The sequence below is a fragment of the Streptomyces sp. NBC_00250 genome (genome assembly GCF_036192275.1).
Classification (GTDB): Bacteria; Actinomycetota; Actinomycetes; order Streptomycetales; family Streptomycetaceae; genus Streptomyces.
Genome location: NZ_CP108088.1, coordinates 3,920,222 through 4,035,564, shown reverse-complemented (window position 1 = coordinate 4,035,564; position 115,343 = coordinate 3,920,222). Strand labels below are relative to the sequence as shown.

Here is a 115,343-nt window from a genome sequence, read left to right as displayed (position 1 = left end):
TACGCGTCCGGGTTCTCCCAGATGTAGCCGAAGACCTCGCGGGTGATCTGGTCGGCCGCGGCGTCGTCGTCGAGGACCCGGTGGGCGAGGCTGTGCACCAGAGCGGCGAACCGGTCGTACAGCTCGCCGAGCGCGGCCGCCTCGCCGCGCGCCAGCCGCTGCTGCATCCTGCGGTCCCAGCGCGGTGGTGTGTCCATCGCCATCCGACCCTCCGCCCCTCCTGTGGCTTCCCGACGGCTCCCGGTTCTCCTCCAAAGTAGTGCGCCGTCCCGACAACGCACGCATGTTTCCCGCAAGTACGCCCTTGACGTCGCCCCGGATGGTAAGGAACGCGTCATCCCTGATTCCGGGGGTTTCGGTTCGCGCCGGTGGGGCAGGCGGCGACCGTGACGACGATCGAGGTCGACGAGAACGAGTACGGCTCCTGGACGGTGTTCCACGTGCGGGGCGAAATGGACCTGGTCACCTCCCCCCGGATACGCCGCCGCGTCCACGACGCCGTGGCGGGCGGCCGCCACGACCTGGTGATCGACCTGTCCGCCGTGCGGTTCTGCGATTCCAGCGGGGTCGGGGTACTGATCGCAGCCCGCCGACTGCTCCGCTCCTGCGGCGGCAGGCTGCGCCTGATCCTCCCCGAGAACAGGGACGGGCACGTCGGCCGGGTGCTCGGCGCGCTCGGTGTCCGCCGCCTCTTCGAGGTGTACGAGGACGTTCCCGCGGCGATGGCGGACAGACCCGAGCCCCTCAGCGCCTGAGGCGCCGGCAGGGTCAGCCGATGGACCGGATGGTGTTCCAGGAGCTCAGCCCGACCGTGGTGCGCGGGCCGTCCACCGGGGTCCCCGTGTCGCCCGTCCCGCCCGCGTAGAAGAGCAGGGTGCCGGTGCCCTCGTTCGTCGTGGCCCACAGGTCGGCCACGCCGTTCCGGTCGGCGTCGGCGCCTCCCGCGAGCAGCGGGCGCGCACCGACCCCGAACCCGTACCCGTACAGGACGCGGTCGCCGAAGGTCCCGTCGTCGTCGCCCCGGTAGAGCCAGAGGTCGCCGGTCCCGGTGTCCCGGGCGAGCAGGTCGGCCCGGCCGTCCCGGTCGGCGTCACCGGGTGAGGCGAGCGTCATGGCGTCCCAGCCGCTGTCGCCGATCGCGCGGGGTGCGGCCACCGCCGGTGCGGAGCCGCGGACCCCGGCGTGGAGCCACAGCTTGTCGCCGTACCGGAGGACCGCGTCGGGGTGTCCGTCGTGGGTGGTGTCGCCGACGCCCACGACCTGGGCGCCGGTGGGCAGTCCGGTCGCGACCGTGACCGGCGCGGCGAGCGCGCCGCCGCCGCGGTTGGCGTAGACGCGCAGCTCACCGCCGACGCGGGCGAGCACGTCCTCCCTGCCGTCCCCGGTCCAGTCCCCGCGGTGCGCCACCGAGGCGCTGTACCAGCCGCCGGTGCCGATGACGTCGTGGGCGCCGGGGATCCCGCCGGTGCCCTCGCCGTGGTAGAGCCGCAGCTTGCCGTCGGCGTCGACGGCGACGAGGTCGGGCGCGCCGTCGCCGGTCATGTCGCCGGGGACGGGGGCGGGGCGGCGGTAGCCGATGACCGGGGCGTGGTCGGAGTAGCCGTTGGGGGGTTCGGCGCCGGAGAGCAGGTTGTGCGTGGTGTCGAGGAGGGAGTGGTCGACGGTGCAGGACACGAACCGCTGCCCACCGGGCCGCTCGGTTCCGAAGAGGTGGTCGATGCGGCTCCAGTGCGGCTGGGCGGCGGCGTTCTCCCAGTGGACGGAGGTGTCGTCGTCGTTCCGGCAGCGGCCGAGGGCGGTGGTGATCGGCTCCAGGGCTGCCGTGGTCTCGCGGTAGTTGAAGTCGCCGCCGAGGACGACACCGGTGGCGAGCGCGGATGTGAGGTGGTCGTGGACGGTTTTGCTCTGCCGTTCTGCCACGGTGCTGTCGCTGTCGATGAGGTGCGTGGTGCAGAGCTTGTCCGTGAGGCCGGTGACCCGTGCGCAGAGCAGGGGAAGCCGGCGCTCGGAGACCCCGGCGGGGACGGTCTCGACGCGCTCGACGGGGCCGTCGAAGGTTCCCTTGACGGCGAGCAGGACGCCGACCGTGCCGCCCAGAGCGGTGCCGCGGCAATTCGATACGGGGTTGAGCGAGGTGTTGGTCGCGTCGGTGTAGTCCTTGGCCCTGTTCCCGGCGGCGTGCGCGAGGGACCAGCCGGCGCCGAGGCGGGCGGCGAGCAGCGCCATGTGACTCTTCTCGGCACCGGCCGGGGGCGTCGCGCCCTCGTAGCCGCAGGCCTCCTGGAGCATCACGACGTTCGCCTGGTGGGCGTCGACGAGCTTCTTGACCTCGTCCATCTTGAGACCGGGCTCGTTGCGGTACGGGCAGTAGCCGATCTTCCCGCGGTCGCTGCCGGCCTCGCCGCAGATGTTCCAGCTGATGACACGTACTTCATCGGCGTAGGGCGCGGTCGTCGTCGGCGCTGTCGCTGCCGTCGCCGGGCTCGCCGCCGGTATGCCGAGCAGCAGGCCGGCGACGGCCGCCAGTCCCGCCGCGAAAGCGATGGGTCGTCTTCTCATGTGATTCCCCCTCAGGTTCCGCGAGTGGGAACTCGCGGAAGGATCCCGGGGATTATAGAGAGCGGCCGAACCGCTCCCTGAGTTTGTACTTCAGCACCTTCCGCAGGGTCTCGTTGCGGGGGAGTTCGGCCACCACCTCCAGCTGTTCCGGCAGTTTGTGGACCGAGAGGCCCGCCTCGCGGAGGAAGGCAGTGACCGCCGGGAGGGTCAGCGGGGCGGCGCCCGGGGGCTGTTCGACGACGGCGCAGACGCGTTCGCCGCGCTCGGCGTCCGGGAGGCCTATGACGGCCGTGTCGCCGATGTCCGGGTGCCGGTGGAGGAGGTCCTCGATCTCCTTGGCCGAGATGTTCTCGCCCTTGCGGATGATGATGTCCTTGATCCGGCCGGTGAGGACGAGATGCCCGCTCGGGGTGAGGTGTCCGACGTCGCCGGTGATGAGGAAGCCGTCCTCGTCGAAGGCGGCGGCCGTCTGCGCCGGGTCCAGATAGCCCCGGCAGACGGCCTCTCCGCGGAGCCGTACCTCCCCGGAACCGGTGATCCGGATCTCCATGCCGGCGGGCGGGCGGCCCTCGGTGGTCGCGAGGTTCTCGGGGGTGTCGTCGGGGGCGCCCATGGTGATCATGGGGACCTCGGTCATGCCGTACCCGTGGGTGAGTTGGCAGCCCAGCTCCTTCCGTACGGAGTGGTAGATCTCCGGCGGCTTCGGCGCTCCGCCGCCCGCGAGCAGCCGCAGGGTGGGGATGACCGGCTCGTCCGGCTGTTTGCGCTGCTCGGCGAGGAACATCGCGTAGAAGGCGGTGGATCCGCCGGCCACCGTGACCCCGTGCCGGCGGTACTCGTCCAGGGCGTCCGGCAGCGCGAACTGTTCGAACATGACGGCCGGGAATCCGTACAGCAGCAGCATCACCGTGTAGTCGGGCCCGGCGATGTGCGCGTACGGGAAGGCCATCGAGCCGACGTCGGACGAGGTGAGATGGAGCGCGTGGGCGAGGCAGGAGCCGCCCGCGAGGAGCGAGCGGTCGGTGTGCAGGACGCCCTTGGGGTCGGAGGTCGTGCCGGACGTCCAGTAGATCCAGCGGACGTCGGTCCCGGAGGACGGCGGCGGGGGAAGGACCGCCGGGTCGCCGTCGGGGAGGGAATCGGGGCCGTACGCCTCGAAGACGCCGTGCGCGCCGAGCCGCCGGGCCATCTCCGTATGGTCGAATCCGCGCCAGATTCCGGGAACGGCGAAGAACTCGGCCTTGGACTCGCGCAGCGCGAAGCCGACCTCCTTGTCCCGGTAGAAGGGGATCACGGGCGTCTGTACGGCTCCGATGCGGGCGAGCGCGAAGGAGAGCACCGCGGTCTCGATGCGGGTGGGCAGCTGCCAGGCGACGACCGTGCCGGGGCGCACCCCCATGGTGTGGAGCCCGGCGGCGCAGCGCTCGGCGCGCTCGCGCAGGCCCTCGAAGGTGAGGACGCGGTCTCCCTGGAGGAGGACGGGCCGGTCGGGGGTGAGGGCGGCGCGGCGTTCGACGAGTTCCCAGAGCGTGCGGGACTCGCCCAGGGCGTGTGCGGTCTCGGTCATCCGTTACCCCTCTTGGCTGACGTTCCGTCAGATCGTGCGGTGAGCGTAGAGGCCGGGCGCTTGTCGGTCCAGGGGTGCGCGGCTAGCCTGATGCCGTCAGATCTGACGGTCCATCAGAAACGCCATGAGAGACATGGAGGGGTCATGACGGAACTGCCCCGCATCATCAGCGTCGACGACCACGTGATCGAGCCCGCCCACCTCTTCGAGACCTGGCTCCCGAAGAAGTACCGCGACCGCGGCCCCCAGCCCCTCACGGCCGGCATCGGCGAGCTCGCCTACGTCGCCGGCAAGTACCAGATCACGATGGACCCGGACGGACCGCCGACCGACTGGTGGATCTACGAGGACCTCAAGTTCCCGTACAAGCGCAACATCGCCGCCGTCGGCTTCGACCGCGACGACATGACCCTCGAAGGCATCACCCGGGCCGAGATGCGGCGCGGCTGCTGGGACGCCAAGGCCCGCCTCGCCGACATGGACCTCAACCACGTCGAGGCCTCCCTCTGCTTCCCCACCTTCCCCCGCTTCTGCGGCCAGACCTTCGCCGAGGCCCACGACAAGGAGGTCGCCCTCGCCTGCGTGCGCGCCTACAACGACTGGATGGTCGACGAGTGGTGCGGCGACAGCGGCGGCCGGCTCATCCCGCTCTGCATCATCCCGCTCTGGGACATCGACCTCGCCGTCGCCGAGATCAGGCGCAACGCCGCCCGCGGCGTCAAGGCCGTCACCTTCTCCGAGATCCCCACCCACCTCGGACTCCCCTCGATCCACTCCGGCTACTGGGACCCCTTCTTCGCCGTCTGCCAGGAGACCGGCACGGTGGTCAACATGCACATCGGCTCCAGCAGCCAGATGCCCGCCGCCTCCCCCGACGCCCCGCCCGCCGTCCAGGCCTCCCTCAGCTTCAACAACGCGATGGCCTCGATGATGGACTTCCTCTTCAGCGGCGTCCTCGTGAAGTTCCCCCGGCTCAAGCTCGCCTACAGCGAGGGCCAGATGGGATGGATCCCGTACGCCCTCGAACGCGCCGACGACGTGTGGGAGGAGCACCGCGCCTGGGGCGGCGTCCGCGACCTCATCCCCGAACCGCCGTCCACGTACTACTACCGGCAGATCTTCTGCTGCTTCTTCCGCGACAAGCACGGCATCGCGTCGCTGGACGTGGTGGGGCGGGACAACGCCACCTTCGAGACCGACTACCCGCACGTCGACTCCACCTTCCCGCACACCAAGGAAGTCGCCCTCGACCACGTCCAGGGCCTCGACGACGAGACGATCTACAAGCTGATGCGCGGCAACGCCATCCGCATGCTCGACCTCGACTTCGACCGGGGCGTCGACTTCGGGCGGGACGCCGTCTGATGGACCTCTCCTGCACCGACGAGGAAGAGGAGTTCCGCGCCCGCCTCAAGGCCTGGCTCACCCGGGAACTGCCCGGCCTCCCGCCGAAACCCGACCCCCTGGACTGGCCCGCGCGCCGGGCGTACGACTGCGGCTGGCAGCGCAGGCTGTACGACGCCGGGTACGCCGACGTCCAGTGGGACGCCTCCCCGACCCAGCGGCTGATCTTCCTGGAGGAGACCGAACTCGCCGGGGCGCCCTACGTCGGCGCCAACTTCGTCGGACTCCTCCACGCGGGCCCGACCATCGCCGCCGAGGGCACGCCCGAACAGCGCGCCCGCTGGCTGCCGCCGGTCCTGCGCGGCGACGAGGTCTGGTGCCAGGGCTTCAGCGAACCCGGCGCCGGCTCCGACCTCGCCTCGCTCCGCACCCGGGCGGTACGGGACGGGGACGCGTACGTCGTCACCGGCCAGAAGATCTGGACCTCGCACGCCGAGGTCGCCGACTGGTGCGAGCTGCTCGTACGGACGGACCCGGACGCGCCGTCCAGACACCGGGGCATCACCTGGCTCGCGATGCCCATGGACGCCCCCGGCATCACCGTCCGGCCGCTGCGCACCCTCGCGGGTTCGGCGGAGTTCGCGGAGGTCTTCCTCGACGAGGTGCGCGTGCCCGTCGAGAACCGGGTCGGCGAGGAGAACGACGGGTGGCGCGTCACCATGGTCACCCTCTCCTTCGAACGCGGCACCGCCTTCGTCGGCGAGGTCGTCGCCTGCCGCCGCCTCCTCGGCGAACTCGCCCGCACCGCCCGGAAGAACGGCACCTGGGACGACCCCGTCCTGCGACGCCGCCTCGGTAGGCTCTCCGCCGAGTTCCAGGCCCTGTGGCGGATCGTCCAGGCCAACGTCAGCGAGGCCCAGGCGACCGGCGGGGTGCCCGGCGCGGGCGGCTCCGTCTTCAAACTGCACTACTCGCACGCCCGCCAGGAGCTGTACGAGGCCGCCGCCGCCGTCCTCGGCCCCGACGCGCTCGACCTCGGCCGCGACTGGACCCTGGACCGGCTGTCCTCGCTCTCGTACACGATCGCGGCCGGCACCTCCCAGATCCAGCGCAACATCGTCGCCGAGCGCATCCTCGGCCTGCCGAAGGGCCGGTGACCCCCGCCATGGACTTCCGACTCACCGAGGACCAGCGGGCCCTGCGCCGAGGCGTACGCGACCTCCTCGAAGGCCGCTTCGACCGGGAGGCCCTGCGGGCCGCCGTGGACGCGGGCGGTGCGCTGGACCGGGCGCTGTGGCGGGAGCTCGGGGCGGCGGGATTCTTCGCGCTGCGGGTCCCGGAGGAGGACGGCGGCGTGGGGCTCGGCCTCCCCGAGGCGGTGCTGGTGTTCGAGGAGGCGGGACGGGCGCTGCTGCCGGGCCCGCTGGTGGCCACGCACATGGCGGCGGGGGTCGTGCCGGGCGCCGCGGAGGGGGACGTGGTCGTCACCGCGGTGGAGGAGGGGCTGGTCCCTTGGCTGGACGAGGCGGACGCGGTGGTCGGGGACGCCTCCGGGGCCGTACCGATGCGGTCGGTGGATCCGCTGACCCCGCTGCACCGCGTGCCCGGCAACGCGGGCGCGACCGCTCTCGAAGCCGTTCTGCTCACCGCCGCCGAACAAGTCGGGAGTGCTGAGCGGACCACCGAGGCGGCCGTTTCCCACGCCCGCGAGCGGGAGCAGTTCGGGCAGGTGATCGGGGGGTTCCAGGCCGTCAAGCATCTCTGCGCCGGGATGCTCGTCCGTACCGAACTCGCCCGCGCCGCCGTCCGGGCCGCCTCCCTCACCGTCGACCCCGTCGAGATCGCCGGGGCCAAGCTCCTCGCCGACGAGGCCGCGACCGGAAACGCCCGCGACTGCCTGCAGGTGCACGGCGGCATGGGGTTCACCTGGGAGGCGGACGTCCACCTGCATCTCAAGCGGGCCTGGGTGCGGGCCGAGCTGCGGCTGCCCGCCGCGCGCGCCGAGGAGGCGGTGGCCGCCGGACTGTGACGTCCGGCATCGCTCTCCGCGCCCGTCGGGTCACGGAATGTTGATACCTGTCTGTGTCCTTGGGCGGGGCCGTCACGGCCCGGAGTCGGCCTCCGGCTCCGGTACGCTCCGTGGGATGCGAGTGCTCGTTGGCCCGGATCGTCCCGGTGTCGCCCCTGAGGTGACTCCGGGCCCGGGAATGCGCGCCGCTCGCGCCCCGAGGAGGCGCCCCGCGCGCTCCTGTTCGACTCCCCGCAGCGTGCGTCGCACAGTATGGACTACGCGTACTCCTTCGCGCTGGAATATGCCCGAAGCGCTTGTTGCGGTGACTGTACGTCAACCATGCTGTCTCACAAGGGAATCACGTTCTGTAAGGGCGTCGATGGCTGTGAGGCGCGAGGCGATGTGTCCGCCGGTTCGGATGGTGTGAGCGGTGCAGGTGCTTCAGGTTCAGTTGGAGGTCGGGCCGGACCCGGCGGAGGTGGGGCGAGCCCGGAGGTGGGCCCGGTCACGGCTCGCCGGCTCGGGCATAGGGGACGACGAGCCGCTGGCCGAGACGCTGGTGCTGATCATCTCCGAGCTCGTGACCAACGCCGTGGTGCACACCGGCTGTCCGGCCGTGCTGCGGATGCTGTTCGCGGCGGAGGGCGGGGTGCGGGTCGAGGTGGCCGACACGAGCGACCGCCCGCCGCAGCCCCGGCACGCCGAGGGCGAGGACACCAACGGGCGCGGCCTGGAGCTGGTCGACGGCCTCGCGGACCGGTGGGGCTGGCAGCCCGAGGGCGCCGGCAAGAGCATCTGGTGCGAGGTGGACCGGGCGGCTCCCGCCGCGCCTTCGCCGGGCCCGGGTCAGGGTGCGCGGCCGGGTCAGGGTCCGACGGCTTCCGTGTCCCCCGGCCGGGTGCGCTGTTGACGATTCGTGGCGTTTTGCCCACTCTGGTGTGAGCGATTCGTGGCGAGGGGAGCCGAGGGCCGTGTGCCCTCGGCGTGTGCGGGTCGCGGCCGGGTGGCGGCGGCGCCGTGCCGTGCTCGGGGCGCGCGCGAGCGCACCGCCACCCGTGAAGCCCGTGAAGCGCGTGATGTACCGGCTCAGAGGATGGCGACCGGTGCCACCGGTGTACCGGTACCGCCCACGAAGGGTTCGGGCATCGCCGAGAGCAGGAACGCATGGCGCCGCTCTTGTGCACAGGCTGTGGACAGAGATTCCAGATTCCAGTTCTGCCCCTGGAGCATCCCCATCTCGACCAGGTCGAGGGCGTGCACGGGCAGCCACAGGTCCTCGATCTCCGGCGGGAAGATCTCGAAGGTGAGGGTGTCGTTGGCGACGGCCGCGACGTCCCGGGCGTGGAACCACTCCGGCGTGCGGATCGAGAGCCCCGGCGACGGGAAGGCGTACCCGTGCCGGTCCCCGGCCGCGTACAGCTGCATCTGACCCGTCCGTACGAGCACGATGTCGCCGGACCGTACGGTCACCCCGCCGAACTCGGCGGCCTCGTCCAGGTCCTCGGGGGTGACGGCGTGGTCGCCCGGCAGCCGGTCCAGGCCCTTGGCGGCGGCCACGTCGAGCAGGACCCCGCGGCTCACGATGTGCCGGGCCGTGTGGATGCCGCTGAACTCGGAGCGGCCGTGCGGGGTGATGGTGGCGGCCGGGCGGCCGTTGTAGAGGTGGCCCGAGTGGGAGACATGGGTCAGGGCGTCCCAGTGGGTGCCGGCCTGGAGGCCGAGGGTCACGGCGTCGTCGCTGGTGGCGACCGTGCCGGGGCCGAAGAGCTCCTGGTTGATCTGGACCATGACGTGGAGCGGGTTGACGCGGCCGGGGATCATGCCGGTCTGGACGCCGTCCTGCTTGAGGTCGACGGCGAGGGGGATGCGCAGACCGGTGCGGACGGTGGCGGCGGCGTCCCGTACGACCTCGTCCGTGACGAGGTTGAGGGTGCCGATCTCGTCGTCCTGGCCCCAACGGCCCCAGTTGTTGACGCGCTTGGCGATCTCGTGGAATGCGGCGGGCAGAGACATCGGGGCCTCCGGGGTCTTGTTCTCACGTATCTGACGGGTCGTAGAATCCTGACGACGAATGAATCTAACGGACCGTCAGAAACTGCGGGAGGGGCCGGGCGTGGGGAACTTCTTGGCTGGCAAGGTCGTCGCCGTGACGGGCGCGGGACGGGGCATCGGCCGCGCCGTGGCCCTCGCGTGCGCGGCGGAGGGCGCGAAGGTCGTCGTCAACGACTACGGGGTGTCGATCGAGGGCGGTGAACCGACCTCGGAAATCGCCCTCTCCGTCGTGAAGGAGATCGAGGCGGCGGGTGGTGCAGCCGTCGCGGTCGCCGACGACATCTCGACGATGGCGGGCGGACAGCGGATCGTCGACGTCGCCCTCGCGGAGTACGGACGCCTCGACGGCGTCGTGTGCGTGGCGGGCATCCTGCGCGAGCGGATGCTGTTCAACATGTCCGAGGAGGAGTGGGACCCGGTCGTCGCGACCCACCTGAAAGGCACGTTCACGGTCTTCCGGGCGGCCTCGGCGGTCATGCGGCGGCAGGGTACGGGGACCCTCATCGGCTTCACGAGCGGCAACCACCAGGGGTCGGTCGCCCAGGCCAACTACTCGGCGGCCAAGGGCGGGATCATCTCCCTCGTACGGTCGGCGGCGCTCGGCCTCCACAAGTACGGGGTGACGGCGAACGCGGTGGCGCCGGTGGCGCGGACCCGGATGTCGGCGAACGTCCCGATGGAGCTGAAGGAGATCGGGGAGCCGGAGGACGTGGCGGCGCTCGTCGTCTACCTGCTCTCCGAGCGCGCCCGCGAGGAGAAGATCACCGGCCAGGTCTACACGATCGCCGGCCCGAAGATCGCGGTCTGGGCGCAGCCCAGGGAGCTGCGGGCCGGGTACGCGGAGGGCGGCGCCTGGACCCCGGAACGGATCGCGGACTTCCTGCCGGGGACGGTGGGCGTGGACCCGATGCCGATGCTGGCGCGCCTGGAGGAGATGGCACGGGCCGCGGCGGCGGGCGACCGCCCCAACACGGGCACGGGCCCCGGCACGAGCACCCGTACCGACGCGAGCAAGGAGAACGGCTCATGAGGGGCGTGGTGTTCGACGGGAAGCAGGTCCAGGTCGTCGACGACCTGGAGGTACGGGACCCCGGCGCCGGGGAGGTGCTGGTCGCGATCGCGGCGGCCGGGCTGTGCCACAGCGATCTCTCGGTCGTCGACGGGACGATCCCCTTCCCGCCTCCCGTCGTCCTCGGGCACGAGGGCGCGGGGGTGGTGGAGGCGGTCGGTCCGGGGGTCACGCACGTGGTCCCCGGCGACCACGTGGCCCTCTCGACGCTCGCGAACTGCGGGGCCTGCGCGGACTGCGACCGGGGGCGGCCCACCATGTGCCGGAAGGCCATCGGGATGCCGGGGCAGCCGTTCTCGCGGGGTGGCCGGCCGCTCTACCAGTTCGCGTCGAACTCGTCGTTCGCCGAGCGGACCGTCGTGAAAGCGGTCCAGGCGGTGAAGATCCCCCAGGACATCCCCCTCACCTCCGCCGCCCTCATGGGCTGCGGCGTCCTCACCGGCGTCGGGGCCGTACTCAACCGGGCGAAGGTCGACCGGGGTGACACGGTCGTCGTCATCGGCACGGGCGGGATCGGGCTCAACGTCATCCAGGGGGCCCGGATCGCGGGCGCGCGGACGATCGTGGCGGTGGACACGAACCCGGCGAAGGAGGTGGTGGCCCGGCAGTTCGGCGCGAGCCACTTCCTGACGTCGACGGACGGCGTACGGGACCTCCTGCCCACCGGGGCCGACCACGTCTTCGAGTGCGTCGGACACGTCGGCCTCGTCCGTACGGCCATCGAGCTCCTCGACCGGCGCGGCCAGGCGATCCTCCTCGGCATGACGGCACCGAAGGCGGAGGCGAGCTTCCTGCCGGCCGCGATGTTCCTCGACAAGTCGATCCTGGGCTGCCGGTACGGCTCCTCCCGCCCGCAGCGCGACATCCCGCTCTACGCCGAGCTGTACCTGTCGGGCCGCCTCCTCCTCGACGAACTCGTCACCGCCACCTACCCGGTGGAGGAGTTCGCGAGGGCGGTGGAGGACGCGGAGGCGGGGAAGGTGGCCCGGGGGGTCCTCACTTTCTGAGCGCGCGGTACGCCGCCACCGTCCGGTCCAGGGCCTCCTCGACCGGCGTGGCGACGGCGCCGAGCCGCTCCTTGACGAGCGCGGAGTCGACGACGAACGGCTCCGCGAACTCGTAGCGCATCTCGATCAGCTCGCGCACGGTCCGGTTGACCGCGCCCATCACGTACAGCGCCGCCGTCGGCATCCGGCGCAGGCGGGCGGCACCGGGGCGGCCGGTGGCGCGGTGGGCCAGGTCGACGAGTTCGCGGGTCGTGCGGGTGCGCGGGTCGTTGGGGAGGTGCCAGACGCGGCCCGGAGCGTCGGGGTGCCGGCCGAGGAGGGCGAGCGCCTCCCCGATGTCGGGGATGTAGGTGTAGGTGTGGGGCTGGTCCGGATCGCCCAGGACGGTGGCGGTGCGGCCGGCGAGGAGGGCCGGGACGACGAGGTCACCGAGGTTGGACTGGGCGCCGCCGCGCGGCCCGAAGTAGTCGGAGGCGCGCCCGATCGCCACCTCCACGCGCCCGGCCCGGTGGGCGGCGAGCAGATCCTGGGCCATCCGGCCCCGGAGGCGGCCCTTGCGGGTGGTCGCGGCGTCGGGGGTCTCCTCGGTGAACGGCCGGCCCCCGGGCGGCCCGTAGCTGTAGACGTTGTCCATCGAGACCATCCGGGCGCCGCTCGCCTCGGCCGCGGCGAGCACGCCGGCCTGGAGGGCGGGGAACTCCTGCTGCCAGCGGTGGTAGGGCGGGTTGAGGGCCTGGTAGACGACGGCCGCGCCGGCCGCGACGGCGGTGGTGAACGCGGGATCGGCCGCGTCACCGGCCGCCACCTCGACACCGTCGGGGACGTCCGCCCGGCCGGACCGGTTGACGACGCGTACGGACTCCCCCTGACGGACCAGCGCCTCGGCGACGGCCGTACCGACGGCACCGGAGCCGAAGATCACATGGCGGGGGTTGGTGGTGTGCTTCATGCGTCGACCTCGCGTCGGAAGCCCGGGCCGGTGGTCCGACCGGGGGTGGTGGCGGGCAGGAGTCTGTGGAGCAGGACGCCGGAGAGGGCGGAGAAGGTGAGCGCCCCCGACAACGAGGTGGGAAAACGAGGTGGGCCTCACGGGTGTGCGTCGTTACGGTCCTGAGCATGTCCTATCGCGAGCTCGCCACCCGTCCCGTTCTCGCCTGGTCCGCCGTCACCGTCGCCGGCCGGCTGCCCGTCGCCATGGCGCCCCTCGCCCTCGTGTTCCTCGTCCGGGAGCGGCCCGGCGGGTACTCGCTCGGGGCCGTGCTCGCCGCCGCGTACGTCATCGGGGAGATCATCGCCGCGCCCGTCCTCGGACTGCGGATGAACGCCGAGCGGGCCCGGCCGCAGCTCGTCGCCGGACTCGCGGTCGGGGCCGCCGGGTTCGCGGGTCTCGGACTCGTGCCCGGGGCGCATCCCGTCGTGCTCGCAGCCCTCGCCCTGATCGCCGGCGCCGGGCCCGCCGCCGTGCCCGGCGGGCTGCGCGCGCTCCTCACCAGCCTCGTCCCCGAGCGGGCCGTGACCCAGGCGATGAGCATGGAGTCGGTGCTGACCTTCGGCATCTGGGCCGCCGCTCCCGCCCTCGCCACCGGCCTCGCGCTCGGCGTCGACCCCGCCGTACCCCTGCTGCTCATGGGGGTGCTGATGGCCGTGTCCGTCCCCGGCCTGTGGGCGCTGCCGTCCGGCTGGCAGCAGGCGGCCAAGGAGGACGGCACGTCGCTGCGGCGGTCGCTGCTGCGGGCCTGGCCGGTGTACGTCCTGGGGGCGGCGAGCCTGACCCTGCTCGCGCTCGCCGAACTGATCCTGCCCGCCCTGCTCGAACAGCGCGGGATCGGCATCGGCTGGGCGGGGCCCCTGCTCGCCGGGTTCTCGATCGGTTCGGCGGTCGGCGCGTTCGTGTACGGCCTGCGGGGGCACTGGCCGGGCCCGCTCGCCGTCCAGTCCCTCGTCCTGGTCCTCGCGGTGGCCTCGGGCGTCGCCCTGGTCGCCCTCCTGCCCTGGGCGGCGGCGATCGCCGTGGCCCTCGTCGTCGCCGGGCTCCTCCAGGCCCCTGCCATGCTCACCCGGAACCTGGCCCTTCGGCAGCTCCTGCCGCCGTCCGCGCTCGCCGCCGGGTACTCGGTGATGTACGCGGCCGTCGGCGCCGGTTACGCGGCGAGCGGCACCCTGGCGGGCGGCCTGCTCAAGGTCGTCGCCCCGTCGACGGCGATCCTCTGCGGGGTCGGTCTGACCGTGCTGCTCACGGCGGCCGGCGCGGTGGGGGAGCGGCGGCTCCTGCGGGAGACGCCGGACTCTCAGGAGGAGGCGTCCCAAGCGGCCTCCGCGGCCTCCGAAGCGGCCTCCGCGGCCTCCGAAGCGGCCTCCGCGGCCTCCGAAGCGGCCTCCGAGGACGCCGACGCGGCCGTGCGGAACGTCCGCCGGTAGGACGTCGGTGTCACCCCGATCGCGCCCATCAGGTGCACCCGCAGCGACTGCGCCGTGCCGAAGCCGGCGTCCTGCGCGACCCGGTCGACGGGCAGGCCGGTGGACTCCAGGAGGTGCCGGGCGCGTTCGACCCGCTGCTGGGTGAGCCACTGGCCGGGGCTGATGCCCACCTCGTCGCGGAAGCGGCGGGTGAACGTCCGTACGCTCATCGCCTCCTTCTCGGCCAGGTCCCGCAGCTGGATCGGCTCGTGGAGGTGGGCGAGCGCCCAGGCCCGCGCGGTGGTCGTGGTGTGGGTGCCGGCCTCCGGCAGGGGCCGCTCGATGTACTGGGCCTGACCGCCGTCCCGGTGCGGCGGTACGACGGTCCTGCGGGCGACGTCGTTGGCGACCGCCGTGCCGTGGTCGCGGCGCACGATGTGCAGGCACAGGTCGATCCCGGCGGCCACGCCCGCCGAGGTGAGGACGTCGCCGTCGTCGACGAACAGCACGTCCGCGTCGACCCGTACGCGCGGGAAGAGCCGCTGGAAGTGCTCGGCAGAGGACCAGTGGGTGGTGGCCGGGCGTCCGTCGAGGTACCCGGCGGCGGCGAGCACGTACCCGCCGGTGCAGATGGAGACGAGCCGGGTGCCGGGCCGGATGTGGGCGAGCGCGGCGGCCAGTTCGTCGGTGAGCCGGCCCTCGTCGTAGACCGGACCCAGCTCGTACGAGGCCGGTACGACGACGGTGTCGGCGGTGGCGAGGGCCTCCGGGCCGTGCTCGACGTGGATCGAGAAGTCCGCGTCCGTCGGCACCGGGCCGGCGACCGGCGCGCAGGTCACGATCTCGTACAGCAGCCGCCCCTCGGCGTCGTGCGCACGGCCGAAGATGCGGTGCGGGATGCCCAGTTCGAAGGGGAGCAGACCGGGCAGCGCGAGCACGGCGACGCGGTGCGGGGACGGGACGGTCGGCCTCGGTGACGAGGGCACGGGCGGTGCTCCCTCCGGATATTCACTGGTGGTCCAGACCACACGGGTGATAGGTCAGCTGTCCGTGACGGACAACACGTACAAGTCTGAGGCCGCCGAGCGGATTCCCGCCCCGGCCGAGCCGCCCGCACTGTGGAACCGTAACTTCCGGCTCTTCTTCGTCGCCCGGGGAGTCGCCGTCTTCGGCGAGGGCATGGTCCCGGTCGCCTTCGCCGCCGGACTCCTCGGCGCCGGCCACTCCGGCGCCACCGTCGGCTACGCGCTCGGCGGCTGGACGGCCGCCTTCGCGCTCTTCGTCCTCTTCGGCGGCGTCCTCGCCGACCGCTTCACCGCCCGCCGCATGATGATCCTCGCGGATCTGCTGCGGCTGCCCGGAGCGGCCGTCCTCGCCGTCACCTTCACCCTCGGCGGCCCACCGCTCTGGGCGGTCTACACCCTCTCCGTCCTCAGTGGCGTCGGCGCCGCCCTCTTCCAGCCCGGTGTCGCCTCCACCATCCCGCGCATCGCCCCCGACGTGCAGCGCGCCAACGCCGTCCTCCGTGTCGTCGAAGCCCTCATGATCATGGCCGGACCCGCGGCGGCGGGCGTGCTCGTCGCCGTGTGGAACGCGGGCGCCGCCTTCGCCGTCAACGGCATGACCTTCGCCGTCAGCGCCCTCTGCCTCGCCCTGATGCGGATCGCCCCGATCCCGTCCGACTCCCTGCGGCGCGACTCCCTCGGCGCCGAGCTCGCAGGAGGCTGGCGCGAGTTCAAGGCCAGGAACTGGCTCTGGGGAGTCATCGCCATCTGGACGGTGTACGGACTGACCGTCGCCGGACCCATGGTGCCGCTCACCGCGAGCCTCGTCACCGAGGACCACGGCTCGGCCACCTACGGCGTCCTCATGGCCGTCAACGGCGCGGGCAGCGCCGTCGGCGGCCTGCTCGCCCTCCGGCTGCGCCCCCGCAGACCCCTCGCGGCGGGCGCCGTCGCCCTCCTCGGCCTCCCCGTGAACCTCGCCCTTCTCGGCCTGGGCGCGCCCGCGGTGCTGCTCGGCGCGGGCCAGTTCATCGGCGGGGCGGCCTTCGCCTTCTGGCTGGTGATGTGGTCGACGGCCGTGCAGACCCACGTCCCGCAGGAGGCCCTGAACCGGATGCACGCGTACGACGTGGCCGGCTCGCTCCTGATGATGGGCGTCGGCCGCACCCTGTCGGGGCCGGTGGCGGCGGCGGTCGGCACGGAGGCGGTGCTGCTGACGGGGGCGGGGATCGCGGTCCTCGTGGTGGCCGCGCTGCTCGTCGTACGCCCGATCAGGACGTTGCCGAGGGTGTGAGCGGCAGCGCGGCCTCCGGCCCGTGTCCCGACCGGGGCCCGATACGCGACCCGGCCGGGCCCGATCCGCGACCCGGCCGGGGCCCGACAGTTCGCCGGCCGTCAGCCCGGTCCGCGGCCCGGCTGTCGGCCCGATCCGTGGCTCGATCCGTTTGAAAGCTGTCGTCCGGGCCAATGGTCGGACCCAGGACGGACCGGGATGCTCGATGGCATGGCCCAGACAACCGAGACGCCCGCCCGTACGCCCGACGGGCAGACCCCCCGCGTCCCCCGTACCCCCCGAGTCCATCGCGCGTGGTTCGTCGCGGCGGTCACCTTCGTCACGATCATCGGCGCGGCGGCGTTCGCGTCCCTCCCGGGCCTGCTGATCGAACCGCTGCACAAGGAGTTCGACTGGTCGCGGGGCACGATCGGCTTCGCCGTCTCGGTGAACCTCGCCCTCTACGGCCTCACGGCCCCCTTCGCCGCCGCCCTCATGGACCGCTTCGGCATCCGCCGGATCGTGGCGGTCGCCCTGTCGGTCATCGCGCTCGGCTCGGTGCTCACCGTGTGGATGACGGCGGCCTGGCAACTCGTCCTCTTCTGGGGCGTGCTCGTCGGGCTCGGCAGCGGCTCGATGGCCCTCGCCTTCGCCGCGACCGTCACCAACCGCTGGTTCGTGGCCCGCCGGGGCCTGGTGACCGGCATCCTCACCGCCGCCGGGGCCTCCGGGCAGCTCGTCTTCCTGCCGCTGCTCTCCTGGCTGGTCGAGCACCACGGCTGGCGTCCGGCGGCCGTGACGGTGGCGCTCGCCGCCCTCGCGGTGGTCCCCTTCGTGTGGCTGCTGCTCCGCGACCACCCGGCGGACGTCGGACTCGCCCCGTACGGCGGGGAGTACGCGGAGAAGCCCGCGCCCGTCACGGGCGCAGCCCGCCGCGCGGTCACGGTCCTGTTCAAGGCGGCCCGCACCGGCCCGTTCTGGCTCCTGGCGGGCACGTTCGCGATCTGCGGCGCGTCCACGAACGGTCTGGTGAAGACCCACTTCGTGCCGGCGGCCCACGACCACGGGATGCCGGTGACGGCGGCGGCCGGACTGCTCGCGGTCATCGGGGTCTTCGACGTCGTCGGCACGATCGCCTCGGGCTGGTTCACCGACCGCTTCGAGGCCCGCCGCCTCCTCGCGGTCTACTACGCGCTCCGCGGCGTCTCGCTCCTGTTCCTGCCGATTCTGCTCGCGCCGTCCGTGCACCCGCCGATGCTGTTCTTCATCGTCTTCTACGGCCTGGACTGGGTGGCCACGGTCCCGCCGACGATCGCCCTGTGCCGCGAGCACTACGGCGAGGACTCGGCGATCGTCTTCGGCTGGGTCCTCGCCTCCCACCAGGTCGGCGCGGCGGCCGTCGCCTTCGCCGGCGGAGTGGCCCGCGACGTCTTCGGCTCGTACGACGTCGTCTGGTACGCCTCGGGTGCGCTGTGCGCCGCGGCGGCGCTGATGGCCCTGGTGATCCGCCGACCCCGGAAGGAGACGTTGTCCCTGGCCGGAGCATGATGGTCGGCAGGGGGTGATCGCACATGAGCGGTCGAGACGTGGGCGTGCGTGACGTGGGCGTTCAGGATGCGAGCGGGCGGGATGCGGGCGTTCGGGATGCGAGCGGGCGGGACTCGGGCGGGCGTGGCGAGGGGCGCACGTACGGCCGGATGTTGTGGGCCTCGGTGCTCGCGCTGGCCCTGGAGGCGGCGCTCGCCCTGATCCTGCTCGTCGTGTTCGGTGACGCCGGGCAGCCGGAGCCGGGCGAGGAGCGCCTCAGCGCGCTGACCCTCCTCGCGCTCCCGTTCCTCGCGGTGTTCTGGCTGCTTCCGGCGTTCGCGGTCTCCGCCGCGCTCGTGCTGCCGATCGTGCTCCTCGGCGAGGCCCTGACGCGCCGGGCGGGTGGCCGCCCGACCGGCTGGCAACTGCTCCTGTCGACCGCCGCCGGGGCCCTGCTGTGGCCGCTCGCCGAAGGGCCGGGCTGGCTGGTGGCCACGGTGTGCCTGGCCGCGGCGGTGCTCGTCACGCGCCACGCGCGGCGGGGCTACTTCGTGGCGCTGCTGGTGTGGGGGACGGTCACGGTGCTGACCGTGTTCCTGCTCTGCACCCTCGGCCTGTACACGGGCGTGATCGACGCCTGAGGCCCCGCGCGGGGGTCCGGGTCGGGGTGCGCCCCCACGCTGAGGACTACGAGCTCAGCCGTCCGAACCTCCCCCGGTGGAACAGCAGCGGGTCCCCGTCCTCCTCGGCGCCCAGCGACTCCACCCTCCCCACCACGATCAGGTGGTCGCCCCCGGTGTGCACGGCGGTGATCGCACAGTCCAGCCAGGCGGGTGCGCCGGACAGCCGGGGTGAGCCCGTGGTCGGGGCCGGGGTCCAGTCCACGCCCGCGAACTTGTCCGCGCCGCTCACCGCGAACGACCGGCACAGCGGGCCCTGGTCGGCGCCGAGGATGTTGACGCAGAAGGTGCCCGCCCCCGCGATCCTGGGCCAGGTGGTCGACGTACGGGCGACCATGAAGGCGACCAGGGGCGGGTCGAGGGAGAGGGAGGCGAAGGACTGGCAGGCGAACCCGGCCGGTCCTTCCGGGTCGAGGGCGGTCACGATCGTGACCCCGCTCGCGAAGTGGCCGAGCACGCGGCGGAATTCGGCCGGGTCGACGGGCGGTCGCTCGTCCTCCCGTACCGCGCGCAGTACCGGCCGGGGCAGTGGTTCCACGGCCGTCGGCGAACCGGCCGCTCTCAGGTGTCGGACGGCGGTGGCCGCCATCCCCGCGTGTCCCATCACATCACCCATTGAAACTGACGATGCGTCAGATAGGAAGCCCCTGCACGACGAGAGCCCCCGGGGTGACGGCAGGACCGCCGCCCCGGGGGCTCTTCGTTCGTACGACCGCGGGATCAGCCGGCGACGGCCCCCGTCGACCGGGTCCAGGCGGTGCCCGAGGTGTGCCCGGTCCGGTGGGCGGTCACCTTGACGGTGATCCGGGTCCCACGCTGGGCCTTGGTCGGGGTGAACGTGCCACGGGTCGCCCCGCTGATCGCCCGCCCGTTCGCGTACCACTGGTACGCGTACGAGGTCGGCGCCGGCGTCCACGCCCCCCGGTTCAGGGTGAGCGTCCGCCCGACCTTCACCGTGCCGGTGACGTACGGAGCGGTGGTCGCCTTCGGCGCGAGGCCGGTGGCGACCGTGTAACCGGCCGTCGTGGAGGCCCCGCTGAGGTGCCCGGTGCGGTGGGCCGTCACGGTCACCGTGAGCTTCTTGCCGAGGACGGACGCGACGGGCACGTACGAGGACCCCGTGGCCCCCGGGATGGCCACGCCGTTCGCCCGCCACTGGTAGGCGTACGAGCTCGGCGCGGGCGACCAGGTGCCGACGACGGCCGACACCTTGCTCCCGACCCGGACGGTGCCGGACACGGAGGGCGCCTTGGTGACCTTCGGGGCGATGCCCTTCACGACCACCGAGCCCGTGACCGCGGTGAGCGTCGGGTGCCCGGCCTTCCGCGCGATCACGGCCAGAGAGAGCTGCTTGCCCTGGAGCGTGAAGGGGATCGTGTACGTGGAGGCCGTGGCCCCCGCGATCGCGACCCCGTTCGCCCGCCACTGGTACGCGAGCGAGTCCACCGGAAGCGACCACGAACCGGCCTTCGCCGTCACCTTCCCGCCGTCGACCGCCGTACCGGAGATCCCGGGCGCGGCGGTGTTGCGGAGGGCGGCGACGACGGTCACCGACGGCTTCATGAACTGCGCGCCGAACGCGTACACGCTGGTGCTCAGCGAGCCGAGCGGCGCGTTCGTCAGGTCCAGGCCCACCGTCATGCTGCGCCGGTCCGGCGCGACGGAGAGGGTGGTGGACTCGGCCCGGAAGGACCCGTTCGTCACGACGACCTTGGCGGAGCTGTGCAGCGCCGAGCCGGAGACGGTCATGGAGATCTTGCCCCGGCCGACCGTGGCCGGGCCGACGGTGCCGACGGTGCGTTCGTCGGGGCCGCAGATGTAGCGGTCACAGGAGAACTGCGCCTTGACCGGCGTCGAGGCCTGCGCGGGCTTCTCCGGCAGGCCGATCACGAGGGTGGTCGGCTTGGCCGTCTTCGCGGAGCCGCTGCCGGGCAGACCGCACTTGTAGATCTCGCCCTCGCTCGTGTACCAGCCGCCGCAGAAGTTCACCCGGCTGGTCCGGTCGTACATCCGGGGCCGAGGCATGGACTGGAAGGTCCCGGCCGGGGTGAACGCCACGTTGAAGTCGTCGCCCTCGCCGGTCGGGAGCGCCCAGCACAGCGTGGAGTGCTGGTCGCTGAGGGTGCCGGTGAGCGGACCGAAGCCGTAGGCCACGTTCGCGACCTTGGTGCACTCCGGGGCGGGCCCGGCGGGCGTGCCGATGCGGGCGGCGTCGAGCCGGTAGGCGGCGGTCGCGGTGCCGCCCGCCGGGACCTGGAGGAGCACCTGGTAGGCGGCGGAACCGGTGGCTGCGCAGCCCTTGGCGAAGTAGTCGCAGACCACGTCGCCCTTGGCGTCGAACGCCATGAGCCGGACGGCGTCGTTCGTGTCCCGCACGTCAAGGTGCAGGGTGTCCCCGGCGGCGGACGTCGTGACCTTGCGGCACTGGAAGGTGCCGGGCGCGGCCGGAACACCCCCGGTGGACGGGCCGCCGGCGGCGACGGCCGGGGTGGTGACGCAGCCGCGCGCGGTGGCGGTGACGTCCTGGCGGGTGAGCACGGTCTCGGCGGTCATGTCACGGCCCTGGACGAGGACCGTGTGGGCGAGGCCGGGGGTCAGGTCGCAGACCGAGAAGGTGCCGTAGTACGTGCGGATCTCGCAGCTGACCCTGCCGTTCGCGTCCACCACGACGGCCTCGGCGGACGAGTCGCCGGCGCCCTTGGCGATCTGGAACAGCTCGTTGGGGGAGTGGGCGTCGGCGGGGATCGTCAGGCAGTCGGCGAACACGCCGCCACCGGTCTTCACGACCGACCGGGCCGGGGCCGCGCTGAAATCACCGGCGGTGAAGGTCCGGCAGGCGGAGGGCGCGTCGGTCCGGTGGACGACGAGGCCGTAGCCGTCGCCGCCCTCGGCCGGGTCCTCGTCGGTGACGACCGCGCGGTAGGGGGCGGTGCCGCCGAGCGTGCAGGTGGCGTCCCACAGGTTCGTGGCGTAGAGGCACTGCTCGGCGCCGGTGCCGTCGTACACCTTGATCTCGGTGGAGCGGTCCGACTGGATGGCGACGTGCGCGCCCTGCGGCAGCGGCAGGTTCAGGCAGTCGACCTCACCCGGGGCGGAGAACGTGCCGCGGTACGCGGCGGCGAGCGTGACCCCGTCCACGCAGCCCGCGGCGGACTCGCCGCCGAAGAACTGGACGGTGTCGTCGGTGAGGACGGTGTACGTCGTGCCCGCGGTGAGCGCGCAGAGCGTTTCGTAGCTCAGGCAGGCGTAGGTGCCGTCCTGCGCGTACACGGAGACGCTGTTGCGGTGGCCGTCCTCGCTCACGGCCCGCACGTCGTAGCGGCCGGACACGGTGGGCGTGACGGTCTTGCAGCCGGTCGCGGGCCCGGACCGGTCCGGCGGGGTGCCGTAGACGGACGGGGCGACGGTGACGCAGCCCTTCGGGTCGGACAGCCGGCGGACCTTCAGGGTGTAGGGGGCGCGGGTGCCGTCCCCCTCGTCGTCGACGACCCCGTAGACGCGGTAGCCGCTGGTGCCCTCGGGCAGGACGCAGCCCTCGGAGTCGTCCTGGTTGCGGTCCACGCAGAGGCGCTTGCCGGTCGCGTCGGAGATCCAGGCGAAGGAGTCGCCGTAGGCGACGCGCTGCAGCTCCTTCGTGATCCGCTCGCCCGGGGCGGCGGTGAAGGAGTGGCAGACGACGCCCAGCGGGCCGGCGCCCGTGCCGGTCGCCGGTGCCGTGTCGTAGGCCGTGCCGGGCACGGCGGGGCAGTCGCCCTGGGCGGTGGCCATGAGCGGGACGAGAGAGACCCGGTTCTGGGCGGTCTGCCAGTCGGAGTTGGTGAGCTTGAGCGTGTACCGGCCGACGGCCAGGTCGCACCAGGCGTCCTTGTAGACCCAGGCCTGGCACGCCACCCTGTCCTCACCCGCGTACAGCGCAGGGTGGGTGTCGTAGCTGCCGTCGATGAGGATGCGGTGCGTGCCGGGCTGCTCCACGGTGACGGTGAAGCAGACGGTGCCGTCCGGCTCGATGGTGACCTGCTCGGCCGCGTCGCCGGGCTCGCCCAGGGGGGCGAGCGGCAGGGCGGGGCAGGTGTCGGCGGTGGGCTCGGTGCTGGGCGTCGGCTCGGCGGTCGGCTCGTCGGTCGGGTCCGTCGGCTTCGTCGGGTTCGGCGTCGGTTCGACGGTCGGCGTCGGCGCGGCCGTCGGGTCCGTCGTCGGGGACGGCTCGGGAGCGGACGTCTCGGGCGCGGGCGCCGTCGCGCCCTGAGCCGGAGCCGCGGTCGCGGGCGACGGCGTCGGCGTAGGCGTCGCCGCCAGGGCCGTGCCCGCCGGGAGCATTGGGCTCAGGAGCGCCGTCAGCAGGGCCGGGACGAGCAGAAGTGATCTACGGGATGTACGGGATCTTCCGGATTTTCTGGATCTTCCAGAACCTTCGGATCCCTCGCGCGAGCGCGCGGAGTTGGGCATTCCGTTCCCCCCGGAGCGGCAGTGTGTGGCATATGCGGCTCACACGATAAAGCCCCGGTGGGACAGCCTTCGCTACCGCCCCTCGTACCGCGCCTCCCGCCGCTCCACGAAGCTCGCCACCCCTTCCTGCGCGTCCCGCGTCGTCATGTTCATCTCCTGCGCCGTCGCCTCCGCCGCGAACGCGACGGAACGGTCCACATCCAGCGACGCGTTCACGAGCTGCTTCGTCAGGGCGAGCGCCCGCGTCGGCCCCTGGGCCAGCCGCTCCGCCCACTCCCGGGCCGTCTTCTCCAGGTCCTCGGCCGGGACGACCCGGTTCACCAGACCCATGCCGTACGCCTCCGCCGCCGGCACCGCGTCCCCGAAGAACATCAACTCCTTCGCCCGCTGCGGCCCGATCAGCCGCGGCAGCAGATACGCCCCGCCGCCGTCCGGGACGAGCCCACGCCGCACGAACACCTCGATGAACTTCGCCGACTCCGACGCCAGGACCAGGTCGCAGGCGAAGGCGAGGTGCGCGCCGATCCCCGCCGCCGTCCCGTTCACCGCCGCGATCACCGGCTTCTCGCAGTCCAGTACGGCCCCGATGAAGCGCTGCGCCCCGAGCCGGATCATCCGGGCCACGTCCCCCACCACCCTTTCCCCGGCGGCCGGCGCACCCCGCAGGTCCGCGCCCGCGCAGAAGCCGCGCCCGGTGGCGGTGAGGACCACCGCCCGGACGTCCGGGTCCGCGGAGGCCTCGGCGAGCAGGGCGATGATCCGCTCCCGCTGGTCCCAGGTGACCGCGTTCATCGCCTCGGGGCGGTTGAGGGTGATCCACGAGACGCCGTTCTCGACGGCGTGCAGTACATCGGTCATGACCGGTCTCCCAGGGCGGTTCAGCGGCAGACCGCCAGCGCGTCCAGGGCCACCGCGCCCTGGCCCCGCGGCAGCACCATCAGCGGGTTGATGTCGAGTTCGGCGAGGTCGCCGTCGAGTTCGAGGGCCATCCGCTGCACCCGCAGCACCACCTCGACGAGCGCGTCCACGTCGGCCGGCGGCGCACCCCGTACCCCGTCGAGAAGGGCACGGCCGCGCAGCTCGGCGAGCATCGAGCGGGCCTCGTGCTCCCCGAAGGGCGGGACCCGTACGGCCGTGTCGTCGAGGACCTCCACCAGGACCCCGCCGAGGCCGACCGTGACCGTCGGGCCGAACAGGTCGTCGCGGGTCACGCCCACCACCATCTCGACCCCGCGCCCGACCATCTGGCAGACCAGGATCCCGTCGAGGTCGATGGACTCGAAGCGGGCGATGTCGGTGAGGTCGCGGTACGCGTCCCGGACCTGGCTCGCCGAGGTCAGCCCGACCTTCACCAGGCCCAGCTCCGTCTTGTGGGCGAGCTGTGCGCCCGAGGCCTTCATCACCACCGGGTAGCCGACGAGCCCGGCGGCCCGCACGGCCGCCGCCGCGCTGGTGACGAGCTGCTCGCGGGGCACCCGTATCCCGTACGCCCGCAGGAGCTGCTTCGCCGCGTGCTCGCTGAGCCGCCGGCCGGGCCGCATGAGGGCCTGGGCCTTGCGGAAGGAGGGGGAAGGGGTGCGGGGGGCCTCGTCGAAGGGGGAGCGGTATCCGGTGGTGAAGCGGTGGTGGTCGAGGTAGGCCTTCACGGCGCCGATGCAGTTGGCGAAGGTGCGGAAGGTGGCGACCCGGGAGGAGCCGAGGAGGGTCGTCCGGTAGGCCTCCTCCGTCCCGACCGGGGACCCCCACACCACGCACACCAGCTTGTCCGTCGCCTCTGCGGCGTCGACGAGGTCCTGGGCGAGCTTGTCGCTCATGGGAGGGAAGGGCCCGGTGATCGGACAGATCAGCACCCCGACGGAGGGGTCGGCGAGGATCGCGTCGATGATCTTTCGGCCGCGCCAGTCGCCGACCGGGTGTCCGCCGTTGTCGACGGGGTTGGCGACGCTCAGGTACTCCGGGATCCACTGGTGGAGTTCGTCCTGCTTGGCGTCCGGGAGGGTGGGCAGCCGGAGGCCCGCCTCGGTGGCGAGGTCGGCGAAGTGGGCGCCGGTACCGCCGGAGATCGAGTAGACGACGACGCCGTCGGCCTGCGGGCGGCGGGCGCGGGCGAGCAGGGTCGCGGTGTCCTGGAGCTGGTCGAGCCCGTCGACCCGGATGACTCCGTACTGGCGCATGGCGGCGTCGACGACCTGGTCGGCGCCGGTGAGCTTGCCGGTGTGGGAGGCGGCGGTACGGGCCCCGGTCTCGGTGCGGCCGACCTTCACGGCGACGACGGGGACGCCGTGGCGGGCGGCCCGGTCGGCGGCGAGGAGGAAGGAGCGGCCGTCCTTGAGCCCCTCGACGTAGCAGGCGATGGCGCCGACCTCGGGCCGTCCGGCGAAGTACGAGATGAAGTCGGAGGTCTCCAGGTCGGCCTCGTTGCCGGTGGGCGCCCAGTGGGAGAGGCGGACGCCGAGCTCCTGGAGGGTGAAGACGGGCCGCCCCTGATGGCCGGACTGGGTGATGAGGGCGACGGCGGGGCCTTCGAGGTCCTCGCGGAAGCGCTCGAAGGCGTTGAGGTTGGTGTTGGGGCCGAGGAGGCGGAGTCCGGAGCGGCGCACGGCGGCGGCGAGACGTTCCTGCGCGGCGGCGCCGGCCTCGCCGGTCTCGGCGAAGCCGGAGGCGAACGCGACCGCGAACTTCACCTTGGTCTCGGCGAGTTCCTCGATGACGGGCAGCGGGTCGGCGACGAGGAGGACGGCGAGGTCGACGGGTTCGGTGAGCGCGCCGACGGAGGGCACGCAGTCGATCCCGAACACGCTGGTACGGGTCGGGTGCACGGGCACGAGCCGGGCGCCGACCCGCTCGGCCCAGGCGAGCAGCTGCCGGGTGATCCCGGTGTTGGGTCGCCCCTCGGTGTCGGACGCGCCGACGACGGCGACGGACTCGGGACGGAAGAACCGGTCGAGGTCGGGCACGGGCGCGTGCAGCGGGCGCCCGCTGACGTCCTGGTCGCCGGGGGCGGCGGTGACGCCGTGCACGGTCGTGCGGGGCGACTCCCCGCAGGCGACCACGCGGGCGCGGAGATCGGTGGTGAAGGTGCCGTGAGTCGATCCAAGCATGTGTTCCGCCCGCCCTTCACCCATCCGTATACACCTGACGCTCAGTCAGATTACAGAACTGACGGCCAGTCAGGAATAGGTGTGAGGTGGCGGTTGTGAGGGCGTGGCCGGGTGGGGGCGGTCGGGCGGGGTGGCCGACCGGCCACTCACCCCCGGTGGGCGTGGCCTCGGGGCCCGGGTGCCCGCCGGTCACCGGGCGATGCGTCGCGCGATCTTCTCCGCGTCGATCGCCAGCTCGCGGAGCATCCCGCTGATCGGGTTCGTGAACCCCGTGAAGTACAGGCCGGGCGCCTCGCGCGGACAGCGCGCCCCGTGCACCACCGGACGCCCGCGCCCGTCGAGCACGTCCAGGTGCCCGACGAGCGGCTCCAGGGCGCGCCGGTAGCCGGTCGCCGCGATCACCACGTCGGGGGCGATCCGGGTGCCGTCCGTGAGGATCACGTCGCCGTCCTCGAAGGCCTCGACGGCCGCGACGATCTCGACCTTCCCCGCCCGCACCGCGTCGATCAGGCCCACGTCCTGCACCGGTATCGCACCCTCCCGCGTGCGTGAGGCGAGACCCGTGTCCGGCCGGGGCAGCCCGTACTCGGAGAGGTCCGGCATCCCGACCCGGGCGATCAGGGCGCCCAGTCGGTCGACGAGACCGGTCGGCAGGCGGCGCACCAGGATGCCGTTGCGCTGGGCGGGCCAGCCGGCCGTCGTGCGCCGCACGATGTGCGGGACGGTCCGCACCGCGAGCCGTACCCGTTCGGCACCGCCCTCGGCGAGGTCGGCGGCGATCTCGGCCCCGGTGTTGCCGATGCCGACGACGAGGACGTCCTTCCCGGCGTACGGCTCGGGGTTGCGGTAGTCCCGGGCGTGGAGCAGCGCGCCCGCGCCGGCGCCCCCGCTCGCGTACGCGTCCAGGCCGGGCCACTCGGGCAGGCGCGGGGTGTGGTTGTAGCCGGTGGCCACGACGACCGCCCGCCCGACGAGCCGGCGCCCGCCGGTCGCGTGCAGGACCCAGTCCGAGCCGGACCGCTCGACCCGGAAGACCTCGACGCCCGTCACGATCTCCAGCTCGTGCTTCTCGGCGTACTTCTCCAGGTAGCGCACCACGTCGGCGCGGGCGACCCACCGCCCGAAGGAGCGGGGGATCTTCAGCCCGGGGAGGGCGGAGAGCCGCCGGGTGGTGTGCAGCCGCAGTCGGTCGTAGTGGGCGCGCCAGGAGGCGCCGACGGCGTCGGACTTCTCCAGGACGACCGCCCGGACGCCGCGCCCGCGCAGGGCGGCGGCGACGGCGAGCCCGCCGGGGCCCGCGCCGATGACGTACACGGGGTGGTCGACCTGTGGAGAGAGTGCAAGGGGGGTGGTGGCCATGAATGCTGAGCGTAATGACGTGTACACGCTGTGGGTCTCGGTCAAGAGGGATTTCGGTTGCGAATCGGTCACGTCGACTGCACGTCGACCGACCTCTTGCGCAGGGCCGGACCCTGCGCTGAACTGACGTACCGTCAGATCGAGTGGTGTCCCACGAAGGGGAGCGCGCATGCAGACCGTCTGGCTCACCGGCGCCGAATGGCTCGCCGTCCTCCGCATCGGCCTCGGCCTGTGGTGGCTGGAGAGCTGGCGCCACAAGGACAGGAAGGGCTGGTTCGAGCGCGGCACCGGCATAGCCTGGGCCGCCGACGTGGCCGGCAAACACAAGTGGCCGCCGGTCAAGAAGGGCTTCGACGCGGTCGTCGCACCGCGCCCCAAGCTCATGGCGTACGTCGTCGTCTACGCCGAACTGGCCCTCGGACTGGGCCTGGTGGTCGGCTTCCTGACCCCGATCGCCCTGATCGGCGGCCTGCTCCTCAACCTGCTCTACCTCGTCCTCATGATCCACGACTGGGCCGAGCAGGGGCAGAACGCGATGATGGCCCTCATCTCCCTCGTCGCCCTCTTCGCCATGTCCTGGCAGACCTGGTCCCTCGACCACGCGATCGGACTGTTCCTGTGACGGCCGCCCCCGACATCGACGCGTTCACCCGCCCCTACTGGGACGCCGCCGCGGAGGGCCTCCTCCTCCTGCGCCACTGCGCGGCCTGCGACCGGGTCCACCACTACCCGCGCGAGTTCTGCCCGCACTGCTGGAGCGAGGACGTCACCTGGGAGCGGGCGAGCGGCCGCGCGACCCTCTACACCTGGTCGGTCGTCCACCGGAACGACCTCCCGCCCTTCGGGGAGCGGGTGCCGTACGTGGCGGCGGTCGTCGACCTGGCCGAGGGGCCGCGCATGATGACCGAGGTCGTGGACGTCCCGGAGGCGGAGCTCCGGATCGGGATGGAGCTGCGGGTCGCCTTCCGGCAGGAGGGGGAGGCGACGGTCCCCGTCTTCACGGGAGCCGCCGCCGGGCGCCTGGCGTAGGCCGTGGCCGGTCAGACGGGGGAGACGTTCCTCCAGAGCTGGCCCTCGTTGCTCGCGTCGCAGGCGTACAACATCATGAACGGCGGTCCGGCGTACATGCAGTCGCCGCTGTTCATGTTCTTGATGGTCATGCCGGCGGACGTACTGGTGTTGATCTTCCACGACTGGGTGCTGGAGCCGTTGCAGACCTTGGCCGTGAAGCCGGGTGTCCCGCCCGGCTGGAGGCAGTGGCCGGAATGCTTGTTGACCAGTCGGAAGGTGCCGTTCGCGCCGGACACGTAGTTCCAGGAGTAGGAGATCGTGCCGCTGCTGGCCGGTTCGCCGCACGGGGCGGTGTTGGCCAGGATGGCGTACCCGGGGTTGGACTCGGCGATGCACTCCCCGTTGGAGACGCTCTCGATGGAGTACGTCCCCGAGGGGGTCGAGCCGCCCGTGGCCGGCGGGGGCGCGGGCTTCTTGGTGGTCTGCGTCGGCTTGGGGGCGGGAGGACGGGTCGTGGTGCCGCCGCCGGGGTCGGTGGGGTTGGAGCCACCACCGGACGGGTCGGAGGGGGTGGACCCACCCCCGGAGCCGCTGCCACCGCCGCTGCCGGAGCCGTTCCCGCCACCACCACCGCCGGGCAGGGTGCCGGTTCCGCCCACGTCACCACCACCGCCGTCGGCCGGCGGGGGAGGCGCGCCGGGGGAGGTGCCCGGCGGCTTGGACGAGGGGGGCTTGGAACCGGGCGGGGTCTTGGAGGACGGCGACCCGGACGCGGACGTCGACGGCTGTACGTTCGCCGGCTGCGAGGCCACGGACGACGGCGCCGAGGACGAGGGGCTCGGGGCGGCGCCGAGACGCCCGATCTCGTACGGGCCCAGAGCCACGGTCAGGGTGGTGCCGGTCGCCACGACGACGGGTACGGCGAGCATGACGAACCGGTTGCGCCGCTTCTCGCGCGGGCTGCGAGCGCCGGAACCGGTGACGGAGAGCGGATCGGGCGAGGCGGTCGCGGGCTCCTTCGAGCCCGCCTGCGGAGTGAGGGAAGCGGTGGCGACGTCCTCGGCGGGCTCCGCCTTCGCGAGCTCCGCCAGCTGCTCGGCGGTGGGCGACACGGCGGCGAAGGCGGCCCGCTCGGCGATGCGCTCACCGACGACGGCCGGCCAGAGCGCGCCCTCGGCGCGCTCGGTGGTGCGCTCGACGAGCTCGGCGGCCGAGGGGCGGTCCGCAGGGTCCTTGGAGAGGCAGGTCTTGATGAGCGCGGCGAGCTCGGGGTCGGTCTCGGTGAGCCGGCCGAACTCGGGCTCGGCGTGGACGACGCGGTAGAGCAGGTCGGGGCCGGAGCCGTCGCCGAAGGGAGGGCGGCCGTTGGCCGCGTAGAGGAGGAGGCTGCCGAGGGCGAAGACGTCGGCGGCGCCGGTCAGTCGGCGGTCGGCGACGGCCTGCTCGGGGGCCATGTAGGCGGGGGTGCCGATGACCATGCCGGTCTTGGTGAGACGGCTCTGGTCGGCGGCGCGGGCCACACCGAAGTCGATGAGGGAGAGGCCGGAGGAGGTGAGCATGACGTTGGACGGCTTGAGGTCGCGGTGCACCATGTCGGCGCCGTGGACGACACCGAGCCCGACGGCGGCCTCGCGGAGGAGCCGCCAGAGGGCCTCGCCGAGAAGCGGGCCGCCGTTCAGACGGATGGCCTCGTTGAGGGTGATGCCCGGGATGTACTCGGTCGCGAACCACGGAGGCTTGGCCGTCCGGTCGCTGGCGAGCAGCTTGGTGTTGGCGCCGGCGGGGAGCCGGGCGAGGTTGTCGAGCTCGTGCCCGAAGTGGCTGAGGAAGTCGGCGTCCTCGGCGAGCACGGGAAGAACCCGCTTCACCGCCGCGAACTTCCCCGGCACGGCGCCGAGATAGACCCGCCCCATCCCGCCGGACCCGAGGACACCGAGCAGCCTGAAGGCGCCGATCTGCCGGGGATCACCCGGTTCCAGAGGCATGGCCCCACTGCCGTCCAGACTGCCCAAATTAGAGTTGTTTTCCAATTCCCCCTGCATGGGCCTCAGCGTAGCGGAGGGTGTTTGCGATCTGAATCGAAGCCAAGTGGTTGTTTCCGTACTGTGGTTGAACGGACGGGGTGCGGGGGTGGACGTTCCTGGAGGGTGCGGGTGCGGCCGCCCTCTTTCCGAGTGTGGCGGCCTCCACCACCGCGTCAAGGGCGCTCCTTCGTCGCGTCGGCTTCGCCGATGGGCTGCGCCCACCCTTGACCCGGCGGCGGAGGCCGCCTTTTCACACTCGGAGGGCGGCCGGGGGCGGGGCCTCCGCAGAGCTTCGGGCAGTGTCCGGGGCGGGTGTGCGTCTGGCGGCCGGTGGGTGGGGGCTTGGCCAGCGGCAAGGGCCGGTGGGTGAAGTCCCGTCGGTCGGGGTGCGCGGCAGTGCAATGGGGCAGCCGGGCTCGGCTCAGCGGGCTGAGGCCGTCGATCGGCGGGCATTCAGGCCCCGCTGGTCTGTGTTCGTGGGTGGTGGGAGCCGCTGGGGCCATGCCCCGGACTGAGACTTGAACATGTTCAAAGTCCGTGCCAGGGTACGGCGTGGGTTCCCGAGTCCACCGGCCGCGCGGGCGGCCTGCGGAACCCGCTAGGGGTGGAGTGTGTTGCGTTACCGCCGTACCGCGCTGATCCTGGCCGCCGCGACCCTCGCTCTGACGGCCTGCGGCAGGTTCACCGTCATGCCGCCGCCCGAAGGCGAACCGGTCATTTTGAAGCCGGCCGAACTCGTGACCACGTGGACCGATGCCGATGACGGCACTCTCACGCTGAAGAAGGACGGGACGTTCGTAGCCGACAAGATCTGCATCGCCGTCGGCTGGGAGGATGACCTGGCCTGGTCCGGAACAGGCACCTGGAGGCTCGGCTCCAATAAGGAGCAAAGCTTCCTCCATGTGTCCTTCGATGCCGATCACCCCGAACTGCGGGGGACGAAGGCCGACGCCTACTCCGCCTTGAAGCAAGGCAAGGTCCTGAAGCTCTGGGCCGCCATCGGTGATCCGGACAACGACTATCCGAACTGCGTCCTGACCAGCCAGGCGAGCTGACCCGACTACCGCCCGCCCGAGCGACCTCCGCATGACCCGGCGAAAGTTTCCTGCAGTTCCTCCGCCCGAAATAGCCGCATTGCCCGCTGTGGGGGTTATTCCGAGACGTGCTACTCGGAGTAATGCAGGGTTTCCACTCCCACACCCACCGGAAGTGACCAGCGGGGCCTGAAGCCCGACCACGGTCTACCGTCGGCCGCCAAGCCGAGCCCGACTGCCCCATCGCACGGCAGCGCACCCCCAACCGGCGGGAAGGGTGCCCACCCACCCCGGCCGCGAACCAAGCCCCCACCCACCGGCCGGCAGACGCACGCCGTCCCCGGATACTGCCCGGGGCCCGGCGGTGACCCCGCCCCCCGGACCGCCCTCCGAGAGGTCTTTCGCTCCTGGAGGTGGTGGGTCAAGGGTGGCCGAAGGCCATCGCGCAGCGACGCGACCGCAGGGAGCGCCCTTGACGCACCGCCGGAAGGAGCGACTCTCGGAAAGAGGGCGGTCCCACCAGAAGCCCACGAACCCGGCCCACCCCAAGAACCCCAAGACCCGCGCCGATCGCGCCGATCGCGCCGATCGCGCCGATCGCGCCGATCGCGCCGATCGCCCCGACCGCCCCGACCGAGCCGCCCCCTACTCCGACAGCGCCCAAGGCGCCGCGAGCAGATCGGCGACGCTGCGCCGGTCGCGGCTCTCCAGTGGCTCGTCGGCCGCCTTCCCCAGTGCGACCATGGAGACGATCTCCCAGCCCGGGTTCGGGCTCAGCTCCTTGGTGAGGCCTTCCAGGTCGAAGGCCCGGAACTGGTGGGAGGCCAGTCCCATCGCCTCGGCCTGGACGGTCATGTGGGCGATGGCCTGGCCGAGGTCGTAGTCCGCGAACTCGGAGTAGAGCAGCTCGGAATCGTCCACACGGCGCCGCGTCAGAGTGACGACGAGCAGCCCCGCGTTCGTCGCCCACCGGGCCGAGCTGGGCGCGAGGTGGCGGACCACCCGCTCGTGGTCCGGCTCGCCGGGCCGGCCGGTGAAGAAGCCCCATGGCTGGGAGTTCCCGGCGGACGGCGCCCACCGCGCGGCTTCCAGCAGCAGGCCCAGGGAGTGGTCGTCGACGGTGGCCGTCGGGTCGAACCGGTAGGGGCTGAACCGTCCCGCAAGCAGGGGATGTATGCCGCCGGACGGCTCCAGGTCGCGTTGCACGTCCCGCTCCAACCGGCCACCGCAGGGATGTATTCCACTCAGCCCCGGCCCCGGCCGCCGGTGCTACCTGAGAACGGCCTCGGCGAGGGCGCCCAGGATGTGCGGCGCGGCCTCCGCGAGGGTCGGGAAGTGGCGGTGGGCGTCCGGGTGCGGGGCCTCCGTGTTGACCGTCCAGACGGTCATCCCGGCCGCCAGGCCGGAGCGGACGCCGGACGGCGCGTCCTCGATCACCAGGCAGTCCGCCGGGTCCGCGCCCATCTTCTCGGCGGCGAGCAGGTACGGGACAGGGGACGGCTTCCCCTCGGCCACCGAGGCCGCGTCCACGACGAGTCCGGGCATCGGGAGCCCGGTGCGCTCGAACCGTCCCCGCACCCGGTGCTCGTAGTTCGACGTCACCAGCGCCCACCGGCCTTCCGGCAGGGCGCCGAGCAGTTCGGCGGCCCCGTCGAAGGCCGCGTACGTCCCCGTACGGACGTCCTCGTCCTCCAGCGCGTGCAGCAGGGCGAGGCACTCGTCCGGGTCCTGCCCCGGGACCACGGTCGCGAACGTCTCGACCGGCCGCGTCCGGAGCGCGACGGCGTACACCTCGTCCCCGTCGAGCCCGTACCGCGCGGCCCACTCGTGCCAGACGCGGCGCTGGTTGGCGACGGCGTCCATGAGGGTGCCGTCGACGTCGAAGAGAACGAACTCGCTGGTCATGCACCCGATGCTAGGCGCCGGTCGTCCCGTCGAGCAGCTCGCGCAGGATGTCCAGGTGGCCGTTGTGGCGGGACGTCTCCTCGACGAGGTGGAGGACGATCCAGCGGAGGTCGACGTGGCGGCCGTCGCGGATGGGCCGCACGGCGGGGGTGTCCAGGTCCTTCCCGGCGACCAACTCACGGTAGCGGGAGCTCTGTTCGGTGTACTCGTCGAGCAGCTGTGGGAGCGGGAAGTCGACCGCGACACGCATCTCGCGGTCGGGATCCTCGTCGGTCCAGGGACCCTGGTCCTCCTCGCCGAGGAAGACCACCTGGAACCAGTAGTACTCGACCCAGCGGAGGTGGTTGATCACCCCGCTCATGGTCATCAGAGGCGAACCCGGCAGAGGCGCCTTGCGGGCGTTCTCCACGGAGACGCCCTCGCACTTGGCGCGGGCGGTGTCACGTGCGTAGTCGAGGAACGTGGTGAGCTGAGTGCGCTCGTCCCACGCGGGAGGCGTGTCGCTGATTCTGGTCATCGCCCGAAGGGTCCCCGATCACCGCGACCGTGTCGAGGCGTTTACCGGAGGAGGGCGGCTACGGGCTGCTGCTCGCGGGGATTGCAGTAGCCGCCCTCGCGACGACGTGGGGCGTCAAGGACCGCTGCGTCGGCAAGACGGTCTGGGCGACTGGTTCCGCTCAGCGGAGCCAGGGCAGGTCCTGACGGGCGACCGTCCCGCCGCCGCGTCGGGGGGACCGTCAGTAGACGCGGTGCCCGCCGGTGGCCAACCCCAGTCCATCGCTGCCCCGGTAGTACATGTCGTGGTTGATGAGCGGCTGGCCGGTCGCGAAGGGGGCCCGCCAATTTCCCGTGGCCTTGTACACGTAGAGGTTGCTGTGCGGGGCGCTCTTCTCGTCGTACGCGACCAGGTCGTTCTTGCCGTCGCCGTCGGTGTCACCGATGCCGATGAGCTTGGTGTACGCCTTCCAGCCGGAGCCGATCCTGGTGCGGGGCGCGAACGTGCCGTCGCCCTTGCCGAGGTAGAGCCAGAGGACGCCGTCCTTGTCACGGGCGACGAGGTCACCGGCAGGGGCGCCGCCGATGTCGCCGGTGGCGGTGATCTCGTTGTAGGCGCCCCAGCCGCCGCCGAGCTTCACGCGCTGGGCGAAGGGCGCGGTGGCGGTGCCTGTGGCCTTGTAGAGCCAGAGGACGCCGGCGGTGTCGGTGGCGAGGAGGTCGGGGCGGCCGTCGCCGGTGAGGTCGGAGCCGGCGGTGAGCCTGTTGTAGATCTGCCAGCCGCCGCCGACCTTCATGCGGGGAAGGAGGCCCTTGCCGTTGCCCTGGTGGAGCCAGAGGAGGCCGGTCTTGTCCCGGCCGACCAGGTCGCCGGCCGTCGTGCCGCCGATGTCACCGGTGGCGGTGATCAGGTCGTAGGTGTTCCAGCCGGTGCCGAGGACCGACGGCTGGTACACGCTGGTCTCGGGGAGGGCCAGGACGTGCCCGCCGTCGAACGCGGTCAGGTGGCCCGTCGAGTTGCGGACCAGCAGGTCGGGGCTGCCGTTGTCGTTGAAGTCGTGTGGCTCCGGCGCGCGGGTCAGGGTGAAGCCGCCCGTGCGGACGACGTCGGGGCCGATGCCGTTGGCGGGCTTCGCGGTCATGTTCCAGGTGTAGTCCCCGTTGTACGCGGGGAGGCGGTCCTTGCTGAAGATGCCTTTCCACGTGAAGGGGAAGGGGATCGTCGGGGAGACCATGGCAACGGTCGAGGACCACTGCCTACCGGAGGCGGTGTGGGTGAGGACGAGGCTGACGGACGCGTTGTGCCGGCTGAACATCCACGACGCATTCAGCGAGCCGCCGTTGCGGTCGAGGTCGAACACGCCGCTCGGAGGCGGGTTCTCCGCCGTGAGGGTGAGGGCCGTGGGCACGCCGGTGGTCACGAGGAGGGACGCGGTGGGCTTGCCGGTGGCCGGGTCCAGGGCGATCCGGTAGAGCCCCTCGCCCTTCTCGACGGTGCCTCCGGTGGCGATGAGGTCTCCGTCGGGGGACTGGGCGGTGTTGGCGACGTGGTCGAGGAGAGGGACCGGGTCGCCGCCGTCCAGCGGGTGCGCGGTCAGCCGGTAGTCGGCGGCGGTCAGGACGCGGGTGGTGGTGGCCTCGCCACCGTTGGTCGCGCCGACGGCGACCCAGTCGCCCATCAGCCGCACGGTCGTGCCCCGCAACGCCTCGCCGATCGGCGTCCGTCGGATCTCCGTGCCGCCCCGCCGGACGACGGCGAGGGTCGCCCCGTAGTGGGTGTCCCACTCGGTCCACGCCACATGGGTCGGCGACACGGCCGAGGCGGTCCGGTCGGTGGTCTTGAGGGTGTCGTACGTCTCGACGACCGAAGCGGAGGCGGTGTCCACGAGCGCCACCCGGAACCGGTCGACGCCGCCCGCCCGCGTGAGGTAGTGGACGAGGAAGGTGCCCGGCATGCCGGACTCGAACCTCAGGTAGGTGGCCTCCGCGGGCAGGCCGGTCACCTTGCGGTCGATGAGCCCGCCCTGCTCGTCCCGGCTGAACAGATGCGGTTCCCGTACGTTGTCCACGGTCGTCGACGCGACGAGCCCGGTGTCCAGGTACAGGTGCGTGGTGTAGGTCCCGCCGAGTGCACCGATGTCGAAGGTCGTCAGCTCGGTGCCCGTGGACATGTCGATGTACGTGCGTGTGTTGTCCGAGGCGCGGATGACGATGTCCGTGCCGTTGATTCCCGCGTACGACTGCCCGGGCAGTCGCGTCTGGGCGCCACTCTCGTGCAGCGTCCAGGTGTAGACGGACGTCGTGCCTTCCCTGTGGGACGCCAGGAAGCCCGTGGTGCCGTTGCTGACGACCCGGGTGCCGGCCGGCATGGTGAGGGCGTCCTGCCGGCCCGTGCCTTGCTTCGCGCCCGCCGTGGTGGAGAAGGCCGGGGGGGTCGGCGCGGCCGTCGCCGTCGTGCCCGCCGTGACGGCGAGGGTGACGGCGACGGCCGCGGCGAGCCGGTACCGGGTGTTTCGTCTGTGGTTCAAGGCTCTGCTTTCTCGGTCCGCAGCGGTCAGAGCAGCGGCATGTTGGTGAGTTCGACGGGCGTGTCGACGACCGCCCGGCTCGTGAAGGGCGCGCGCCAGTCGCCGGTGCCCTTGTAGAGGCTGAGGCTTTCGCTCCCGCCGCCCACGCTGTCGTTGGCCATGAGGTCGGGGCGGCCGTCGCGGTCGGCGTCGCCGATGGCGACGATCTCGTCGTACCGGTTCCAGCCGGAGCCGATCCGGGTGCGGGCGGCGAAGGTGCCGTCGCCCTTGCCGAGGTAGAGCCAGAGGACGCCGGCGGTGTCGCGGGCGACGAGGTCTCCGGCGGGGCCGCCGCCGATGTTGCCCGTGGCGACGAGCTTGTTGTAGACGCCCCAGCCGCCGCCGACCTTCACGCGCGTCGCGAAGGGGGCGGTGGTGGAACCGGTGCCCTTGTAGAGCCAGAGGGTGCCGGCCGTGTCGGTGGCGAGGAGGTCGGAACGGCCGTCGCCGGTGACGTCGCTGCCGCCCGCGAACGCCTTGTAGATGCCCCAGCCGCCGCCGACCCTGGTGCGTGGGGCGAAGGGTTCGGCGGCCTTGCCGGTGCCCGCGTAGGACCAGAGCACGCCGGTCTTGTCCCGGCCGATCAGGTCGGCGTGCGGGGTGCCGCCGATGTTGCCGGGCGTGACGATCTGGTCGTACGTGTCCCAGCCGCCTCCGATGATCGCCTCCGCGAGCGTCTCCTCCTGGGTGGAGTCGAGCACCTGGCCGGAGGCGAACACCTGGCGGGCGTCGTAGAAGAGGAGGTGGCCGCCGCTGCGGTAGACCAGGTCCGGCGAGCTGCTGTCCGTGAAGTCGTGCGGCGCCTGCTTGCCGGCGACCTTGAGGACGCCCGTCCTCTCGACCGACGGGCCGATGCCGTTCCTGGGCACCGCCGTCATGCGCCAGGTGTAGTCGCCGTTGTGCGCGGCCCTGAGGTCGCCGAACGTGCCGTCCCACCACACGTTGGCCCGTCCCTGCTGGTTCAGGGTGGTGGTGAGGATCCGCTTCTTCCCCGTCGCGGTGTGCTTCAGCTCGACGGTCAGCGCCGCGTCGGCGGGGCCGGCGAACTGCCAGATCAGGTTCGCGTCGCGGGTGCCGAAGTCGATGGTGGCGGGGACGATCTGGTCGGCGAGTTCGAGGACGATGGGGCGGCCGGTGCTCGCCACGAGGGTGGCGGTCGGGGTGGCGCCGTCCTGGCCGGGGGTGATCCGGTAGAGGCCCTCGCCGTGCTCGATCGTGCCGCCCTGGACCAGGAGGCCGCCGTCGACGTCGCTGTGGATCTGGCTCACGGTGTCGAGGAGCTTCACCGTCCGGTCGCCGGTCAGGGAGCGGACGGTCAGGGAGTGGAGGGGGTTCGGGGAGAGGGCCCGCGTCCCTCCGGACACGGCGTACGCCAGCCAGTCCTCGCCCAGGAAGCCGACCGAGAGCGGCCCCTTCCCGAGGGGGAGGCGCGTCGTGCCTTCCTGACCCCGCCGGGCCACCTGGAGCGTCGCGCTCTCGGCGCTGTCGTACTCCGCCCAGGCCAGGTGCGTGGCGGACGCGGTCACCTTGGTGTCGTAGTTGCCCGCCGTGAGGACCCGGTCCTCCACGACGCGGGCGGTGGCGATGTCGACCAGGGCCACGTTCAGGGTGCTCGACCAGGACGCGCCGTGGCGGATGACCAGGGTGCCGGGCGAGGGCCGGTCGTACCAGCGGACGGCGGCGGTCGCGGGGAGCCCGGAGACCGTGCGGTCCACGAGGGTGTCGCCGGGCTTGGAGACCAGGTGGACGTCGGTGCCTCCGCCGGCTCGCGGGGCCTCCATGACGAGGGTGGAGCCGGCCGGCTGTACGAACTTGGCGGACGTGCCCAGGGAGCTGGTGTCGATCACGACGGGCGCGGCGCCGGTGGCCATGTCGTACAGCTTGTACGTGGCCCCCTCGATCTTCACGATCACGTCCGACTGGGCGCTGCCCGTGTACTTGCCCGCGGGGAGGACGGTGGTGACGCCGTCCTCGTACCGGGTCCAGCGGTACACGTCCCCCGTGTCGAAGCTGTCGCGGTGGCGCGTCAGGAAGCCCGACGGGCCGTTGCCGAGGACGGCGGAGTCGGGAAGGAGCGCGATGGCGTCCTGCTGTGCGGCGGTGGCGGCAGCCGTCCCGGCGACGGTCGCGGTGGTCGCCAGTGCCGGGCCGGCCGTCAGCGTGCCCAGGGTGACGGCGAGGGCGACGGTGACGGCGGCGGCGAGACGGGTCCGGTAGGTGCGCTCGACGGACAACGTGTGTTCCCCCCAGAGGTGTGGACGTGGCGTGATCACCACGTCCACATGACTCATGAAGGGTTCGAACGGTTGTACAACAACGTCAGGAGACCGAGGTGAACTTGGTGCCCTCGCCCGGGTACAGGTTGGTCGTCATCCGGCTGAAGGGAGCCGTGGCCGAGCCCGTGGACCGGTAGACGTACGTGCCGCCCGCCCCGTACGCGATCAGGTCCGGGCGGCCGTCGTTGTCGACGTCGCCGGCGCCGACGAGCTGGGAGAAGGCGCCCCAGCCGCTGCCGATCCTCACGCGGGTGGCGAAGCCGCCGGTGCCGTTGCCCTGGTAGAGCCAGAGGACGCCGGCGGTGTCGCGGGCGACGAGGTCCCCGGCGGCCGTCCCGGCGATGTTCCCGACGGCGGTGAGCTGGTTGTAGCCGCCCCAGCCGCTGCCGACGCGCACACGGGTGGCGAAGGGGGCCGTGGAGCTGCCCGTGCCCTTGTAGAACCACAGCACGCCCGAGGCGTCCGTGGCGAGGAGGTCGGCGCGGCCGTCACCGGTCAGATCGGAGCCGCCGGCGAGCTTGTTGTAGCCGCCCCAGCCGCTGCCGACCTTGGCGCGGGTCGCGAGGGTGCCGTCGCCCTTGCCGAGGTAGTGCCAGAGGTAGCCGGCGCCGTCGAGGGCGATCAGGTCGCCGTGTGCGCTGCCCGCGATGTTGCCGACGGACTCGATCTGCTTGTACGTCTGCCAGCCGGTGCCGATCTTCGTACGCCGGGCGGTGGTGATCTGGCCGGACACCGGCCAGTCGAAGAGGTCGTCCCGCCACAGGGCGCCCGAGGCGTCGCGGGCGAGGACGTCCGTCGAGCCGTTGTCGTTGAAGTCGTGCGGGTTGGCCTTCCGGACGACCCTGAGGTTCCCGGAGTCGTACCCGGCGGTGCCGATGCCGTTGAGCGGCTTGGCGGTGACCGTCCACGTGTAGTCGCCGTTCGGGGCGCTGATGCCGTCCAGGAGCCCGTTCCAGGTGATGAGGGCGGGGGAGGACGGCTGGGTCAGGCGCTGGGTGAACTTCTTGCCGGTCAGGCCGTGCGTGAGGGTGACGTCCATGACCACGTTGGTGCGGGACAGGCTCCACCGCATCGGGACCGTGGTGCCGTTCTTGTCGAGGTCCACCACCGTCGGGACGTTGTCGACGGTCACCCGGACGGACGTCGGCTGCCCGGTCGTCGCGACCTGGGTGACGTACGGTTCGCCGCCGAATTCGGTGATCCGGTACAGGCCTTCGCCCTCGGTGGCGGAACCGCCGCGCACGAGCAGGCTGCCGTCGGGCGCGACGGCGGAGGAGGTGATGTGGTCGAGGAGCTTGACCTTGGCGGTGCCCGTGATGGAGCGGGCGGTCAGGGCGTGCAGCGGGTTCGGCGAGGTCGCCGTGGCGCCGCCGGGCAGTCCGTAGAGGAGCCAGTCGCCGACGGTGCCGGCGACGGTGACGTTCTCGTCGGTGCCCAGGGGGAAGCGTGTCGTGGTGTACGCCGTGCGGTTGTACACGGAGGCTTCGGTCGTGCCGTTCGCGCGCTCGGTCCACGCCAGGTACGCCGGGGACACGCTGCCGGTCGCGTTGGCCGCCCACGCGCCCACGGGCTTCGTGTAGTCGTAGAGGCCGAACGGACCGCTGCCGTTCAGCTTGTACGTCGTGGAGAAGTAGCGCGTCGCCAACCCGTCGTAGTCCGAGCCGAGGATGAAGACCTCGTTGCCGCCGGAACCGAGGATCTTGAAGCCGGTGTTCTGGCTGCCGTACGAGATCTTCTGCTTGACGACGGAGTCGTACGGCTTGCTGACCCGGTACAGGTCGAGCTTGCCGCGGGCGTCCGGCTTCGTCGCGAACAGCAGGGTGCCGGACGCGCCGACGAAGACGGCGTCCTCGCCGAGGGCGGTCTTCAGGTCGATGCTCGTGTGGAACGAGCCCGGCCCGTTCATGTCGCGCAGCATGTACGTACGGCCGTCGCTGGTGACGGCGGTGTCCGAGCCGGTGTCGTAACCGAACTGGCCGGGCAGCGGGGTGGTGGTCCCGTCGGCGATGTTCGTCCAGGCGAAGGTCTTGCCGCCGGAGCCGTCGGGCCGTGCGGTCAGGAAGCCGTTGGTGCCGGCGCTCACGATCTCGGCGTCCGCCGGGAGCGAGAGCGAGGCCTCGGTCCCGGCCGTGACCGCGGCGGGCGCGAGGGCCGGGGCGAGGGCCGGGGCGGCGAGGGCAGGGGCCGTGACGAGCGTGCCGGCGACAGCGGTGACGGTGGAGACGGTGAGGATGGCGGCGGCCAGACGGCGGCCGGAGATCAGGTGGGTCAAAGGTCTTCCCTTGCGGTGATCCGGTGATCCGGTGATCGAGGCGGTTCGGCGGTTCGGCGGTCCGGTGGTCCGGTGGTCCGGAGTTCGCTGATGCAGCGATGCAGCGATGCAGCGATGCAGCGATTCGGTGGAGCGGTTGACGAGGGCGATCAGAAGACCGAGTCGAACCGGGCGGCGTCGGAGTGCACGGACGTGAAGACGCCCGGCTTGAACGGGCTCGTCGCGTCGCCGGTGCCCGTGTAGAGGCGGGAGCCGGAGGGCCCGGCGGCGTAGAGGTCCACCCGGCCGTCGCGGTCGGCGTCGCCGGCCGCGACGAGGTGGGTGAAGCCGCCCCAGCCCGTGCCGATCTTCACGCGGGTGGTGAACTTGCCGCTGCCGTCGCCCTGGTAGAGCCACAGGACGCCGGAGGTGTCGCGCGCGACGAGGTCGCCCGCGGCCGATCCGGCGAGGTTTCCGACGGCCGTGATCTGGTTGTAGATCCCCCAGCCGCCGCCGAGCCGGACGCGGGTGGCGAAGGGGGCCTTCCAGTCGCCGGTGCCCCGGTAGTACCAGAGGCTCCCGGAGGTGTCGGTGGCGAGGAGGTCGGACTTCCCGTCGCCGTTGAGGTCACTGCCCCCGGTGATCTTGTCGTACGCGTTCCAGCCGGAGCCGATCTTCGTGCGGGGCGCGAACGTGCCGTCGCCCTTGCCCAGGTACTGCCACAGGACGCCGTCCTTGTCGCGCGCGACCAGGTCGCCGGCCGTACCGCCCGCGAGGTTGCCGACGGCCTCCAGCTGGTTGTAGATCTGCCAGCCGGTGCCGATCTGCGCGCGCCCGACCGAGTAGACCTCCGAGGAGGCCCAGGTCTTGACGGTGTCGTCGCGGAACAGGCGGCCCGAGGCGTCGCGCGCGAGGAGATCGGGGCTGCCGTTGTCCGTGTAGTCGTGCGGACCCGCCTTGCGGGCGACCTTGAAGGTGCCGGTCCGCGCGAGGTCCGGGCCGATGCCGTTGAGCGGCTTGGCCCTCAGCTCCCAGACGTAGTCACCGTTGGGCGCGAAGGCGGCCAGGTCGCCGACGTTCTGGGCGGCCAGGCCGTCCCAGTCGAAGGTGATCTTGCCGCCCGAGACGCGGAACGAGTAGTTGTGGCCGGAGAAGGACCGCTGAGTCTTCCTGCCGGTGGCGACGTGGCGCAGGGTGACGGTTCCCTCCGCGTTGTACCGGGACAGGGTCCAGGTGAGGGCGGCCCTGCCGCCGTTCGCGTCGAGGTCGACCACCGGCGGAACGGAGGAGGACGCGAGGTCGAGTTCCGTCTTCCTGCCGGTGGTGGCGACGCGGGTGGCGACCGGCGTTCCGCCCTCGCCGGGGGCGATCTTGTAGACGCCCTCGCCGCCGTCGGCGAGGGAGCCGCCGCGCACGAGGACCGAGCCGTCGGGCGCTGCGGTCATCGAGTCGACGTGGTCCAGGAGCTTGACGGTGCTGCCGGGGGCGGTCAGGGAGCGGGCGACCAGCGGGTACTGCGCGGACGGGTACTCGGAGAGACCACCGCCCTTCTGCACGGTGATCGCCCAGCCGCCGACGGGGGCGGCGTCGAGAGCGGCTCCCGTGGGCGTCGTGCCCAGCGGGAAGGACGACCGGTCGCCGCCACCGCCGCGCGCGACGGTGACGAGCCGTGCGGCGGTGCCGGTGGGGTTGTCGACCCAGGCGAAGTGGGAGTCCGTGAGGAAGACGCCGGTCCTGGGCGCGCTGGTGCCCAGGGCGACGGTCTCGGCGATCCGGCCGGTGGCCAGGTCGACGGCGGCGAGGTGGTGCTCGGTCTCGTCGCCGGTACCCCGGGCGTACAGGATCAGCGCCGTGTCCAGGGTGGCGGCCTGGGCGCGGAGGATCCGCGCGTCGGTGGGGAGGGGTACGTCGAGGGTGATCGCCGAACCGCTCCCCGGGCTCAGCCTCTTCAGCACGACGTCGAGCTCGCCGCTGCTTTCGCGCCGCGTCATGACCAGCGTCCGCCCGGCGACCCCGGCGAGGATGTAGCCGCTGCCGCTGATGCCGTACAGGTAGGAGGTGGGGTTGGCCATGTCGCGTACGTAGTAGGTGTCTTCGGTCGCCTTGCGCATGAAGACGACGTCCGAACCACCGCCGAAGAACGCGGTGTCGGCGTCGAGGATCTTCGTGCTGCCGTCCGCGTAACTCGTCCAGCGGTACTCGGAGTTCTCGTTGACGGTCCGGCGGCTCAGGAAGCCGGTGGTGCCGGCGCTGAGGACCTGGATGTCGTTGTCGACGATGATCGGGGCGGTGACCCCGGTCTTCTGCGCGGCGGCCGGGCCGGCCACGGGGGCGGCGGTCGCCGGGGCGACCGTCACGGCCGCACCCGCGGTGACGGCGAGGACGACGGTCACTGCGGCTGTGAGACGGCGCGCGGACGAACGATGCTGCACGGTGAATTCCCCCCAAGGCAACCGGGCGTGGCGATCGCCACGCCCGGTTGGACTCATGATCGACGGCAGGGGTTGTGCAAATGCCTCGAACAAATGAGTCGTTGGGTCGAACTGGCCGGTCGGTCCGGCAGGTTGAACGCCGGATCGTCGATCCGGCCGTCCGCGGGTGCGTCGAGCCGACTGTCCGCGGCGACTGCCTCCGAGAACGGAACGGCTGCTGCCGGTCGCCCGTGTCCCCGCCCGCGCCCCCGTCTCCCCGGCGCCGCTACCGCCGCTCCACCGCGCCCCGTACGAACGCCGCCTGCCCCGCGTGCTGGAGGTCGTCCGCGATCACCGACACCAGCCGGACGCCCAGGGTGACCGGCGGGTCCCAGGCGGCGTCGACGATGCGCTCCAGGTCCGCGTTCGTCACCGGCCGCACCAGGTCGAGGGTCCGCGCGTGCACCGCGTCGTAGTAGCCGAGCAGCAGCTCCGCCGGGACGCGCACCTTGGCCACCTGGGCGCTCGTCTGACCGTAGCCGGTCGCCCGCTTCCCGAAGGGCAGGTCGAAACGGTCCCGCCAGCCGTCCGTGTCCCACAGCTGGTCCGTGTCGAAGGCGCCCGCGAGGTGATCGTCCTGGATCCGGGTGAGGTGCCAGACCAGCCAGGCGATCGAGTTGGCGTCCGGATCGATCCGGGCGGCGAGCTCGTCCTCGGTGAGGCCCTCCACGGCCTCGTGGACGACCTCCTGGACCCGGCCGAACGAGTCGGCGAGCAGACCGGCGCTGTTCATGGGGGACATGAGGGGCTCCTCTCGACGGCGAGTGAGCAGGGGTTACGCGCTCCGCTCCGCCCGCCACCGCTCGACCGTCGCCTCGACGTCGAACGGCTTCAGGTTCAGCGGAGGACCGGCCGGCGGGCGCAACAGGGCCTCGGAGATCCTGGTGTTGATCTCCCCGAGGATCCGGCGGACCTGGCTCTCCGAGACCGCCGCGGCCACCGCCTCCTCCGCGTCCTCGGCCGCCTTGCGCAGGGCCAGCGACGGCGGCAGCACGGACGCGCCCTCGCGGTGCATCTTGCCCTTGATCCACCACAGCTCGTCATACGGGGCCGAGTCGTTGGGGAGAGGCTTCCCGAATCCGGACAGACGGCTGAACTCTCCACGCTCCGACGCTTCGCGGATCTGCTTGTCCACGAACGACTCGAAGCTGACTCCGGGCGGTTTGCGTTCGGTCATGTGTCCAGACTACGTACGCCGCGCGGTAGGGGTGTGGTTTTCGCCGTCTACTGCGAGACGCGATCTTCCGGCACGCTGTGGTCCGTTCCCCGTTAGTCAACGCGCGTCGACCCCTGTCCCCAGGCCCCAACCCCCACGTACCGGAGGACGCATGCGTGCCCGGATCACCCCCCTCGGCACCCTGCTCGCGCTCGTCGCGGGCCTGCTCACCGCGCTCGTCACCACCACCCCCGCCCAGGCCGCGCCGCTCTTCAAGGCGCCCTTCCCCTGCGGCCAGACCTGGACCTACAGCCACCACTCGGCCGAGGTCCGCCAGGCCCTCGACTTCATCCGCTCCGACGGCGGTACGACCGCGGGCACCCCGGTCCTCGCCTCGGCGTCCGGCACCGCCTACCGCTACTCCCAGCCGTCCGGCGCGGGCAACTACATCGTGGTCGAGCACGGCGGCGGCTGGAAGACGTACTACTTCCACCTGAACGCCTACTCCGTCGCCAACGGCGCCCCGGTCGCCCAGGGTCAGCAGATCGGCACCACCGGCAGTACGGGCAACAGCTCCGGCGCCCACATCCACTACGAGCAGCTCTACAACGGCGTCGGGCAGCCGATCGTGATCAACGGCGCCTCGCTCGCGCCCTACCCGGGCTCGTACGGCTCCAAGTCCCTGACCAGCGACAACGGCTGCTCGGGCGGGGGAGGCGGAAAGTACTGGGTCGACACCTTCGCCAACGCCACCGGCTACGCCCAGGCGAACACCGCCTCCCCGCAGGGCGTGTTGAACGCCGGCACCAACTACGTCTACTGCAAGGTCTGGGGCCAGGAGATCCGTGACGGCTCCGGGAACTACAACCACTGGTGGCTGAAGACCGACCTCGACACCGTGTACGCCGGGAAGAACGGCCACGGGGCGTACGTATCCGCGTACTACCTGTCGCGCTGGGGCAACGACGAGGCCCGCGACAACAACGGGACCGTCATCCCGAACTGCTGAGAAGCCGCCGACAGGCAGGTGAACGGCAGGGCGGAAGGCAGGACGGAAGGCAGGACGGAAAGGCAGGACGGAAAGGCAGGAGCCCCGCTCGTGCCGAGGCACGGAGCGGGGCTCCTTGGGTACTGCTCTAGTCGTGCTTCGCCGACCCAGGCACCTTAGGCCGGGGAGACGTTCTCCGCCTGCGGGCCCTTCGGGCCCTGCGTGACGTCGAAGGTCACGAGCTGGTTCTCCTCGAGCGAACGGAAGCCGTTCGCGTTGATCGCGGAGTAGTGGACGAAGACATCCGGGCCGCCGCCGTCCTGGGCGATGAAGCCGAAGCCCTTTTCAGCGTTGAACCACTTCACGGTTCCGGTAGCCATGAGCCCTCCTATGGGCCAAAGGGTCGCCCTGCTCCAGAACCTGCAAACAAGTCTGAAAACTACAAAAGCCTGCGGGTCACATGCTCCGCAGGCTCTGTACTGCAAGGGAAACCAAACTGCAACTTGCGTTGAGCGTAGCACGCAGGTCGCCCGGGACGGTAGAGGGAAAGATCACGTCACTCGCATGTTTGATCTCGCTCCGTGTGCTGACGCGCGTGCCCCGGCGATGCCCACGGTACGAGACGGGTCTAGCCTCACGATGTGGACAATGCAACCGACGACCAGCAGCGCAGCCGGCCCCGCGTCGGGCACATCCAGTTCCTGAACTGCCTCCCCCTGTACTGGGGCCTGGCCAGGACCGGAACGCTCCTCGACCTGGAGTTGACCAAGGACACCCCGGAGAAGCTCAGCGAGCGGCTCGTGCGGGGTGATCTGGACATCGGCCCCATCACCCTCGTCGAGTACCTCCGCAACGCGTCGGACCTCGTCGCGCTCCCCGACATCGCCGTCGGCTGCGACGGGCCCGTCATGTCCTGCGTGATCGTCTCGCAGCGGCCCCTGGAGGAGCTGGACGGCGCCCGCGTCGCCCTCGGCTCCACCTCCCGCACCTCCGTACGGCTCGCCCAGCTGCTGCTCGCCGAGCGGTACGGGGTGACGCCGGACTACTACACCTGCCCCCCTGACCTGGGCCTGATGATGCAGGAGGCCGAGGCGGCCGTCCTCATCGGCGACGCCGCCCTCCGCGCCTCGCTGCACGACGCGCCCCGGCTCGGACTCCAGGTCCACGACCTCGGCCTCATGTGGAAGGACTGGACGGGCCTCCCGTTCGTCTTCGCGGTGTGGGCGGCGCGCAAGGACTACCTGGCGCGCGAGCCGGAGACCGTCCACGAGGTGCACCAGGCGTTCCTGGCCTCCCGCGACCTCTCCCTGGAGGAGGTCGCCAAGGTCGCCGAGCAGGCCGCCCGCTGGGAGACCTTCGACGCCGAGCTCCTGGAGCGGTACTTCCGTACGCTCGACTTCCGCTTCGGCCCCGAGCAGCTCGCCGGAGTCCGCGAGTTCGCCCGCCGCACCGGCCCCACGACCGGCTTCCCGGCCGACGTCGCCGTCGAACTGCTGCCGCCCGCACGGGATTAGCGGGGCGCGCGCCTTCCGGGTTCCCCATTCGGCTTCCGGTCGGTCTTCCGGTCGGCCTTCCCGCCGGTCTTCCGGTCGGTCTTCCGGTCGGTCTCCCGGAGGCCTTCCGTCGGCTTCCCGGAATTCGCCGTCGCGTCCCCGTTCGGTAATTCACCCCTTTATCCGTGTCCGGACCGTCCCTATTAACGCCGCACCCCCGCACGCCACCCGACGGAGGCGCTGAGGAGCGCTGGCGTAGGCTGGTTCGGACAGTCAGAACCCCTCCGAAAGGGACACACCCGGTGACCGAGAAGGCCGAACTCCAGTCTGTTCTCGACCGCGCTGCCGCGGGTGGCCGGATCACCCCCGAGGAGGCGCTCGACCTCTACCGCTCGGCGCCCCTGCACGCCCTCGGCTCCGCCGCCGACGCCGTGCGCCGCCGCCGGTACGCGGGGACCGAGCACATCGCGACGTACATCATCGAGCGGAACATCAACTACACGAACGTCTGCGTGACGGCGTGCAAGTTCTGTGCCTTCTACGCCGCCCCCAAGGACACGAAGAAGGGCTGGAGCCGCGACCTCGACGACATCCTGCGCCGCTGCGCGGAGACCGTAGAGCTCGGCGGCACCCAGATCATGTTCCAGGGCGGCCACCACCCGGACTACGGCGTCGAGTACTACGAGAAGCACTTCGCCGCCATCAAGAAGGACTTCCCGCAGCTGGTCATCCACTCCCTCGGCGCGTCCGAGGTCGAGCACATGGCCCGGATCAGCGGCGTCTCCGTCGAGGAGGCCATCACCCGCATCCACGCGGCCGGCCTCGACTCCTTCGCGGGCGCCGGCGCCGAACTGCTCCCGGAGCGGCCGCGCAAGGCCATCGCCCCGCTCAAGGAGAGCGGCGAGCGCTGGCTGGAGATCATGGAGATCGCCCACGGCCTCGGCGTCGAGTCCACCTCCACCATGCTGATGGGCACCGGCGAGACCAACGCCGAGCGGATCGAGCACCTGCGCATGATCCGTGACGTGCAGGACCGGACGGGCGGCTTCCGGGCCTTCATCCCGTACACGTACCAGCCCGAGAACAACCACCTCAAGGGCCGCACGCAGGCCACGCTCCTGGAGTACCTGCGGATGATCGCCATCGGTCGGCTGTTCCTCGACAACGTCGCCCACATCCAGGGCTCGTGGCTCACCACGGGCAAGGAGATCGGCCAGCTCACCCTGCACTACGGCGCGGACGACCTCGGCTCGATCATGCTGGAGGAGAACGTCGTCTCCTCCGCCGGCGCCAAGCACCGCTCCAACCTGCGCGAGATGATCGACATGATCCGCACCGCGGACCGCGTCCCGGCGCAGCGCAGCACCACCTACGAGCACCTCGTCGTCCACACCGACCCGGCGAACGACCCGGTCGACGAGCGCGTCGCCTCGCACATCTCGTCCACGGCGATCGAGGGCGGCACGGCGCACCCCGAACTCAAGCTCCTCGACGCCAACTGACGGAGCGGACGCGACCGTGCTGACGATCCACTACGCCGAGGCGTCGCCCGAGACCGCCGTTCTGGTCGACGGCGCGCTCGTCGCCGCCGTCGGGCCGTACGAGGACCTGGCCGCCCTGCGCCCCCAGGCGCGGGTGCGGCAGTGGCCCGGCATCCTCACGCCCGGACTCCTCAACCCGTACGGCCCCGAGCTGCTCGAAGGCATGTACCACCCGGACCCCCGGGAGGCCGCGGGGTTCGGCACCGAGCCGATCCCCGGCGAGCGGGCGCAGCGGATCTTCCGGATGGATCCCTCCCGCCGGGGCGCCTCCGCGCGCCGCGGCGTGCAGCGGATGCTGGCGCACGGGACCGTCGGCGTCGCCGGGGAACTGCGCGGCCAGGGCGCCGTGGACGCCGTGCGCCGGGCCGGGCTCGTCATCGGCCGGCGCCCCGACACGCTCCCCGGCCCGCCGTCCTTCTCACCGGCGCCGCTGGTCCTGCTTCCCGGCCTGGTCCCGGGAGGCCCGGCCCGCTTCGCCGTCTTCGACGTCCCGGACCGCGCCTCGCTGGCCCGCCTGGGCGCGTCCACCTGCGTCGCCACCGTCATCGGCGGGCGGCTGGTCTACCGCGCCCGCTGACCCTTCCCGGAGGGCGCTCCGGGAAGCCCTTCCGGGAAGAAGTCGGCCGAGCTGCGCGGCCCCTCCTCCGCCTCCATCGGACGTGCGTCCGCGTCCTTCACCAGCTCCAGGAAGCGCGGGTCGTTGGCGACGTCGAACAGATGCCGCGCCGTCACCGGCACCTCCGCCTTCCCGGCGTACACGGAGAGCTCGACCACGCTCTTGCGGTACCAGTACTGCACGGTCACCCTGCGGGTCCTCGACTCGCTGATCGGCCCGGTCCTCAGCTGCGTGTCCTCCTCACAGGTGGGGGCGTCCTTCGGCTTGTTCTCGCAGTACCGGCCCCGGTCATCGTCCGGCCGCACCGACACGACCATGCGGAAGGTCTCGCCGCCCGCCGTGATCCGGTACTCGGGCGTCCGGTCCTTCACCGGGCTGATGCCGGTGATCTTCGGGGGCAGCAGCTCGTCCAGCAGCGCCGCCATCTTCTGCTGGTGCTGCGCGCGGCGCTCCCGCTCGGGCCCGGACAGCCCCTCGGGGTTGTCCGGCGGAGTGACGCCCGGCGTCTCCTCCACGACCACCGGGGGGTAGCTCGTCCGCGCGCCCCCGGCGGGGGGCATCGACACGCCCGGGCCGGTCGTCCCCGCCAGCAGCGTGAGGCCGAGGGCCCCCGCCGTGACCACGCCGAACGCGGTCGTCGCGACGGCGATCCGGGCCCGGGCCCTCCGCCGCCGCCCCTCGCGCACGGCGAGCGGGGCGAGGTCGGGCAGCGGGGGAAGGCCGTCCGTCGTACGGTCCATGGCGTCGCGGAGCAGAGTGGTGTCGTCGGTGTCCACAGCGGACCCCTTCCTCAGATCGTGAGCCCGGCGTCGGCCAGGCGCAGGCGGAGTCGGGCGAGCGAGCGCGAGCACTGGCTCTTGACGGTGGCTTCGCTGCACCGGAGCTGCGACGCCACGGAGGCCACGCTCTGGTCGTCCCAGTAGCGCAGCACGACCATCGCCCGGGCCCGCGGCGGCAGCTCGGCGAGCGCCGCGAGCAGGGTGACGCGCAGATCGGTGTGGTCGGCGGCGGGCTCCGGCACGGTGCCCCCCGCCCGGGTGAGGACGAGCAGATCCCGCAGCCTCCGGCGCCGCTCCGCCAGGAACGTCCTGGTCAGCACGGTCTTGGCGTACGCGTGTGGATGCTCGGCGGTGCCCGCGCGCCGCCAGTGCTGGTACAGCTTGGCCAGCGTGGTCTGAGTCAGGTCGCGGGCGGTCTCGGGGTCGCCGCAGAACAGGTACGCCGTGCGGTACAGCCGCTGCTGCGCGACACGCGCGAAGTCCTCGAACCCGGCGACCGTCGCGTCGGCCCTCCCGGTGACGGTTCCGTCGGCCGTGCTGCCGGCCGGTCCAAGCCTCGCTTCGGTCGCCGGCCCGGTCGCTGATCCGGGTCTCGCTTCGGTCGGTACCGCCATCGCACCCCTGCCTTCCCCGCCGGCGTGCGCCGGCCGCTGTCGTGCACTCACCCCTCCTTGAGAGCGGCCGGGCCCAAAAGGTTGAAGCGGTTCGAGGAGGGATTCCGGCGGCTGCCACAATGGCCGGGTGACCCGAGCATCCCTGGACAAGCAGCCGCACGAAGTCGCCTCGATGTTCGACGACGTGGCGGAGAACTACGACCTCACCAACGACGTGCTCTCCCTGGGCCAGGACCGGCGCTGGCGCAAGGAGGTCGCCAAGGCGGTCGACGCCCGCCCCGCGCAGAAGATCCTCGACCTGGCCGCCGGTACGGCCACCTCCTCGCAGCCCTTCGCCCGCGCGGGCGCGTACGTCGTGCCCTGCGACTTCTCGCTGGGGATGCTCCGGGTCGGCAAGAAGAACCACCCGTGGATGCCGTTCACGGCCGGCGACGGCACGAAGCTGCCGTTCCGTGACGACGTCTTCGACGCCGTCACCATCTCCTTCGGCCTGCGGAACATCCAGGACACGGACCAGGCGCTGCGCGAGCTGTACCGGGTGACGAAGCCCGGCGGCCGGGTCGTCATCTCCGAGTTCTCGCACGCCACCTGGGCGCCGTTCCGCACGGTGTACGAGGAGTACCTGATGCGCGCGCTGCCGCCGGTGGCCCGTGCGGTGTCCTCGAACCCGGACGCGTACGTGTACCTGGCCGAGTCCATCCGTTCGTGGCCGGACCAGCCGACCCTGGCGGGGATGCTCCAGAAGGCCGGCTGGTCGAAGGTGGCCTGGCGGAACCTGACCGGTGGGATCGTGGCGCTCCACCGGGGGTTCAAGCCCGCGTAGTCGCCTAGGGCTTCGCGTACATGCCGTAGCCGCCGACGCCGGTGTACACCGAGTCCGCCACCTTCCGGTGCACGAACTGGCCGCCCACCCGGTCCGTCGGCGGCGTGTTCACGGCCGTGCCCGTCGGCGACCGCGTCACCAGGGTCGTGGAGCCGCCGCCGTCCAGGTTGATGGCGTCGATGATCCCGAGGTCGGGGTCGCTCAGGAGGGTGGCGAAGTTCCGCAGGTAGTCGCCGTCCTCGTTGGCCTCGGGGTACACGCCGTCCGCGGTGGTCTGGCCGCTGAGGGTGACGAGCACCGGGCGGCCGTAGACGTTGGTGCCGAGCGCCGTGCGCGAGTCGATGCAGATCTGCGTCGTGCCGTTCTTGCCGGTCCTCGGCTCGCTGCACGAGTTGGGCAGCTCCGTGGGGATCGTTCCGTTGCGCAGCAGCTGGTGGAAGGAGCTGACGACGTCGACCGAGTCGTCCAACGGGATGTCGCGGTCCTGGGTGACGTCGTGGAGCTTCTGGTCGATCGTCACCCGGTCGTCGACGGCGAGCCGGTCGCGGAGCCACTGCGCCCCGGTGCCGATGCCCTGGATGATGCGGCCGCCCGCCGGGACGACGGTCCCGCCGCGGCCCTCGCCGACCTTGGTGACGACGCCGTGCGCGTCGACGACGACCTCGAAGCCGGCGTCGGTGGTGGCGACGATGCTCGGGTCGGTTCCGGGCTTGGGCACGGGAAGGCCGTAGTCGTCGGTGAACACGACGATCTCGTCGGGGTCGGTGTAGACGGACGGCTTCGTGCTCACCAGGGTGTCCTCGGCGTCGCGCGCGCAGTGCGGCGGTCGGCCCGGGGTCCGGTTGAAGTCGTCGATCCGTACGGTCTCGCCGGAGGGCCCGATCAGCTTCAGGTCGGTGAGGAGCTTGGTGATGTACGGGGTGCCGTACTGGATCACCGCACCGGTACTGCCCTTGCCACCCATCCAGCAGCTGGAGCTGTGGAGGACGCCGTCGGTGGCCGAGACGCTGGAGTGCGCCGCTGTGTCCGCGGCGCCGGCCCCGGCGGGTTCCGGCTGGAACAGGCCGCCGTTGACGCCCGCGTACGGGTGGCGGGTCGCGGCGGAGACCTGGGCGAGCTGATCGATCACCTTCTCGGCCGATCCGCCGTTCGTTCCGATGGTGCTCTCCAGGGTGAGCGCCCCGGCGGTGGGGTCGATCTCGACGATCTGGAGGATCCGGGGCTTGGCGCGGTTGTCGGGGCTCGTTCCGTTCACGAGATCGACGTTCTCGGTCCAGGTGGTGCGGGTGACACCGGCGGCGATCTTGACCGGCGCGCCCTCCGTCCACTTGGCGAGCGGGGCGGTCACCGGTTCTTCGGCGTTCGCGGCGGGGGAGGTGAGGGTGAGGGCGGCGCCGAGCGCGGCGGCCACGGCCACCCAGGGCCGGAGGCGGTTCCTGGTCACTGGCATTCCGCCGTTCCGTCGACGAGCTCGTGCGAGTGGATGTTCTTGACGAACGGCTCGGGGATGGTGGTGCTGTCGCCGCGCAGGACGACGTACGCGCCGTACTTCTTGGAGTCGACCGGGTCGGTCCAGCTGCCGGTGAACGTCGGCTCGGGGTAGAAGCAGACGTGCTTCTGCGTGCGGTTCCAGACGGACTTGGGCGCGGCGCCGCCGGCGTAGCTGTTCCCGTAGTTCTGGGTGGTCGGGTCGGTCTTCGGGAGGTGGACGGTCATCGCGCCGCGGCCGTTGGGCTCGGGGAACGTGCAGACCCGGTTGTCGGGGCAGCGCTCGTAGCCGGTGAAGCAGCGGGCGCGGGTCGGGACCAGCTTGTGGGAGCGGACGGCGCCGGCCGCGTAGGTGTCCTTGTAGGTCGGCTTGACGGTCTGCAGGGCGCCGCCGTACCGGGGGTCACCGTAGACGCAGGCCCAGAGGTCGGTGTTGTTCTTCGCCGACAGGGTCTTGCCGTCCCAGGTCGGGTCGTAGCTCTCCAGGTTCTGCAGGCCGGTGAAGTCCCGCCGTTCGCCGGTCCCGTTGGTTCCGGAGTAGAGGCAGAGCGTGGCGGCCGGGCAGTCGGCGAAGGCGGTGGTCTCCGCGTTCGCGGGCAGCACGTAGAACAGGGAGCAGAGGAGGGCGAGGGCGGCTGTGATCAGCCCGCCCCGCCGTATGTCGATGCGGAGTTCGGTCACGGATGATCATCGTGCCATCACGCACGGCACAGGGGAACATGTGTTCACCCTGGGGTGAAGTAGTGGGGCGACCCTCCGGTTCCACCGCGAGCGGCCCCCATAGACTGCGATACGTCCTCATCGCCGAATTCCGGGAGACCCCGCCGTGACCGAGCCCCTCTCCGAGCACAGCGCAGATGTGATCGTCGTCGGGGCGGGCCCGGCCGGCTCGACCACCGCGTACTACCTCGCCAAGGCCGGGCTCGACGTCCTCCTCCTGGAGAAGACCGCGTTCCCCCGCGAGAAGGTCTGCGGTGACGGCCTCACCCCCCGCGCCACCAAGCAGCTCGTCTCCATGGGCATCGACATCTCCGAAGAGGCCGGCTGGCTGCGGAACAGGGGCCTGCGGATCATCGGCGGCGGCGTCCGCCTGGAGCTCGACTGGCCGGAGCTCGCCTCCTACCCGGACTACGGACTCGTCCGCAAGCGCGACGACTTCGACGAGCAGCTCGCCCGGCAGGCGCAGAAGGCCGGCGCCCGGCTCTACGAGCGCTGCAACGTCGGCGCCCCGATCATCGACGACCGCACGGGCCGGATCACCGGCGTCCACGCGAAGCTCGGCGAGGACAAGCGGGAGGTCACCTTCCACGCCCCGCTCGTCGTCGCCGCCGACGGCAACTCCACCCGGATCTCCCTGGCGATGGGCCTGCACCGGCGCGAGGACCGCCCCATGGGCGTCGCCGTCCGCACCTACTTCACCTCGCCCCGGCACGACGACGACTACCTGGAGTCCTGGCTGGAGCTGTGGGACCGCCGCGGCCCCCAGGACCGGCTGCTGCCCGGCTACGGCTGGATCTTCCCGATGGGCGACGGCACCTCCAACGTCGGCCTCGGCATCCTCAACTCCTCCAAGGCCTTCCGCGAGCTGGACTGGCGCGAGGTCCTCAAGGCCTGGTGCGCCTCGATGCCGGAGGACTGGGGCTACACCCCCGAGAACATGACGCAGCCGATCCGCGGCGCCGCCCTCCCGATGGCCTTCAACCGCCAGCCGCACTACACCAAGGGCCTGCTGCTCGTCGGCGACGCCGGCGGCCTCGTCAACCCGTTCAACGGCGAGGGCATCGCGTACGCCATGGAGTCCGGCCAGCTCGCGGCCGACGTCATCGTCCAGGCACACGCCCGCACCACCCCCGCCCAGCGCGAACTGGCCCTGCACAACTACCCGCAGGTCCTCAAGGACACCTACGGCGGCTACTACACGCTCGGCCGCGCCTTCGTGAAGCTCATCGGCAACCCGAAGGTCATGAAGATCGCGACCCAGCGCGGCCTGACCCACCCGATGCTCATGAAGTTCACGCTGAAGATGCTGGCCAACCTCACCGACCCGACGGGCGGCGACGCCATGGACCGCATCATCAACGGCCTCTCGAAGGTGGCCCCGAAGGCCTGAACGTCTGCCGGTACCCCGACGGGGACACCCCGACGGCACGGGTGAAATGGCGGCGCAGATTGGCCGCCGAGCCCAGCCCGCTGTGGTCGCCGACCAGCTCCACCGGCAGGTCGGTCGACTCCAGCAGGGTCTGGGCGCGGGCCACCCGCTGCTGGAGCAGCCACTGCAGCGGGGTGGTCCCGTACTCCTCCCGCACCCGCCGGTGGAAGGTGCGCGGGCTCATCCGGGCCCGCCGCGCCAGCTCCTCCACGGTCAGCGGCTCCGACAGGTGCTCGGTCGCCCACTGCAGTACGGGCCCCAGGCTGTGGTCGTCGCTCGGCGGCAACGGCGCCTCGATGAACTGCGCCTGACCGCCGGGACGGTGGGCCGGGACGACGAGCCGGCGGGCGAGCTGCCCGGCGACCGTCGCCCCGAGGTCGGTGCGCACCAGGTGCAGGCAGAGGTCGAGCGCGGCGGTGGCCCCGGCGCTGGTCAGCACCGATCCCTCGTCCGTGTAGAGCACCGAGTCGTCCACGATCACCTCGGGGTGCCGGGCCGCCAGTTGCGCGGTGTGCTGCCAGTGCGCGGTCGCCCGGCGGCCGTCGAGGATCCCGGCGGCGGCGAGCGCGAAGGCGCCGGTGCACAGCGACACCATCCGGGCGCCGGAGGCGGCGGCCGCGCGCAGCGCCTCGACGAGTTCGGCAGGCACCTCCTCGCCGTCCTCCACGACCGCGTCGGGCACGGACGGCACGATGACGGTGTCCGCGCCCACGAGCCCGTCGAGACCGTGGTCGGTCCGCAGCGAGAAGACCCCGCCCTCGCCGGCGTCCCCGCACAGCCGCAGCTCGTACCACGGGTCGGCCAGGTCGGGATGAGGGATGCCGAAGACCCCGCACGCCAGGGAGAGTTCGTACAGCTCCCACATCGACGTACCGATCCGCCGGTCCGGCACGACGGCGATGGCGACAACCCCTGCGTTCATGCCGTCGACCGTACGGCAGGAATCGTGCGGTCGCCGTCGGTCCTGCCACTGTCGTCCGGATTCCGCCGCTGCGAGCGTGGATCCCATGAACGCACAGAGCATCACGGTCATCGGTCTCGGCCAGATGGGCTCCGCCCTCGCCGACGCCTTCCTCACCGCCGGCCACCGCACCACCGTCTGGAACCGCACCCCCGCGAAGGCCGACGCCCTCGTGGCCCGCGGCGCCCTGCGCGCCGCCACCGTCACCGAGGCCGTCACCGCGAGCGAGCTCGTCGTGGTCTGCGTCCTCGACTACCCGGCCGTACGCGAACTCCTCGCCCCCGTGGCCGAGCCGCTGCGGGGCCGGGTCCTCGTCAACCTCACCACCGGAACGCCCGAGCAGGCCCGCGAGGAGGCGGAGTGGGCGGCCGGGCACGGCATCGGCTACCTCGACGGTGCCGTCATGACGACCCCGCCGGGCGTCGGCGACAGCGCCAACATGATCCTGTACGCGGGCGCTCCCGAGCTCCTCGCCGAGCACCGCGCGGCGCTCGCCGTCCTCGGGGACCCCGTGGACCTGGGCGCGGACGCGGGCCGTGCCTCGCTCTACGACGCGGGGCTCCTCGGCCTCATGTGGTCCGTCTTCGGCGGCTGGCTGCACGCGACCGCCCTCGCGGGCGCGGACGAGGTGCCGGCCCGCGACTTCACGGCGGTGGCCACCCGCTGGCTGAAGACGGTCTCCTGGTTCATGACCGGGTACGCCGAGCAGATCGACGCGGGGGAGTACCCGGGCGAGGACGCCACCATCGACGTCCAGACGGTCGCCATCAGTCACCTCCTGCACGCGGCGGAGGCCCGCGGAATCGACAACCGGCTGCCGGAGCTGCACCTGGAACTGATGCGCGCCGCGGTCGAGGCGGGCCACGGTGGCGACAGCTACGCCCGGATCATCGAGGCGTTCCGGAAATGACGGCCGACGCCCGACCGGCGGCGCCCCTCAGCTGCCGTTGACCGAGGCCGCCTTCTTGATCCGCTCGTCCGTCTCCACCTTGACCTGCTTCAGGGTCTCGGCGTGCTTCTCCATGAGCTCCTTCTGGAACCCGACTTCGGCGGCGTACCAGAGGGCGACCAGATCGGTCCGCTTCTTGCAGGCCACGTCGTGCTTCGCGATGGTGATCGCCTTGGCGCTGCCGAGGTCGGCGGGGGACTCGGGATTCAGCCCGAGGGAGGCGGACGATTCCATCGGATCGGAGACGCGGTACCCCTTCTCCGCCATACAGGCCGACCACGCCTTGACGGCCGCGTCGACCTTCGGGGACTTCTGGGCCCGGGTGAACGCCTCCGACTCCATCCCGAAGACGAACAGCAGGTCCTCGGGGCTCTTCTTCTCCGCGTAGAGCCGGAGGTGCCCCTCCCGGCCGCAGCCGCCGACCGGCACTTTTTGCCCGTTGAGCGTCCGGCCGCTGTCGGTCCTCCGCGACTCCTCCAGGGTGAGCGGGGGCAGGACGAGACCGCCCCCCGGTTTGGTCTTGAGCGGCGGGCCGCTCAGCGCCAGTTGCTCGGCCGGGGGGAGTGGCTTCGTGTCCGGCTCCGGTTCGGCGGGCACACCGGGCCTGGTGTACCCGTACCGGGCCGCTGCCGCCGCGTCCGTGACCCCGTACCGCGACGACGTGCTCCTGGTGCGCGGCGCGGGCCGGACCGGCGGCCGGTACGTGAACCCGAACCGCTTCATGCAGTCCGCCGTCAGCAGGTCCTGCGCCTTCTCCAGGCTGCGGATCTGCTCGGCCGTCGTCTTGTACGGATCCAAGGGGTACACCAGCTGCGCGGCGGGCACCGTGAGCGGATCGGACAGCGGCTTCGGATCGGCGGAGACGGCCGGCCCGCCCGCCGAACAGGCGGTGAGCAGCAGTCCGGCGCTCAGCAGGAGTACGACGGCCGGACGGAAGAGGCGGGGATGCATGAAGGACTCCGGGTGGGGCTGCCTGGGGAACTGGTCTAGTTGGCGTCGTTGTTGTAGATCGACGAGACCTGGTTCTTGAAGGTGGTGGAGAAATTGCCCATGAGATCTGCGGGAATCCAGCCTTCGACACCCTTTGCTTCCGCGCCGGTGTAGACGTACCAGGTCCTGCTGCCGAAGTTGAAGTACGACTCGGAGTTGTTGTCCACGACAGCTCCGGAGCCGGGGCCGGGCGTGACGAAGCGGTCGTTGTTCAGGAGGGACTCGTCGTACTGGAAGTCGGTCCAGGCCCCGCCCTGGGTGTCTTCCCAGTTCAGCGAGAACTCGTTGTAGTCCAGGTGGCCGTCCTTGCTCGCCGCTGAGGCGGGAGCTGCGGTCACCAGAACGCCCGCGCCGAGGGCGCCGAGAGCGACGAAGGTGCCGAGGGTGCGGCGGAGAGCGGTGTTCTTCAAGGTTCTTGCCTTTCGATGCGAAGGGAGAACTGGGTGAGAACCTGGCTGAGCCGAGGGCGAATTCCATGTGATCACAGGGTGGTTGGTCAACCACTACGCAGAGTGGTCATGGGCTGGGCGTGCCGTTCCGGGCCGTTCACCAGGGATCCTCTCCGTACCGCCGGATTCGGTGGCGCTACCGAATATGTCAAGTGCGGCCGAGCCGACCGTCCTTTACCGGCCGCAGGTGAACAAGAGGCTTGAATCACATGGCAGTTGGGAAGTGACGACCTCTTCCCCCTGTGATTAGAGTGGCGCCGTCCGGACACGCGTACGACGTCCGGCCCGTTCCGCGCCGAGCCATGCGGCGCCCCGCGCCGCCGGTTTCGAGCGCCGCGCTCCATCACCGGGACCGCCTCCCCGCAGAAGGCAGAAGGACGTGCACCGATGAGACGCGTACTGGCCATCCCGCTGCTCCTCGCCGGCCTCGCGCTCGTCGGCTGCACCGCCGGCCCGGAGGACTCCCAGGCCGCCCCGGTCGATCCGATCGACGCCGCCTACGCCGAGCACAACAAATGCCTCGGCGAGCACGGGGTGAAGCTCAGGGAGAAGAGCACCGGCGTCTGGGTGGTCGACAAGGACGCCGTCGACCGCAAGGTGATGGTCGACGCCGAGGAGAAGTGCAAGAGCCTTCTGCCCTTCGAACTCCCCGTGGACCAAGACGCGTTGAAGAGGGCGCAGGGCGTCGCGGAGTGCTACCGGCGCAACGGGTACCCCGACTGGCCCGACCCGGACCCGAAGACCGGTGAGTTCCCCGAGGGGTCGGACATGAACGACTCCGCCGTCATGCGCAAGTGCAGCCCCGTCGCCCCTGAGGACAACCTGGGCACCGCGCCCGTCTCCGGCTGAGGCCGAAGGCATGGACACGGACTCCGAGAGGGACAAGGGCATCGCCACGGACACCACCCCCGAGCGCCGCGCCCGGCGCGGTCGCCTCTGGGTCGGGGGGCTCGTCGTCGGGGCCGTCGCGCTGACCGCCGCCGGTGTCTTCGCCGGGACGGTGATCACGTCGCCCGCGCAGGTCGCGGCAGACGCCGCGCCGCCGCCGCCCGACGTCCTCACCGCCCCCGTCGAGCGCCGCGTCCTGCGCGAGACGGTCGTGCTGCGCGGCACCGTCGTCGCCGGGCAGACCGTCCCGGTGGCGCCCGTCGTCTCGGGCGGGGACGGCGGGACGCCCGTCGTCACCAAGACACCGGTCGCCGTGGGTGCGGCGGTGCGCAAGGGGCAGGTCGTCCTGGAGATATCGGGCCGCCCGCTCTTCGTCCTCCCGGGCCGTCTCCCCGTCTACCGGGACCTCAAGCCGGGCGCGACGGGCGACGACGTGGCCCAGCTCCAGACCGCGCTGGCCGGGCTCGGCTTCGACCGGGGCGGCGACCCGCAGGGAACGTTCGGCGCGGGGACGAAGAGGGCCGTGGAGGGGTTCTACGCCGCTGCCGGCTACGACCCGCGCCCGGCCGTGGACGACGACGGCGCGGGGGTGGACGCCGCGAGTGACGCCGTGACGGCCGCCGAACGGGCCGTCGACGACGCCCGGGACGCGCTCGCCGAGAACAAGGACGAGAACCGGAACAAGAACCTGCGCAAGGCCCGGGACCGGGCCGCCGAGGACCTGGCGGAAGCCCGTACCGCGCTCGGCAGGGTGTGGGCCACCGCCGGGCCGATGGTCCCGGCCGGGGAGGTCGTCTTCGTGGAGCGGTTCCCCGCCCGGGTCGCGTCCACCGCCGTGGCCCCCGGGTCGCCGGTCTCCGGCACCCTGCTGACCCTGTCCTCCGGCCGGCTCCTCGCCCAGGGCCACCTCCAGGACCACCAGAAGGGCATGGTCCGGCCCGGCCAGAGGGTCCGCGTCCTCGACGAGGTGACCGGAGCCGAACTCACCGCCGAGGTCCGGACCGTCGCCTCGACACGTACGGCCGCCGACGCCAAGCAGGGCGGCGGCCAGGGCGAAGGCCAGGGGCAGGACGGCGCTCCGCCCGCGAACGGCCCCACCGGCTTCCTCTTCACCGCCGTGCCCGAGAAGGACATCCCCCCTGCCCTCGCCGGACAGGACGTACGGCTGACGATCGAGGCGGCCTCCACCGACGGCGAGGCCCTCGTCGTCCCCGTCACCGCCGTGTCGGCGAGCGCGGACGGCCGGACCGTGGTCACCGTCGTCGACGGGAACGGGCGCCGGACCCCCGTCGAGGTACGGACCGGCACCCTCGGGGACGGCTACGTCGAGGTCGTACCGCTCACCGCGGGGAGCCTCGCGGAGGGCGCCGACGTCGTGACCGGAGTGGCCGCGACCGGTGCCGCTCAGGGCGGCCGGGGGCCGGAGTGACCCCACTCGTACGGCGGTGGCCGGACCGGCACCCCGGCCCGCCGCCCGCCCCGACCCGTCCGGACGCCCCCGGCACGCAGTTCCGGCGGGTCGGCCTCACCTACCCGGGCCCGCCGCCCGTCCAGACCCCGAATCCCTGCGAACTCGCCGTCCGGCACGGCGAGTTCGTCGTGATGCTCTCGACGGTGTACTCGGCGGTGCCCCGCGCGGAACGGACTCCCGCATGAGAAGCCGCCGCCCCCGGCCAGGCCGGGTCGTCGAACCCTCCCGCCTCGCTCCCCGCGACGCGCTCTCCGAGGCCGTCGCCGGCATGCTCCAACGCCCCGGCCGGTCGGTGCTCACCGCTCTCGGCACGGTCCTCGGCGTCGGTACCTTCGTCGCGATCCTCGGCCTGACGGCGACCACGTCCTCCCAGATCGACGCCCGGTTCGACCTGCTCACCGCCACCGAGGTCACCGTCGAGGACATCGCCGGGGAACAGGACGAGTTCGCCGGACCCGGTTTCCCCGCCGACGCGGACTCCCGGATCGGACGGCTCGGCGGCGTCCGGGACGCCGGGGTCTACTGGACGGTCCGGCTCGGCCCCGACGTCACCGTGCGCGCCGCGCCCGTGGGCGACGGCGCGGACGGCGTACCGGTCGACGTGGTCGCCGCCTCGCCCGGCGCGCTCCGGGCCGCCGTCCCCCGCCTCGCGCAGGGCCGGCTCTACGACGAGTTCGCCTCGGCGAACGCGCAGCCGGTCGCGGTCATCGGGGCGGCCGTCGCGGCCCGGCTCGGCATCACCACCCTGGAGACCCGGCCCGCGGTGTTCATCGGGGACGAGCCGTTCGTGGTGGCCGGCATCGTCGACGACGTCGAGCGCAGGCCGGACGTGCTGATGTCGGTGAGCGTGCCCCGGACGACCGCCGAGCGGATGTGGGGGCCGCCCGGGGCCGGGGAGGCGAGGATGCTGGTCGCCACGGAGACCGGGGCAGCCCGCCAGATCGCGGACGAGGCGCCGGTCGCGCTGCGCCCGGACCACCCGGAGTATCTGAAGGCCGTTCCGCCGCCGGACCCGAGGACGCTGCGGGCGGGCGTCACCGGCGACCTCGACCAGCTGTTCCTGCTGCTCGCCGGGACCTGTCTGGTGATCGGCGCGGTCGGCATCGCCAACACCACCCTGGTCGCGGTCCTGGAGCGGACCGGCGAGATCGGTCTGCGGCGCGCCCTGGGCGCCCGGGGACGCCACATCACCGTCCAGTTCCTCACGGAGTCCGGGGCCCTGGGCGCGGTCGGCGGGCTCGTCGGGACGGCGCTGGGCGTGTGCACGGTGATCGGGGTGGCGCTCGTCCGGGACTGGACCCCGGTCGTCCATCCCGCGACGGTCGCCGCGGCCCCGTTGATCGGTCTGGTCACCGGGGTGGTGGCCGGTCTCTACCCGGCCTGGCGGGCCTCCCGGATCGAACCGGCCGAGGCGCTGCGGCGCTGACCCGAGCCTGAAGCCGTACGGGCACCCGGACCCGTCCATGCCGAAAGGCCGTCGCTCCCCCGAGGAGTGACGGCCTTTCGCTTACGACGATGTGCGGGCGATCAGAGGATGCGGACCGCGCCCGACGGCATGTCCCAGTCCAGGGAGCGCTCGACGACACCGGTCGACGAGTTCTGCGCGCCGACGTACTTGCCGCCGCCGACGTAGATGGCGACGTGGTACGAGCCGCTGCGGCTGCCCCAGTACAGGATGTCGCCCGGCTGGAGGTTGCTCAGGGAGACGGAGGTGCCCATGCTCGACTGGTCGTACGAGATGCGCGGCAGGTCGATGCCGGCCTCGCGGTAGGCGGCCTGGACGAGGCCGGAGCAGTCCCAGGAGTTGGGGCCGGTGCCGCCGGTGACGTACGAGTCGCCGATCTGGGCGCGCGCGAAGGCCACGATCGCGGCGGCGGAGCCGGAGGGGGCCTGCGTCTGGCTGTCGCTGGAACCGGCCGAGGAGCCGGAGCCCGAGGAGCTGTCGTCGCTCGCGGACGTGGCGGCGAGCTGGGTGCGCTCACTGGTGCGGGAGGCCCGCTCCTGGGCTTCCTTGCGCTCCTGCTCGGCCTTCGCCTCGGCCTCGGCCTTGAGGCGGGCCTTCTCGGCCTTCTCGGCGGCGGCCTTGCGGTCGGCCTCGGCCTTGGCCTTCTTGGCTTCCTTGGCGGCCTTCTGCAGCGCCAGGTTCTCCTGCGTCTGGAGGCTCTGGTCGAGCGCCTCCTGCTGGGAGGCCTCGGCGGAGGCGGCGACGGCGGAGGCGAGACCGGTGCCGGCCTCGAGGGAGCCCAGGGTGGGCATTTCGATGGTCTCGGTCACCGGCTCGGCATTCGCCGGCCCGGCAGCACCGGCCACCGCGATGGTGCCGAGGACGCCACCGGCAACTCCGGCTCGCAGCGCGAGCTTCGAGGCGCTGCGGCGGGGCTTCCGGTGGCTGGGTATGTGAGCGGTGTGGGACATGAGGACAACCGCTATCAGGGCTTCACGGTTCCCTTCAAGAAACGTGGGTTGCGCCACAGTTACGTTCGGAATCTCCTAATCCGCTTCTGTGACGCCCTTATTGACGCCGTAACGGGCAAAACGGGCACGGCTCATCTGGCGCTTGATCACGGGTTTTCATTGAAACGTCCGAATTGCCCGACGCTTACCACCTCTTGACGCCGATGGCCAAGCCCTGCTTTTTCGGGCCCTCCGGAGTGTGGCGCAGGTCACACTTCTGTCTCGCGAACGCTCGTGAAAGCGCGCACGCGTCCACTGCCGTACGCCGAGCCCCTCGACCGGGCGACAGGCGCATCCTTTATCACCCGGATGCGTCCATCACCAATTTGCCTGTAGTGGCCATCGCTTGATAGTGCGACACCCCCTCCGAGCAGCGATTTCCGGTCCGGATGTCACATCTGGTGATCACCTGGGCGCTTCGCGCAACAAGATCACCGCTCATCCGACTTCATGATCCTTCGTCAGGTGGTGGAGATCACAAAGTCGTTGCTGTACCCCGTGTCGCAGATCACAGAGGGGCGGGCATAAGATGCGGGGCAGCCGGGCTTGTGAACTGCCTCACATGGGGGCGATCTTTCACGGTCCGGGGTGCGGTCCAACGGTCAAGGACGACTGGAAGGAGCGAGGAGCGTGAATGCGTACGCGCCCGTCCTCGTGCTCGGTGCCCTGGGTGCGGGGTTTGCGATCTTCTCCGTGGTCATGGCCACGCTTATCGGGCCAAAGCGGTACAACAGGGCAAAGCTTGAGGCGTACGAGTGCGGCATCGAACCGACGCCCACTCCCGCCGGAGGCGGCCGCTTCCCGATCAAGTACTACCTGACGGCGATGCTCTTCATCGTCTTCGACATCGAGATCGTCTTCCTCTACCCCTGGGCGGTCACCTTCGACGCCCTGGGGCTTTTCGGGCTCGTGGAGATGCTGCTCTTCGTGCTCACCGTCTTCGTCGCCTACGCGTATGTGTGGCGTCGCGGCGGCCTGGAATGGGACTGAGGGGCTGAGGGGCACCTATGGGACTCGAAGAGAAACTCCCGAGCGGCTTTCTGCTGACGACGGTCGAACAGGCCGCGGGTTGGGTGCGCAAGGCGTCCGTGTTCCCCGCGACCTTCGGCCTCGCATGCTGCGCCATCGAGATGATGACCACCGGAGCCGGCCGGTACGACCTGGCCCGCTTCGGCATGGAGGTCTTCCGCGGCTCACCGCGCCAGGCCGACCTGATGATCGTCGCCGGCCGGGTCAGCCAGAAGATGGCGCCCGTCCTGAGGCAGGTCTACGACCAGATGCCCAACCCCAAGTGGGTCATCTCCATGGGCGTCTGCGCCTCCTCGGGCGGCATGTTCAACAACTACGCGATCGTCCAGGGCGTCGACCACATCGTGCCGGTCGACATCTACCTGCCCGGCTGCCCGCCGCGCCCGGAGATGCTGCTCGACGCGATCCTCAAGCTCCACCAGAAGATCCAGACCTCCAAGCTCGGCGTGAACGCCGAGGAGGCGGCCCGGGAGGCGGAGGAAGCGGCGCTCAAGGCGCTGCCGACCATTGAGTTGAAGGGTCTGCTGAGGTGACCGACGCACGCGCGGCCGCCGGGCCGCAGAAAGCAACGATGCCGGCACCTCTGCTCCCCCTGCCTTCGTCGGGTGGTGCCCCCAGCGCGGGCGGAGAAGGGAACGGTTCAGCACAGTGAGCGACGAGACACCCAATCCCGAGAAGGACCTCAGCGCGCAGAACCTGCCGGGGCAGCGCGGGGAACACGGCGAGGAGGTCCGCGTCCAGCGCGGGATGTTCGGCGCCAACAACGGCGGCGACACTTCCGGCTACGGCGGACTCGTCCGCTCGATCCGGCTCCCCGGCGCGGCCTCCCGCCCCTACGGCGGCTGGTTCGACGAGGTCGCCGACGAACTCGAGGGCGCGCTGGAGGAGCAGGGCCTGCTCCCCGAGAACGCCATCGAGAAGACGGTCGTCGACCGCGACGAGCTGACCTTCCACATCGAGCGGGAGCACCTCGTCCGCGTCGCCCGCACGCTCCGCGACGACCCGGCGCTCCGCTTCGAGCTGTGCACCGGCGTCTCCGGCGTCCACTACCTGGGCGACAAGGGCCGCGAGCTGCACGCCGTCTACCACCTGCGCTCGCTCACCCACGGCCGGCTGATCCGCCTGGAGGTGTCGGCCCCCGACGCCGACCCGCACATCCCGTCCCTCGTCGCCGTCTACCCGACGAACGACTGGCACGAGCGCGAGACGTACGACTTCTTCGGCATCGTCTTCGACGGCCACCCCGCCCTCACCCGGATCATGATGCCGGACGACTGGCAGGGCCACCCGCAGCGCAAGGACTACCCCCTCGGCGGCATCGCCGTCGAGTACAAGGGCGCCCAGATCCCGGCTCCGGACCAGCGGAGGTCGTACAGCTGATGTCCACGTCCCACGCGTCTCCCCGAGAGACCACAGAAGGCACCGTCTACACGGTGACCGGCGGCGACTGGGAAGAGGTCGTCCAGTCGGCGGCCAAGGCCGACGACGAGCGCATCATCGTCAACATGGGCCCCCAGCACCCGTCCACCCACGGCGTGCTCCGGCTCATCCTGGAGATCGACGGCGAGACCGTCACCGAGGCCCGCTGCGGCATCGGCTACCTCCACACCGGCATCGAGAAGAACCTCGAGTACCGGACCTGGACGCAGGGCACCACCTTCGTCACGCGCATGGACTACCTCACCTCGTTCTACAACGAGACGGCGTACTGCCTCGGCGTGGAGAAGCTGCTCGGCATCACCGACCAGATCCCGGACCGGGCCAGCGTCATCCGCGTCCTGCTGATGGAGCTCAACCGGCTCTCCTCCCACCTGGTGTGCATCGCCACCGGCGGCATGGAGCTCGGCGCCACCACGATCATGATCTACGGCTTCCGGGACCGCGAGATGATCCTGGACCTGTACGAGCTGATCACCGGCCTGCGCATGAACCACGCGTTCATCCGCCCCGGCGGCCTCGCCCAGGACCTGCCGCCCGGCGCCGTCGACGCCGTGCGCGAGTTCGTGAAGACCATGAAGAAGAACCTGCCGGAGTACGACAAGCTCGCCACCGGCAACCCCATCTTCAAGGCCCGCATGCAGGACGTCGGCTACCTCGACCTCACCGGCTGCATGGCGCTCGGCGCCACGGGACCGATCCTGCGCTCGGCGGGCCTCCCGCACGACCTGCGCAAGACCGACCCGTACTGCGGATACGAGGACTACGACTTCGAGGTCCCCACCGCCGACACCTGCGACTCCTACGGACGCTTCCTCGTCCGCCTGGAGGAGATGCGGCAGTCCCTCCGGATCGTCGAGCAGTGCCTCGACCGCCTGGCGCCGGGCCCCGTCATGGTCGGCGACAAGAAGATCGCCTGGCCCGCGCAGCTCGCGCTCGGCCCCGACGGCCTCGGCAACTCCACCGACCACATCGCGAAGATCATGGGCACCTCCATGGAGGCCCTGATCCACCACTTCAAGCTGGTCACCGAGGGCTTCCGCGTCCCGGCCGGGCAGGCCTACGCGGCCGTCGAGTCGCCCAAGGGCGAGCTCGGCGTGCACGTCGTCTCCGACGGCGGCACCCGCCCCTTCCGGGTCCACTTCCGCGACCCGTCCTTCACCAACCTCCAGGCCATGGCCGCGATGTGCGAGGGCGGCCAGGTCGCCGACGTCATCGTCGCCGTCGCCTCCATCGACCCCGTGATGGGAGGCGTCGACCGATGACCGACCAGATCAGTCTGGGCATGCCCCAGCTCCCCGCCCCCGCGTACCCGGCCGAGGTCCACGCCCGCCTGACCGAGGACGCGCGGGCGATCATCGACCGCTACCCGGACTCCCGCTCCGCGCTCCTGCCGATGCTGCACCTCGTGCAGTCGGAGGAGGGGCATGTGACCCGTACCGGCATGGCGTTCTGTGCCGAGACGCTCGGCCTCACCACCGCCGAGGTCACCGCCGTCGCCACCTTCTACACGATGTACCGGCGCAAGCCCTCCGGCGACTACCAGGTCGGCGTCTGCACGAACACGCTCTGCGCGGTCATGGGCGGCGACGCCATCTTCGAGGAGCTCAAGGAGCACCTCGCCGTCGGCAACAACGAGACCACCGACGACGGCAAGATCACCCTCGAACACATCGAGTGCAACGCGGCCTGCGACTTCGCCCCCGTGGTGATGGTCAACTGGGAGTTCTTCGACAACCAGACCCCCGAGTCCGCCAAGCAGATGGTCGACGACCTGCGGGCCGGCCGGACCGTCGAACCCACCCGCGGCGCCCCGATCTGCACCTTCAAGGAGACCGCCCGCATCCTCGCCGGCTTCCCCGACGAGCGCCCCGGCGCCGTCGAGGCCACCGGCGGCGCGGGCCCCGCCTCCCTCGTCGGACTCCGCCTCGCCAAGGGCGAGCGGCCGCACCACCGAATCGTCCACCCGCGTGGTGAGACCTCCGGTCAGGAGGGGGAGTGATGACCTTGGCCGCCGAGATCAACAACAGCAGCCCCGAGAAGCTTCTGTCCCCCGTCCTCTCGGCCTTCTGGGACCAGCCCGACTCCTGGACCCTGGAGACCTACGAGCGGCACGAGGGATACGAGGGACTCAAGCGGGCCCTCGCGATGAGCCCCGACGCCCTCATCGCGTACGTCAAGGAATCCGGCCTCCGCGGACGCGGCGGCGCGGGATTCCCCACCGGCATGAAGTGGCAGTTCATCCCGCAGGGCGACGGCAAGCCGCACTACCTCGTGGTCAACGCCGACGAGTCCGAGCCCGGCACCTGCAAGGACATCCCCCTCCTCTTCGCCAACCCGCACTCCCTCATCGAGGGAATGATCATCGCCTGCTACGCGATCCGCTCCGAGCACGCCTTCATCTACCTGCGCGGCGAAGTCGTCCCCGTCCTGCGCCGCCTCCACGAGGCGGTCCGCGAGGCGTACGCCGCCGGCTACCTCGGCCGGAACATCCTCGGCAGCGGACTGAACCTCGAACTCACCGTGCACGCAGGCGCCGGCGCGTACATCTGCGGAGAGGAGACAGCGCTCCTCGACTCGCTCGAAGGGCGCCGCGGCCAGCCCCGGCTGCGCCCGCCCTTCCCCGCGGTCGCCGGTCTGTACGCCTGCCCCACTGTGGTGAACAACGTCGAGTCCATCGCGTCCGTTCCCGCGATCCTCAACCGGGGCAAGGAGTGGTTCACCTCGATGGGCAGCGAGAAGTCCCCGGGCTTCACGCTGTACTCGCTGTCCGGGCACGTCTCCTCGCCCGGCCAGTACGAGGCCCCCCTCGGCATCACCCTGCGCCAGCTCCTCGACATGAGCGGCGGCATGCGCCCCGGCCACCGGCTCAAGTTCTGGACCCCCGGCGGCTCCTCCACCCCGATGTTCACCGACGAGCACCTCGACGTACCCCTCGACTACGAGGGCGTCGGCGCCGCCGGATCGATGCTCGGCACCAAGGCACTCCAGTGCTTCGACGAGACCACCTGCGTCGTCCGGGCCGTCACCCGATGGACCGAGTTCTACGCCCACGAGTCCTGCGGCAAGTGCACACCCTGCCGCGAAGGCACCTACTGGCTCGTCCAGCTGCTCCGAGACATCGAGGCAGGCAAGGGCAAGATGTCCGACCTCGACAAGCTCAACGACATCGCCGACAACATCAACGGCAAGTCGTTCTGCGCCCTCGGCGACGGCGCCGCCTCGCCGATCTTCTCCTCGCTCAAGTACTTCCGCGAGGAGTACGAGCAGCACATCACCGGCCGCGGCTGCCCCTTCGACCCGGCCAAGTCGACCGCCTGGGCGGACAACCACAAGGAGGTGACCGCATGACCGTCACCACGCCCCAGCCCGCCGGCGGCGGCAGCCCGGCCGTACCACCGGAAGATCTCGTCTCGCTGACGATCGACGGCATCGAGATCTCCGTCCCCAAGGGGACCCTGGTCATCCGCGCCGCCGAACAGCTCGGCATCGAGATCCCGCGCTTCTGCGACCACCCGCTCCTCGACCCCGCCGGCGCCTGCCGCCAGTGCATCGTCGAGGTCGAGGGCCAGCGCAAGCCGATGGCCTCCTGCACCATCACCTGCACCGACGGCATGGTGGTGAAGTCGCAGCTGACCAGTCCCGTCGCCGAGAAGGCCCAGCACGGTGTGATGGAGCTGCTGCTCGTCAACCACCCGCTGGACTGCCCCGTCTGCGACAAGGGCGGCGAGTGCCCCCTGCAGAACCAGGCCATGTCCCACGGGCAGTCCGAGTCCCGCTTCGAGGGCGTCAAGCGCACCTACGAGAAGCCGATCGCGATCTCCACCCAGGTGCTGCTCGACCGCGAGCGCTGCGTCCTGTGCGCCCGCTGCACCCGCTTCTCCAACCAGGTCGCCGGCGACCCGATGATCGAACTCATCGAGCGCGGCGCCCTCCAGCAGGTCGGCACCGGCGAGGGCGACCCCTTCGAGTCGTACTTCTCCGGCAACACCATCCAGATCTGCCCGGTCGGCGCCCTCACCTCGGCCGCCTACCGCTTCCGCTCCCGCCCCTTCGACCTCGTCTCCTCGCCGTCCGTGTGCGAGCAGTGCGCCGGCGGCTGCGCCACCCGCACCGACCACCGGCGCGGCAAGGTCATGCGACGGCTCGCCGCCGACGACCCGGAGGTCAACGAGGAGTGGATCTGCGACAAGGGCCGCTTCGGCTTCCGGTACGCCCAGCAGCGCGACCGGCTCACCACCCCGCTCGTCCGCAACCCCGGGACCGGTGAACTGGAGCCCACCTCCTGGCCCGAGGCCCTGGAAGCGGCCGCCCTCGGACTCGTCCGCGGCCGCACCGGCGTCCTCACCGGCGGCAGGCTGACCGTCGAGGACTCCTACGCGTACGCCAAGTTCGCCCGCGTCGCCCTCGACACCCACGACATCGACTTCCGGGCCCGGATCCACTCCGGCGAGGAGGCCGACTTCCTCGCCTCCGCCGTCGCCGGACGCGGCCGCGACCTGGACGGCACGGGCGTCACGTACACCTCGCTCGAAGCCGCCCCGGCCGTCCTCCTCGTCGGCCTGGAGTCCGAGGAGGAGGCCCCCGGCGTCTTCCTGCGGCTCCGCAAGGCCTGGCGCAAGCACGGCCAGAAGACCTACGCGGTCGCCGCCTTCGCCACCCGCGGCCTGGAGAAGGCGGGCGGCACCCTGCTGCCCGCCGCCCCCGGCACCGAGACCGAGTGGCTCGACGCGCTCACCTCCCGGGTCGGCCTCGAAGGCGACGGACTCGCCGCCGCCGAGGCCCTCCGCACGGAAGGCGCCGTCCTCGTCGTCGGCGAGCGCCTCGCCGGAGTCCCCGGCGCCCTGACCGCCGCCCTGCGCACCGCCGCCGCCACCGGCGCCCGGCTCGTGTGGATCCCGCGCCGCTCCGGCGAACGCGGAGCGGTCGAGGCCGGAGCGCTCCCGGCGCTGCTGCCCGGCGGCCGGCCCGCGACCCACCCCCGCGCGCGTGAGGAGGTCGCCGCAGTCTGGGGCGTCCGCGAACTCCCGCACGGCTACGGCCGCGACACCGGCCAGATCCTGGAGGCCGCCGCCACCGGCGAACTCGCCGCCCTGCTCGTCGGCGGCGTCGAGGTCTCCGACCTCCCGGACCCGGCACGCGCGCGTGAAGCGCTCGACGCGGCCTTCGTCGTCTCCCTGGAACTGCGGCCCAGCGAGGTCACCGAACGCGCCGACGTCGTCCTCCCGGTCGCCGCCGTCGCCGAGAAGCCCGGCACCTTCCTCAACTGGGAAGGCCGGGCCCGGATGTTCGAGGCCGCGCTCAAGCCCGAGCAGATGACCCGGCCCCTGGCCCCGTCGGACGCGCGCGTCCTCCACATGCTCGCCGACGCCCTCGACGCCCACCTGGGCCTGCCCGACCTCAGGTCCGTACGCCGGGAACTCGACCGGCTCGCCGGCTGGACCGAGGAGCGGGCCTCCGAGCCCGTCGAACCCGGTCAGGCCGCGGCCCGGCCCGGCGACGGCGAGGCCGTCCTCGCCGGACACCGGATGCTCCTCGACCTCGGCCGGCTCCAGGAGGGCGACACCGCCCTCGCGGGCACCCGGCACGCGGCCGTCGCCCGGCTCTCCGCCGCCACCGCCGCCGACACCGGCGTCAAGGACGGCGACACCCTCGAAGTCACCGGCCCCGCGGGCTCCGTCGCCTTCCCGCTCCAGGTCACCGAGATGCCCGACCGCGTCGTCTGGCTCCCGCTGAACTCGGCCGGGCGCGGTGTCCTCTCCGACACCGGCGCCCACCCCGGCGACCTGGTCCGCATCGGCCCGGCGACCCCGAGCCCCGTCGATGGCACGGAGGTGCAGGCATGACCACGCCGCTCGCCGCCGAAGACCTGTCCATGTTCGGTACGGACCCCTGGTGGCTCGTCCTGATCAAGGCCGTCTTCTGCTTCGCCTTCCTGATGATCACCGTGCTGTTCTCCATCGTGTGGGAACGCAAGGTCGTCGCCTGGATGCAGCTGCGCATCGGCCCCAACCGGCACGGCCCCTGGGGCCTCCTCCAGTCCCTCGCGGACGGCGTCAAGCTGATGCTCAAGGAGGACGTGATCGTCAAGAAGGCCGACAAGGTCGTCTACGTCCTCGCCCCGATCATCGCCGCCATCCCGGCGTTCATGGCGATCGCCGTGATCCCCTTCGGACCGGCCGGCAACGAGGTGTCGATCTTCGGCCAGCGCACCTCGATGCAGCTCACCGACCTGCCGATCGCGATGCTGTACGTCCTCGCGGTCGCCTCCGTCGGCATCTACGGCATCGTCCTCGCCGGCTGGTCCTCCGGCTCCACGTACCCGCTGCTCGGCGGTCTGCGCTCCTGCGCGCAGATGATCTCGTACGAGATCGCCATGGGCGCGGCCTTCGCCTCCGTCTTCCTCTACTCGGGGTCGATGTCGACCTCGGCGATCGTCGAGGCGCAGGCGGACCGCTGGTTCGTGATCCTGCTGCCGGTCTCGTTCATCATCTACATCGTCACGATGGTCGGTGAGACGAACCGCGCCCCCTTCGACATGCCGGAGTCCGAGGGCGACCTCGTCGGCGGCTTCAACACCGAGTACTCGTCCATCAAGTTCGCGCTGTTCATGCTCGCCGAGTACGTGAACATGGTGACGGTCTCGGCCGTGTCGGTGACGCTCTTCCTGGGCGGCTGGCGGGCCCCGTACCCGGTCTCCACCTTCTGGGAGGGCGCGAACCACGGCTGGTGGCCGATGCTCTGGTTCGTCATCAAGGTGCAGCTGCTGCTCTTCTTCTTCATCTGGCTCCGCGGCACCCTGCCCCGCGTCCGCTACGACCAGCTGATGAAGCTCGGCTGGAAGGTCCTCATCCCGGTCTCCGTGGTCTGGCTGATGCTGGTCGCCACCGTCCGTGCGCTGCGGAACGAGAACATCGCCTTCGGCAACATCGTCCTGTACGTCGCCGGAGCCGTCCTCGGACTGCTGCTGCTCTCCTTCGTGGTCGACGTGTTCCGCGACCGGAAGGCGAAGGCCGCCGCACCCGCACCCGAGGACACCCGCTCCTTCGACCCGATGGCCGGAGGCTTCCCCGTACCGCCCAAGCCCGGACAGTCCTTGCCGCCCGTGCCCCGGCGCAGGCCGCGGCACGACCGGGACCTCGTTGTCAGCGGCGCCCCCGATACTGCTACTGCGAGTGATGGAAAGGAGACGGACGGTGTCTGATTTCCAGAATCCGGTGGCCGGCTTCGGCGTGACCTTCAAGGCCATGTTCAAGAAGCGGCTGACCGAGCAGTACCCGGAGCAGGAGAAGACGACGGCGCCCCGCTTCCACGGCCGGCACCAGCTCAACCGTCACCCCGACGGTCTGGAGAAGTGCATCGGCTGCGAGCTGTGCGCCTGGGCCTGTCCCGCCGACGCCATCTACGTCGAGGGCGCGGACAACACGGAGGAGGAGCGCTACTCCCCGGGCGAGCGGTACGGCCGCGTCTACCAGATCAACTACGCCCGCTGCATCCTCTGCGGACTCTGCATCGAGGCCTGCCCCACCCGGGCGCTGACGATGACCAACGAGTTCGAACTGGCCGACTCCTCCCGCGAGAACCTGATCTACACCAAGGAGCAGCTCCTCGCGGGCCTTGAGGACACCATGGTCGACAGCCCGCACGCGATCTTCCCGGGCATGACCGAGCAGGACTACTACCGGGGGCTGGTCACCGAGGCCGCGCCCGGCACCGTCCGCCAGGTCGCCGTGTCCAAGGGGGAGAAGGGCGAGCCGGAGGGGGCGGACGCATGAGCGCGAACCTCGCGGCGTACACCACGTCCTCGGGCGAGGCCTTCCAGTTCTGGGTCCTCGGCACCGTCGCCGTCATCGGCGCCCTCTGCACGATCCTCATGAAGCGGGCCGTGCACTCGGCGCTCTGCCTCGCCGGAACCATGATCATCCTCGCGGTGTTCTACCTGGCCAACGGGGCGTACTTCCTCGGCATCGTCCAGATCGTCGTCTACACCGGCGCGATCATGATGCTCTTCCTCTTCGTCGTCATGCTGGTCGGTGTCACGGCCGCGGACTCGCTGAAGGAGACCATCAAGGGCCAGCGCTGGTGGGCCGTCGTCTGCGGCCTCGGCTTCGGCGTCCTGCTCGCCGCCGGCATCGGCAACGCCTCGCTCACGGAGTTCGCCGGACTCGGCGCCGCCAACAGCGCCCGCGGCGGAAACGTCGAGGGCCTCGCCGCCCTCATCTTCACCAAGTACGTCTTCGCCTTCGAGATCACCGGCGCACTCCTCATCACCGCCGCCGTCGGCGCGATGGTGCTCACCCACCGCGAGCGCACCGAGCGGGCCGCCACCCAGCGCGAACTCTCCGAGCAGCGCGTACGCGCGGGCACGCACGTGCCGCCGCTGCCCGCACCCGGCGTCTACGCCCGGCACAACGCCGTGGACATCGCCGGTCTGCTGCCCGACGGCACCCCGGCGGAGCTCACCGTCATGCAGACCCTGCGCAAGCGGGGCCAGATCCGGGACGTGTCCACCGAGGCGATCGCCGACCTCAAGGCCCTGGAGCAGCGCTCCGAGGAGCGCCTCGGCCGGGACCGGGACGAAGAGGAGGCCACCCGGTGAACCCCGTCAACTACCTGTACCTCGCCGCCCTGCTGTTCACCATCGGTGCGGTCGGGGTGCTGATCCGGCGCAACGCGATCGTGGTCTTCATGTGCGTCGAGCTGATGCTCAACGCCTGCAACCTCGCGTTCGTCACCTTCTCCCGCATGCACGGAAACCTCGACGGCCAGATCATCGCCTTCTTCACGATGGTCGTCGCCGCCGCGGAGGTCGTCGTCGGGCTCGCGATCATCGTGTCCGTCTTCCGTGCCCGCCACTCGGCCTCGGTCGACGACGCCAGCCTGATGAAGCTGTAAGGGGCCGGAACTGTGGACAATCTGATTGCGCTGCTCATCGCGGCGCCTCTGCTGGGAGCAGTCGTCCTGCTCTGCGGCGGGCGGCGGCTCGACAAGGTCGGGCACTGGATCGGCACGCTCCTCGCGGGCGCCTCCTTCGCCATCGGCCTGGCACTCTTCGCCGACATGCTCGGCAAGAGCGCCGACGACCGGACCATGTACCAGCGGCTCTACACCTGGATCCCCGTCGAGGGCTTCCAGGCGGACATCGCCTTCCAGCTCGACCAGCTGTCGATGACCTTCGTCCTGCTGATCAGCGGGGTCGGCACGCTCATCCACGTCTACTCCATCGGATACATGGAGCACGACGAGCGCCGCCGCCGCTTCTTCGGCTACCTCAACCTGTTCGTCGCGGCGATGCTGCTGCTCGTCCTCGCCGACAACTACCTGCTCCTGTACTTCGGCTGGGAGGGCGTCGGCCTCGCCTCGTACCTCCTGATCGGCTTCTGGCAGCACAAGCCCACCGCGGCCACCGCCGCGAAGAAGGCCTTCCTGGTCAACCGGGTCGGCGACATGGGCCTCTCCATCGCCATCATGATCATGTTCACCACCTTCGGCACCTTCGCCTTCGGGCCGGTGTTCGGAGCGACCGGCGAGACCAGCGAGGGCAAGCTGACCGCGATCGGTCTGATGCTGCTCCTCGCCGCCTGCGGCAAGTCGGCCCAGGTGCCGCTGCAGTCCTGGCTCGGGGACGCGATGGAGGGCCCGACCCCGGTCTCGGCCCTCATCCACGCGGCCACGATGGTGACCGCCGGTGTCTATCTGATCGTCCGCTCCGCCGACATCTTCAACGCCGCCCCGGACGCCCAACTCGTCGTCACCGTGGTCGGCGCCGTCACGCTCCTCTTCGGTGCGATCGTCGGTTGCGCGAAGGACGACATCAAGAAGGCCCTCGCCGGCTCGACGATGTCGCAGATCGGCTACATGATCCTGGCCGCCGGCCTCGGCCCCATCGGCTACGTCTTCGCGATCATGCACCTGGTGACCCACGGCTTCTTCAAGGCAGGTCTCTTCCTCGGCGCCGGTTCGGTCATGCACGGCATGAACGACGAGGTCGACATGCGGAAGTACGGCGGCCTGCGGAAGTACATGCCGGTCACCTTCGTCACCTTCGGCCTCGGCTACCTCGCGATCATCGGCTTCCCCGGCCTGTCCGGCTTCTTCTCCAAGGACAAGATCATCGAGGCGGCCTTCGCCAAGGGCGGCACCGAGGGCTGGATCCTCGGCGCGGTCACCCTGCTCGGCGCGGCCATCACCGCGTACTACATGACCCGCGTGATGCTCATGACCTTCTTCGGCGAGAAGCGCTGGCAGGCCGACGAGAAGGGCGAGCAGCCGCACCCGCACGAGTCGCCCCGGTCCATGACGATCCCGATGATCCTGCTGGCCTTCGGGTCGGTCTTCGCGGGCGGGTTCTTCAGCATCGGCGACCGGTTCGTGAACTGGCTGGAGCCCGTCACCAACTTCGAGCACGGCCACCCGCCGATCAGCGCCGGGGCGATCACCACCGCCACCGTCGCCGTCATGGTCGTCGGAGTCGGCCTCGCCTACCTCCAGTACGGGCGCAGGCCCGTCCCGGTCGTCGCCCCGCGCGGCTCGCTGCTCACCCGGGCCGCCCGCCGCGACCTCCTCCAGGACGACTTCAACCACGCCGTCTTCGTCCGCGGCGGCACCCACCTGACCCGCTCGCTCGTCTACGTCGACCACTCCCTGGTCGACGGCGTGGTCAACGGCACCGCGGCCTCCGTCGGCGGACTCTCCGGCCGGCTGCGCAAGCTCCAGAACGGCTACGCCCGCTCGTACGCGGTCTCCATGTTCGGAGGTACGGCGGTGCTGATCGCCGCGACCCTGCTGATGAGGGCGGTGTAACTTCCATGTCCTTCCCGCTCCTTACGGTGACGGCAGCGGTTCCGGCGGTCGGTGCGATCCTCACCGCCGCCGTCCCCGCGGCCCGCCGCACCGCCGCCAAATGGCTGGCGCTGCTGGTCTCGCTCGCCACGCTCGTGCTCGCCGCCGTCGTCTTCGTACGGTTCGAGCCCGGCGGCGAGCGGTACCAGCTCACCGAATCGCACTCCTGGATCAAGGACTTCGGCGTCCGCTACGAGCTCGGGGTCGACGGCATCGGGGTGGCGCTCATCGCGCTGACCGCCCTGCTGATCCCGTTCATCATCCTGGCCGGCTGGCACGACGCCGACCCTCTGGAGACCTCCTCCAAGCGGTGGCGGCCCACCCAGGGCTTCTTCGCCCTGATCCTCATGGTCGAGGCGATGGTGATCCTCTCCTTCGAGGCCACCGACGTCTTCCTCTTCTACATCCTGTTCGAAGCCATGCTCATCCCGATGTACTTCCTCATCGGCGGCTTCGGCGACCGCGCCCACACGGGCTCCGACGAGAACGCGGCGGCCCAGCGCTCGTACGCGGCCGTCAAGTTCCTCCTCTACAACCTGGTCGGCGGCCTCATCATGCTGGCCGCCGTCATCGGGCTCTACGTGGTCGCGGGGAACTTCTCGCTCACCGAGATCGCCGAGGCGCGCGCCAACGGCTCCCTGGAGATGGCGACCAGCACCGAACGGTGGCTGTTCCTCGGCTTCTTCTTCGCCTTCGCGGTGAAGGCGCCGCTCTGGCCGCTGCACACCTGGCTGCCGAACGCGATGGGGGAGGCGACCGCCCCGGTCGCCGTCCTCATCACCGCCGTCGTCGACAAGGTCGGCACCTTCGCGATGCTCCGCTTCTGCCTCGGACTCTTCCCCGAGGCCAGCAAGTGGGCCACCCCGGCGATCGTCGTCCTCGCCCTCATCAGCATCGTCTACGGGGCGCTGCTCGCCGTCGGCCAGCGGGACATCAAGCGTCTGGTCGCCTACGCGTCGATCTCGCACTTCGGCTTCATCATCCTGGGCATCTTCGCGATGACCACCCAGGGCCAGTCCGGTGCCACGCTCTACATGGTCAACCACGGCATCTCGACGGCCGCCCTGATGCTCGTCGCCGGCTTCCTGATCTCCCGGCGCGGCTCGCGGCTCATCGCCGACTACGGCGGTGTGCAGAAGGTCGCCCCCGTCCTCGCCGGCACCTTCCTGATCGGCGGTCTCGCGACCCTGTCGCTGCCCGGACTCGCCCCGTTCGTCAGCGAGTTCCTCGTCCTGGTCGGGACGTACGCCCGGTACCCGGTGGCCGGCGTCATCGCCACCACCGGCATCGTCCTCGCCGCGCTCTACACCCTCGTCCTGTATCAGCGGACGATGACCGGGCCGGTGAAGGAGGAGGTGCGGGAGCTGCCCGACCTGCGGGTGCGTGAGCTCGCGGTGGTCGTCCCGCTGATCGCCGTCCTGATCTTCCTCGGGGTCTTCCCGAAGCCGCTGACGGACGTCGTCAACCCGGCCGTGCAGCACACCATGTCCGACGTCCAGCAGAAGGACCCCACCCCCGAAGTGGAGGCGGCCAAGTGAGCACCTCAGCCGTCGCATCCTCTGTCCACAGCCTGTGGACGACCGCTGCCGAACCGCTGGACAAGATCCCGGCACCCCACATCGAGTACGTCCAGCTCTCGCCCGTACTCATCGTGCTCGGCGCCGCGATCATCAGCGTCCTCGTCGAGGCCTTCGCGCCCCGCAAGGCCCGCTACCACAGCCAGCTCTTCCTCAGCGTCGTGGCACTCGTCGCCGCCTTCGCCGCCATCGTCGGCCTCGCGGCCGGCGGGTACGGCTCCACCAAGGCCCACATCGCGGCCATGGGTGCCATCGCCGTCGACGGACCCGCCCTCTTCCTCCAGGGCACCATTCTCCTCGCCTCCGTCGTCGCGATCTTCACCTTCGCCGAGCGCAGGCTCGACCCGGCCGACCACGGCCACAAGGTCGACTCCTTCGCCGCCGAGGCCGCCGCCGTACCCGGCAGCGACCACGAGAAGGCCGCGATCAAGGCCGGGTTCACCACCACCGAGGTCTTCCCGCTCGCCCTCTTCGCCATCGCCGGCATGCTCGTCTTCCCGGCCGCCAACGACCTCCTGACGCTCTTCGTCGCCCTGGAGGTCTTCTCCCTCCCGCTGTACCTGCTCTGCGCCGTCGCCCGCCGCAAGCGGCTGATGTCGCAGGAGGCGGCCGTCAAGTACTTCCTGCTCGGCGCCTTCTCCTCGGCCTTCCTGCTCTTCGGGATCGCCCTGCTCTACGGCTACGCGGGCTCCGTCTCGTACGCCACCATCGCCCAGGTCGTCGACGGCTCGATCGGCTCCGTGAACCCGGCGCTCGCCGACACCATGGGCAACGACGCGCTGCTGCTCATCGGCTTCGCCATGGTCCTCGCCGGGCTCCTCTTCAAGGTCGGCGCCGTGCCGTTCCACATGTGGACCCCGGACGTCTACCAGGGCGCCCCGACCCCGGTCACCGGCTTCATGGCCGCCGCGACCAAGGTCGCCGCGTTCGGCGCGATGCTCCGCCTGCTGTACGTGGTGCTGCCGGGCCTCACCTGGGACTGGCGGCCGGTCATGTGGGGCGTCGCCATCGTCACCATGCTGGGCGGTGCGATCGTCGCCATCACCCAGACCGACATCAAGCGGCTCCTCGCGTACTCGTCGATCGCGCACGCGGGCTTCCTTCTCGCCGGTGTCATCGCGGCCACGCCCAGCGGGATCTCGTCCGTCCTCTTCTACCTGGGCGCCTACTCCTTCGTGACGATCGGCGCCTTCGCCGTCGTCACCCTGGTCAGGGACGCGGGCGGCGAGGCCACCCACCTCTCCAAGTGGGCCGGGCTCGGACGACGTTCGCCGCTCGTCGCGGCGGTCTTCGCGGTCTTCCTGCTCGCCTTCGCCGGCATCCCGCTGACCTCCGGGTTCTCGGGCAAGTTCGCGGTCTTCAAGGCGGCGGCGGAGGGCGGCGCGGGCGCGCTCGTCGTGGTCGGTGTGATCTCCTCGGCGATCGCCGCGTTCTTCTACATCCGGGTGATCGTGCTCATGTTCTTCAGCGAGCCGAAGGCGGACGGCCCCACGGTCGCCGTGCCCTCGGCCCTGACGACGGTCACGATCACGGCGGGTGTGGCGGTCACGCTGGTCCTGGGCCTGGCGCCGCAGTACTTCCTGGACCTGGCGAACCAGGCGAGCGTGTTCGTCCGGTAGCTCCGGCCGTACGCGAGAAGGGCCCGGCTCGGGGGCGAGCCGGGCCCTTCGGCGTACGCGGGGGTGACCCGCCGGAGGTGTCCGTGCCATCGTGTGAGCCATCCCAATGGTCTGTACCAGTCGCCCGTACCAGTCGAGGAGAGGGGAGCCGCACCATGAGCGGCACGACCGCCTTACCAGGGACCCCGTGCACCGCCCCCAGAGCCGGCGACCCGCCCATGCACCGCCTGCAGGTCCGGCTCCCCGACCAAGTCCCCTTCGCCGCCGGGACCTTCGACACCATCGGCGCCATGTCCCGCGCGGCCTTCCCGCACCGGCACACCTTCTACGAGATCGTCCACGTCACCGCCGGCACCGGCACCCATGTCGTGGACCTCGCCCGCTGGGCACTCCACCCGCCCCACCTGGGCCTGATCCTCCCCGGACAGCTGCACCACTGGGAGGACGCCCACGGCCTCGACGGCAGCGTCGTCCTCTTCACCGAGGACTTCCTCCTCGACCACCCCGGCGACCGGGACCTCCTGCGCCGCCTCGGCGAACACCCCTGGCTCACCCTCGACGGGCCCACACACGCGCGAACCGGCCGTCTGATGGCCGAACTCATCGAGGAGTACGGGCACGGCGCCGACGGCTTCGCGACCGTCCTGCGTTCCCTGCTGCACGTCCTCCTGATCCGTACGGCCCGGCTCGGCGGCCCCGGCACCCACGCGCCGCCGCCCGGCAGGCCCGCGGCCGTCGCCGAGGAGTTCGCCGGGCTGCTCGCCCGTACCGGAGCGGAGGGCAGGACCGTACGGGAGTGCGCCGAGTTCATCGGAGTCACCCCGGGCTATCTCGCCGAGGCCGTCAGGGCCGCCACCGGCAGAACCCCCGGCGCCCTGCTGCGTGAGGCCCGCGCCCGGGAGGCCCAACGCCTGCTGGTGGGAACGGGATTGTCGATCCGTCAGGTGGCGGCCCGTGTCGGATTCGACGACCCCGCGTACTTCTGCCGCTTCTTCCGCCGCGAGACGGGCCGGAGCCCGGGGGACTTCCGGAAGCACCACGACAAACACCACGACCGCCGCGATGAGTCCATCGAAGGCGGCGCCCGGTCCGCCTAGGTTCAATGCCGATCCCCCCAGCCCCCCCCCCACACGAGGAGCAGGCAGGCATGGAGAACGAGACCACGACCGGGCACATCACCCGCAAGGCGGTACTGCGGGCCGCGCTCGCGGCCGGAATGGCGGCGCCCGCGGTCCTCATGGGCGTACCGGCACTCGCCCGCACCCTTACCGCCGGCGAGGCGGCACCCGCGCTCACGCCGGAGTGCGACGACGGCGACGACCCCACCCCGCAGCAGACCGAAGGCCCCTACTTCAAGCCCAACTCCCCGCTGCGGACAAGCCTGTTGGAGTCCGGCACCGTGGGTGTCCGGCTGACCGTCAGCGGCTATGTCTTCGGGCTCGCCTGCCGGCCGATAGCCGGCGCCCTGCTCGACTTCTGGCAGGCCGACACCAACGGCGCCTACGACAACACCGGCTTCCGGTTCCGCGGGCACCAGTTCACCGACGCCCAGGGCGCGTTCAAGCTCAGCACGATCGTGCCCGGCCTCTACCCGGGCCGCACCCGGCACATCCACGTCAAGGTGCAGGCCCCCGGGCGCCCGGTGCTCACCACCCAGCTGTACTTCCCGGGCGAGCCCCGCAACAACACCGACAGCATCTTCGACGCCCGGCTCCTCATGAGCGTGCGGGACGCGGGTGCCGCCAAGGAGGCGGCCTTCGACTTCGTCCTGAACGTGCCGCAGGGCCCCGGCCCGAGCCCGACGGCCACGGCCACGACGCCGCCGCCCGGCGGCAGTTGGGCCGCCGGGACCGCCTATCGGGCGGGGGACAGGGTCACGTACGGCGGCCCGGCCTATGTGTGTCTGCAGGCACACACGGGCCAGGCCGGCTGGGAGCCGCCGAACGTGCCCGCGCTCTGGCGGGCCGTGTAGGCGGGCCGATCAGGCCGAGGGGACGATCCGGCCCCGGACCTCGCCCAGCGCCACCCGGGTGCCGTCCGGGCCCGGAGCCCAGGCCGTCATGACGACCTCGTCGCCGTCCTCCAGGAACGTCCGCTTGCCACCCGCGAGTTCGATGGCGTCCCGGCCGTTCCAGGTGAGTTCGAGCAGCGAGCCGCGCTGGTTCACCTCGGGCCCGGACACCGTCCCGGAGCCGTACAGGTCACCCGTGCGCAGCGAGGCGCCGTTCACCGTCATGTGGGCGAGCTGCTGGGCGGCCGTCCAGTACATGGTGGAGAACGGCGGCTCGGCCACGACCTCGCCGTTGATCTCCACCGAGATCCGCACGTCGAAGCCGCCCGGCTCCTCCTCGGCCGCGTCGTCCAGGTACGGGAGCAGCGGGAAGTCCCGCGCGGGCGGGGCGGTCCGGGCGGCGTCCAGCGCCTCCAGGGGCGTCACCCACGCCGACACCGACGTCTGGAACGACTTGCCGAGGAACGGGCCCAGCGGCACGTACTCCCAGGCCTGCACGTCCCGCGCCGACCAGTCGTTGAGCAGCGTCAGACCGAACACGTGCTCCCGGAAGTCGTTGAGCGCGACCGGCTTCCCCAGCTGCGAGGGGGTGCCGACCAGGAAGCCGACCTCCGCCTCGATGTCCAGCTTGACGGAGGGGCCGAAGACCGGGGCCGGGTCCGTCGGCGCCTTGCGCTGCCCGGAGGGCCGTACGACATCCGTCCCGGAGACCACGACCGTGCCCGCGCGACCGTGGTAACCGATCGGCAGGTGCTTCCAGTTGGGGGTGAGCGCGTCGCCGTCGGGGCGGAAGATCCGGCCCACGTTCGTCGCGTGGTGCTCGCTCGCGTAGAAGTCGACGTAGTCCGCGACCTCGTACGGCAGGTGCAGCGTCACCTCGTCCAGCGGGTGCAGCAGCGGCTCGATGTCCGCCCGGTGCGCGGGCACCGTCACCCAGGCCGTGAGCGCCCGGCGGACGTCTCGCCAGGCGGTCCGTCCGGCCGCGAGCAGCGGGTTGAGGCTCGACCGGTCCAGAAGTGCCGCGTACGGGGAGCCGAGCGCGTGCGCCGCGGCACCCGCGTCCAGCACGTGCCCGCCGATCCGGACGCCGAGCCGGCGCCGGTCGGGCTCGTCGGCGGTGGAGAAGACGCCGTACGGGAGGTTGTGCGGGCCGAAGGGATCGCCCTCGGCCAGGTCGAGCGGGCTGTGCTCGGACATCGGTGCTTGCCTCGCTTTCCACGGGTGTGGGGGACACGTTACGGGGCGGGCGGCCGGGCGCGGATGACATGGATCACAGAGAAAGTGTGGCCTCCGTGGGCAACTGTCGGGCTTTGCGCGTTTTATGCGCGCCACGGGTGTCGACGCCCACTCCGAGCGCGAAAACAGCTCTCCCTTACGGCCGTTCCTGGCCATACGATCACGGTGGTATAGCGCCGCGTGAGGTTCCCGCAGGCGCGCGCCCCGCAATTTTCTTTCACCCTGACCTGACCAGGAAAAAGGTCCCGCACTGTGAAGATTCGTCGCATTCTCGCGACCGCCGTGGCCGCCGCTGTGACCACCCCGGTCGTGTTCCTCTCGGCTGCTCCCGCCTTCGCCGACACGAAGCCGACGCCCGCGTCCACGCAGAAGCCCGCGTCGGACGAGGACGACCACGACGGCGATGACTTCGCCGAGTACGAGAAGCTCCTGGCCGCCGTCACGGAGGCGGAGGAGAAGGTCGACGCGCTGGAGAAGCAGCGCAAGGCGCTGGAGACCGAGCTCAGGAACATGAAGCTCGACGAGGCCCTGGCGACCGAGGTCTCCGAGGCCTGGAAGGCTCTTGTCGCGGCCAAGGCCGCCACGAAGGCCGCCGACGAGGCGCTGGTCAAGGCCGAGGAGGCCCTCGCGGCCGCCACGCCGGAGCAGAAGGAGGCGGCCGAGAAGGCCGTCGCCGACGCGAAGGCGGCCGTCGAGGCGGCCGCCGCGACCCAGGCCGCCGCCGAGCTCCGGAACAAGAAGGCGGAGGAGGCCACGAAGCCCTTCCACGACGCGCGCGTCGCTCTCGCGACGAAGATCGAACGCCTGGACGCGGATCTGACGCTGGCCCGTGCCGACCTCACCGAGGCCGAGGAGGCTCTGGAGGAGTTCGAGGAGAGCGGCTTCGGGGAGTGCGAGGATGTGAACTCCCTCAACTCCCTCAAGGTCTCGCTGAGCGGCCCGAAGACGGTCACCGCCGGCCAGAGCGCCTCCTTCTCGCTGCGCGTGAGCAACCACGCCGAGCGGACGCTTGAGGAAATCCAGGTCGCCGTCAACGCCATGCGTCTCCCCGAGCCCGGCGAGGTCCTCGACGACGAGACGGACTTCGCCAAGCGGATCATCCCCGTCGAGTGGTCCTCCGCCGACAACCTGGAGTGGACCCCGATCACCGAGGAGTTCGACTCCATCGAGCTCGGCAAGCTCGTCAAGGGCGGCCAGTACGACGTGAAGCTCCGCCTCACGGTCCCCGCCGACGCCCCCGCGGGCGAGGGAACGATCTTCAGCTTCGGCTCGTACGAGAAGTTCGACGGTGACTGCGGCGACGGCGAGCAGTTCGCGCGGACCGAGTTCGACATCCTCGCGGCCAAGACCGACAAGCCGAAGCCGAAGCCGACCCCGTCGGAGACCACCGCGACGCCCACCCCGGCGCCCACCAGCGGTGGCAACGGCAACACCACCCAGCAGGGCGGCACCTCGAACACCCCGGTGAAGGGCAGCCTCGCCGCCACCGGTGCGAACGAGAACCTCACCCAGCTCGGCGTCGCGGCCGCCGCGACCGTCGCCCTCGGCGCCGGCGCGCTGGTGATCGCCCGCCGCCGCAAGGCCGGCACGAACGCGTAACCGGGCCCAGCTCCTCCCGATCCCCCGTACGGCGTGCGCTCAGCCCGCCGTGCGGGGGATCGTCTTCTCCCACGTCCGGTGGAAGACGACCTCCCCGCCCTCCTTGCACACCACCTCGTTCGTCGTGAAGAACGCGTCCGCGTCGCAGGTGATCTCCGAGCGGGTGTCGACCGTGACGTCCCAGGCCATCTCCGGGCGGTGGAGCCTGATCGCCCACTCCGAGCTCGTCCGGGCGGACAGGGGACCGCTCTCGTCGATCGTGTACGACTCCACCGCGTCCTCGGTGAACTCCAGGCCGTCCGGGTACACGCGCGTACCCCCGTATTTCGGGTCGACCTCCAGCCGCCACTCGCCCTTCGCCACGTCCCTGACCACCACCCGTTCCGGGCGGGGCTCCTCCAGGGTGCTCGGGTAGACCACGCCGAGCGGCTCCGACTGCTCCGGCTCCTCCCACTCGACGGCGTCCTGGGTGGGGCGGCGTACCGGCAGGGTGAGGGAGGAGCCCGCCGGGTCGAGGGTGAAGCCCGCCGCGTCGGGCTGCGGCCAGATCCACGGCCAGTACGTGGAGGAGACGCTGAGGCGCACCCGGTGGCCGGGCGCGAAGGCGTGGCCGATGCCGTTCAGTTCGAAGACGAAGCTCTCCCACTCGCCGACCTGCGCCTCGACGGCCCGGTCGCGGCCGTAGCGGGCGGAGAAGTTCAGCACGCCCCGGGTGACGAGGGTGGAGGAGCCGTCGGGTGCGATGTCGCAGAGCCGGGCGATGACCTGCCCGGTCGGGGCGTCCGAGCGCAGGGCCAGGCTCACCGACGGGCGGCCGAGGATCTCGACGGGGCCGCCGTCCTCCGGGACCGGGAAGTCGAAGCAGGCCGAGTGGGCGTCCTCGTCGCGCTGGTCGGGGGGCAGGTCGGCGTCGTTCCCGAAGGGGAAGAAGCGGCCCGCGTCGAGTCCGGTCTGCTGCGGCGAGTCGACCACGACCGGCACGCCCTGGAAGGCGTACGTGACGGGGGTGACGTTCGGGGAGGGCCAGGCGGGGTCGGTGACCCAGCGGCCCGGCAGCTCCTCGTACACCGTGGCCGGCAGGTGCGAGTCGCTGATCCAGGAGCGCAGCATCGGCTCGGCCATCACGTCGTTGTCGACGTCCTTGAGGTGGTGGTCCCACCAGCGCAGCGTCTCCTGGAGGAAGCCGATGGCCGGGCCGGGCGGCAGCCCGCGGTCCGGGTACTGGTGCGACCAGGGGCCGATGATGCCGCGCACCCGGTCCTGGGGGAGGTACTGGGCGAGCCGCAGGACGGTGTCGCGGTACGGGTCGTGCCAGCCGCCGACGGCGAGGACGGCGGCCCGGATCGCGCCGTAGTCCTCGCAGACGCTGCCGTGCCGCCAGTACGCGTCGCGGGTCTGGTGGGAGAGCCAGGTGTGCAGGAACGGTTCCACGGCCTCCAGGCGCTTCAGCCACAGCGCGCGCCACTCCTCGCCCACGTACCGCGGGTCGGGCGGGCGGCAGACGAAGGCGAGCATGGTGGCGGCCCAGGCGTGCATGTCGACGGCGAGGACCGAGCCGCCCATGTAGTGGACGTCGTTGTCGTAGCGGTCGTCGGTGGAGCAGACGGTGACGATCGCCTTGAGCGGCTCGGGGGCGAGGGCTGCGATCTGGAGCGAGTTGAAGCCGCCCCAGGAGATGCCGAACATGCCGACCTTGCCGGTGCACCAGGGCTGCTCGGCGAGCCAGTTCACGACGGCCACGCCGTCGGCGAGCTCGACCGGGTCGTACTCGTCGCCGGGCAGGCCCTCGCTGTTGCCGTGGCCGCGGACGTCGACGCGTACGGAGGCGTAGCCGTGGCCCGCGTACCAGGGGTGGCGCTGCCAGTCGCGGGGCGCCGTCCAGTCGGTGAGGCGGTACGGCAGGTACTCCAGGAGCGCCGGTACGGGCTCGTCGGTGAGCGGCCGCCACACGCGCGCGTACAGCTCGGTTCCGTCCGGCAGCGGGATGCGGATGTCCTCGTGACCGGTCTCGTACGGGAAGTCGGTACGGATCTTCATCGCGGATACCTCGGATACGTCGGGTGCCTCGCGGCTGCCTCAGTGGACGGGGTGCATGGTGCGGCGCAGCCAGGGCGCCAGGGCGATCACGACGAGGCCGACGGCGACGGCCACGGCGCCGTTCACGCCGAAGTAGACGGGCTTGGAGACGTCGTCGTAGAGCTTCACGGTCTGGGCCTGGATGCCGTTGGCGAGTGCCAGGGACAGGAACCAGAGCGACATGGTCTGGCTGGCGAAGGCCTTCGGGGCGAGCTTGCTGGTGGCGGACATCCCGGAGGTCTCCAGGAGTACGTCGCCGAGGCCGAGCAGCAGGTACGAGCCGACGATCCACCAGGCGGCCATCTGGTACGTGTCGTCGGCGTGCCCGGAGGTCGGCAGGACCATCAGCAGGAACGACAGACCGCCGAGGATCACCCCGAAGGCGATCTTGTTGGAGACGTGCGGCTGCCTGGGCCCCATCCGGGCCCAGACGGCGGCCACGACGGGCGCCAGGGCCACCTCGAAGGCGCCGAGGGCGGAGGCGTACCAGCTCGCGGGGAAGTCGAAGCCGAGGATGGTCGTACGGGCGTTGGTGGATGCCAGCAGGATCATCGTCGAGTACGCCTGGAAGAGGATGAAGTTGAAGACGACCGAGGCCAGGAACAGCACGACGTACGGCTTGAGGCGGCCGCGCTCCTCGGCCGTGACCCGGGGGCTGGTGAACATCACCCAGAAGTAGACGACCGGCGCGATCACCGAGATCACGGTCAGCACGTCCACGAACCGGTCCATGGTCAGCCAGCCGGCGAGCGCGAGGCCCGTGGCGACGACGGCCACGACGACCGCGCCGCCGATCATCAGCCGGACCGCCCGCCGCATGGCCTCGGGGGCGAGCGCGAACTCGGCGGAGTGCTTGCGCCCGGCCAGGTGACGGCGGCCCGCGACGTACTGGATCAGGCCGAGCGTCATGCCGAGCGCGGCGGCCGAGAAGCCCCAGTGGTAGCCCTTGTGGTCGGCGAGCCAGCCGGTGATCAGCGGGCCCGCGAAGGCTCCGATGTTGATCGCCATGTAGTAGAGCGCGAAACCGGCGTCCCGGCGGTCGTCGTCCGTGCGGTACAGCTTGCCGACCATGGTGGCCACGTTCGGCTTGAGCAGTCCGGTGCCCGCGCTGATCAGGCCGAGGCCGACCCAGGTCATGGCGGCCGTCGGCACGGCCATCGCGTAGTGCCCGCAGGCGATCAGGATGCCGCCCCAGAGGACCGCGCGGTACGAGCCGAGGACGCGGTCGGCGAGCCAGCCGCCGGCCACCGAGACCAGGTAGACGAGGGTGCCGTAGGCCGCGGAGACCGAGGCGGCGGTGCCCGACGCCATGCCGAGTCCGCCGTCGGAGACGGCCGCGGCGAAGTAGAGGACGAGGATCGCCTGCATGCCGAGGAACGAGAACCGCTCCCAGACCTCCAGGCCGGAGAGCGTCAGCAGACCCCGTGGATGCCCGAGGAAGGCGTGGTCGTCCTCGGGGGGAGGCTGCTCGCCGTTCGTATCGGTGTCGATCGTTGTTCGGGACAAAAGGCCCACTCCTGGTCGTATCAGCTGATCCCGAACATACCGGGGGTGACGGGAAGGCGCCCACGGTGATCGAAAGGTGACCGGATACGCTGGCTTGAGTGAATCGAGCGACACATCGACAATCCATGTGATCGTCAGCGTGAACCTCAGCAAACGTGTGACCGATTCGTGGGAACGTCAGCAGGCGTCAGCAGACAGGAGACCCCCTCGTGACCGTCGTCGGGCCGTTCGGTCTTAGCGTGCGGGACCAGGCTCTTGAGGCCGATGTCCAGACCGGGTTGGCGGCAGTGGAGGCGGGCCTCCTGGACGCCACCAAGAGCGATGTCCCCTTCATCACCGAGGCCGCTCAGCACCTCGTCCTGGCCGGCGGCAAGCGGTTCCGCCCCCTGCTCGTGATGCTCGCCGCCCAGTTCGGCGACCCCTACGCGCCCGGCGTCGTGCCCTCCGCCGTCGTCGTCGAGCTCACCCACCTGGCCACGCTGTACCACGACGACGTCATGGACGAGGCCGACGTCCGGCGCGGCGTCGACAGCGCCAACACCCGCTGGGGCAACTCGATCGCCGTCCTCACGGGTGACTTCCTCTTCGCCCGCGCCTCGCACACGCTCGCGGACCTCGGTCCCGAGGCCGTACGCATCCAGTCCGAAGCGTTCGAACGCCTCGTCACCGGCCAGATCCTGGAGACCGCCGGTCCCAGCGACGGCCGCGACCCCGTCGACCACTACCTCGACGTCCTCGGCGGCAAGACCGGCTCGCTCGTCGCCGTCTCCTGCCGCTTCGGCTCCATGATGTCCGGCGCCGACGAGAGCATCGTCGACACCCTCACCCAGTACGGCGAGCGGCTCGGCGTCGCCTTCCAGCTCGCCGACGACGTCCTCGACATCGCCTCCGACTCCCACGAGTCCGGCAAGACCCCCGGCACCGACCTGCGCGAGGGCATCCCGACCCTGCCCGTCCTGCACCTGCGGGCCGCGGCCGCCGCCCACGGACGCCCCGAGGACCTGGAGCTCGTCGAGCTCGTCGACGGCGACCTGAGCGACGACACCCGGCACGCCGAGGTCCTGCGCCGGCTGCGCGCCCACCCGGCCCTGGAGCAGGCCCGACGGGACACCGTGCGGTACGCGGAGGAGGCGCGGGCCATGCTGGCCCCGCTGCCGGACGGCTACGCGAAGGCGGCGCTGGCGGAGATGTGCGACGCGGTGGTCCACCGGGCCGGCTGACGCCCCCCCGTCCGCCGCGGGCCCGCCCGGGTCCCCCGTACGGGCCTGCGGTCTCAGGGTCGGGTCATCCAGAAGCAGTACGTGAGGTTGATCCCCCGGGCTGACGCTTCCGCCCTCCCCCTTTGGTGAGATGGAGACATCGACCAAAGAGGGCCCGCTAAGGGCACGGAGGTAGGGGAGACCATGGCAGAGACCCGTAAGGCGAGCCGGTTCATCGTCCCGGTCGCGGTGGCAGGAGTGGCCGCGGCGACCATCGGACTGGTCCCGGCGCTGGCGGCGTCCGGCGACCCCGATCTGCCGGAGATCACCGCCCAGCAGCTCATCGAGAAGATCGCCGCCTCGGACACCCAGACCCTGTCCGGCACGTTCAAGATCTCCACCGACCTGGGACTGCCCCTCGGCGGCCTGACCTCCGCCCTCGGCGGCATCGGCGGCGGGCCCTCCACGGCGGACCCCTCGGCGAAGCTCACGGAGCTCGTCTCCGGCAGCCACACCCTGCGGGTCGCGGCGGACGGCCCCGAGCGCCAGAAGCTGACGCTGCTCGACGGCTCCGACGAGTACAGCCTGATCCACAACGGCGACGACGTCTGGGCGTACGACAGCAAGTCCAACGAGGTCTTCCACGAGAAGGCCCCGGCGGGCGCCGACGCCCCGGGCGCGCACGAGGTCCCGAAGGGCAAGGAGCTCCCGGGCACGCCCAAGCAGCTCGCGGACGAGGTCCTGAAGGCCGCGGGCGACACCACGTCGATCACCGTCGACGGTACGGCGAAGGTGGCCGGCCGGGACGCGTACCAGCTGGTGATCAAGCCGAAGCAGGCCGGTTCGACGGTCGAGTCGGTGAAGATCGCGGTGGACGCGGCGAGCGGCACCCCGCTGAAGTTCACCCTCTCCTCGGTCGAGGGCGGCAAGCCCGTCGTCGACGCGGGCTTCACGAAGGTCGACTTCTCGAAGCCGGCGGCCTCCGACTTCACCTTCAAGGCGCCGGAGGGCGCGAAGGTGACCGAGGGCGCGGCGGAGAAGGCGGCGGGCGAGAAGGCGGCCGGCGAGAAGGGTGACCCCTTCGAAGGCCAGCTGCCGGAGGGCCTTGAGGGCGTGTTCGGCGACTTCGGTGCCGGATCCGGCGAGGGTGGCATGAACGTCATCGGCGAGGGCTGGACGGCGATCGCGAAGATCGACAGCGGCGCGCCGGCGCCCAAGACCGACGAAGCGCCGAAGGAGTTCCAGGGGCTCCTGGACTCCCTCGGCGACAAGGTCACCGGCAAGTTCGGCTCGGGCACCGTCTTCAAGACGAAGATCGTGAACGCGCTCCTCACCGACGACGGCAAGGTCTACGTCGGAGCGGTGACGAAGGACGCGCTGGTGGACGCGGCGAACTCCGGTAAGTAGCACGCAGGCCGGGTAGTTGGGACCCCGGGCGGGTCGGGGGCGATGTTCACCGACCCGCCCGGGCGTTCTGTTGCCTGCCCGGCTACGGGAACGTCAGCTTGAAGCCGCTGATGTAACCCGTGTCGATCGAGGCCTTGTCCTGGACGCGGAGCTTCCAGGCACCGTTGGCGACCTCGGAGGAGGCGTTCACGGTGAAGGTCTGGACGATGTTGTCGGCGCTGCCGCCGGACCGGTTGGACAGGCTGTAGACCGAGCCGTCGGGGGCGACGAGGTCGACGACGAGGTCACCGCGGTAGGTGTGGACGATGTCCACGCCGACGGCGAGGTTGCTGGGCGCGTTGCCCGTGACGCCGGTGACGTTGACCGTCGAGGTCACCGCGGCGCCGTTGTCCGGGATGGACACGTCGGCGGTGTTCTCGAAGACCGTGCCGGTGGGCGGCGTGGTCGTGCCGGAGGACAGCGTCCAGATCGCGTGCGCGATCGCGTCGCTGTTGCGGTCGAGGGCGGTGTCGTTGATGTTCGCCGTCGTGTCGCAGGACGAGTGGTAGCAGCGGTCGAAGGACTGACCGGAGGTGCCGCCCCACTTCTGCGCCTGCGCCGCCGTCTTGACGTAGTCGGCGCCGGTGAAGAGACCGCCGACCGGGATGCCCACGTTCTTGAACGGGGCGTGGTCGGAGCGGCCGTCGCCCTCGGTCTCGATCTCGGTGGCGATGCCCAGACCCGCGAAGTAGTCCTTGAAGGTCTTCTCGATGGTCGGGTCGTCGTCGTAGACGAAGTAGCCCGGGTTGGGCGAGCCGATCATGTCGAAGTTCAGGTAGCCCTTGACCTTCGCGCGCTCGGCGGTCGGCAGGTTGTTGACGTAGTACTTCGAGCCGATCAGCCCGAGCTCCTCAGCACCCCACCAGCCGAAACGCAGGTGCTTGGAGGGCTGGTAGCCGGAGCGGGCCACGGCGAGGGCGGTCTCCAGGACCGCCGCGGAGCCGGAGCCGTTGTCGTTGATGCCCGGACCCGAGGTGACCGAGTCGAGGTGCGAGCCGGCCATCAGGACCTGGTTCGGGTCACCGCCCGGCCAGTCGGCTATCAGGTTGTAGCCGGTCGCGCCGCTGGAGGTGAACGTCTGGAGGGTGGTGGTGTAGCCGGCGGCGTCCAGCTTGGCCTTCACGAAGTCGATCGACGCCTTGTAGCCGGTACGGCCATGGGCGCGGTTGCCACCGTTGGCGGTGGCGATCGACTGCAGGTCCGTCAAGTGCTGCTTGACGTTGGCGAGCGGGATGTCGGGCGCGGCGGCAGCCGCGGCCGGGCTGGCCGTGGCGGAGGTGCCGGTGAGACCGGCGAGCGCGAGCGCCGCGAGGGCGGCGACCGCGGTGACACGTCTGGGCACGGAGATGTTCATCTGTGGGGGCTCCGGATTCCGAACGGGGATGGGACGGAACGTGCGAGACGCCTCGGGCTTGGGTGCCACGAGGCGTTGGAGCTGTGCGAGTGCGTGCGCGGTGTTCAGTTGTTCAGGTGATCTGATGTTCAGATGTTCTGTTGTGCGTGCTGAATGTTCAGTGAGATTTTGACTCCGCGTCAAGAGCGGAAACCGGTCAGGTACGTTCGCTCACCGAACACGCACTTCCGTCCCGCCCGACGGCCGTCGGTCCGACCCCTGACCTACGCTGCTGCCCGTGAGCGGAATAGACCTTGGAAACGGAATCGTCGGCGCCATCCTGGGAGTCGTCTTCGCGACGCTGTTCCAACAGTGGACGCAGGACCTGTGGTTCAAGGTCAGGCGCCGGTCGGCCGGGGTCGTCCGCAGCCTCACCTATCGGCAGGAACAGGGCCGCGCCTGGGGCACGTTCTCCCTGGGCCCGCTCCACACCTCCGCTCTCATCGTCGAGGGGGACGGTGACCGGGCCATCGCCGCCGAGTCCGTCCACGTACAAGTCCTTGACGGGGAAGTGGAGTTGCCGGAGGAAATGGCGAACTGGCGGGCCGAGATCGAGGCCGAGGAGGTCAGGGCCGACGAGGCGGGCGAACGCCGCCCCATCTGGAACGGGCCCCGGTACGCCGTCGAATCCGTCGACATCTCCCGTACGGCCCTCGACGAGCAGTCCGAGGTGCACCTGAGGCTCAGGCCCACCGACTACTACACCTTCCTCGCCGCACAGCAGCTCGACCGACGTCTCCCGGACGGCACCACACCGCGGGGCCGGTACCTCGACCCGGACGCGCCGCTCACGTCACCGGCGTTCCTCCAGTGCAGCTTCGCGGCGAACATCGCCGTCGTCACCGCGGACCACCTGCTCGTCGTGAGCCGACGCAGTGAGCGCGTCCGCATGGCGCCCGGCCTCTGGAACTCCTCCGTCAACGAGGGACTGTCCCGCCACATCGACTCTGCCGGACGCAACGCCCCCGACGTGCACGCCATGGCGCGGAGGGGGATGCGCGAGGAACTGGCGCTGGAACCGCACGAGTACACGCTGGCGCTCCTCGCGTTCGTCCTCGACGTCGAGAAGCGCCACTGGAGCGCGCACTTCTACGCCCGCCTCGCCGACCTCACCGGCGACGGCCTGAGCGCCCGGATGAGCCGGGGGGTCGCGGACCGATGGGAGCACGACACGATCGAGTACGTGCCCTTCCGCACCGCGGACGTGACCCGCCACCTCCTTTCCCCGGAACGCCGCCACCGCTGGGCCCCGCTGGCTCCGTCGCTCTTCCACCTGGCCCTGGTCCACGCCCACGGGCGGGCATCGGTGGAGCGCGGCGAGGCGCAGGCGGTGCGGAGGATGTAGGGGGTTGGTCGGGTTTGTTGGGTGTCTGGGGTGGGCCGGGTTTGTCGGGTGTCGGGGTGGGCCGGGTTTCTTGGTGTCTGGGGTGGACGTTCCTGGAGGGTGCGGGTGCGGCCGCCCTCTTTCCGAGTGTGGCGGCCTCCACCACCGCGTCAAGGGCAAGTCGGCTTCGCCGATGGGCTGCGCCCACCCTTGACCCGGCGGTGGAGGCCGCCTTTTCACACTCGGAGGGCGGCCGGGGGGCGAGGCCTACGCAGAGCCCCGGGCAGTGTCCGGGGTTTGCGTGCGTCTGACGGCCGGTGGGTGGGGGCTCGGTTCGCGGCGGGGCTGGGTGGGTGCCCTTCCGGTCGGTCGGGGGTGCGCTGCCGTGCGATGGGGCGGTCGGGCTTGGCTCAGCGGCCGACGGCAGGCCGTGGTGGGGCTTCAAGCCCCGCTGGTCGCTCCCGGTGGGTGGGAGGAGTGGAAACCCTGCATTTCTCCGAGCCGAGGACCCCGATGTGGCCCCTGAAAGGGGGTGAATCGGGCTCCACTACCCGAGTTACTGCAGGAAACCTCCCTGCTGCACCGCCGTAATGCGATGGACAGCCGTCCAGCGCTGAGCGAGCATCTCCGCGATGAACAACGAACTTCTCTCCATCCCCAAGCGCATCCGCTTCGTCGAGCTCAGCGAGAAGACGCTGCGCGCGCTCGCCGATGGTGACCTGGCCGGCGGCAGCGCCGAGGCCGGGGTCGCCCTCGATGAGTACTTCGTCAGCGACCGGTCGCGCTACATCTTCGGCTACCGCGCCGACCAGATCGCCAAGGACCCGTCCGCCGCGCCCTGGATCGCGCGGGCCGCAGTGTCCGAGCCGGACGGGACCGTCGTCGGCGACGCGGGGTTCCACGGACCGCCGAGCGAGGCCGGGGTGCTTGAGGTCGGATACACCGTCGCGGTCGCGTACCGCCGCCAGGGCTATGCCCGGGCCATGCTGAGGGAGCTGCTCGTCAGGGCCGCCGGTGAACCCGGTGTCAGGACCGTGCGGGCCACCATCAAGTCCGACAACAAGGCCTCCCTGGCCACCATCGCCGGCTTCGGTTTCACGCGCGTCGGCGAGAAGGGCAACGAGCAGGACGGATTCGAGTTCGTCTTCGAGGTCCCGGCAGACGCCATTCAGACCGTGGCATGAGAAACACCTTGCCGACTCGATGAGTTGACCTTCCGATCGGGGCCTGTGCGGCCCGTCGCTCCCCTGGCCGCCCTTGCTTGGTGGGTGGTTGGGGGCACCGCGAAGAGGTTTCCTGCAGTAACTCGGGCAGTGGAAGCCGATTCACCCCCTTTGGGTACCCTTCCGAGTCCTGTTGCTCGGAGAAATGCAGGGTTTCCACTCCTCCCACCCGCCGGGAGCGACCAGCGGGGCCTGAAGCCCCGCCCCGAACCGGCCGTCGGCCGCCAAGCCGAGCCCGACTGCCCCATCGCACGGCAGCGCACCCCAGGCCGGGGGGAAGGGTGCCCACCCACCCCCGCCGCGAACCAAGCCCCCACCCACCGGCCGGCACACGCCCTCCCGCCCCGGATACTGCCCGGGGCCCGGCGGTGACCCCGCCCCCCGGACCGCCCTCCGAGAGGTCTTTCGCTCCTGGAGGTGGTGGGTCAAGGGTGGCCGAAGGCCATCGCGCAGCGACGCGACCGCAGGGAGCGCCCTTGACGCACCGCCGGAAGGAGCGACTCTCGGAAAGAGGGCGGTCCCACCAGAAGCCCACGAACCCGGCCCACCCCTCGCGCCAACGCACGCCAATACGCGCCAGCACACGCCAACGCGCCCCTCGCAAGGGCGTGATGGCCGAGATCGTACGGAACCCGGAGTCGTCGCCCGGAACCGCCCCCGCCGATCGATGAAGATCATCAAGCGTGCAGAATGACCCGTATGCCTACCTCGAACACACCGAAAACGGCAATACTCGACGACGCTCCGATGGTCAGCCGCACCCTGGCCCGTGCCTTCGGCGACGACCCGATGATGCGCTGGTTCTTCCCGGACGACGCTTCGCGCGAGGCCGGCCTCGGCCGGTACTTCACCACCCTCTTCACCCGGCAGTACGGCCTCCACGGCGTGTGCGAGCGCACCGACGCCGCCGCCGCCTTCTGGGTGGCGCCGGAGGGCCAGGACAAGGCCGTCCCCGACGCCGAGACCGTTCAGGAGCTCCAGGAGATCCTCGGAGACCGGGCCGGTCTGTTCCGCGAGGCCGTCGAGGCCGCGGCCGCGCACACGCCGCCGGAGCCTCACTGGTACCTCGCGGTGATCGGCGCCGACCCGGCCGCCCGGGGCCAGGGGCACGGGTCCGCGCTGCTGCGCTCGGGCCTCGCCCAGGCCGACGCGGCGGGCATGCCCGTCTACCTGGAGTCCTCCAAGCCGGACAACCTCCCCGTGTACGAGCACTTCGGCTTCGTCGTGCTCGGTGAGGCGAGCCTGCCGGGCGGCGGCCCGACCCTGTGGGCGATGCGGCGCGCGCCCCGGGACGTGTCCGGCACCTGACGGCATCCCGTCAGGGAGGGACGACGGGACAGCTTCCCCTCAGGGACGACGGGACGGCGGCGGGACGCGATGAAACGGCGGCCGCGTGCGGTTCGGCGTAGGGTCGGCCTCCCGGGCCGCCGTCCCCTTCCGAGGGGCGAGTCGGTCTGCGTCAGGGCCGCCGTCTCCCTTCCGAAGGAGCGCACGTCATGAAGATCGCCGTACTCGGCACCGGCGATGTCGGCCGCCGGCTCGCCACCAAGCTCGCCTCCCTCGGGCACCAGGTCGCGATGGGTTCCCGTACCGCCGACAACGTCGAGGCCGTGAAGTGGGCCGATGAGCACGGCGGCGGTCACGGCACCTTCGCGGACGCCGCCGCCTCCGCCGAACTCGTCGTGAACGCGACCGGCGGTCTCGTCTCCCTCGCCGTCCTGGAGTCCGTGGGCGCGGACAGGCTGCGCGGCAAGGTCGTCCTCGACGTCTCCAACGCGCTCGACTTCTCCGAGGGCTTCCCGCCCAAGGTCGTCACGCCGGACGGCGGCAGCGTCGCCGAGCAGTTGCAGAAGGCGTTCCCGGAGGCGCGGCTCGTCAAGACGCTCAACACCATGACCAACACCGTCATGGTCGAGCCCGGCCGCGTCCCGGGACACCACAACGTGTTCCTCAGCGGCGACGACGAGGACGCCAAGGCCGTCGTCGCGGAGCTGCTCGGCTCCTTCGGCTGGGCCGCCGACCGGATCATCGACCTCGGCGACCTGACGAGCGCCCGCGCGACGGAGCAGCTCGTCCAGCTGTGGCTGCGGCTCTACGGGGTGCTCGGCACCGGCGACTTCAACTTCTCGGTGGTCACCGCACCGTCCTGAACGCGCAGGCGGTCGAGCAGGCCCGCCACCTCCGGATACGGCTCCTCGCGGGGCAGCAGCGGGCGGGCGGCGTTGAGGTCGCCCGCCCGGACGAGGTCGCGGACCCGGTGTGCGAGCGGGGTCACGTCGGTGACGGACACCGTCCACTCGTCCGCGTACCGGCGCGAGGCCTCGCCCGAGAGTCCGAGCTGGAGCGAGCGGTACGGGAGCGCCCGCAGCCGCAGGTCCCGCTCGGGGTCCCACTGCACCCGCGCCGGCGCCTCCCGCAGCTGGTGCTTCCAGGCGGCCTGATCGGGATGGAACCCGCGTTCGTAGTGGGAGAGGCAGGCGTTCCGCAGGGCCCATTCGAAGCCCTCGCGGTCGATCTCCACGGCGAGGACGGTCTCCTGGCCGTCCTTCGTCCCCCAGCCCGAGCGGTACATCATCCACAGGAACGACGGCTTGATCCACGTCATCCGGTCCCGCTTCCACACGGCCGGAAAACGCCCCTCCCGGGCCGTCGGCAGACCTATCTCGGGCGGGTAGGCCTGGTAGACGGTGACCGTGCGGTCGGTGTGGAGCGCGCGGATCCGGTACTTCGGCTCGTCATTGGCCGACTTCGGTTCTTCCATGGATCCCAGGGTGGGCGTAGTCCACGGGGAGGGCCACCGGTTATCCGCGCGGTCTCCGTCGTCTCCGCGCCGCCGGAACGGTCACTGGGCCGCCGGAACCGTCTCCGCGTCGCCGGAACGGCCTCCCTCGAACCTGCCTCAGGACACCGTCGCCGGAACGGTCTCCCCGTCCCTGGAACCGCCTCAGGACACCGTCGCCGCCTCCTTCGCGTCGTACTCCTCCCGTGCCGCCGCGATCTCGTTCTGGTGCTGCTCGGTCCAGGTCACGAGGGAGCGGATGGTGGTGTGCAACGTACGACCCAGGGGGGTCAGTTCGTAGTCGACGCGGGGCGGGATCACCGGGTGGACGGTGCGCTTCACGAGGCCGTCGCGCTCCAGCTGGCGCAGGGTCACGGTCAGCATGCGCTGGCTGACGCCGTCGATCTCGCGCTTGAGTTCCGTGAAGCGCAGGACCCGGCGGTCGAGGAGGGCGATGACGAGGAGGGACCACTTGTCGGCGACCCGGTCGAGGATCTGCCGTACCTCGCAGTCCTCCCGGGTGTCCCACTGGAAGGGGTCGAGATGCCCGTCGCTTCCGTAGGTTCCTTCGCAGTGGCTGGGTGACTTCGAAGTGCCTTCTTCCATGACAACCCATGCTCCCGCAGGATGCCCGTGGTTACAAGACGGAACCTACCCCCGGGTCGGTAACCAGCCGCATGGGTCGGGCCTGCGACCAAGCTCACGGCCTGAATGACGCGTTACGCACCTAATGTGGAGGGATGAACGATTCGCCCGGCTGCCCGCTGATCGACGTCGCCGCCACGTACATGCCCCGGCTCTCGGAGATGACGTCCGAGCCGGGGCTTGCGGCTGCCGTCGACCAGCACGCCGCCGCCGTGCGCGACGCCCTGATCCCGGCCCAGCGGGGGCCTGGGGGCCGTACCGTCCGGCGCGACGAGCTCGCCGACTACGTCCTCGGGTTCACCGACTGGCTGACCGGGGTCGACTGGACCGAGCCCGCGGGCCACGACTTCGCGACCCTGCGTCTGACGGCGGTCTGCTGGCTGATCCGGGAGCACGACCTCCTGGAGGCGTGACCGCCCGCCGTCAGAGCGCTTGCCGGGCCGGTGCCGGCTCCGGCTTCTGCGCGGGTCCCGTCAGCGAGGCCTCGGCAGCAGTGGCCGTGGGCGTGACGGCAGCGGTGGCGGTATCGGCGCCGGCCGCCGCCTCCGCCGTCGACTTCGCCGCCTCCATCGCCGCCCTGCTCCGGCGGGCCGTGCGCAGGGCGTCCCAGGTGAGGATCGTCAGGGCCAGCCAGACGAGGGAGAAGCCCGCCCAGCGCTCCGGCGGCATCTCCTCGTGGAAGTAGAGGATCCCGAGCAGGAACTGGAAGGTCGGCGCCAGGTACTGGAGGAGGCCGAGCGTCGACAGCGGTACGCGGATCGCGGCCGCGCCGAAGCAGACGAGCGGGACCGCCGTGACGATGCCGGTGGCGGCGAGCAGGGTCGTGTGACCCGCTCCGTGGGAGCCGAAGGCGAGGGTGCCCTGGCTGCCGAGCCAGACGAGGTAGCCGAGGGCCGGCAGGAACTGGACGGCGGTCTCCGCGGCGAGCGACTCCAGGCCGCCGATGTTGACCTTCTTCTTCACCAGGCCGTAGACGGCGAAGGAGAAGGCGAGGGCCAGGGAGATCCAGGGCGGCTGCCCGTATCCGATGGCCAGGACGAGGACGGCGGCGAAGCCGACACCGACCGCGGCCCACTGCGCCGGGCGCAGTCGTTCCTGGAGGACGAGGACGCCGAGGGCGATGGTGACGAGCGGGTTGATGAAGTAGCCGAGGGAGGCCTCGACGACGTGGCCCGTGTTGACGGACCAGATGTAGAGGCCCCAGTTCACCGTGATGACGGCGGCGGCGACGGTGATCAGGCCGAGCTTGCGGGGGCTGCGGACGAGTTCGCGCACCCAGCCCCAGCGGCGCACCGCGAGCAGGGCGATGCCGACGAAGACCAGGGACCACACCATCCGGTGGGCGAGGATCTCGATCGACCCGGCGGGCTTGAGGAGCGGCCAGAAGAGCGGGACCAGACCCCACATGCCGTAGGCGCCGATCCCGTAGAGCAATCCTGCTCGTTCCTCGTTATCCGTCTTCACCGGACCTCCCGCCCTGTGCCGCGCTGTCCTGTCGAAGGTAGCGCCGCACCGGGCGGGTTGTCATGCCCGTACCGCAATACGGTCATGACCATGGGGAGGGGCGGGACGGAGGGGCGGGGTGGAGGGGTGTTCGTCAGGAGGCGTCGAGCGCTTCCTGGATCGTCACGGCGATCGGGGTGGTCGGGCGGCCGATCAGGCGGGCCAGGTCGCCGGTCTGCAGGGCGAGCGCGCCGTGCTCGACGGCCCGGTCGACGTCGACCAGGATCTCGGCGAAGACCTCGGGCACCCCGGCGCCGGTGAGGATCGCGAGGTGCGCCTCGGCGGGCACGTTGCTGTACGTGATCTCCTGGCCGGACCGGGCGGCGACCTCGGCGGCGTACTCGGCGAGGGACCAGGCGGTGTCGCCGCTCAGCTCGTACGCCTTGTTCAGGTGCTCCTCGGCGGGGCCGGTCAGGACGGCGGCCGCGGCGGCGGCGTAGTCGGCGCGGGCGGCGGAGGCGATCCGGCCCTCGCCGGCGTTCGCGACGACGGTGCCGTGGGCGAGGACCGGGGCGAGGTTCGCGGTGTAGTTCTCGGTGTACCAGCCGTTACGGAGGAAGGTGTACGGCAGTCCCGAGTCGAGGATCAGCCGCTCGGTCACCTTGTGCTCGGCGGCCAGGTCGAAGTCGGCCCCGTCCCCGCCGAGGACGCCGGTGTACGCGAGCTGGGCGACGCCCGCGGCCTTGGCCGCGTCGATCACGGCGGTGTGCTGGGCGACGCGCTGCCCGACCTCGTTGCCCGAGATGAGCAGCACCCGGTCGCCGGCCTCGAAGGCCTCGGCCAGGGTCTCCGGCTTGCTGTAGTCCGCGATCCGCAGCTCCACGCCGCGCTCCGCGAGGTCGGCCGCCTTCTCCTTGTCGCGGACGACGACGGCGACGGACTCGGCGGGGACGGCGGACCCGCCGGTGAGGAGGGCGTCGACGACGAGACGGCCGAGCTGTCCGGTGGCTCCGGTGACGACGATGCTCATGGTGCTTCCTTCTTCCGGTGGGAGGCGCGGGGTGCGCCGGGCGATGCACTCACCGTACGGCGGGCGCTAACCTTTCGTAAGTACCCACTTTGAAGTAAGGTACTGGTATGGGAGTAAGTGAGAAGGTGCCGCGCGACCTGCCGCAGGCCGTCGTGGCGGACGCCAAGTGTCCGGAGCGCCGCGTCCTGGAGCACGTCACCAGCCGCTGGGGCGTCCTCATCCTGATCGCCCTGCGGGAGCGCTCGTACCGCTTCAGTGAGCTGCGCCGCGCGGTCGGCGGCGTCAGCGAGAAGATGCTCACGCAGACCCTCCAGACCCTGGAGCGCGACGGCTTCGTCCACCGCGACGCCAAGCCCGTCATCCCGCCCCGCGTCGACTACAGCCTCACCGGACTCGGCGAGGAGGCCGCCCGCCAGGTCTGGGAGCTCGCCCGGTGGACCGCGAGCAGCCTCGACGAGGTGGAGCGGGCGCGTGTGCGTTACGACACCGTGCGAGAAGCGTCCCAATGACGTTGTAGCCCCGCCCAGTTGATCCGCGGAGCCGTACGATCTCCTTCGCCGACCGGGGGATCGTGTGAGCGACCGTGGGGGAATCGTGAGGGACACGTACGGAAGAGCGCTGCGCACCGGTGCCGCGGTGGCGGCGGGCATGGCACTCCTGGCGGCCTGTTCGCCGGGAGACGGCGGGGGCGACGGGAGACCGCCCCGAAGAACACCGAGCACCAGCGCGTCCGGGACCCCGTCCCCGACACCGAGCGGACCGGGCGCCACCCTGGACCCGAAGAAGGCCCCCCGCACCGCGGCCGACGCGAAGCGGCTGGCACTCGCCGTCGTGGCCGGGCCGGACGCCTGGGGGCCCGAGTACGTCAAGCGCAGCCCGTTCCTCAGCGCCCCCGGCTCCTGGCCGGTCCTAGACGCGAACTGCACCTGGGACGCGGGCAGCCTGCCGGGCTCCGTCCTCTACAGCGTCACCTCCTACAGCGAGATCCCGGCCGCGGGCGGCAAGGGAGTCCTGCGCGTCGCCGCCACCGTCACCATCCACCGCACCGAGTCCGACGCCGACTGGGAGATGGCCGAGACCCTGGAGGAGGCGCTGCGCTGCCCCGACCAGCGGCCGCGCGAGGGCGAACGCATCAGCGGCCTCACGTCGGTCAGCCCCCTTTACGACGACCAGTCCACCACGGACGACCTCATCGTCGAGCGCGGCTCGTACCTCAACGACGCCTTCAAGAAACCGCAGTTCTACAACTGGTTCCAGACCCGCATCGGGCAGGTCAGCTTCGCCACCGTCATCAAGGGAGCCCCCGGCTACACCGAGGCGAAGATCACCGACGCCCAGGTCCGGGCCAACGTCATCATGCAGGACCGCGTCAAGAAGCAGTGGGGAGCCCACTCGTGAGCCCGATGGCCCAGCCCGGCCCCCAGCCCGGCGCCCTCCAGGCGCTCCTGCCCTCCGACCCTTCGTCGATCGCCGGCTACCGACTCCTGGGCCGCCTCGGCGCCGGCGGCATGGGCGTCGTCTACCTCGGCCGTACCGACAGCGGCGAGCTCGCCGCCGTCAAGGTCACCCACGCCGACCAGGCCGACCAGGCCGACTTCCGGGCCCGCTTCCGCCGCGAGGTCGAGGCCGCCCGCCGGGTCGTCAGCCCCTGGGCGGTCCCCGTGACCGGCGCCGATCCCGACGCCCCCGAGCCGTGGATGGCCACCGCCTTCGTGCCGGGCCCGTCCCTCGGCGAGGCCGTTCTCGCCCACGGGCCGCTGCCCGAGCGGAGCGTACGGATCCTCGGCGGTGCCGTCGCCCGCGCGCTCGCCGCCGTCCACGCGGCCGGGATCGTCCACCGCGACGTGAAGCCCGGCAACATCCTGCTCGCCGTCGACGGCCCCCGGCTCATCGACTTCGGCATCGCCCGCGCGACCGGGGAGACCGGGCTGACCTCGGTCGACATGGTCGTCGGCACGCCCGGCTTCCTCGCCCCCGAGCAGGCCGAGGCCCGCGCCGCCGAGATCGGCCCCGCCTCCGACGTCTTCGCCCTCGGCTGCCTGCTCGCTTTCGCGACCACCGGCCGCCCGCCGTTCGGCACGGGCGCCCTGGACGCCCTCCTCTACCGGACCGTGCACGACGAGCCCGACCTCGCCGGCGTACCGGAGCCGCTGCTCGACCTCGTACGGCAGTGCCTCGCCAAGGAACCGGCCGCGCGCCCCACCGCCGAGGAGATCGCCGCCCGGCTCACCGAGGACACCCCGGGCGCCCCCTCCGACTGGCTGCCCGCACCCGTCGTCACCACCATCGCCACCCGCTCGACGGCCATGCTGGCGCTTCCCGACATCGACCCGACCGCGCACGGCACGGACGCCGCCGCCCCGGCCGGGCCCAGCAGGCGCGGCTTCCTGCTGCTCGGCGCCGGTGCCGCCGTGCTCGCGGCGGGCGGCGGCGCGTACGCCCTGTGGAACTCCGGGCGGGACGACACCGACGGGAAGCACCCCGCGCCCAAGCCCCGGAACACCTGGGCCATCGGCGTCCTCGCCGACCTCTCCGGGCCCGCCCGGGAGATCGGCCGGGCCCAGGAGCGCGGCGCCCGGCTCGCCGTCGAACGGTTCAACGCCGTGCACAAGGGCAAGCCCTTCACCCTCGAACTCAAGGTCTCCGACGACCGCGGGGAGGTCGCCGGCGCCCTCGCCGCCGCCCGTCGGCTCACCTCCGACCCCTCCGTGATGGCCGTCCTCGGCCCCACCTCCGACGCCACCGGCGTCGCCGCGCTGCCCGCCTTCGAGGAGGCCGGCATGCCGCTCCTCACCACCTCGGCGGGCTACAACCTCTTCACCCTGCGCGACGACGCCCGCTCTTCGCGGAACACGACCGTCCTCCGTGCCGTCCCGAACCACATCCTGGCGGGCACCTACCTCGCCTGGTCCGCCACGCTGCTGCCGCAGATCCGGCGCCCGGGAGTCCTCCAGGAACGCACCGACGACCAGTACGGCTGGCAGTGCACCGCCGGCGCCCGCTTCGGATTCAGATACGCCGGCATCGAGCCGCACTTCCGGGTGGTCCCGGCCCGGGCCACCGACTACCGCCGGATCATCGGCGAGATGATCGACGCCGGCATCGACGCGTACGTCCACTGCGGTGTCCGCTCCACGGCCGTGCTCGCCGCCCGCGCCCTGACGCAACTCGGCTTCACCGGGCCCAGGTTCGCCGGCCAGCACGTCTTCGGGTCGGAATTCCTGAAGGAGGCCGGGAGCTCCGCCGAGGGCTGGTACGTCTGCGCGCCCGTCATCGACCCCGTCCAGCGGGCCGCCGACACCAAGCAGAAAGCGGCCGATCGCAAGCCCACCCAGGACTTCCTCGACGCCTACCGCAAGCGCTACGGCACCACCCCCGCCTTCTACACCGGCGAGTCCTTCGACGTGGTCAACCTGGTCACGTCCTGGCTCTCCTCGAACGCCGCCAAGGGCCCGCTCACCCGCAAGGGCCTGTGGGAGGCGCTGCGCAAGCAGGAGTACACCGGGGCCATGGGCGGTTACGCGTTCAGCGACAACGGCGAGCTCAGAGGTATGGGCACCTTCCTCTACGGCGTGCAGGACGGGGCCTACAAGTACCTCGGTCCCGCGCCCGCGGAACCCAACAAGCCCAAGAAGGCGTGAGCGTGCAGCCACTCAAGAAGGCCGATCCCTCCTCGATCGCCGGCTACCGGCTGCTCGGGCGGCTCGGCGCCGGCGGCATGGGCGTGGTCTACCTCGCCCGTTCCGCCGGCGGGGCGCTCGCCGCGCTCAAGCTCATCCGCGCCGAGCACGCCGCCGACCCCGGCTTCCGGGAGCGGTTCCGCCGCGAGGCGCGGGCCGCCGAGCGGATCACCGGCCGCTGGGTCGTCCGCGTCCTCGGCGCCGATCCGGAGGCCCGGGAGCCGTGGCTCGCGACCGAGTACGTGCCCGGGCCCTCGCTCGCCGAGGCCGTCGCCCTGCACGGCGCCCTGCCCGAGCCGACCGTGCGGGCGCTCGGCGCGCGACTCGCCGACGCCCTCGCCGACATGCACACGGCCGGGCTCGTCCACCGGGACGTCAAGCCCGGGAACGTGCTGCTCGCCCTCGACGGGCCCCGGCTGATCGACTTCGGCATCGCCAGGACCGCCGGGGCGACCGCGCTCACGGCCACCGACGCCATGATCGGCACCCCCGGCTTCCTCGCCCCCGAGCAGGCCCGCGCCCTGGGTGCCGGCGAGGTCGGACCGGCCAGCGACGTCTTCTCGCTCGGCTGCGTCCTCGCGTACGCGCTGACCGGACGCCGCCCCTTCGGTACGGGCGGGGTCGCCTCGGTCGTCTACCGCACCGTCCACGAGGAGCCCGACCTCGACGGCCTGCCCGGGCCGCTGCTGCCCCTGGTCGAGGCCTGTCTCGCCAAGGACGCCGCCGACCGGCCGAGCACCGCCGAGGTACGGGACGCCCTCGGCCCGCACGAGGGCCCTGCGGCGGGCGACTGGCTGCCGACCGGTCTGCCCGCCCTGATCGCCCAGCGCTCGTCGCGGGTCCTGGACCTGCCGGTCGCCGATCCGACCGTCCTCAACCCCGGCGAGAAGCAGGGGACTTCGCGGCGCCGCTTGCTCGTGCTCGGAGCGGCCGGGGCCGTCGCGGGCACGGGCGGCCTCACCGCCTGGCTGCTCGGCCGCGACCCGGGCACCGGAACGGGCGGCGGCACCGGCGGCGGTACGGGGGCGCCGAAGGCGGCGTACACGCTCGGTGTCCTCACCGACCTCAGCGGCCCCGGCAAGGCGGACGGGCGCGCCCAGGAACGAGGACTGCGCCTCGCCGCGGAGACCTTCAACGCCCGCGCGGACCGGCCCTTCGACCTGATCCTCAAGGTGACGGACGACGGGGGAGCCCCCGAGCGGGCCGCCGCCGGGGCCCGCACCCTCCTCCAGGACCCGGCCCTGGTCGCCGTCCTCGGCCTGACGACCACCGAGACGGCCGTCCGGGCGGCGGACGCGCTCGTCGATTCCAGGGTGCCGGTGCTGAGCGTGGTGCCGTCGGTCGCGGACGGGGTGATCCGGGGCCAGACGCCGACCCGCACCTACTTCGAAGTGCGGCCCTACCCCGACGTGATGTCGGCGCCCTTCGGCCGCTACCTCACCGAGCACGGTCTGGGCCGCACCGCCGTCATCGAGGACCGGGCGGCCGGCACCTACAGCTGGCTCGCCGCCCGGAACCTGAAGGACTCGCCTCCCGCCGGCGGCACGGTCACCGTGCACCGGGTCGCGGCGGACAGCGAGGATTTCGGCCCGGCGGTCCGGGCCGCGCTCGCCACCTCCCCGACGGGCGTGATGTACCTGGGGAAGTCGCCGCGCCGGGCCGCCCTGTGCGCCAAGGCGCTGCTGCGGCAGGGATACGAGGGCCCGCGCGGAAGCGTCGAGCCCGCGCTCCAGCCGGAGTTCCTCGCCGTGGCGGGTCCGGCGGCCGAGGGCTGGTATTTCGGGGCGGGCTACACCGACCCCGACACGGTCCCGGCCGCGAAGGAGTTCGCGGCCGCGTACCGCAGGCGCTGGCGGCTCGCGGTCACGGATCCGGTCGACCGGTTCGCGGTGGAGTCGTACGACGCCCTGTACTGGACGGTGCAGGCGCTGCGTACCGCCGTCAAGAGGAACGCGAAGTACCCGGGCGCGGCGATGTCGTACGCGTTCATGAAGGAACACAAGGTGTACCGGGGGGTGGCGAGGTCCTATTACTCCAGGGCCAGCGAGAACTCGACGACCGTCCTGCAAGGACTGACCCTCTGGCAGATCACGTCCGGAAAGCCCCGCTGCCTCGGCCCGTACACCGAGGCAGCGAAGCGCGACTGACCGCGCGGACGGGCGTCAGCCGACGACCGTCCAGGTGTCGTTGCCCGCGAGGAGCTGGCCCAGGTCGCCCTTGCCGTGCTGCTCCACCGCCGTCTCCAGCTGCTCCGCCATCAGCGTGTCGTAGACGGGCCGGTCCACCGACCGGAACACCCCGATGGGGGTCTGGTGGAGGGTGTCCGGGTCGGCCAGGCGCGACAGCGCGAACGCCGTCGTCGGGGTGGCGGCGTGGGCGTCGTGGATCAGGATCCGCGACTCGTTCTCCGGGGTCACGGTGACGACCTGGAGGTCGCCGGTGGCCGGGTCGTGGACGACGCCCTTCTCGTTCTCGGCGCCGAAGCGGATCGGCTGCCCGTGTTCGAGGCGGATGACCGCTTCCTTGGCCTGGTCCTTGTCCTTGAGGACCTCGAAGGCGCCGTCGTTGAAGATGTTGCAGTTCTGGTAGATCTCGACGAGCGCCGTGCCGTTGTGGTCGGCGGCCTGGCGCAGCACCTCGGTGAGGTGCTTGCGGTCGGAGTCGACCGTACGGGCCACGAAGGAGGCCTCCGCGCCGAGTGCGAGGGACACCGGGTTGAAGGGTGCGTCGAGCGAGCCCATCGGCGTCGACTTGGTGATCTTGCCGACCTCGGATGTGGGCGAGTACTGGCCCTTGGTCAGCCCGTAGATCCGGTTGTTGAAGAGCAGGATCTTGAGGTTGACGTTGCGCCGGAGCGCGTGGATGAGGTGGTTGCCGCCGATGGAGAGCGCGTCGCCGTCGCCCGTGACGACCCAGACGGACAGGTCGCGGCGGGAGGTGGCGAGGCCGGTGGCGATGGCCGGGGCGCGGCCGTGGATGGAGTGCATCCCGTAGGTGTTCATGTAGTACGGGAAGCGGGAGGAGCAGCCGATGCCCGAGACGAAGACGATGTTCTCCTTCGCCAGACCGAGCTCGGGCATGAAGCCCTGGACGGCGGCCAGGACCGCGTAATCACCGCAGCCGGGGCACCACCGGACCTCCTGGTCGGACTTGAAGTCCTTCATCGTCTGCTGGGCCTCGGCCTTGGGCACCAGGTGGAGGAGGGGCTCAGGCATCGATGGCCTCCTTGAGAACGGCGGCGAGCTGCTCGGCCTTGAACGGCATCCCGTTGACCTGCGTGTGGCTGCGGGCGTCGACGAGGTACTTCGCCCGGACGAGCATGGAGAGCTGGCCGAGGTTCATCTCCGGGACGACGACCTTCTCGTACCGCTTCAGGACCTCGCCGAGGTTCCTCGGGAAGGGGTTGAGGTGGCGCAGATGGGCCTGGGCGATGTGGCCGTCCTCGCGGCGGATGCGGCGGACGGCGGCGGTGATCGGCCCGTAGGTGGAGCCCCAGCCGAGAACCAGGGTGCGGGCGCCGTCCGGGTCGTCGACCTCGATGTCGGGGACGTCGATGCCGTCGATCTTGGCCTGCCGGGTGCGGACCATGAACTCGTGGTTGGCGGGGTCGTACGAGATGTTGCCGGTGCCGTCCTGCTTCTCGATGCCGCCGATGCGGTGTTCGAGACCGGGGGTGCCGGGGACGGCCCACGGGCGGGCGAGGGTCTCCGGGTCGCGCTTGTACGGCCAGAAGACCTCGGTGCCGTCGGCCAGTTCGTGGTTCGGGCCGGTGGCGAACTGCGTCCGCAGGTCGGGGAGCTCGTCGACGTCCGGGATGCGCCAGGGCTCGGAGCCGTTGGCGAGGTAGCCGTCGGAGAGCAGGAAGACGGGCGTCCGGTACGTGAGGGCGATCCGGGCCGCCTCGATCGCCGCGTCGAAGCAGTCGGCGGGCGTCTTCGGGGCGACGACCGGGACCGGCGCCTCGCCGTTGCGGCCGTACATGGCCTGGAGGAGGTCGGCCTGCTCGGTCTTGGTGGGCAGACCGGTGGACGGGCCGCCGCGCTGGATGTCGACGATCAGGAGCGGCAGCTCCAGGGAGACCGCGAGACCGATCGTCTCCGACTTGAGCGCCACACCCGGGCCGCTGGTCGTCGTGACGGCGAGCGAGCCGCCGAAGGCCGCGCCGAGCGCGGCGCCGATGCCGGCGATCTCGTCCTCGGCCTGGAAGGTCCGCACACCGAAGTTCTTGTGCTTGCTCAGCTCGTGGAGGATGTCCGAGGCCGGGGTGATCGGGTACGAGCCGAGGTAGAGCGGCAGGTCGGCCTGGCGGGAGGCGGCGACGAGGCCGTACGAGAGGGCCAGGTTCCCCGAGATGTTCCGGTAGGTGCCGGTGGGGAAGGCCCGGGTCGCGGGGGCGATCTCGTAGGAGACGGCGAAGTCCTCGGTGGTCTCGCCGAAGTTCCAGCCGGCCCGGAAGGCGACGATGTTGGCCTCGGCGATCTGCGGCTTCTTCGCGAACTTCTGCCGCAGGAAGGTCTCGGTGCCCTCGGTCGGCCGGTGGTACATCCAGGAGAGCAGCCCGAGCGCGAACATGTTCTTGGAGCGCTCGGCCTCCTTCCGGGAGAGGCCGAAGTCCTTGAGGGCCTCGACGGTCAGCGTGGTCAGCGGCACCGGGTGGACCCGGTAGGCGTCCAGCGAGCCGTCTTCGAGGGGCGAGGCCGCGTAGCCGACCTTGGCCATGGCGCGCTTGGCGAACTCGTCGGTGTTGACGATGATCTCGCCACCGCGCGGCACGTCCCCGATGTTGGCCTTGAGGGCGGCGGGGTTCATCGCGACCAGCACGTTCGGTGCGTCGCCCGGGGTCAGGATGTCGTGGTCGGCGAAGTGCAGCTGGAAGGACGAGACGCCCGGCAGGGTTCCGGCGGGTGCCCGGATCTCGGCCGGGAAGTTCGGCAGCGTGGAGAGGTCGTTCCCGAAGGACGCCGTCTCCGAGGTGAACCGGTCACCTGTCAGCTGCATACCGTCACCGGAGTCACCCGCGAAGCGGATGATCACCCGATCGAGACGGCGCACTTCCTTGTCGGTGTGGGGCTTCGCCGGGGCGCTGCGCTGCTCCCCGAGCAGGGCCTCACCGGCCTCGCTACTGACCTGGCTGGTCACTGAACTGGACCTCCCTCGCGGCAAGGGGACTCTCCGCCGGAGGCGGGAGAAGGCTCGGGGTGCGGTCGGCCGATCACCGTCCGTCCCCAGGCCCACCCTACGACGGTAGGGAGGGCCCTCCCGGGACTTCTCACATCATGGACCTCTTTTTGAGACGCCCTCTTGCCCTGAATCGTCACGGTCTGTCGCCACCCGGAGTGTTCCGGAAAGTCTGATTCCGCCTCATCCTTTGGTTCTAGGTCCTCGGGCGCCGGCGGGCCGCCCTTCCGGCCTCCATGTCATCTGACAGAGTGTCAGATGATCAGGATTTCAGATACGTCAACACCGCCAGTACCCGGCGATGATCGCCGTCACTCGGCGAGAGCCCCAGCTTCAGGAAGATGTTGCTGATGTGCTTCTCCACCGCGCCGTCGCTCACGACCAGCGCTTTCGCGATCGCCGAGTTCGTCCGGCCCTCCGCCATCAGACCGAGGACCTCCCGCTCGCGCGGAGTCAGGTTCGCCAGCACGTCCTGCTGACGGCTCCGGCCCAGCAGCTGCTGCACGACCTCCGGATCCAGCGCCGTACCACCGCCGGCGACCCGCACGACCGCGTCCACGAACTCCCGGACCTCGGCGACCCGGTCCTTCAGCAGATATCCGACACCCCGGCTGGAACCGGCCAGAAGTTCGGTGGCGTACTGCTCCTCCACGTACTGCGACAGGACGAGCACACCGAGTCCCGGGTGCTCCTTGCGCAGCCGCACGGCCGCGCGGACGCCCTCGTCCGTGTGCGTCGGCGGCATCCGCACGTCGGCGACGACGACATCCGGCAGCGCGCCCTCGGCCGCGAGCTTCGCGACCGTCTCCACGAGCGCGTCTCCGTCCCCGACCCCGGCGACGACGTCATGCCCGAGATCGGTCAGCAGCCGGGTCAGCCCCTCCCGCAGCAGCACGGAATCCTCGGCGATGACCACGCGCACCCGCCCGGCCCCTTGATCCACACCCACGCTGTAAAGCCCCCCTGTCTTGTTGCCCGATGAGGCCTCCAGCATTGCACCCCCGCCCACTTACGCCCCCCTCGTTGTGGGCCGTCGTTCCGCAGGGCGGAACGGGTGGGCACAAACGGGTGGGCACAACGGACCGGGCCTTTGCGGGGCCCTCGCCCGTGCCGCTGCCGGGGCCCCTGCCCGTGCCCTTGCCGGGCCCGCACCCCTCGCGCCCCTACGGTGCCCACGTGCGCGGCACGCGGAAGCAGGGCCCGAGGAGTCGGGCCCCGCTTCCGCGTCCTGCAAGCGCTAGGCACGCCAGGGCAGCTCGACGGTCACCGTCGTCGGCCCACCCGCGGGCGAGTCCACCGCGAGCACCCCGTCCACCGCACCCACCCGCTCGGAGAGCGAGGACAGCCCCCGCCCCGCCACGGCCTCCGCCCCGCCGGACCCGTCGTCCCGCACCTGAACCATCAGCTTCTCCCCGGTCCGCCACACATCCACCCAGGCCCGCCGCGCCCGCGCGTGCTTGGACACGTTCTGCAGCAGCTCCGAGACCGTGAAGTACGCGATCCCCTCGATCGCCGCGACCGGCCGCGCCGGCAGGTCCACGTCCACCGACACCGGAACCGCGCACCGCGAGGCCACCGCCGACAGCGCCGCGTCCAGGCCACGGTCGGTCAGGACCGCCGGGTGGATCCCCCGCGCCAGGTCCCGCAGCTCCTGGAGCGCGAGCTTCACCTCGCCGTGCGCCTCGTCGACCAGCACCGCCGCCGCCCGCGGGTCCTCCGCAAGCTTCTCCTTCGCGAGCCCCAGATCCATGGCGAGCGCGGCCAGCCGGGCCTGCGCCCCGTCGTGCAGGTCCCGCTCGATGCGCCGCAGGTCCGCCGCGGCGGTGTCCACCACGACGCCCCGGTCCGACTCCAGCTCGGTGACACGGGAGGCGAGGCGGGACGGGCCGAGCAGCCCGGAGACGAGGAGCCGGTCGACGGCGACGAAGCCGCGCAGCAGCCAGGGCCCGGCCATCACGAACAGCAGCCCGACGAGGCTGGTGACGGCGATCTCGAAAGGGGAGTCGAGGTAGAGGTTGTGGGACCCGTCGCCGTAGAGCTGGAGGCCGTCCTGCCCCGCGTACATCGGGAAGACCCACTGCCACAGCGGATAGGTGAAGAGGCTCCAGCCCCAGCCGAAGAACGCCACCGTCACCGAGAACGAGAACACCGCCCACGGCATGTGCACGACCGCGTACAGCAGGTGCCGCCAGGACGTCCCGCTCTTCAGCATGGCGCCCATCCAGGAGAAGGCCCCGCCGGTCCGGCCCCGCACCGGCTCGGGCGCCCGCACGTCGACGTCGAGCAGCGCCCGCGCCCGGGCCCGCTCGACCACGCCGAACCCCCGGCACATCGCGAGGACCCCGGCGAGGATCGGCACGCCGAGGAAGGTGATGAGCAGCCCGGCGCCGGCCGAGAAGAAGGAGATCGAGAGCGCGAACCAGACGACGCTCAGCGGCAGCCCGATCAGCACGTAGAGGAAAGCCCGCCAGGTGCGTGCCTCGAACGGCGCGCGGATCGCGGCGGGGAGTCGGTGGGAGGCCATCGCGGGGGTCCTTCTCTGCTCAGGGAGGGGCGGGTCGGGAGGGAAGCTCGGTACGTGTTCCAGGGTTCCGTCTCACGCCCCGCCGGACCATGAGGCGGGTGGGCGTCTAGGGGCGGGGGTTTTCCCTACCCCGGGGGGGGTGGGGGAGGGGGCGCGCAGGAAGCTCCCCGACGCACACGGGCGGTACGGGCAGCTCACGGCCCCAGGGGTCCGGGCGGGCGGGCACGGCCGCTCCAGGGCTCCGGACGGGCGGGCACGGCCGTTCCAGCGGTCCGGGCGAGCTCACGGCCCCTTCGGACGGTACGGGCGGCTCACGCCCCCGGGCGGGACCGCCAGGGCAGTTCCGCCGTCACCGTCGTCGGACCGCCCTCCGGGGAGTCCAGGACGAGGAGCCCGTCCACCGCCCCGAGCCGTTCCGCGAGCCCCGCGAGCCCCGTGCCGCCGTCGAAGCGCGCGCCGCCCTCCCCGTCGTCCCGCACCTGGAGCAGCAGCCGGTCCTTCGCCCGCCACACCTCCACGGACGCCGACCGGGCGCGCGCGTGCTTGGACACGTTCTGGAGCAGCTCCGAGACCGTGAAGTACGCGATGCCCTCGATCGCCTCCGCCGGCCGCTCCGCGAGATCCACGTTCACCTTCACCGGCACCGTGCAGCGCGCCGACACCGACGAGAGCGCGGCGCTCAGCCCCCGGTCGGTGAGGACCGCCGGGTGGATGCCCCGGGCGAGGTCCCGCAGCTCCTGGAGCGCGAGCTTCACCTCGCCGTGCGCCTCGTCGACCATCGCCGCGGCCGTCTCCGGATCGTCGAGGAGCTTCTCCTTCGCCAGACCGAGCCCCATCGCGAGGGCGACGAGCCGGGCCTGTGCCCCGTCGTGCAGATCGCGCTCGATGCGCCGCAGGTCGGCCGCGGCGGTGTCGACGACGACACCCCGGTCCGACTCCAGCTCGGCGATCCGCCGCTCCAGCTCGTCCGAAGGTGAGAGCAGACCCCGGACCATGCCCCGGTCGGCGCTCGCCAGGCCACGGGCGATGAAGGGAAGCACGGGCCAGAGCACGATGAGCGAGACCAGCGCCACCGTGAACGTCACGATCCCCCAGGGCAGCCGGATCAGCCCGTACAACTGGGTCCGCCAGGCCACCGGATCCTTCAGCGTGGTCCACAGCCACCCGAAGAAACCGCCTCGCTTCGGCAGCGGCGACGGCTCGGCGATCTCGACCCCGAGCAGCGCCCGGGCCCGCGCCCGCTCCGACCGGCCGATCAGGCGCGCGCCGCCGAGCCCGAGGGCGAGCAGCGGGAGCCCGATCACGGTGACGGACAGGCCGACCCCGAGGAGCACGCTCACGACCGAGTAGACGAAACCGGCCAGCGCGGTGAACAGGTTGGAGAGGAGGAAGGCGATCTCCTTCCACGTCTCCTTCCCGTAGGCGGTGCGCCTGGGCGGACGCGGGGCGACGGTGGAGCCGGCCGAGCCGGAGGAGTCGGCGGAATCATGATCAGCGGTCATGCTCCCCAGACTGCCGGTCGGGGACCTGGCGACGCCATGGGGGAGGTGGGTGAGCGACGGTGGGGATATCCCCACCAGGACGGCACGGACGACCGCGTACGCGACTGCTTACGGTCTCTTTAGCAGGGCCTAGACTCGCGAGCGTACAGAAGTGACTCATGAGACACCGAGACCGAGGGGCGGACGGACCGTGCGCGAACCGACCGTTGTCGCGGCCGACGCAGCGGACGCGGCGGACTACTTCCAGACGTACTCCGTCGTCGGACTGCTCGCCGTCGTCGGCGTGCTGTTCGTCGCCGTGGCGTTCGGCGCGGGCCGACTGCTGAGGCCCGTCGTGCCGACGCCCGAGAAGCTCCTCACGTACGAGTGCGGTGTCGACCCCGTGGGGGAGGGCTGGGCCCACACCCAGGTCCGCTACTACGTGTACGCCTTCCTCTACGTCATCTTCGCCGTCGACTCGATCTTCCTCTTCCCCTGGGCGACGGTCTTCGCCGCGCCCGGCTACGGCGCCACGACCCTGGTCGAGATGTTCGTCTTCCTCGGCTTCCTGGCCGTGGGGCTGCTCTACGCGTACAAGAAGAAGGTCCTGGCATGGACGTAACACCCCTGCCCGCTCCCACGTTGGGGCCGCTCGCCCGCCTGGCCCCCGAGCCGATGAAGGTGGTCCTGAACTGGGGCCGCCGCTACAGCCTGTGGGTCTTCAACTTCGGGCTCGCGTGCTGCGCGATCGAGTTCATCGCCGCGTCGATGGCCCGGCACGACTTCATCCGGCTCGGCGTCATCCCCTTCGCGCCCGGCCCGCGCCAGGCCGACCTGATGATCGTCTCGGGCACCGTGACGGACAAGATGGCACCCGCGGTGAAGCGGCTGTACGAGCAGATGCCGGAGCCGAAGTACGTCATCTCGTTCGGCGCCTGCTCCAACTGCGGCGGCCCCTACTGGGACTCGTACTCGGTCACCAAGGGCGTCGACCAGATCATCCCGGTCGACGTCTACGTGCCCGGCTGCCCGCCGCGCCCCGAGGCGCTCCTCCAGGGCATCCTCAAGCTCCAGGAGAAGATCGCGCGGGAGAGCCTGGCGGAGCGGTACGCGACCACCGCATCGGTCTCCCAGCTGACGAGCCCCCTGGTGACACCGCCCGGAGGCAAGGCATGACGGCCTACGACTCCCTCCCGGACTCCGTGACGGAGATCTTCGGCGAGGAGGCGACGGCGGAGCAGGCGTACGACCTGCTGACCGTCGACGTCCCGCCGACGGCCTGGATCACGGCCCTGGAGACGGCCCGGGACACACTCGGGTGCACCTACTTCGACTGGCTGAGCGCGGTCGACGAGCCGGGCACGGGCTTCCGGGTCTGCGCACACGTGGTGGCCCTGGGCGAGGGCCGCCCGCGCCGCCTCCTCGTCCGTACGACCGTCCCGCACTCCGCCCCCGCCCTCCCCACGGCGATCGCGGTGTACGCGGGCGCCGGCTGGCACGAGCGCGAGACCCACGAGATGTTCGGCGTGGACTTCACCGGCCACCCGCACCTGGTGCCGCTGCTCCTCCCCGAGAACTTCGAGGGCCACCCGCTGCGCAAGGACTTCGTCCTCGCGGCCCGGGTCGCGAAGGCGTGGCCGGGCGCGAAGGAACCGGGCGAGTCCCACGACGGCGGCGGCCCGAAGCGCCGCCAGATGCTCCCCCCGGGCGTCCCGGACCCCAACGAATGGGGCCCCCTGAAGGGCCAGCTCCCCCCGGCCCCGACCCGCCCGGCCCGCGCGGCGGCAGGCGACCGCCCGGTCCGCCGAGCCCGCTCGGCGACGGAAG

At 71.4% G+C, this 115,343-nt stretch carries 99 protein-coding genes and 1 pseudogene (2 of these 100 running past the window's edge); 57 read left to right on the top strand and 43 right to left on the bottom strand.

All coding sequences use genetic code 11. The features are described from left to right. Positions 1-203, bottom strand: the beginning of a protein-coding gene (locus OG259_RS18060) for a sigma-70 family RNA polymerase sigma factor (protein ID WP_328943197.1). The gene continues 379 nt to the left of window position 1, outside the view; the window shows 203 of its 582 coding nt (coding positions 1-203); the start codon lies at positions 201-203; its stop codon lies beyond the left edge, outside the window. A gap of 183 nt (positions 204-386) precedes the next feature. Here OG259_RS18060 and OG259_RS18055 point away from each other — a divergent pair, with 183 nt between their 5' ends. Further along, positions 387-755, top strand: a complete 369-nt coding sequence (locus OG259_RS18055; protein WP_328943196.1) for an STAS domain-containing protein — start codon at positions 387-389, stop codon at positions 753-755. A gap of 13 nt (positions 756-768) precedes the next feature. Here OG259_RS18055 and OG259_RS18050 read toward each other — a convergent pair whose 3' ends face one another. Both OG259_RS18050 and OG259_RS18045 read right to left on the bottom strand, forming a co-directional pair. Continuing rightward, positions 769-2,559, bottom strand: coding sequence for an FG-GAP-like repeat-containing protein (locus OG259_RS18050; RefSeq protein ID WP_328943195.1), 1,791 nt, complete (start codon positions 2,557-2,559; stop codon positions 769-771). A gap of 52 nt (positions 2,560-2,611) precedes the next feature. Beyond that, the gene (locus OG259_RS18045) at positions 2,612-4,126 is read right to left on the bottom strand and encodes a class I adenylate-forming enzyme family protein (protein WP_328943194.1); all 1,515 of its coding nucleotides are present in this window, start codon (positions 4,124-4,126) and stop codon (positions 2,612-2,614) included. A 144-nt stretch (positions 4,127-4,270) separates the two neighbouring features. Between OG259_RS18045 and OG259_RS18040 the strand changes: the two genes are divergently transcribed. The 4 genes from OG259_RS18040 (at position 4,271) to OG259_RS18025 (ending at position 8,391) form a co-directional block, all read left to right on the top strand. Beyond that, positions 4,271-5,491 carry an amidohydrolase family protein gene (locus OG259_RS18040; RefSeq protein WP_328943193.1) on the top strand — a complete coding sequence of 407 codons (1,221 nt, stop codon included), beginning with the start codon at positions 4,271-4,273 and terminating at the stop codon, positions 5,489-5,491. Beyond that, positions 5,491-6,627 carry an acyl-CoA dehydrogenase gene (locus tag OG259_RS18035; RefSeq protein WP_328943192.1) on the top strand — a complete coding sequence of 379 codons (1,137 nt, stop codon included), beginning with the start codon at positions 5,491-5,493 and terminating at the stop codon, positions 6,625-6,627. Before OG259_RS18040 ends, OG259_RS18035 begins: the two co-directional genes overlap by 1 nt. A gap of 8 nt (positions 6,628-6,635) precedes the next feature. Then, on the top strand, positions 6,636-7,499 hold the full coding sequence (locus OG259_RS18030; RefSeq protein WP_328943191.1) for an acyl-CoA dehydrogenase family protein: 864 nt from the start codon (positions 6,636-6,638) through the stop codon (positions 7,497-7,499). Between the two features lie 412 nt (positions 7,500-7,911). Next, a complete protein-coding gene (locus tag OG259_RS18025; RefSeq protein WP_328943190.1) occupies positions 7,912-8,391 on the top strand; it encodes an ATP-binding protein in 480 nt (159 codons plus the stop codon). Between the two features lie 176 nt (positions 8,392-8,567). Here OG259_RS18025 and OG259_RS18020 read toward each other — a convergent pair whose 3' ends face one another. Beyond that, a complete protein-coding gene (locus OG259_RS18020; RefSeq protein WP_328943189.1) occupies positions 8,568-9,494 on the bottom strand; it encodes a cyclase family protein in 927 nt (308 codons plus the stop codon). 100 nt (positions 9,495-9,594) lie between these two features. Here OG259_RS18020 and OG259_RS18015 point away from each other — a divergent pair, with 100 nt between their 5' ends. Then, entirely contained in the window at positions 9,595-10,563 is a 969-nt protein-coding gene (locus tag OG259_RS18015) for an SDR family oxidoreductase (RefSeq protein ID WP_328943188.1), read from the top strand. Beyond that, positions 10,560-11,609, top strand: a complete 1,050-nt coding sequence (locus OG259_RS18010; RefSeq protein WP_328943187.1) for a Zn-dependent alcohol dehydrogenase — start codon at positions 10,560-10,562, stop codon at positions 11,607-11,609. Before OG259_RS18015 ends, OG259_RS18010 begins: the two co-directional genes overlap by 4 nt. Here the strand turns inward: OG259_RS18010 and OG259_RS18005 are convergent. Further along, on the bottom strand, positions 11,599-12,558 hold the full coding sequence (locus OG259_RS18005; RefSeq protein WP_328943186.1) for an NAD-dependent epimerase/dehydratase family protein: 960 nt from the start codon (positions 12,556-12,558) through the stop codon (positions 11,599-11,601). The two genes, OG259_RS18010 and OG259_RS18005, sit on opposite strands and share 11 nt — an antisense overlap. 167 nt (positions 12,559-12,725) lie before the next feature. Here OG259_RS18005 and OG259_RS18000 point away from each other — a divergent pair. Continuing rightward, positions 12,726-13,883, top strand: a pseudogene (locus OG259_RS18000) (MFS transporter); the annotation flags it as partial. Positions 13,884-13,897: 14 nt separating this feature from the next. On the opposite strand, the gene OG259_RS17995 reads toward OG259_RS18000, so the two are convergent. Continuing rightward, a complete protein-coding gene (locus OG259_RS17995) occupies positions 13,898-14,992 on the bottom strand; it encodes a GlxA family transcriptional regulator (protein ID WP_328943185.1) in 1,095 nt (364 codons plus the stop codon). A gap of 58 nt (positions 14,993-15,050) precedes the next feature. On the opposite strand from OG259_RS17995, the gene OG259_RS17990 reads away from it, so the two are divergent. The 3 genes from OG259_RS17990 (at position 15,051) to OG259_RS17980 (ending at position 18,451) form a co-directional block, all read left to right on the top strand. Further along, on the top strand, positions 15,051-16,304 hold the full coding sequence (locus OG259_RS17990) for an MFS transporter (RefSeq protein WP_443052133.1): 1,254 nt from the start codon (positions 15,051-15,053) through the stop codon (positions 16,302-16,304). Positions 16,305-16,514: 210 nt separating this feature from the next. Further along, on the top strand, positions 16,515-17,831 hold the full coding sequence (locus tag OG259_RS17985) for an MFS transporter (RefSeq protein WP_328943184.1): 1,317 nt from the start codon (positions 16,515-16,517) through the stop codon (positions 17,829-17,831). 149 nt (positions 17,832-17,980) lie between these two features. Continuing rightward, entirely contained in the window at positions 17,981-18,451 is a 471-nt protein-coding gene (locus OG259_RS17980; protein WP_328943183.1) for a hypothetical protein, read from the top strand. A gap of 46 nt (positions 18,452-18,497) precedes the next feature. Here the strand turns inward: OG259_RS17980 and OG259_RS17975 are convergent, their stop codons facing one another. From OG259_RS17975 to OG259_RS17955, 5 genes are all read right to left on the bottom strand, one after another. Further along, entirely contained in the window at positions 18,498-19,106 is a 609-nt protein-coding gene (locus OG259_RS17975) for a flavin reductase family protein (protein ID WP_328943182.1), read from the bottom strand. 104 nt (positions 19,107-19,210) lie between these two features. Continuing rightward, entirely contained in the window at positions 19,211-22,807 is a 3,597-nt protein-coding gene (locus OG259_RS17970; RefSeq protein ID WP_328943181.1) for a hypothetical protein, read from the bottom strand. A 201-nt stretch (positions 22,808-23,008) separates the two neighbouring features. Then, positions 23,009-23,794 (bottom strand): enoyl-CoA hydratase/isomerase family protein, encoded by a 786-nt coding sequence (locus OG259_RS17965; RefSeq protein WP_328943180.1) that lies wholly within the window; start codon positions 23,792-23,794, stop codon positions 23,009-23,011. Between the two features lie 20 nt (positions 23,795-23,814). Further along, on the bottom strand, positions 23,815-26,037 hold the full coding sequence (locus OG259_RS17960) for an acetate--CoA ligase family protein (protein WP_328943179.1): 2,223 nt from the start codon (positions 26,035-26,037) through the stop codon (positions 23,815-23,817). Positions 26,038-26,226: 189 nt separating this feature from the next. Beyond that, entirely contained in the window at positions 26,227-27,396 is a 1,170-nt protein-coding gene (locus OG259_RS17955) for a flavin-containing monooxygenase (protein WP_328943178.1), read from the bottom strand. A 169-nt stretch (positions 27,397-27,565) separates the two neighbouring features. Here OG259_RS17955 and OG259_RS17950 point away from each other — a divergent pair, with 169 nt between their 5' ends. Continuing rightward, complete coding sequence (locus tag OG259_RS17950; RefSeq protein ID WP_328943177.1) at positions 27,566-28,018, top strand: DoxX family membrane protein; 453 nt, start codon at positions 27,566-27,568, stop codon at positions 28,016-28,018. Further along, positions 28,015-28,425, top strand: a complete 411-nt coding sequence (locus tag OG259_RS17945) for a Zn-ribbon domain-containing OB-fold protein (RefSeq protein WP_328943176.1) — start codon at positions 28,015-28,017, stop codon at positions 28,423-28,425. The genes OG259_RS17950 and OG259_RS17945 overlap by 4 nt, the downstream gene beginning before the upstream one ends. 11 nt (positions 28,426-28,436) lie before the next feature. Here OG259_RS17945 and OG259_RS17940 read toward each other — a convergent pair whose 3' ends face one another. Then, on the bottom strand, positions 28,437-30,392 hold the full coding sequence (locus OG259_RS17940; protein ID WP_328943175.1) for a protein kinase domain-containing protein: 1,956 nt from the start codon (positions 30,390-30,392) through the stop codon (positions 28,437-28,439). A gap of 650 nt (positions 30,393-31,042) precedes the next feature. On the opposite strand from OG259_RS17940, the gene OG259_RS17935 reads away from it, so the two are divergent. Then, on the top strand, positions 31,043-31,486 hold the full coding sequence (locus OG259_RS17935; RefSeq protein WP_328943174.1) for a hypothetical protein: 444 nt from the start codon (positions 31,043-31,045) through the stop codon (positions 31,484-31,486). Positions 31,487-32,110: 624 nt separating this feature from the next. Here OG259_RS17935 and OG259_RS17930 read toward each other — a convergent pair. The 3 genes from OG259_RS17930 to OG259_RS17920 form a co-directional block, all read right to left on the bottom strand. Next, positions 32,111-32,671 (bottom strand): nitroreductase family protein, encoded by a 561-nt coding sequence (locus OG259_RS17930; RefSeq protein WP_328943173.1) that lies wholly within the window; start codon positions 32,669-32,671, stop codon positions 32,111-32,113. Between the two features lie 63 nt (positions 32,672-32,734). Continuing rightward, complete coding sequence (locus tag OG259_RS17925) at positions 32,735-33,370, bottom strand: HAD family hydrolase (RefSeq protein ID WP_328943172.1); 636 nt, start codon at positions 33,368-33,370, stop codon at positions 32,735-32,737. Between the two features lie 10 nt (positions 33,371-33,380). Further along, the gene (locus tag OG259_RS17920; protein ID WP_328943171.1) at positions 33,381-33,887 is read right to left on the bottom strand and encodes a DinB family protein; all 507 of its coding nucleotides are present in this window, start codon (positions 33,885-33,887) and stop codon (positions 33,381-33,383) included. Positions 33,888-33,916: 29 nt separating this feature from the next. Here OG259_RS17920 and OG259_RS17915 point away from each other — a divergent pair, with 29 nt between their 5' ends. Further along, a complete protein-coding gene (locus OG259_RS17915; RefSeq protein WP_328947335.1) occupies positions 33,917-34,072 on the top strand; it encodes a hypothetical protein in 156 nt (51 codons plus the stop codon). Positions 34,073-34,107: 35 nt separating this feature from the next. Here OG259_RS17915 and OG259_RS17910 read toward each other — a convergent pair whose 3' ends face one another. The 6 genes from OG259_RS17910 to OG259_RS17885 form a co-directional block, all read right to left on the bottom strand. Further along, the gene (locus OG259_RS17910) at positions 34,108-36,393 is read right to left on the bottom strand and encodes an FG-GAP repeat domain-containing protein (RefSeq protein WP_328943170.1); all 2,286 of its coding nucleotides are present in this window, start codon (positions 36,391-36,393) and stop codon (positions 34,108-34,110) included. A 26-nt stretch (positions 36,394-36,419) separates the two neighbouring features. Beyond that, entirely contained in the window at positions 36,420-38,666 is a 2,247-nt protein-coding gene (locus OG259_RS17905; RefSeq protein WP_328943169.1) for an FG-GAP repeat domain-containing protein, read from the bottom strand. A gap of 85 nt (positions 38,667-38,751) precedes the next feature. Then, positions 38,752-40,980 carry an FG-GAP repeat domain-containing protein gene (locus tag OG259_RS17900; RefSeq protein ID WP_328943168.1) on the bottom strand — a complete coding sequence of 743 codons (2,229 nt, stop codon included), beginning with the start codon at positions 40,978-40,980 and terminating at the stop codon, positions 38,752-38,754. A gap of 149 nt (positions 40,981-41,129) precedes the next feature. Further along, positions 41,130-43,391, bottom strand: coding sequence for a VCBS repeat-containing protein (locus tag OG259_RS17895; protein WP_328943167.1), 2,262 nt, complete (start codon positions 43,389-43,391; stop codon positions 41,130-41,132). 265 nt (positions 43,392-43,656) lie between these two features. Beyond that, positions 43,657-44,163: a mycothiol transferase gene (locus OG259_RS17890; RefSeq protein WP_328947112.1), complete on the bottom strand. Its 507-nt coding sequence runs from the start codon at positions 44,161-44,163 to the stop codon at positions 43,657-43,659. A gap of 42 nt (positions 44,164-44,205) precedes the next feature. Beyond that, entirely contained in the window at positions 44,206-44,607 is a 402-nt protein-coding gene (locus tag OG259_RS17885; RefSeq protein ID WP_328943166.1) for a J-domain-containing protein, read from the bottom strand. A 151-nt stretch (positions 44,608-44,758) separates the two neighbouring features. Here OG259_RS17885 and OG259_RS17880 point away from each other — a divergent pair, with 151 nt between their 5' ends. Then, positions 44,759-45,595: a M23 family metallopeptidase gene (locus tag OG259_RS17880; RefSeq protein WP_266895180.1), complete on the top strand. Its 837-nt coding sequence runs from the start codon at positions 44,759-44,761 to the stop codon at positions 45,593-45,595. Between the two features lie 155 nt (positions 45,596-45,750). On the opposite strand, the gene OG259_RS17875 is transcribed toward OG259_RS17880, so the two are convergent. Then, a complete protein-coding gene (locus OG259_RS17875) occupies positions 45,751-45,954 on the bottom strand; it encodes a cold-shock protein (protein ID WP_015035453.1) in 204 nt (67 codons plus the stop codon). Between the two features lie 261 nt (positions 45,955-46,215). On the opposite strand from OG259_RS17875, the gene OG259_RS17870 reads away from it, so the two are divergent. The 3 genes from OG259_RS17870 (at position 46,216) to OG259_RS17860 (ending at position 49,185) form a co-directional block, all read left to right on the top strand. After that, the gene (locus tag OG259_RS17870) at positions 46,216-47,088 is read left to right on the top strand and encodes a menaquinone biosynthetic enzyme MqnA/MqnD family protein (protein ID WP_328943165.1); all 873 of its coding nucleotides are present in this window, start codon (positions 46,216-46,218) and stop codon (positions 47,086-47,088) included. Between the two features lie 281 nt (positions 47,089-47,369). Further along, positions 47,370-48,569 (top strand): cyclic dehypoxanthinyl futalosine synthase, encoded by a 1,200-nt coding sequence (gene mqnC, locus OG259_RS17865; RefSeq protein WP_328943164.1) that lies wholly within the window; start codon positions 47,370-47,372, stop codon positions 48,567-48,569. Positions 48,570-48,585: 16 nt separating this feature from the next. After that, positions 48,586-49,185 carry a hypothetical protein gene (locus tag OG259_RS17860; protein WP_328943163.1) on the top strand — a complete coding sequence of 200 codons (600 nt, stop codon included), beginning with the start codon at positions 48,586-48,588 and terminating at the stop codon, positions 49,183-49,185. Here the strand turns inward: OG259_RS17860 and OG259_RS17855 are convergent. Beyond that, positions 49,170-50,000 carry a hypothetical protein gene (locus OG259_RS17855; RefSeq protein ID WP_328943162.1) on the bottom strand — a complete coding sequence of 277 codons (831 nt, stop codon included), beginning with the start codon at positions 49,998-50,000 and terminating at the stop codon, positions 49,170-49,172. The genes OG259_RS17860 and OG259_RS17855 overlap by 16 nt on opposite strands. Positions 50,001-50,014: 14 nt before the next feature. Then, a complete protein-coding gene (locus tag OG259_RS17850; protein ID WP_328943161.1) occupies positions 50,015-50,617 on the bottom strand; it encodes a SigE family RNA polymerase sigma factor in 603 nt (200 codons plus the stop codon). Between the two features lie 127 nt (positions 50,618-50,744). Here OG259_RS17850 and OG259_RS17845 point away from each other — a divergent pair, with 127 nt between their 5' ends. Next, complete coding sequence (locus OG259_RS17845) at positions 50,745-51,440, top strand: demethylmenaquinone methyltransferase (RefSeq protein ID WP_328943160.1); 696 nt, start codon at positions 50,745-50,747, stop codon at positions 51,438-51,440. A 4-nt stretch (positions 51,441-51,444) separates the two neighbouring features. Here the strand turns inward: OG259_RS17845 and OG259_RS17840 are convergent, their stop codons facing one another. Both OG259_RS17840 and OG259_RS17835 read right to left on the bottom strand, forming a co-directional pair. Next, complete coding sequence (locus OG259_RS17840) at positions 51,445-52,884, bottom strand: phosphodiester glycosidase family protein (RefSeq protein ID WP_328943159.1); 1,440 nt, start codon at positions 52,882-52,884, stop codon at positions 51,445-51,447. Continuing rightward, positions 52,881-53,609: a peptidase inhibitor family I36 protein gene (locus tag OG259_RS17835; protein WP_328943158.1), complete on the bottom strand. Its 729-nt coding sequence runs from the start codon at positions 53,607-53,609 to the stop codon at positions 52,881-52,883. Before OG259_RS17835 ends, OG259_RS17840 begins: the two co-directional genes overlap by 4 nt. A gap of 145 nt (positions 53,610-53,754) precedes the next feature. Here OG259_RS17835 and OG259_RS17830 point away from each other — a divergent pair, with 145 nt between their 5' ends. Further along, entirely contained in the window at positions 53,755-55,038 is a 1,284-nt protein-coding gene (locus tag OG259_RS17830; RefSeq protein WP_328943157.1) for a geranylgeranyl reductase family protein, read from the top strand. Here the strand turns inward: OG259_RS17830 and OG259_RS17825 are convergent. Continuing rightward, positions 55,004-55,999, bottom strand: a complete 996-nt coding sequence (locus OG259_RS17825) for a GlxA family transcriptional regulator (RefSeq protein WP_328943156.1) — start codon at positions 55,997-55,999, stop codon at positions 55,004-55,006. The genes OG259_RS17830 and OG259_RS17825 overlap by 35 nt on opposite strands. Here OG259_RS17825 and OG259_RS17820 point away from each other — a divergent pair. Further along, the gene (locus OG259_RS17820) at positions 55,998-56,948 is read left to right on the top strand and encodes an NAD(P)-dependent oxidoreductase (protein WP_443051979.1); all 951 of its coding nucleotides are present in this window, start codon (positions 55,998-56,000) and stop codon (positions 56,946-56,948) included. The two genes, OG259_RS17825 and OG259_RS17820, sit on opposite strands and share 2 nt — an antisense overlap. A 27-nt stretch (positions 56,949-56,975) precedes the next feature. Here OG259_RS17820 and OG259_RS17815 read toward each other — a convergent pair whose 3' ends face one another. Beyond that, complete coding sequence (locus OG259_RS17815; protein WP_328943154.1) at positions 56,976-57,938, bottom strand: hypothetical protein; 963 nt, start codon at positions 57,936-57,938, stop codon at positions 56,976-56,978. A 35-nt stretch (positions 57,939-57,973) separates the two neighbouring features. Further along, the gene (locus tag OG259_RS17810; RefSeq protein WP_328943153.1) at positions 57,974-58,387 is read right to left on the bottom strand and encodes a hypothetical protein; all 414 of its coding nucleotides are present in this window, start codon (positions 58,385-58,387) and stop codon (positions 57,974-57,976) included. Between the two features lie 426 nt (positions 58,388-58,813). Here OG259_RS17810 and OG259_RS17805 point away from each other — a divergent pair, with 426 nt between their 5' ends. The 4 genes from OG259_RS17805 to OG259_RS17790 are packed head-to-tail and all read left to right on the top strand — an operon-like array spanning position 58,814 to position 62,211. Beyond that, the gene (locus tag OG259_RS17805) at positions 58,814-59,275 is read left to right on the top strand and encodes a hypothetical protein (protein WP_328943152.1); all 462 of its coding nucleotides are present in this window, start codon (positions 58,814-58,816) and stop codon (positions 59,273-59,275) included. A 10-nt stretch (positions 59,276-59,285) separates the two neighbouring features. Then, positions 59,286-60,743: a peptidoglycan-binding protein gene (locus OG259_RS17800; protein WP_328943151.1), complete on the top strand. Its 1,458-nt coding sequence runs from the start codon at positions 59,286-59,288 to the stop codon at positions 60,741-60,743. After that, positions 60,740-60,970 (top strand): hypothetical protein, encoded by a 231-nt coding sequence (locus OG259_RS17795; RefSeq protein WP_328943150.1) that lies wholly within the window; start codon positions 60,740-60,742, stop codon positions 60,968-60,970. Before OG259_RS17800 ends, OG259_RS17795 begins: the two co-directional genes overlap by 4 nt. Further along, entirely contained in the window at positions 60,967-62,211 is a 1,245-nt protein-coding gene (locus OG259_RS17790; protein WP_328943149.1) for an ABC transporter permease, read from the top strand. The genes OG259_RS17795 and OG259_RS17790 overlap by 4 nt, the downstream gene beginning before the upstream one ends. Before the next feature lie 101 nt (positions 62,212-62,312). On the opposite strand, the gene OG259_RS17785 is transcribed toward OG259_RS17790, so the two are convergent. After that, positions 62,313-63,200: a C40 family peptidase gene (locus OG259_RS17785; RefSeq protein WP_328943148.1), complete on the bottom strand. Its 888-nt coding sequence runs from the start codon at positions 63,198-63,200 to the stop codon at positions 62,313-62,315. A gap of 669 nt (positions 63,201-63,869) precedes the next feature. Here OG259_RS17785 and OG259_RS17780 point away from each other — a divergent pair. From OG259_RS17780 to OG259_RS17705, 16 genes are all read left to right on the top strand, one after another. Next, positions 63,870-64,229 carry an NADH-quinone oxidoreductase subunit A gene (locus OG259_RS17780; protein WP_019888619.1) on the top strand — a complete coding sequence of 120 codons (360 nt, stop codon included), beginning with the start codon at positions 63,870-63,872 and terminating at the stop codon, positions 64,227-64,229. Between the two features lie 17 nt (positions 64,230-64,246). Beyond that, positions 64,247-64,801, top strand: a complete 555-nt coding sequence (locus OG259_RS17775) for a NuoB/complex I 20 kDa subunit family protein (protein ID WP_024756031.1) — start codon at positions 64,247-64,249, stop codon at positions 64,799-64,801. A gap of 115 nt (positions 64,802-64,916) precedes the next feature. Beyond that, entirely contained in the window at positions 64,917-65,648 is a 732-nt protein-coding gene (locus OG259_RS17770; protein ID WP_328943147.1) for an NADH-quinone oxidoreductase subunit C, read from the top strand. Next, the gene (locus OG259_RS17765) at positions 65,648-66,970 is read left to right on the top strand and encodes an NADH-quinone oxidoreductase subunit D (RefSeq protein ID WP_328943146.1); all 1,323 of its coding nucleotides are present in this window, start codon (positions 65,648-65,650) and stop codon (positions 66,968-66,970) included. The genes OG259_RS17770 and OG259_RS17765 overlap by 1 nt, the downstream gene beginning before the upstream one ends. Then, positions 66,967-67,707 carry an NADH-quinone oxidoreductase subunit NuoE gene (gene nuoE / locus OG259_RS17760; RefSeq protein ID WP_328943145.1) on the top strand — a complete coding sequence of 247 codons (741 nt, stop codon included), beginning with the start codon at positions 66,967-66,969 and terminating at the stop codon, positions 67,705-67,707. Before OG259_RS17765 ends, nuoE begins: the two co-directional genes overlap by 4 nt. Beyond that, positions 67,704-69,056, top strand: a complete 1,353-nt coding sequence (nuoF, locus tag OG259_RS17755; RefSeq protein ID WP_328943144.1) for an NADH-quinone oxidoreductase subunit NuoF — start codon at positions 67,704-67,706, stop codon at positions 69,054-69,056. Before nuoE ends, nuoF begins: the two co-directional genes overlap by 4 nt. Then, positions 69,053-71,551: an NADH-quinone oxidoreductase subunit G gene (locus tag OG259_RS17750; RefSeq protein WP_328943143.1), complete on the top strand. Its 2,499-nt coding sequence runs from the start codon at positions 69,053-69,055 to the stop codon at positions 71,549-71,551. Before nuoF ends, OG259_RS17750 begins: the two co-directional genes overlap by 4 nt. Then, positions 71,548-72,909: an NADH-quinone oxidoreductase subunit NuoH gene (gene nuoH, locus OG259_RS17745; RefSeq protein ID WP_328943142.1), complete on the top strand. Its 1,362-nt coding sequence runs from the start codon at positions 71,548-71,550 to the stop codon at positions 72,907-72,909. Before OG259_RS17750 ends, nuoH begins: the two co-directional genes overlap by 4 nt. Beyond that, positions 72,884-73,480 carry an NADH-quinone oxidoreductase subunit NuoI gene (gene nuoI, locus OG259_RS17740; RefSeq protein WP_328943141.1) on the top strand — a complete coding sequence of 199 codons (597 nt, stop codon included), beginning with the start codon at positions 72,884-72,886 and terminating at the stop codon, positions 73,478-73,480. The genes nuoH and nuoI overlap by 26 nt, the downstream gene beginning before the upstream one ends. Further along, positions 73,477-74,304: an NADH-quinone oxidoreductase subunit J gene (locus OG259_RS17735; protein WP_328943140.1), complete on the top strand. Its 828-nt coding sequence runs from the start codon at positions 73,477-73,479 to the stop codon at positions 74,302-74,304. Before nuoI ends, OG259_RS17735 begins: the two co-directional genes overlap by 4 nt. Further along, entirely contained in the window at positions 74,301-74,600 is a 300-nt protein-coding gene (gene nuoK / locus OG259_RS17730) for an NADH-quinone oxidoreductase subunit NuoK (protein WP_189800457.1), read from the top strand. Before OG259_RS17735 ends, nuoK begins: the two co-directional genes overlap by 4 nt. Before the next feature lie 12 nt (positions 74,601-74,612). After that, complete coding sequence (gene nuoL / locus OG259_RS17725; protein ID WP_328943139.1) at positions 74,613-76,508, top strand: NADH-quinone oxidoreductase subunit L; 1,896 nt, start codon at positions 74,613-74,615, stop codon at positions 76,506-76,508. Positions 76,509-76,513: 5 nt separating this feature from the next. After that, complete coding sequence (locus OG259_RS17720; protein ID WP_328943138.1) at positions 76,514-78,085, top strand: NADH-quinone oxidoreductase subunit M; 1,572 nt, start codon at positions 76,514-76,516, stop codon at positions 78,083-78,085. Next, on the top strand, positions 78,082-79,743 hold the full coding sequence (gene nuoN / locus OG259_RS17715; protein ID WP_328943137.1) for an NADH-quinone oxidoreductase subunit NuoN: 1,662 nt from the start codon (positions 78,082-78,084) through the stop codon (positions 79,741-79,743). The genes OG259_RS17720 and nuoN overlap by 4 nt, the downstream gene beginning before the upstream one ends. A 155-nt stretch (positions 79,744-79,898) precedes the next feature. After that, positions 79,899-80,840, top strand: a complete 942-nt coding sequence (locus OG259_RS17710; RefSeq protein ID WP_328943136.1) for an AraC family transcriptional regulator — start codon at positions 79,899-79,901, stop codon at positions 80,838-80,840. A gap of 50 nt (positions 80,841-80,890) precedes the next feature. Next, positions 80,891-81,715 carry a dioxygenase family protein gene (locus tag OG259_RS17705; protein WP_328943135.1) on the top strand — a complete coding sequence of 275 codons (825 nt, stop codon included), beginning with the start codon at positions 80,891-80,893 and terminating at the stop codon, positions 81,713-81,715. Between the two features lie 9 nt (positions 81,716-81,724). On the opposite strand, the gene fahA is transcribed toward OG259_RS17705, so the two are convergent. Then, the gene (fahA, locus tag OG259_RS17700) at positions 81,725-82,951 is read right to left on the bottom strand and encodes a fumarylacetoacetase (RefSeq protein WP_328943134.1); all 1,227 of its coding nucleotides are present in this window, start codon (positions 82,949-82,951) and stop codon (positions 81,725-81,727) included. 291 nt (positions 82,952-83,242) lie between these two features. Between fahA and OG259_RS17695 the strand changes: the two genes are divergently transcribed. Then, positions 83,243-84,589, top strand: a complete 1,347-nt coding sequence (locus OG259_RS17695) for a hypothetical protein (protein WP_328943133.1) — start codon at positions 83,243-83,245, stop codon at positions 84,587-84,589. A 39-nt stretch (positions 84,590-84,628) separates the two neighbouring features. Here the strand turns inward: OG259_RS17695 and OG259_RS17690 are convergent, their stop codons facing one another. Together OG259_RS17690 and OG259_RS17685 are read right to left on the bottom strand one after the other, a co-directional pair. Further along, on the bottom strand, positions 84,629-86,626 hold the full coding sequence (locus tag OG259_RS17690; protein WP_328943132.1) for a CocE/NonD family hydrolase: 1,998 nt from the start codon (positions 86,624-86,626) through the stop codon (positions 84,629-84,631). A 39-nt stretch (positions 86,627-86,665) separates the two neighbouring features. Continuing rightward, on the bottom strand, positions 86,666-88,171 hold the full coding sequence (locus tag OG259_RS17685; protein WP_328943131.1) for a peptide MFS transporter: 1,506 nt from the start codon (positions 88,169-88,171) through the stop codon (positions 86,666-86,668). A 209-nt stretch (positions 88,172-88,380) separates the two neighbouring features. Between OG259_RS17685 and OG259_RS17680 the strand changes: the two genes are divergently transcribed. Together OG259_RS17680 and OG259_RS17675 are read left to right on the top strand one after the other, a co-directional pair. Further along, a complete protein-coding gene (locus OG259_RS17680) occupies positions 88,381-89,391 on the top strand; it encodes a polyprenyl synthetase family protein (RefSeq protein WP_266895253.1) in 1,011 nt (336 codons plus the stop codon). A gap of 183 nt (positions 89,392-89,574) precedes the next feature. Continuing rightward, positions 89,575-90,777, top strand: coding sequence for a LolA family protein (locus OG259_RS17675; RefSeq protein ID WP_328943130.1), 1,203 nt, complete (start codon positions 89,575-89,577; stop codon positions 90,775-90,777). An 82-nt stretch (positions 90,778-90,859) separates the two neighbouring features. On the opposite strand, the gene OG259_RS17670 is transcribed toward OG259_RS17675, so the two are convergent. Further along, the gene (locus OG259_RS17670) at positions 90,860-92,170 is read right to left on the bottom strand and encodes a M28 family metallopeptidase (protein WP_328943129.1); all 1,311 of its coding nucleotides are present in this window, start codon (positions 92,168-92,170) and stop codon (positions 90,860-90,862) included. A 277-nt stretch (positions 92,171-92,447) separates the two neighbouring features. Between OG259_RS17670 and OG259_RS17665 the strand changes: the two genes are divergently transcribed. The 4 genes from OG259_RS17665 to OG259_RS17650 all read left to right on the top strand — a co-directional run bounded on the left by OG259_RS17665 (position 92,448) and on the right by OG259_RS17650 (position 96,906). Further along, the gene (locus OG259_RS17665; protein ID WP_328943128.1) at positions 92,448-93,554 is read left to right on the top strand and encodes a hypothetical protein; all 1,107 of its coding nucleotides are present in this window, start codon (positions 92,448-92,450) and stop codon (positions 93,552-93,554) included. A gap of 611 nt (positions 93,555-94,165) precedes the next feature. Then, the gene (locus OG259_RS17660; RefSeq protein WP_328943127.1) at positions 94,166-94,717 is read left to right on the top strand and encodes a GNAT family N-acetyltransferase; all 552 of its coding nucleotides are present in this window, start codon (positions 94,166-94,168) and stop codon (positions 94,715-94,717) included. A gap of 729 nt (positions 94,718-95,446) precedes the next feature. After that, positions 95,447-96,064 carry a GNAT family N-acetyltransferase gene (locus OG259_RS17655; RefSeq protein WP_328943126.1) on the top strand — a complete coding sequence of 206 codons (618 nt, stop codon included), beginning with the start codon at positions 95,447-95,449 and terminating at the stop codon, positions 96,062-96,064. Positions 96,065-96,252: 188 nt separating this feature from the next. Continuing rightward, positions 96,253-96,906 carry an NADPH-dependent F420 reductase gene (locus OG259_RS17650; protein ID WP_328943125.1) on the top strand — a complete coding sequence of 218 codons (654 nt, stop codon included), beginning with the start codon at positions 96,253-96,255 and terminating at the stop codon, positions 96,904-96,906. Here OG259_RS17650 and OG259_RS17645 read toward each other — a convergent pair. Together OG259_RS17645 and OG259_RS17640 are read right to left on the bottom strand one after the other, a co-directional pair. Next, positions 96,849-97,517: a DUF4291 domain-containing protein gene (locus OG259_RS17645; RefSeq protein WP_328943124.1), complete on the bottom strand. Its 669-nt coding sequence runs from the start codon at positions 97,515-97,517 to the stop codon at positions 96,849-96,851. The two genes, OG259_RS17650 and OG259_RS17645, sit on opposite strands and share 58 nt — an antisense overlap. A 183-nt stretch (positions 97,518-97,700) precedes the next feature. Then, a complete protein-coding gene (locus OG259_RS17640; protein ID WP_328943123.1) occupies positions 97,701-98,141 on the bottom strand; it encodes a winged helix-turn-helix transcriptional regulator in 441 nt (146 codons plus the stop codon). 134 nt (positions 98,142-98,275) lie between these two features. Here OG259_RS17640 and OG259_RS17635 point away from each other — a divergent pair, with 134 nt between their 5' ends. Continuing rightward, positions 98,276-98,593, top strand: a complete 318-nt coding sequence (locus tag OG259_RS17635; protein ID WP_328943122.1) for a DUF6401 family natural product biosynthesis protein — start codon at positions 98,276-98,278, stop codon at positions 98,591-98,593. 10 nt (positions 98,594-98,603) lie between these two features. On the opposite strand, the gene rarD is transcribed toward OG259_RS17635, so the two are convergent. After that, entirely contained in the window at positions 98,604-99,644 is a 1,041-nt protein-coding gene (gene rarD / locus OG259_RS17630; RefSeq protein ID WP_328943121.1) for an EamA family transporter RarD, read from the bottom strand. A gap of 133 nt (positions 99,645-99,777) precedes the next feature. Further along, a complete protein-coding gene (locus OG259_RS17625; protein ID WP_328943120.1) occupies positions 99,778-100,653 on the bottom strand; it encodes an SDR family oxidoreductase in 876 nt (291 codons plus the stop codon). A 107-nt stretch (positions 100,654-100,760) separates the two neighbouring features. Here OG259_RS17625 and OG259_RS17620 point away from each other — a divergent pair, with 107 nt between their 5' ends. The 4 genes from OG259_RS17620 to OG259_RS17605 all read left to right on the top strand — a co-directional run bounded on the left by OG259_RS17620 (position 100,761) and on the right by OG259_RS17605 (position 106,480). Continuing rightward, positions 100,761-101,162 carry a winged helix-turn-helix transcriptional regulator gene (locus OG259_RS17620; protein ID WP_328943119.1) on the top strand — a complete coding sequence of 134 codons (402 nt, stop codon included), beginning with the start codon at positions 100,761-100,763 and terminating at the stop codon, positions 101,160-101,162. Positions 101,163-101,247: 85 nt separating this feature from the next. Next, a complete protein-coding gene (locus tag OG259_RS17615; protein WP_328943118.1) occupies positions 101,248-102,051 on the top strand; it encodes a hypothetical protein in 804 nt (267 codons plus the stop codon). A gap of 5 nt (positions 102,052-102,056) precedes the next feature. Further along, the gene (locus tag OG259_RS17610) at positions 102,057-104,294 is read left to right on the top strand and encodes a bifunctional serine/threonine-protein kinase/ABC transporter substrate-binding protein (RefSeq protein ID WP_328947111.1); all 2,238 of its coding nucleotides are present in this window, start codon (positions 102,057-102,059) and stop codon (positions 104,292-104,294) included. Between the two features lie 2 nt (positions 104,295-104,296). Then, a complete protein-coding gene (locus OG259_RS17605) occupies positions 104,297-106,480 on the top strand; it encodes a bifunctional serine/threonine-protein kinase/ABC transporter substrate-binding protein (RefSeq protein WP_443052132.1) in 2,184 nt (727 codons plus the stop codon). Between the two features lie 15 nt (positions 106,481-106,495). Here the strand turns inward: OG259_RS17605 and OG259_RS17600 are convergent, their stop codons facing one another. The 5 genes from OG259_RS17600 to OG259_RS17580 all read right to left on the bottom strand — a co-directional run bounded on the left by OG259_RS17600 (position 106,496) and on the right by OG259_RS17580 (position 113,537). Beyond that, positions 106,496-107,548: a 2-oxoacid:ferredoxin oxidoreductase subunit beta gene (locus OG259_RS17600; protein ID WP_328943116.1), complete on the bottom strand. Its 1,053-nt coding sequence runs from the start codon at positions 107,546-107,548 to the stop codon at positions 106,496-106,498. Continuing rightward, complete coding sequence (locus OG259_RS17595) at positions 107,541-109,472, bottom strand: 2-oxoacid:acceptor oxidoreductase subunit alpha (protein ID WP_328943115.1); 1,932 nt, start codon at positions 109,470-109,472, stop codon at positions 107,541-107,543. Before OG259_RS17595 ends, OG259_RS17600 begins: the two co-directional genes overlap by 8 nt. Before the next feature lie 301 nt (positions 109,473-109,773). Continuing rightward, the gene (locus OG259_RS17590) at positions 109,774-110,433 is read right to left on the bottom strand and encodes a response regulator transcription factor (RefSeq protein ID WP_266895289.1); all 660 of its coding nucleotides are present in this window, start codon (positions 110,431-110,433) and stop codon (positions 109,774-109,776) included. A 315-nt stretch (positions 110,434-110,748) separates the two neighbouring features. Beyond that, positions 110,749-112,035, bottom strand: a complete 1,287-nt coding sequence (locus tag OG259_RS17585) for a sensor histidine kinase (RefSeq protein WP_328943114.1) — start codon at positions 112,033-112,035, stop codon at positions 110,749-110,751. Between the two features lie 311 nt (positions 112,036-112,346). Then, entirely contained in the window at positions 112,347-113,537 is a 1,191-nt protein-coding gene (locus OG259_RS17580) for a sensor histidine kinase (RefSeq protein ID WP_328943113.1), read from the bottom strand. A gap of 190 nt (positions 113,538-113,727) precedes the next feature. Here OG259_RS17580 and OG259_RS17575 point away from each other — a divergent pair, with 190 nt between their 5' ends. The 3 genes in view from OG259_RS17575 to OG259_RS17565 are tightly spaced (each overlapping or abutting the next) and all read left to right on the top strand, a layout consistent with a single transcriptional unit that may run on beyond the window. Next, a complete protein-coding gene (locus tag OG259_RS17575) occupies positions 113,728-114,138 on the top strand; it encodes an NADH-quinone oxidoreductase subunit A (protein WP_266895295.1) in 411 nt (136 codons plus the stop codon). Continuing rightward, complete coding sequence (locus OG259_RS17570; RefSeq protein ID WP_266895297.1) at positions 114,129-114,692, top strand: NADH-quinone oxidoreductase subunit B; 564 nt, start codon at positions 114,129-114,131, stop codon at positions 114,690-114,692. The genes OG259_RS17575 and OG259_RS17570 overlap by 10 nt, the downstream gene beginning before the upstream one ends. Next, a protein-coding gene (locus tag OG259_RS17565) for an NADH-quinone oxidoreductase subunit C (RefSeq protein ID WP_328943112.1) crosses the window boundary here: on the top strand, positions 114,689-115,343 show its 5' portion. Its footprint extends 815 nt past the window's final position; 655 of the gene's 1,470 nt are visible here — the first part of the coding sequence; its start codon is at positions 114,689-114,691; the stop codon falls past the right edge of the window. The genes OG259_RS17570 and OG259_RS17565 overlap by 4 nt, the downstream gene beginning before the upstream one ends.

Coding starts and splice junctions, on each gene's coding strand:
- OG259_RS18050 (WP_328943195.1), bottom strand. CDS start 2,559: ATGAGAAGACGACCCATCGCTTTCGCGGCGGGACTGGCGGCCGTCGCC.
- OG259_RS18045 (WP_328943194.1), bottom strand. CDS start 4,126: ATGACCGAGACCGCACACGCCCTGGGCGAGTCCCGCACGCTCTGGGAA.
- OG259_RS18040 (WP_328943193.1), top strand. CDS start 4,271: ATGACGGAACTGCCCCGCATCATCAGCGTCGACGACCACGTGATCGAG.
- OG259_RS18035 (WP_328943192.1), top strand. CDS start 5,491: ATGGACCTCTCCTGCACCGACGAGGAAGAGGAGTTCCGCGCCCGCCTC.
- OG259_RS18030 (WP_328943191.1), top strand. CDS start 6,636: ATGGACTTCCGACTCACCGAGGACCAGCGGGCCCTGCGCCGAGGCGTA.
- OG259_RS18020 (WP_328943189.1), bottom strand. CDS start 9,494: ATGTCTCTGCCCGCCGCATTCCACGAGATCGCCAAGCGCGTCAACAAC.
- OG259_RS18010 (WP_328943187.1), top strand. CDS start 10,560: ATGAGGGGCGTGGTGTTCGACGGGAAGCAGGTCCAGGTCGTCGACGAC.
- OG259_RS18005 (WP_328943186.1), bottom strand. CDS start 12,558: ATGAAGCACACCACCAACCCCCGCCATGTGATCTTCGGCTCCGGTGCC.
- OG259_RS17985 (WP_328943184.1), top strand. CDS start 16,515: ATGGCCCAGACAACCGAGACGCCCGCCCGTACGCCCGACGGGCAGACC.
- OG259_RS17980 (WP_328943183.1), top strand. CDS start 17,981: ATGTTGTGGGCCTCGGTGCTCGCGCTGGCCCTGGAGGCGGCGCTCGCC.
- OG259_RS17975 (WP_328943182.1), bottom strand. CDS start 19,106: ATGGGTGATGTGATGGGACACGCGGGGATGGCGGCCACCGCCGTCCGA.
- OG259_RS17970 (WP_328943181.1), bottom strand. CDS start 22,807: ATGCTCCCGGCGGGCACGGCCCTGGCGGCGACGCCTACGCCGACGCCG.
- OG259_RS17965 (WP_328943180.1), bottom strand. CDS start 23,794: ATGACCGATGTACTGCACGCCGTCGAGAACGGCGTCTCGTGGATCACC.
- OG259_RS17960 (WP_328943179.1), bottom strand. CDS start 26,037: ATGCTTGGATCGACTCACGGCACCTTCACCACCGATCTCCGCGCCCGC.
- OG259_RS17955 (WP_328943178.1), bottom strand. CDS start 27,396: ATGGCCACCACCCCCCTTGCACTCTCTCCACAGGTCGACCACCCCGTG.
- OG259_RS17950 (WP_328943177.1), top strand. CDS start 27,566: ATGCAGACCGTCTGGCTCACCGGCGCCGAATGGCTCGCCGTCCTCCGC.
- OG259_RS17940 (WP_328943175.1), bottom strand. CDS start 30,392: ATGCCTCTGGAACCGGGTGATCCCCGGCAGATCGGCGCCTTCAGGCTG.
- OG259_RS17925 (WP_328943172.1), bottom strand. CDS start 33,370: ATGACCAGCGAGTTCGTTCTCTTCGACGTCGACGGCACCCTCATGGAC.
- OG259_RS17920 (WP_328943171.1), bottom strand. CDS start 33,887: ATGACCAGAATCAGCGACACGCCTCCCGCGTGGGACGAGCGCACTCAG.
- OG259_RS17890 (WP_328947112.1), bottom strand. CDS start 44,163: ATGAACAGCGCCGGTCTGCTCGCCGACTCGTTCGGCCGGGTCCAGGAG.
- OG259_RS17885 (WP_328943166.1), bottom strand. CDS start 44,607: ATGACCGAACGCAAACCGCCCGGAGTCAGCTTCGAGTCGTTCGTGGAC.
- OG259_RS17880 (WP_266895180.1), top strand. CDS start 44,759: ATGCGTGCCCGGATCACCCCCCTCGGCACCCTGCTCGCGCTCGTCGCG.
- OG259_RS17875 (WP_015035453.1), bottom strand. CDS start 45,954: ATGGCTACCGGAACCGTGAAGTGGTTCAACGCTGAAAAGGGCTTCGGC.
- OG259_RS17850 (WP_328943161.1), bottom strand. CDS start 50,617: ATGGCGGTACCGACCGAAGCGAGACCCGGATCAGCGACCGGGCCGGCG.
- OG259_RS17820 (WP_443051979.1), top strand. CDS start 55,998: ATGCCGTCGACCGTACGGCAGGAATCGTGCGGTCGCCGTCGGTCCTGC.
- OG259_RS17825 (WP_328943156.1), bottom strand. CDS start 55,999: ATGAACGCAGGGGTTGTCGCCATCGCCGTCGTGCCGGACCGGCGGATC.
- OG259_RS17815 (WP_328943154.1), bottom strand. CDS start 57,938: ATGCATCCCCGCCTCTTCCGTCCGGCCGTCGTACTCCTGCTGAGCGCC.
- OG259_RS17805 (WP_328943152.1), top strand. CDS start 58,814: ATGAGACGCGTACTGGCCATCCCGCTGCTCCTCGCCGGCCTCGCGCTC.
- OG259_RS17800 (WP_328943151.1), top strand. CDS start 59,286: ATGGACACGGACTCCGAGAGGGACAAGGGCATCGCCACGGACACCACC.
- OG259_RS17790 (WP_328943149.1), top strand. CDS start 60,967: ATGAGAAGCCGCCGCCCCCGGCCAGGCCGGGTCGTCGAACCCTCCCGC.
- OG259_RS17785 (WP_328943148.1), bottom strand. CDS start 63,200: ATGTCCCACACCGCTCACATACCCAGCCACCGGAAGCCCCGCCGCAGC.
- OG259_RS17775 (WP_024756031.1), top strand. CDS start 64,247: ATGGGACTCGAAGAGAAACTCCCGAGCGGCTTTCTGCTGACGACGGTC.
- OG259_RS17765 (WP_328943146.1), top strand. CDS start 65,648: ATGTCCACGTCCCACGCGTCTCCCCGAGAGACCACAGAAGGCACCGTC.
- nuoE (WP_328943145.1), top strand. CDS start 66,967: ATGACCGACCAGATCAGTCTGGGCATGCCCCAGCTCCCCGCCCCCGCG.
- OG259_RS17750 (WP_328943143.1), top strand. CDS start 69,053: ATGACCGTCACCACGCCCCAGCCCGCCGGCGGCGGCAGCCCGGCCGTA.
- nuoH (WP_328943142.1), top strand. CDS start 71,548: ATGACCACGCCGCTCGCCGCCGAAGACCTGTCCATGTTCGGTACGGAC.
- nuoI (WP_328943141.1), top strand. CDS start 72,884: ATGGAAAGGAGACGGACGGTGTCTGATTTCCAGAATCCGGTGGCCGGC.
- OG259_RS17735 (WP_328943140.1), top strand. CDS start 73,477: ATGAGCGCGAACCTCGCGGCGTACACCACGTCCTCGGGCGAGGCCTTC.
- OG259_RS17720 (WP_328943138.1), top strand. CDS start 76,514: ATGTCCTTCCCGCTCCTTACGGTGACGGCAGCGGTTCCGGCGGTCGGT.
- OG259_RS17710 (WP_328943136.1), top strand. CDS start 79,899: ATGAGCGGCACGACCGCCTTACCAGGGACCCCGTGCACCGCCCCCAGA.
- OG259_RS17705 (WP_328943135.1), top strand. CDS start 80,891: ATGGAGAACGAGACCACGACCGGGCACATCACCCGCAAGGCGGTACTG.
- fahA (WP_328943134.1), bottom strand. CDS start 82,951: ATGTCCGAGCACAGCCCGCTCGACCTGGCCGAGGGCGATCCCTTCGGC.
- OG259_RS17690 (WP_328943132.1), bottom strand. CDS start 86,626: ATGAAGATCCGTACCGACTTCCCGTACGAGACCGGTCACGAGGACATC.
- OG259_RS17675 (WP_328943130.1), top strand. CDS start 89,575: ATGGCAGAGACCCGTAAGGCGAGCCGGTTCATCGTCCCGGTCGCGGTG.
- OG259_RS17670 (WP_328943129.1), bottom strand. CDS start 92,170: ATGAACATCTCCGTGCCCAGACGTGTCACCGCGGTCGCCGCCCTCGCG.
- OG259_RS17660 (WP_328943127.1), top strand. CDS start 94,166: ATGAACAACGAACTTCTCTCCATCCCCAAGCGCATCCGCTTCGTCGAG.
- OG259_RS17655 (WP_328943126.1), top strand. CDS start 95,447: ATGACCCGTATGCCTACCTCGAACACACCGAAAACGGCAATACTCGAC.
- OG259_RS17650 (WP_328943125.1), top strand. CDS start 96,253: ATGAAGATCGCCGTACTCGGCACCGGCGATGTCGGCCGCCGGCTCGCC.
- OG259_RS17645 (WP_328943124.1), bottom strand. CDS start 97,517: ATGGAAGAACCGAAGTCGGCCAATGACGAGCCGAAGTACCGGATCCGC.
- OG259_RS17640 (WP_328943123.1), bottom strand. CDS start 98,141: ATGGAAGAAGGCACTTCGAAGTCACCCAGCCACTGCGAAGGAACCTAC.
- OG259_RS17635 (WP_328943122.1), top strand. CDS start 98,276: ATGAACGATTCGCCCGGCTGCCCGCTGATCGACGTCGCCGCCACGTAC.
- OG259_RS17625 (WP_328943120.1), bottom strand. CDS start 100,653: ATGAGCATCGTCGTCACCGGAGCCACCGGACAGCTCGGCCGTCTCGTC.
- OG259_RS17620 (WP_328943119.1), top strand. CDS start 100,761: ATGGGAGTAAGTGAGAAGGTGCCGCGCGACCTGCCGCAGGCCGTCGTG.
- OG259_RS17610 (WP_328947111.1), top strand. CDS start 102,057: ATGGCCCAGCCCGGCCCCCAGCCCGGCGCCCTCCAGGCGCTCCTGCCC.
- OG259_RS17600 (WP_328943116.1), bottom strand. CDS start 107,548: ATGCCTGAGCCCCTCCTCCACCTGGTGCCCAAGGCCGAGGCCCAGCAG.
- OG259_RS17585 (WP_328943114.1), bottom strand. CDS start 112,035: ATGGCCTCCCACCGACTCCCCGCCGCGATCCGCGCGCCGTTCGAGGCA.
- OG259_RS17580 (WP_328943113.1), bottom strand. CDS start 113,537: ATGACCGCTGATCATGATTCCGCCGACTCCTCCGGCTCGGCCGGCTCC.
- OG259_RS17570 (WP_266895297.1), top strand. CDS start 114,129: ATGGACGTAACACCCCTGCCCGCTCCCACGTTGGGGCCGCTCGCCCGC.